Origin of the sequence: Polaribacter sp. KT 15, from assembly GCF_900143115.1 — a bacterium.
GTDB classification, from domain to species: domain Bacteria; phylum Bacteroidota; class Bacteroidia; order Flavobacteriales; family Flavobacteriaceae; genus Polaribacter; species Polaribacter marinaquae.
This window is the reverse complement of sequence record NZ_LT670850.1, coordinates 444,701-560,043: the sequence shown is the minus strand read 5'-3', so window position 1 is coordinate 560,043 and position 115,343 is coordinate 444,701. Positions and strand designations below refer to the sequence as shown.

General features: G+C 29.6%; 118 protein-coding genes, 1 tRNA gene and 1 other RNA gene (2 of these 120 running past the window's edge). 82 read left to right on the top strand and 38 right to left on the bottom strand.

Annotated elements, in window-relative coordinates:
- Nucleotides 1-79, bottom strand: the 5' end (the start) of a protein-coding gene (locus B5464_RS02715) for a tetratricopeptide repeat protein (protein ID WP_172830848.1). 2,960 nt of this gene lie to the left of the window's left edge; only the first 79 of its 3,039 coding nucleotides appear in the window; the start codon lies at nt 77-79; its stop codon lies off the left edge, out of view.
- Nucleotides 80-239: 160 nt separating this feature from the next.
- On the opposite strand from B5464_RS02715, the gene B5464_RS02710 reads away from it, so the two are divergent.
- From B5464_RS02710 to B5464_RS02700, 3 genes are read left to right on the top strand one after another with little or no spacing between them, the layout of a single operon-like run.
- Complete coding sequence (locus B5464_RS02710) at nt 240-926, top strand: cell division ATP-binding protein FtsE (protein WP_077809873.1); 687 nt, start codon at nt 240-242, stop codon at nt 924-926.
- Nucleotides 926-1,804, top strand: coding sequence for a glycosyltransferase (locus B5464_RS02705; RefSeq protein ID WP_079737075.1), 879 nt, complete (start codon nt 926-928; stop codon nt 1,802-1,804). The genes B5464_RS02710 and B5464_RS02705 overlap by 1 nt, the downstream gene beginning before the upstream one ends.
- Nucleotides 1,797-2,609 carry a 2OG-Fe(II) oxygenase gene (locus B5464_RS02700; RefSeq protein WP_079737074.1) on the top strand — a complete coding sequence of 271 codons (813 nt, stop codon included), beginning with the start codon at nt 1,797-1,799 and terminating at the stop codon, nt 2,607-2,609. Before B5464_RS02705 ends, B5464_RS02700 begins: the two co-directional genes overlap by 8 nt.
- Here the strand turns inward: B5464_RS02700 and B5464_RS02695 are convergent, their stop codons facing one another.
- Nucleotides 2,610-3,695 (bottom strand): glycosyltransferase, encoded by a 1,086-nt coding sequence (locus B5464_RS02695; protein ID WP_079737073.1) that lies wholly within the window; start codon nt 3,693-3,695, stop codon nt 2,610-2,612.
- A gap of 874 nt (nt 3,696-4,569) precedes the next feature.
- Here B5464_RS02695 and B5464_RS02690 point away from each other — a divergent pair.
- Complete coding sequence (locus B5464_RS02690) at nt 4,570-5,220, top strand: hypothetical protein (protein ID WP_079737072.1); 651 nt, start codon at nt 4,570-4,572, stop codon at nt 5,218-5,220.
- Nucleotides 5,221-5,399: 179 nt separating this feature from the next.
- Here B5464_RS02690 and ssrA read toward each other — a convergent pair.
- Nucleotides 5,400-5,793: a transfer-messenger RNA gene (gene ssrA / locus B5464_RS02685) on the bottom strand.
- A gap of 187 nt (nt 5,794-5,980) precedes the next feature.
- On the opposite strand from ssrA, the gene B5464_RS02680 reads away from it, so the two are divergent.
- The 4 genes from B5464_RS02680 to B5464_RS02665 are packed head-to-tail and all read left to right on the top strand — an operon-like array spanning nt 5,981 to nt 8,916.
- A complete protein-coding gene (locus B5464_RS02680) occupies nt 5,981-6,193 on the top strand; it encodes a DUF2945 domain-containing protein (RefSeq protein WP_077809870.1) in 213 nt (70 codons plus the stop codon).
- Nucleotides 6,194-6,243: 50 nt separating this feature from the next.
- Entirely contained in the window at nt 6,244-7,449 is a 1,206-nt protein-coding gene (locus B5464_RS02675; RefSeq protein WP_079737071.1) for an NAD(P)-dependent oxidoreductase, read from the top strand.
- On the top strand, nt 7,446-7,670 hold the full coding sequence (locus tag B5464_RS02670; RefSeq protein WP_077809868.1) for a DUF3820 family protein: 225 nt from the start codon (nt 7,446-7,448) through the stop codon (nt 7,668-7,670). Before B5464_RS02675 ends, B5464_RS02670 begins: the two co-directional genes overlap by 4 nt.
- A gap of 34 nt (nt 7,671-7,704) precedes the next feature.
- Nucleotides 7,705-8,916, top strand: coding sequence for a mechanosensitive ion channel family protein (locus B5464_RS02665; protein WP_079737070.1), 1,212 nt, complete (start codon nt 7,705-7,707; stop codon nt 8,914-8,916).
- On the opposite strand, the gene B5464_RS02660 is transcribed toward B5464_RS02665, so the two are convergent.
- Nucleotides 8,913-9,476 carry a hypothetical protein gene (locus B5464_RS02660; protein WP_079737069.1) on the bottom strand — a complete coding sequence of 188 codons (564 nt, stop codon included), beginning with the start codon at nt 9,474-9,476 and terminating at the stop codon, nt 8,913-8,915. The two genes, B5464_RS02665 and B5464_RS02660, sit on opposite strands and share 4 nt — an antisense overlap.
- Nucleotides 9,477-9,543: 67 nt before the next feature.
- Between B5464_RS02660 and B5464_RS02655 the strand changes: the two genes are divergently transcribed.
- The gene (locus B5464_RS02655; protein ID WP_079738958.1) at nt 9,544-9,915 is read left to right on the top strand and encodes a DUF1801 domain-containing protein; all 372 of its coding nucleotides are present in this window, start codon (nt 9,544-9,546) and stop codon (nt 9,913-9,915) included.
- Nucleotide 9,916: 1 nt separating this feature from the next.
- Here the strand turns inward: B5464_RS02655 and B5464_RS02650 are convergent, their stop codons facing one another.
- Together B5464_RS02650 and kdsA are read right to left on the bottom strand one after the other, a co-directional pair.
- Nucleotides 9,917-10,870 (bottom strand): transglutaminase domain-containing protein, encoded by a 954-nt coding sequence (locus B5464_RS02650; RefSeq protein WP_079737068.1) that lies wholly within the window; start codon nt 10,868-10,870, stop codon nt 9,917-9,919.
- Between the two features lie 114 nt (nt 10,871-10,984).
- Nucleotides 10,985-11,803 carry a 3-deoxy-8-phosphooctulonate synthase gene (gene kdsA, locus B5464_RS02645; protein ID WP_077809864.1) on the bottom strand — a complete coding sequence of 273 codons (819 nt, stop codon included), beginning with the start codon at nt 11,801-11,803 and terminating at the stop codon, nt 10,985-10,987.
- 120 nt (nt 11,804-11,923) lie between these two features.
- Between kdsA and B5464_RS02640 the strand changes: the two genes are divergently transcribed.
- On the top strand, nt 11,924-12,970 hold the full coding sequence (locus tag B5464_RS02640; protein ID WP_079737067.1) for a M28 family peptidase: 1,047 nt from the start codon (nt 11,924-11,926) through the stop codon (nt 12,968-12,970).
- Nucleotides 12,971-12,978: 8 nt separating this feature from the next.
- Nucleotides 12,979-13,485: a DUF4136 domain-containing protein gene (locus B5464_RS02635; RefSeq protein WP_079737066.1), complete on the top strand. Its 507-nt coding sequence runs from the start codon at nt 12,979-12,981 to the stop codon at nt 13,483-13,485.
- 86 nt (nt 13,486-13,571) lie between these two features.
- Here B5464_RS02635 and B5464_RS02630 read toward each other — a convergent pair whose 3' ends face one another.
- Both B5464_RS02630 and B5464_RS02625 read right to left on the bottom strand, forming a co-directional pair.
- Entirely contained in the window at nt 13,572-14,051 is a 480-nt protein-coding gene (locus B5464_RS02630) for a hypothetical protein (RefSeq protein WP_077809861.1), read from the bottom strand.
- An 88-nt stretch (nt 14,052-14,139) separates the two neighbouring features.
- On the bottom strand, nt 14,140-20,772 hold the full coding sequence (locus B5464_RS02625) for an MG2 domain-containing protein (protein ID WP_079737065.1): 6,633 nt from the start codon (nt 20,770-20,772) through the stop codon (nt 14,140-14,142).
- Between the two features lie 168 nt (nt 20,773-20,940).
- On the opposite strand from B5464_RS02625, the gene B5464_RS02620 reads away from it, so the two are divergent.
- Nucleotides 20,941-22,293 carry a UDP-N-acetylmuramate--L-alanine ligase gene (locus B5464_RS02620; protein WP_079737064.1) on the top strand — a complete coding sequence of 451 codons (1,353 nt, stop codon included), beginning with the start codon at nt 20,941-20,943 and terminating at the stop codon, nt 22,291-22,293.
- Here the strand turns inward: B5464_RS02620 and B5464_RS02615 are convergent.
- The 6 genes from B5464_RS02615 to trkA form a co-directional block, all read right to left on the bottom strand.
- Nucleotides 22,277-23,377, bottom strand: coding sequence for a nucleotidyltransferase family protein (locus B5464_RS02615; protein WP_079737063.1), 1,101 nt, complete (start codon nt 23,375-23,377; stop codon nt 22,277-22,279). The two genes, B5464_RS02620 and B5464_RS02615, sit on opposite strands and share 17 nt — an antisense overlap.
- Nucleotides 23,367-24,506: a hypothetical protein gene (locus tag B5464_RS02610; RefSeq protein WP_079737062.1), complete on the bottom strand. Its 1,140-nt coding sequence runs from the start codon at nt 24,504-24,506 to the stop codon at nt 23,367-23,369. Before B5464_RS02610 ends, B5464_RS02615 begins: the two co-directional genes overlap by 11 nt.
- An 89-nt stretch (nt 24,507-24,595) precedes the next feature.
- Nucleotides 24,596-24,754 (bottom strand): hypothetical protein, encoded by a 159-nt coding sequence (locus tag B5464_RS14425; protein ID WP_172830847.1) that lies wholly within the window; start codon nt 24,752-24,754, stop codon nt 24,596-24,598.
- Nucleotides 24,755-24,779: 25 nt separating this feature from the next.
- Nucleotides 24,780-27,146: a T9SS type A sorting domain-containing protein gene (locus B5464_RS02605; protein ID WP_079737061.1), complete on the bottom strand. Its 2,367-nt coding sequence runs from the start codon at nt 27,144-27,146 to the stop codon at nt 24,780-24,782.
- A 101-nt stretch (nt 27,147-27,247) separates the two neighbouring features.
- On the bottom strand, nt 27,248-28,747 hold the full coding sequence (locus B5464_RS02600) for a TrkH family potassium uptake protein (RefSeq protein ID WP_079737060.1): 1,500 nt from the start codon (nt 28,745-28,747) through the stop codon (nt 27,248-27,250).
- On the bottom strand, nt 28,748-30,094 hold the full coding sequence (gene trkA, locus B5464_RS02595; RefSeq protein WP_077809855.1) for a Trk system potassium transporter TrkA: 1,347 nt from the start codon (nt 30,092-30,094) through the stop codon (nt 28,748-28,750).
- A gap of 151 nt (nt 30,095-30,245) precedes the next feature.
- Between trkA and radC the strand changes: the two genes are divergently transcribed.
- From radC to B5464_RS02580, 3 genes are read left to right on the top strand one after another with little or no spacing between them, the layout of a single operon-like run.
- A complete protein-coding gene (gene radC, locus B5464_RS02590) occupies nt 30,246-30,932 on the top strand; it encodes a DNA repair protein RadC (RefSeq protein WP_077809854.1) in 687 nt (228 codons plus the stop codon).
- 34 nt (nt 30,933-30,966) lie between these two features.
- On the top strand, nt 30,967-32,271 hold the full coding sequence (locus B5464_RS02585; RefSeq protein ID WP_079737059.1) for a polysaccharide deacetylase family protein: 1,305 nt from the start codon (nt 30,967-30,969) through the stop codon (nt 32,269-32,271).
- A 1-nt stretch (nt 32,272) separates the two neighbouring features.
- On the top strand, nt 32,273-33,127 hold the full coding sequence (locus B5464_RS02580; RefSeq protein WP_079737058.1) for a hypothetical protein: 855 nt from the start codon (nt 32,273-32,275) through the stop codon (nt 33,125-33,127).
- On the opposite strand, the gene B5464_RS02575 is transcribed toward B5464_RS02580, so the two are convergent.
- Nucleotides 33,097-34,341 (bottom strand): polysaccharide biosynthesis C-terminal domain-containing protein, encoded by a 1,245-nt coding sequence (locus tag B5464_RS02575; RefSeq protein ID WP_302849549.1) that lies wholly within the window; start codon nt 34,339-34,341, stop codon nt 33,097-33,099. The genes B5464_RS02580 and B5464_RS02575 overlap by 31 nt on opposite strands.
- 27 nt (nt 34,342-34,368) lie before the next feature.
- Nucleotides 34,369-35,505: a glycosyltransferase family 4 protein gene (locus tag B5464_RS02570; protein ID WP_079737056.1), complete on the bottom strand. Its 1,137-nt coding sequence runs from the start codon at nt 35,503-35,505 to the stop codon at nt 34,369-34,371.
- Nucleotides 35,506-35,579: 74 nt separating this feature from the next.
- Between B5464_RS02570 and B5464_RS02565 the strand changes: the two genes are divergently transcribed.
- From B5464_RS02565 to B5464_RS02550, 4 genes are read left to right on the top strand one after another with little or no spacing between them, the layout of a single operon-like run.
- Entirely contained in the window at nt 35,580-36,263 is a 684-nt protein-coding gene (locus B5464_RS02565) for a YjjG family noncanonical pyrimidine nucleotidase (RefSeq protein ID WP_079737055.1), read from the top strand.
- 35 nt (nt 36,264-36,298) lie between these two features.
- A complete protein-coding gene (locus B5464_RS02560; protein WP_079737054.1) occupies nt 36,299-36,847 on the top strand; it encodes a hypothetical protein in 549 nt (182 codons plus the stop codon).
- 1 nt (nt 36,848) lies between these two features.
- Entirely contained in the window at nt 36,849-38,216 is a 1,368-nt protein-coding gene (locus tag B5464_RS02555; RefSeq protein ID WP_079737053.1) for a DUF5723 family protein, read from the top strand.
- 1 nt (nt 38,217) lies between these two features.
- On the top strand, nt 38,218-39,042 hold the full coding sequence (locus B5464_RS02550) for a hypothetical protein (protein WP_154066918.1): 825 nt from the start codon (nt 38,218-38,220) through the stop codon (nt 39,040-39,042).
- On the opposite strand, the gene B5464_RS02545 is transcribed toward B5464_RS02550, so the two are convergent.
- The gene (locus tag B5464_RS02545; RefSeq protein WP_079737051.1) at nt 39,039-40,310 is read right to left on the bottom strand and encodes a replication-associated recombination protein A; all 1,272 of its coding nucleotides are present in this window, start codon (nt 40,308-40,310) and stop codon (nt 39,039-39,041) included. The genes B5464_RS02550 and B5464_RS02545 overlap by 4 nt on opposite strands.
- Before the next feature lie 78 nt (nt 40,311-40,388).
- Between B5464_RS02545 and B5464_RS02540 the strand changes: the two genes are divergently transcribed.
- On the top strand, nt 40,389-41,060 hold the full coding sequence (locus B5464_RS02540; RefSeq protein ID WP_079737050.1) for a rhomboid family intramembrane serine protease: 672 nt from the start codon (nt 40,389-40,391) through the stop codon (nt 41,058-41,060).
- Nucleotides 41,061-41,065: 5 nt separating this feature from the next.
- On the opposite strand, the gene rlmB is transcribed toward B5464_RS02540, so the two are convergent.
- From rlmB to B5464_RS02505, 7 genes are all read right to left on the bottom strand, one after another.
- On the bottom strand, nt 41,066-41,809 hold the full coding sequence (gene rlmB, locus B5464_RS02535) for a 23S rRNA (guanosine(2251)-2'-O)-methyltransferase RlmB (protein WP_079737049.1): 744 nt from the start codon (nt 41,807-41,809) through the stop codon (nt 41,066-41,068).
- Between the two features lie 85 nt (nt 41,810-41,894).
- Nucleotides 41,895-42,635 carry a hypothetical protein gene (locus B5464_RS02530; protein WP_079737048.1) on the bottom strand — a complete coding sequence of 247 codons (741 nt, stop codon included), beginning with the start codon at nt 42,633-42,635 and terminating at the stop codon, nt 41,895-41,897.
- 13 nt (nt 42,636-42,648) lie between these two features.
- On the bottom strand, nt 42,649-44,139 hold the full coding sequence (locus B5464_RS02525) for a RagB/SusD family nutrient uptake outer membrane protein (protein WP_079737047.1): 1,491 nt from the start codon (nt 44,137-44,139) through the stop codon (nt 42,649-42,651).
- A gap of 11 nt (nt 44,140-44,150) precedes the next feature.
- The gene (locus tag B5464_RS02520) at nt 44,151-47,186 is read right to left on the bottom strand and encodes a SusC/RagA family TonB-linked outer membrane protein (protein WP_079737046.1); all 3,036 of its coding nucleotides are present in this window, start codon (nt 47,184-47,186) and stop codon (nt 44,151-44,153) included.
- 210 nt (nt 47,187-47,396) lie between these two features.
- Entirely contained in the window at nt 47,397-48,827 is a 1,431-nt protein-coding gene (locus B5464_RS02515) for a SusD/RagB family nutrient-binding outer membrane lipoprotein (RefSeq protein WP_079737045.1), read from the bottom strand.
- A 12-nt stretch (nt 48,828-48,839) separates the two neighbouring features.
- Nucleotides 48,840-52,070, bottom strand: coding sequence for a SusC/RagA family TonB-linked outer membrane protein (locus B5464_RS02510; protein ID WP_231963635.1), 3,231 nt, complete (start codon nt 52,068-52,070; stop codon nt 48,840-48,842).
- A 103-nt stretch (nt 52,071-52,173) separates the two neighbouring features.
- Nucleotides 52,174-53,829, bottom strand: a complete 1,656-nt coding sequence (locus tag B5464_RS02505; protein ID WP_154066917.1) for a ShlB/FhaC/HecB family hemolysin secretion/activation protein — start codon at nt 53,827-53,829, stop codon at nt 52,174-52,176.
- Between the two features lie 182 nt (nt 53,830-54,011).
- On the opposite strand from B5464_RS02505, the gene rpsL reads away from it, so the two are divergent.
- The 38 genes from rpsL (at nt 54,012) to B5464_RS02315 (ending at nt 78,167) form a co-directional block, all read left to right on the top strand.
- A complete protein-coding gene (rpsL, locus tag B5464_RS02500; protein ID WP_018943587.1) occupies nt 54,012-54,386 on the top strand; it encodes a 30S ribosomal protein S12 in 375 nt (124 codons plus the stop codon).
- Between the two features lie 26 nt (nt 54,387-54,412).
- Nucleotides 54,413-54,889 carry a 30S ribosomal protein S7 gene (rpsG, locus tag B5464_RS02495; RefSeq protein WP_077809839.1) on the top strand — a complete coding sequence of 159 codons (477 nt, stop codon included), beginning with the start codon at nt 54,413-54,415 and terminating at the stop codon, nt 54,887-54,889.
- Nucleotides 54,890-54,894: 5 nt separating this feature from the next.
- On the top strand, nt 54,895-57,012 hold the full coding sequence (gene fusA, locus B5464_RS02490; protein WP_079737042.1) for an elongation factor G: 2,118 nt from the start codon (nt 54,895-54,897) through the stop codon (nt 57,010-57,012).
- Between the two features lie 18 nt (nt 57,013-57,030).
- Complete coding sequence (gene rpsJ / locus B5464_RS02485; protein ID WP_068363283.1) at nt 57,031-57,336, top strand: 30S ribosomal protein S10; 306 nt, start codon at nt 57,031-57,033, stop codon at nt 57,334-57,336.
- Nucleotides 57,337-57,625: 289 nt separating this feature from the next.
- The gene (gene rplC / locus B5464_RS02480) at nt 57,626-58,243 is read left to right on the top strand and encodes a 50S ribosomal protein L3 (RefSeq protein ID WP_077809837.1); all 618 of its coding nucleotides are present in this window, start codon (nt 57,626-57,628) and stop codon (nt 58,241-58,243) included.
- On the top strand, nt 58,243-58,872 hold the full coding sequence (gene rplD / locus B5464_RS02475; RefSeq protein WP_077809836.1) for a 50S ribosomal protein L4: 630 nt from the start codon (nt 58,243-58,245) through the stop codon (nt 58,870-58,872). Before rplC ends, rplD begins: the two co-directional genes overlap by 1 nt.
- A gap of 9 nt (nt 58,873-58,881) precedes the next feature.
- A complete protein-coding gene (gene rplW, locus B5464_RS02470; protein WP_077809835.1) occupies nt 58,882-59,172 on the top strand; it encodes a 50S ribosomal protein L23 in 291 nt (96 codons plus the stop codon).
- 9 nt (nt 59,173-59,181) lie between these two features.
- The gene (gene rplB, locus B5464_RS02465; protein WP_077809834.1) at nt 59,182-60,006 is read left to right on the top strand and encodes a 50S ribosomal protein L2; all 825 of its coding nucleotides are present in this window, start codon (nt 59,182-59,184) and stop codon (nt 60,004-60,006) included.
- Between the two features lie 6 nt (nt 60,007-60,012).
- Nucleotides 60,013-60,291, top strand: a complete 279-nt coding sequence (rpsS, locus tag B5464_RS02460) for a 30S ribosomal protein S19 (RefSeq protein ID WP_077809833.1) — start codon at nt 60,013-60,015, stop codon at nt 60,289-60,291.
- Between the two features lie 6 nt (nt 60,292-60,297).
- Nucleotides 60,298-60,702, top strand: a complete 405-nt coding sequence (gene rplV / locus B5464_RS02455; protein ID WP_077809832.1) for a 50S ribosomal protein L22 — start codon at nt 60,298-60,300, stop codon at nt 60,700-60,702.
- Nucleotides 60,703-60,713: 11 nt separating this feature from the next.
- Complete coding sequence (rpsC, locus tag B5464_RS02450; RefSeq protein ID WP_077809831.1) at nt 60,714-61,433, top strand: 30S ribosomal protein S3; 720 nt, start codon at nt 60,714-60,716, stop codon at nt 61,431-61,433.
- A gap of 22 nt (nt 61,434-61,455) precedes the next feature.
- The gene (gene rplP, locus B5464_RS02445; protein WP_079737041.1) at nt 61,456-61,887 is read left to right on the top strand and encodes a 50S ribosomal protein L16; all 432 of its coding nucleotides are present in this window, start codon (nt 61,456-61,458) and stop codon (nt 61,885-61,887) included.
- Nucleotides 61,888-61,898: 11 nt separating this feature from the next.
- The gene (rpmC, locus tag B5464_RS02440) at nt 61,899-62,090 is read left to right on the top strand and encodes a 50S ribosomal protein L29 (protein WP_077809829.1); all 192 of its coding nucleotides are present in this window, start codon (nt 61,899-61,901) and stop codon (nt 62,088-62,090) included.
- A 20-nt stretch (nt 62,091-62,110) separates the two neighbouring features.
- Nucleotides 62,111-62,368, top strand: a complete 258-nt coding sequence (gene rpsQ, locus B5464_RS02435; protein WP_018943599.1) for a 30S ribosomal protein S17 — start codon at nt 62,111-62,113, stop codon at nt 62,366-62,368.
- Nucleotide 62,369: 1 nt separating this feature from the next.
- Nucleotides 62,370-62,738 (top strand): 50S ribosomal protein L14, encoded by a 369-nt coding sequence (gene rplN / locus B5464_RS02430; RefSeq protein ID WP_015482230.1) that lies wholly within the window; start codon nt 62,370-62,372, stop codon nt 62,736-62,738.
- A gap of 12 nt (nt 62,739-62,750) precedes the next feature.
- Nucleotides 62,751-63,053: a 50S ribosomal protein L24 gene (gene rplX / locus B5464_RS02425; protein ID WP_077809828.1), complete on the top strand. Its 303-nt coding sequence runs from the start codon at nt 62,751-62,753 to the stop codon at nt 63,051-63,053.
- Between the two features lie 8 nt (nt 63,054-63,061).
- Entirely contained in the window at nt 63,062-63,613 is a 552-nt protein-coding gene (rplE, locus tag B5464_RS02420) for a 50S ribosomal protein L5 (protein ID WP_077809827.1), read from the top strand.
- A gap of 3 nt (nt 63,614-63,616) precedes the next feature.
- Nucleotides 63,617-63,886, top strand: a complete 270-nt coding sequence (gene rpsN / locus B5464_RS02415; RefSeq protein ID WP_068363324.1) for a 30S ribosomal protein S14 — start codon at nt 63,617-63,619, stop codon at nt 63,884-63,886.
- 162 nt (nt 63,887-64,048) lie between these two features.
- Complete coding sequence (rpsH, locus tag B5464_RS02410; protein ID WP_077809826.1) at nt 64,049-64,447, top strand: 30S ribosomal protein S8; 399 nt, start codon at nt 64,049-64,051, stop codon at nt 64,445-64,447.
- 10 nt (nt 64,448-64,457) lie between these two features.
- Complete coding sequence (gene rplF / locus B5464_RS02405; RefSeq protein WP_077809825.1) at nt 64,458-65,003, top strand: 50S ribosomal protein L6; 546 nt, start codon at nt 64,458-64,460, stop codon at nt 65,001-65,003.
- A 12-nt stretch (nt 65,004-65,015) separates the two neighbouring features.
- Complete coding sequence (gene rplR, locus B5464_RS02400; RefSeq protein ID WP_079737040.1) at nt 65,016-65,366, top strand: 50S ribosomal protein L18; 351 nt, start codon at nt 65,016-65,018, stop codon at nt 65,364-65,366.
- Nucleotides 65,367-65,372: 6 nt separating this feature from the next.
- The gene (gene rpsE / locus B5464_RS02395; RefSeq protein ID WP_077809823.1) at nt 65,373-65,894 is read left to right on the top strand and encodes a 30S ribosomal protein S5; all 522 of its coding nucleotides are present in this window, start codon (nt 65,373-65,375) and stop codon (nt 65,892-65,894) included.
- Between the two features lie 11 nt (nt 65,895-65,905).
- Entirely contained in the window at nt 65,906-66,088 is a 183-nt protein-coding gene (gene rpmD / locus B5464_RS02390) for a 50S ribosomal protein L30 (protein WP_077809822.1), read from the top strand.
- 12 nt (nt 66,089-66,100) lie between these two features.
- Nucleotides 66,101-66,550 (top strand): 50S ribosomal protein L15, encoded by a 450-nt coding sequence (gene rplO / locus B5464_RS02385; protein ID WP_077809821.1) that lies wholly within the window; start codon nt 66,101-66,103, stop codon nt 66,548-66,550.
- A 13-nt stretch (nt 66,551-66,563) separates the two neighbouring features.
- On the top strand, nt 66,564-67,886 hold the full coding sequence (gene secY / locus B5464_RS02380) for a preprotein translocase subunit SecY (protein ID WP_077809820.1): 1,323 nt from the start codon (nt 66,564-66,566) through the stop codon (nt 67,884-67,886).
- A gap of 1 nt (nt 67,887) precedes the next feature.
- Nucleotides 67,888-68,103: a translation initiation factor IF-1 gene (infA, locus tag B5464_RS02375; protein WP_004568721.1), complete on the top strand. Its 216-nt coding sequence runs from the start codon at nt 67,888-67,890 to the stop codon at nt 68,101-68,103.
- Nucleotides 68,104-68,118: 15 nt separating this feature from the next.
- Nucleotides 68,119-68,235, top strand: a complete 117-nt coding sequence (gene ykgO, locus B5464_RS02370; RefSeq protein ID WP_004568720.1) for a type B 50S ribosomal protein L36 — start codon at nt 68,119-68,121, stop codon at nt 68,233-68,235.
- Nucleotides 68,235-68,600 carry a 30S ribosomal protein S13 gene (gene rpsM / locus B5464_RS02365; protein ID WP_079737039.1) on the top strand — a complete coding sequence of 122 codons (366 nt, stop codon included), beginning with the start codon at nt 68,235-68,237 and terminating at the stop codon, nt 68,598-68,600. Before ykgO ends, rpsM begins: the two co-directional genes overlap by 1 nt.
- A 79-nt stretch (nt 68,601-68,679) precedes the next feature.
- Entirely contained in the window at nt 68,680-69,063 is a 384-nt protein-coding gene (gene rpsK / locus B5464_RS02360) for a 30S ribosomal protein S11 (protein ID WP_077809818.1), read from the top strand.
- Between the two features lie 81 nt (nt 69,064-69,144).
- Entirely contained in the window at nt 69,145-69,750 is a 606-nt protein-coding gene (gene rpsD, locus B5464_RS02355) for a 30S ribosomal protein S4 (protein ID WP_077809817.1), read from the top strand.
- Nucleotides 69,751-69,845: 95 nt separating this feature from the next.
- Nucleotides 69,846-70,838, top strand: a complete 993-nt coding sequence (locus B5464_RS02350) for a DNA-directed RNA polymerase subunit alpha (RefSeq protein WP_077809816.1) — start codon at nt 69,846-69,848, stop codon at nt 70,836-70,838.
- A 57-nt stretch (nt 70,839-70,895) separates the two neighbouring features.
- The gene (rplQ, locus tag B5464_RS02345) at nt 70,896-71,369 is read left to right on the top strand and encodes a 50S ribosomal protein L17 (protein ID WP_077809815.1); all 474 of its coding nucleotides are present in this window, start codon (nt 70,896-70,898) and stop codon (nt 71,367-71,369) included.
- A 97-nt stretch (nt 71,370-71,466) separates the two neighbouring features.
- The gene (carA, locus tag B5464_RS02340; RefSeq protein WP_079737038.1) at nt 71,467-72,573 is read left to right on the top strand and encodes a glutamine-hydrolyzing carbamoyl-phosphate synthase small subunit; all 1,107 of its coding nucleotides are present in this window, start codon (nt 71,467-71,469) and stop codon (nt 72,571-72,573) included.
- Nucleotides 72,574-72,698: 125 nt separating this feature from the next.
- Complete coding sequence (gene eno / locus B5464_RS02335) at nt 72,699-73,985, top strand: phosphopyruvate hydratase (protein ID WP_079737037.1); 1,287 nt, start codon at nt 72,699-72,701, stop codon at nt 73,983-73,985.
- Nucleotides 73,986-74,160: 175 nt separating this feature from the next.
- Nucleotides 74,161-75,447 carry a citrate synthase gene (locus B5464_RS02330; RefSeq protein WP_079737036.1) on the top strand — a complete coding sequence of 429 codons (1,287 nt, stop codon included), beginning with the start codon at nt 74,161-74,163 and terminating at the stop codon, nt 75,445-75,447.
- A gap of 61 nt (nt 75,448-75,508) precedes the next feature.
- Nucleotides 75,509-76,423, top strand: a complete 915-nt coding sequence (locus B5464_RS02325) for a dimethylarginine dimethylaminohydrolase family protein (RefSeq protein ID WP_077809811.1) — start codon at nt 75,509-75,511, stop codon at nt 76,421-76,423.
- Between the two features lie 110 nt (nt 76,424-76,533).
- Nucleotides 76,534-77,466 carry a citrulline utilization hydrolase CtlX gene (ctlX, locus tag B5464_RS02320; protein WP_077809810.1) on the top strand — a complete coding sequence of 311 codons (933 nt, stop codon included), beginning with the start codon at nt 76,534-76,536 and terminating at the stop codon, nt 77,464-77,466.
- Nucleotides 77,467-77,492: 26 nt separating this feature from the next.
- Nucleotides 77,493-78,167 carry a PrsW family intramembrane metalloprotease gene (locus tag B5464_RS02315; RefSeq protein ID WP_079737035.1) on the top strand — a complete coding sequence of 225 codons (675 nt, stop codon included), beginning with the start codon at nt 77,493-77,495 and terminating at the stop codon, nt 78,165-78,167.
- Here the strand turns inward: B5464_RS02315 and pafA are convergent, their stop codons facing one another.
- Complete coding sequence (gene pafA / locus B5464_RS02310) at nt 78,168-79,811, bottom strand: alkaline phosphatase PafA (protein ID WP_079737034.1); 1,644 nt, start codon at nt 79,809-79,811, stop codon at nt 78,168-78,170.
- Nucleotides 79,812-79,922: 111 nt separating this feature from the next.
- Between pafA and B5464_RS02305 the strand changes: the two genes are divergently transcribed.
- From B5464_RS02305 to B5464_RS02285, 5 genes are all read left to right on the top strand, one after another.
- Nucleotides 79,923-80,663: an ABC transporter permease gene (locus tag B5464_RS02305; RefSeq protein WP_077809807.1), complete on the top strand. Its 741-nt coding sequence runs from the start codon at nt 79,923-79,925 to the stop codon at nt 80,661-80,663.
- A 3-nt stretch (nt 80,664-80,666) separates the two neighbouring features.
- Nucleotides 80,667-81,434, top strand: coding sequence for an ABC transporter ATP-binding protein (locus B5464_RS02300; protein WP_077809806.1), 768 nt, complete (start codon nt 80,667-80,669; stop codon nt 81,432-81,434).
- 59 nt (nt 81,435-81,493) lie between these two features.
- Nucleotides 81,494-81,566 (top strand) — tRNA-Lys (locus tag B5464_RS02295).
- A gap of 141 nt (nt 81,567-81,707) precedes the next feature.
- Entirely contained in the window at nt 81,708-82,205 is a 498-nt protein-coding gene (locus B5464_RS02290) for a CIA30 family protein (protein ID WP_079737033.1), read from the top strand.
- A 61-nt stretch (nt 82,206-82,266) separates the two neighbouring features.
- Nucleotides 82,267-83,733 (top strand): DUF389 domain-containing protein, encoded by a 1,467-nt coding sequence (locus tag B5464_RS02285; RefSeq protein WP_079737032.1) that lies wholly within the window; start codon nt 82,267-82,269, stop codon nt 83,731-83,733.
- A 39-nt stretch (nt 83,734-83,772) separates the two neighbouring features.
- On the opposite strand, the gene B5464_RS02280 is transcribed toward B5464_RS02285, so the two are convergent.
- Together B5464_RS02280 and B5464_RS02275 are read right to left on the bottom strand one after the other, a co-directional pair.
- Nucleotides 83,773-84,369, bottom strand: a complete 597-nt coding sequence (locus B5464_RS02280; protein WP_079737031.1) for a SprT-like domain-containing protein — start codon at nt 84,367-84,369, stop codon at nt 83,773-83,775.
- A 13-nt stretch (nt 84,370-84,382) separates the two neighbouring features.
- A complete protein-coding gene (locus tag B5464_RS02275; protein ID WP_079737030.1) occupies nt 84,383-85,063 on the bottom strand; it encodes an SDR family oxidoreductase in 681 nt (226 codons plus the stop codon).
- Between the two features lie 64 nt (nt 85,064-85,127).
- On the opposite strand from B5464_RS02275, the gene B5464_RS02270 reads away from it, so the two are divergent.
- A complete protein-coding gene (locus B5464_RS02270) occupies nt 85,128-86,411 on the top strand; it encodes an amidohydrolase family protein (RefSeq protein WP_079737029.1) in 1,284 nt (427 codons plus the stop codon).
- A gap of 470 nt (nt 86,412-86,881) precedes the next feature.
- Nucleotides 86,882-87,475, top strand: a complete 594-nt coding sequence (locus B5464_RS02260) for a hypothetical protein (RefSeq protein ID WP_079737027.1) — start codon at nt 86,882-86,884, stop codon at nt 87,473-87,475.
- On the opposite strand, the gene B5464_RS02255 is transcribed toward B5464_RS02260, so the two are convergent.
- Nucleotides 87,465-88,979, bottom strand: coding sequence for a hypothetical protein (locus B5464_RS02255; RefSeq protein ID WP_079737026.1), 1,515 nt, complete (start codon nt 88,977-88,979; stop codon nt 87,465-87,467). The genes B5464_RS02260 and B5464_RS02255 overlap by 11 nt on opposite strands.
- A gap of 50 nt (nt 88,980-89,029) precedes the next feature.
- Nucleotides 89,030-90,070 (bottom strand): glutaminyl-peptide cyclotransferase, encoded by a 1,041-nt coding sequence (locus B5464_RS02250; protein ID WP_079737025.1) that lies wholly within the window; start codon nt 90,068-90,070, stop codon nt 89,030-89,032.
- 252 nt (nt 90,071-90,322) lie between these two features.
- Here B5464_RS02250 and B5464_RS02245 point away from each other — a divergent pair, with 252 nt between their 5' ends.
- The 3 genes from B5464_RS02245 to B5464_RS02235 all read left to right on the top strand — a co-directional run bounded on the left by B5464_RS02245 (nt 90,323) and on the right by B5464_RS02235 (nt 93,276).
- Nucleotides 90,323-90,574: a type B 50S ribosomal protein L31 gene (locus B5464_RS02245; RefSeq protein WP_077809799.1), complete on the top strand. Its 252-nt coding sequence runs from the start codon at nt 90,323-90,325 to the stop codon at nt 90,572-90,574.
- 223 nt (nt 90,575-90,797) lie between these two features.
- On the top strand, nt 90,798-92,306 hold the full coding sequence (locus B5464_RS02240) for an FMN-binding glutamate synthase family protein (RefSeq protein WP_079737024.1): 1,509 nt from the start codon (nt 90,798-90,800) through the stop codon (nt 92,304-92,306).
- Nucleotides 92,307-92,316: 10 nt separating this feature from the next.
- Nucleotides 92,317-93,276 carry a YpdA family putative bacillithiol disulfide reductase gene (locus B5464_RS02235; protein ID WP_079737023.1) on the top strand — a complete coding sequence of 320 codons (960 nt, stop codon included), beginning with the start codon at nt 92,317-92,319 and terminating at the stop codon, nt 93,274-93,276.
- 67 nt (nt 93,277-93,343) lie between these two features.
- On the opposite strand, the gene gcvP is transcribed toward B5464_RS02235, so the two are convergent.
- Entirely contained in the window at nt 93,344-96,181 is a 2,838-nt protein-coding gene (gene gcvP, locus B5464_RS02230; RefSeq protein ID WP_079737022.1) for an aminomethyl-transferring glycine dehydrogenase, read from the bottom strand.
- A gap of 186 nt (nt 96,182-96,367) precedes the next feature.
- Between gcvP and B5464_RS02225 the strand changes: the two genes are divergently transcribed.
- Together B5464_RS02225 and serA are read left to right on the top strand one after the other, a co-directional pair.
- Entirely contained in the window at nt 96,368-97,189 is an 822-nt protein-coding gene (locus B5464_RS02225; protein WP_079737021.1) for a UbiA family prenyltransferase, read from the top strand.
- 138 nt (nt 97,190-97,327) lie between these two features.
- A complete protein-coding gene (gene serA, locus B5464_RS02220; RefSeq protein WP_079737020.1) occupies nt 97,328-99,220 on the top strand; it encodes a phosphoglycerate dehydrogenase in 1,893 nt (630 codons plus the stop codon).
- A 79-nt stretch (nt 99,221-99,299) separates the two neighbouring features.
- On the opposite strand, the gene B5464_RS02215 is transcribed toward serA, so the two are convergent.
- Nucleotides 99,300-100,487, bottom strand: coding sequence for an SH3 domain-containing C40 family peptidase (locus tag B5464_RS02215; RefSeq protein ID WP_079737019.1), 1,188 nt, complete (start codon nt 100,485-100,487; stop codon nt 99,300-99,302).
- Between the two features lie 110 nt (nt 100,488-100,597).
- On the opposite strand from B5464_RS02215, the gene kynU reads away from it, so the two are divergent.
- The 12 genes from kynU (at nt 100,598) to B5464_RS02155 (ending at nt 109,753) form a co-directional block, all read left to right on the top strand.
- Entirely contained in the window at nt 100,598-101,893 is a 1,296-nt protein-coding gene (gene kynU / locus B5464_RS02210; RefSeq protein WP_079737018.1) for a kynureninase, read from the top strand.
- A 3-nt stretch (nt 101,894-101,896) separates the two neighbouring features.
- Entirely contained in the window at nt 101,897-102,238 is a 342-nt protein-coding gene (locus B5464_RS02205; protein WP_079737017.1) for a hypothetical protein, read from the top strand.
- A gap of 14 nt (nt 102,239-102,252) precedes the next feature.
- On the top strand, nt 102,253-103,659 hold the full coding sequence (locus tag B5464_RS02200; RefSeq protein WP_079737016.1) for an NAD(P)/FAD-dependent oxidoreductase: 1,407 nt from the start codon (nt 102,253-102,255) through the stop codon (nt 103,657-103,659).
- Nucleotides 103,660-104,178: a DUF1697 domain-containing protein gene (locus B5464_RS02195; protein WP_079737015.1), complete on the top strand. Its 519-nt coding sequence runs from the start codon at nt 103,660-103,662 to the stop codon at nt 104,176-104,178.
- Nucleotide 104,179: 1 nt separating this feature from the next.
- Complete coding sequence (locus B5464_RS02190) at nt 104,180-104,587, top strand: RidA family protein (RefSeq protein ID WP_077809788.1); 408 nt, start codon at nt 104,180-104,182, stop codon at nt 104,585-104,587.
- Nucleotides 104,588-104,591: 4 nt separating this feature from the next.
- Nucleotides 104,592-106,034, top strand: coding sequence for an aldehyde dehydrogenase (locus B5464_RS02185; RefSeq protein ID WP_079737014.1), 1,443 nt, complete (start codon nt 104,592-104,594; stop codon nt 106,032-106,034).
- Nucleotides 106,027-106,245 carry a DUF6500 family protein gene (locus B5464_RS02180; protein WP_079737013.1) on the top strand — a complete coding sequence of 73 codons (219 nt, stop codon included), beginning with the start codon at nt 106,027-106,029 and terminating at the stop codon, nt 106,243-106,245. The genes B5464_RS02185 and B5464_RS02180 overlap by 8 nt, the downstream gene beginning before the upstream one ends.
- Nucleotides 106,246-106,295: 50 nt before the next feature.
- Nucleotides 106,296-107,072 carry an SDR family oxidoreductase gene (locus B5464_RS02175; protein ID WP_079737012.1) on the top strand — a complete coding sequence of 259 codons (777 nt, stop codon included), beginning with the start codon at nt 106,296-106,298 and terminating at the stop codon, nt 107,070-107,072.
- Nucleotides 107,073-107,135: 63 nt separating this feature from the next.
- Nucleotides 107,136-107,705, top strand: a complete 570-nt coding sequence (locus B5464_RS02170) for a hypothetical protein (protein WP_079737011.1) — start codon at nt 107,136-107,138, stop codon at nt 107,703-107,705.
- 15 nt (nt 107,706-107,720) lie between these two features.
- Entirely contained in the window at nt 107,721-108,248 is a 528-nt protein-coding gene (locus tag B5464_RS02165; RefSeq protein ID WP_079737010.1) for a 3-hydroxyanthranilate 3,4-dioxygenase, read from the top strand.
- A gap of 3 nt (nt 108,249-108,251) precedes the next feature.
- Nucleotides 108,252-109,334, top strand: coding sequence for an amidohydrolase family protein (locus B5464_RS02160; RefSeq protein WP_079737009.1), 1,083 nt, complete (start codon nt 108,252-108,254; stop codon nt 109,332-109,334).
- Complete coding sequence (locus B5464_RS02155; RefSeq protein ID WP_079737008.1) at nt 109,334-109,753, top strand: hypothetical protein; 420 nt, start codon at nt 109,334-109,336, stop codon at nt 109,751-109,753. The genes B5464_RS02160 and B5464_RS02155 overlap by 1 nt, the downstream gene beginning before the upstream one ends.
- 52 nt (nt 109,754-109,805) lie before the next feature.
- Here B5464_RS02155 and B5464_RS02150 read toward each other — a convergent pair whose 3' ends face one another.
- The 7 genes from B5464_RS02150 to B5464_RS02120 form a co-directional block, all read right to left on the bottom strand.
- Complete coding sequence (locus B5464_RS02150; RefSeq protein ID WP_079737007.1) at nt 109,806-110,426, bottom strand: hypothetical protein; 621 nt, start codon at nt 110,424-110,426, stop codon at nt 109,806-109,808.
- A gap of 29 nt (nt 110,427-110,455) precedes the next feature.
- Nucleotides 110,456-110,875, bottom strand: coding sequence for a DUF2141 domain-containing protein (locus B5464_RS02145; protein ID WP_077809779.1), 420 nt, complete (start codon nt 110,873-110,875; stop codon nt 110,456-110,458).
- Between the two features lie 103 nt (nt 110,876-110,978).
- Nucleotides 110,979-113,135 carry a TonB-dependent receptor gene (locus tag B5464_RS02140; RefSeq protein WP_079737006.1) on the bottom strand — a complete coding sequence of 719 codons (2,157 nt, stop codon included), beginning with the start codon at nt 113,133-113,135 and terminating at the stop codon, nt 110,979-110,981.
- A 97-nt stretch (nt 113,136-113,232) separates the two neighbouring features.
- Nucleotides 113,233-114,150: a GyrI-like domain-containing protein gene (locus B5464_RS02135; RefSeq protein ID WP_079737005.1), complete on the bottom strand. Its 918-nt coding sequence runs from the start codon at nt 114,148-114,150 to the stop codon at nt 113,233-113,235.
- Entirely contained in the window at nt 114,128-114,499 is a 372-nt protein-coding gene (locus B5464_RS02130) for a hypothetical protein (protein ID WP_079737004.1), read from the bottom strand. Before B5464_RS02130 ends, B5464_RS02135 begins: the two co-directional genes overlap by 23 nt.
- A gap of 1 nt (nt 114,500) precedes the next feature.
- Nucleotides 114,501-114,809: a hypothetical protein gene (locus tag B5464_RS02125; protein WP_079737003.1), complete on the bottom strand. Its 309-nt coding sequence runs from the start codon at nt 114,807-114,809 to the stop codon at nt 114,501-114,503.
- Nucleotides 114,810-114,811: 2 nt separating this feature from the next.
- Nucleotides 114,812-115,343, bottom strand: partial view of an NAD(P)/FAD-dependent oxidoreductase gene (locus B5464_RS02120; RefSeq protein ID WP_079737002.1) — the final stretch only. It continues 764 nt past the right edge of the window; only the last 532 of its 1,296 coding nucleotides appear in the window; its start codon lies off the right edge, out of view — the gene reads right to left on this strand; its stop codon occupies nt 114,812-114,814.

Genomic DNA, 115,343 nt, shown 5'->3' with positions numbered 1-115,343 from the left:
TTTGTTGCGAAAAACAATGAATACTGCATAAAAAGATGCAAAAAGAAAGAATCAGTTTTGTTAAAAAACGATATTTCATAGAGTTATATTTATTCTCAAAATGTATAACGAATAATTTTTTACTTTGTTGGATTGGGGAAGAAATATTATTTTATTCAAAATCAAAAATAAGAATTGTTGTCAATTCATAGTTAAAAAATCAATAGAAACTTTTAAGTTTGTAGAAACTACTTATTCCTATGAAAAATCATGTTTTACAATTAGAAAATGCAGAAATTTACCAAAGAGATAATTTAGTGCTTTCTAAAGTTAATTTAACCATTAATAAAGGCGATTTCTATTATTTAATAGGAAAAACGGGTAGTGGTAAAAGTAGCTTAATGAAAACTTTGTACGGCGATTTGCAATTGCAAAAAGGTACAGGAAACATTGTAGATTTTGATTTAAAAACGTTAAAAGAGAAACAAATTCCGTTTTTAAGAAGAAAAATAGGAATTGTTTTTCAGGATTTTAAACTTTTAAATGATAGAAATGTTTTTGACAATCTGCAGTTTGTGCTAAAAGCAACAGGTTGGAAAGACAAAGAACAGATGAAAGAAAAGATTCATGAAGTTTTAGATAAAGTTGGTTTAAAATCTAAATATTTTAAAAAACCTTACGAACTTTCTGGCGGAGAACAACAAAGAGTTGCCATTGCAAGAGCTCTTTTAAATGATCCGGAATTAATTTTAGCAGACGAGCCAACAGGAAATTTAGATCCTAAAACTTCTATGGAAGTAATGGAGCTTTTAAACGAAATACATAAAAGTGGTAAAACAATTTTAATGGCAACTCACGATTACCAATTAATTGTAAAGTTTAAACAAAAAACTTTAAAATGTGAAGGTGGTGAGTTGTTTGAAGTTGCTCAACAAGCAAGTGCTTAATGCTATCTGTATTAATACCAACATATAATTACAATGCATTTTTATTAGTTAAAAATATTCAGAAACAATTAGTTTTAGAAAAAATACCTTTCGAAATTATTTGTTTTGATGATGGATCTAACTCTTCTTTTAATGTAAATAATGAAGCAATAAACACACTTTCTAACGCAACTTTTATCGCTTTTAAGAAGAATGTTGGTAGAAGTGCAATACGTAATTTGTTAGCTGAAAAAGCCACATTTAATTGGTTACTTTTTTTAGATGCAGATGTTTTACCGGTAAGCGCTAACTTTATTAAAAATTATATAAAGTATTTTAATTCTGATAAAATTGTTTTTTGTGGCGGAATTGAATATCAAGATTCATCCGAAAATCAAAAGTATTTAAGATACAAATACGGAAAAAAAAATGAAGAAATTTCTTTAAATAAAAGAATAAAAAATCCTTCAAAATATTTTTTTACCTCTAATTTTTTAATTCAGAAAGCAGTTTTTTCAATAATTAAATTCGAAGAAAAATTAGTTGATTATGGTAGAGAAGATTTGCTTTTTTCTATGGATTTGATAAAAGAAGGTTACAAAATAGAACAAATAGCAAACGAGGTTTATCATTTGGGTATTGATGACAATGCACTTTTTATTAAAAAGACAAAAAAGGCAATGAAAAATTTAATTTTCTTAGAAAAAAGTAATTTGATTGATGCTGATAGTTTGCAACTATTAAAGCTAATCAATAAAATTTCTAAATTTAAGTTATTAAAAGCAGTTGCTTTTTTACAACCTGTTTTCGAGAATTTGGCAAAGAACAAATCATCAGTATTTTTTTTAAATTGCATGAAAGTAAGTTGCCTCTGTAAACTAAAATTAAAGCATGAATAGAACCGAAATTGCTAATTTAATTTTAACGAATTTAAATGAAAATAAAGATGCTTTAAAAAAGCAATTCTTATCATCAAAAGATGAAATAGGTTATTTTTATCTAGATAATTTGTTACCAGAAACTGTGGCTTTAGAAATCTATCAGAATTTTCCAGACACAAAAGAAGCTGTTAAGAAAAAAAACTTAAGAGAGTTTAAATTTACTGCATACCAAATGAATAAATATGATGTTCTTTTAGAGGAAATTGTTTATTCTTTTCAAGATAAAAGAGTTGTAAAGTTAGTTGGTAAAATTTGTGAATTAAAAGATATAGAAGGTGATGAGAATCTGTATGCAGGAGGTTTGTCTTTAATGGAGAAAGACAATTTTTTGAATCCGCATTTAGATAATTCACATGACAAGGATAGAAATAAATGGCGCGTTTTAAACTTGCTTTATTATGTTTCACCCAATTGGAAACTTGAAAATGGCGGTAATTTAGAGTTATGGCCAAAAGGTTTAAAAGAGCCACAAATAACTATAGTAAGCAAGTTTAATAGATTAGTTGTAATGTCTACGCACAATAATTCTTGGCATTCTGTAAGTAAAATTTTAAAGGATGATGTTAGAAATTGTGTTTCTAATTATTATTTTTCGAATGCTCCTTTTTTAGTCTCAGATACTTTTCATGTGACTACTTTTAGAGGAAGATCGTCAGAAAAAATTAAAGATATTTTATTGCGAATAGACAATGGCTTTAGAGGAAGTTTGCGAAAAATATTTAAGAAAGGATTTCGAGAGAATCCACATCAATATAAGAAGTAGTTATTGTAAGTTTTCAAAGATTTTTAATAAATCAGTTTCTTGTTTTTCCCAAATTAATTCTCTTTTTGCAACTTTTAAAGATTCAGAATAACTTTTTGCAAACATTTGATTAATTTGTGCTGCAATAATTGCTGGCTTTCTATTTTTTAGAACTTCACCAACATTATATTTTGTAATTACAGCTTTCATTTCTGGCAAATCGGCAGTCAAAACAGGTACGTTTGCTTGAATATAATCGAATATTTTATTAGGTAATGCATATCTATAATTTAGCCCTAAATCTTCTTCAATACTAATACCTAAATCTGCTAACGGAGTTAATTTAGCTAATTCTTCGGGAGTTTTTCTACCTAATAAAAATACTTTTTTTTCTAATTTTTCTGATGCTACTTTTAATTTTAAATTCAGAAATTCATCACCGCCGCCAATAATAACAAAGCAACAATTATCTATAAGTTTTACTGTCTCAATCATTAAATTTAATCCTCTACCAAGGTTTGTTGCGCCTTGATATAAGATGATTTTCTGATTTTTTGTATCAAAATTGAAATTCCTTTTTTTTAATTCTTTTTGAAAAGGTAAGTTTTTGATGGTTTTAAAATTAGATTGATATTTATTTTTATAATGTTTAGCGATGCTATCACAAACGGTATAATTATTTTTTAATTTCGGAATAATTAGATCTTCCAAAATCATCCAAAAACTTTTAACTTTTGGTCTATTAACTAATTCTGGTATTTCAGAAAAGAGTTCGTGACTATCAAAAACTAATTTTTTATTTTGAAGTTTACTTACAAGAAAGTTTGGCAATAATGTATCTAAATCATTTGCTAATAAAATATCTTTTTTATGAAATAATAAGTAAATAAATAGCCGAAGATTAAATTCGGCAAAAAATAGGAAGCCGTTATTAAAAAGCAGTTTAAATCTTTTGGTTGTATAATTTCTAGAAATATTTTTACTGTTTTTTAGTTTTCGACCAATTAATATTACTTCGTAATTATTGTTCGTTAACGTTTTACAAACCTTAGCAACTCTTTGGTCTGTAGATAAATCATTAGTAACAGAGATAAATACTCTTTTCAAAATTATTAGAATTTCTTGCAAGATAAATTAAAAACAAATCAATTTAAATAATCAATTTACATTTTTACTTATAATATTGATTAACTGTAATTTGTTGTGAAAAGAATAAAATTTACATCTAAAAATTCATAAATTTTTAAGATAAATATGTTTGAATTGTTAAAATAATAATTATATTTGAGATAATTGCTCATGATATTATAAGAAAAAGTGTTTTTATTAAAATAAAATTTAACCCCTAAAACACCCAATTTAATGTCAAAATGCCCCTCATGTAATTCTAATTACAGTAAAAGATCTTCTAGAAACTTTTTTCAAAGGATTATACCAAAGTCAAAAGTTTTTAAATGTTTTCATTGCAAAACAAAAGTTCTAAGAATACCTTATTTGTTTTCTGAATTTATTATTAAAAAAGGAAAGCAATTAGAAAGAGGTTTTCAAGTTACTAATTAAATAAGCATGTTTTTTATAGTTAATTTTTAAAAGACAATTATGAGTAAATGTCCTTCATGCAATTCTGGTTTTAGAAAAAGAATAACAAGAAATTCTTATTTGCGTTTATTTTTTAAAGCAAAAATTTATAAGTGTCATGAATGTAAAGTTAAATATATAAGAATTCCGTTTATTACAACATCGATAATTATTAAAAAAGGAAATAAGAAAAAATAATTATTTACTAAACATGTTAAAATAAAAAACCTCTAATTAAGTTAATTAGAGGTTTTTTATTTTGTAAGTTTTATAAAATTTTCATAACACTTAAAAATGTTATAATGTATACATTAAACTTTTTTTTAAAATCAAAAATCAATAAAGTATTTTAAAAAAATACAGTTTCATATTAATTATTATTAGTTTTATAAAAAAAGTATTAATGAAAAATAAATATAGTATTGATAGTTTTGATGTTTTTTTAAAAAACTATTTTATCATATTAGAGATCTATTCAAAAGAAGAATTATTAAGTTTGTATGAAGAATGGAGTAAGAATAATGGTGTTTTTTTTCATGATTACTTATGGTTGCTCTTTAATAAGGCTATTTTGAAAAATGGTGATCTTTTTCAGGAATCAAAAGGTGAATCCTTTTATCAAAATGCATTTTATCTCTATAATAGTATGGCTCATTTTAGAAGAGAAGAGGGGGCTTCTAAAGCAGAAATAAACAAGTTTCATAGATTATCTCATGAAGTTTATGTAGAGGAAGTAAAAAACGATAAAATTGGAGTAACAAATGAAATAGTTTTAATACCTCATCCAAAATGTAAATATGCCAATTCATTAAATAAAAAAATATACTCAATAGATTGTTTTTTAGAAGAATGCAAAATTGCTTCTGAAGATTGTACTCTGAATTTTGGTTGTGGTTGCAGTATTTCTAAGATACCTAAAAGAGATAAAAAAGGAAATTTGATTTTTTTAAATGAATTAAGTACTGAAACGGTAAATGATTCTAAAGGTTGTGTATTTACCTTTTTATCAATAATTATCTCTTTCGGAGTATCAATTTATTTAATAGTTTATTAAATTTTTGTTTAAAAGGAATTTTCTTTTTTGAGTTTTTACTAATTTTTAATGAAATGTTTTTTATTTATCTGATTGTTTTTTAAAAGCAAAAAATAATAATAATTTACTCACAGTTGACTAATGGTTGATTTCAAAAAAAAACCTCAACAAATTGAATTTCAATAGGTTGAGGTATGATAAAGTGGAGACGCCGAGAATCGAACTCGGGTCCAAACAAGCAGCCAAAAAGCTTTCTACATATTTAGTTCTTTCTTAATTTTCGATTTAAAGCTGATTAAGAACAATCCACTTTAAACTTAACTTTTTTAGTTTCAAAAACCTGGCAAAGTTACAGGTTTTCTATGTTTATTTTTACGATGCCCAAAAGTGAAACGCCATAAACCAAGGCTTTTCGTGGACATAAAGCTTGCACACCTTGTGTGCCGAGGCTAATTCTACTATGATTCGAATTATGCAGCTAAAGCGTAGTTATCTTCGCCGTTTAAAAAGTTGAAATTAGGTTTTACGAGTGTTATTTCATAACTCGATATGCTTACAAATTCACTGACCTTGCTGTCAAAACCAGTCGTCCCCAAAATTTCAAAGAACTGTAATAAGATTACAAATATTAAGCCAATTTAATTTTAAAATTTCATTTTTTAATACTGATGAAACTTTGTAACTTGTCTTAGTAATTAATATTACAAGTTTGCAAAAATACAAAAACTTATAATTGTAGCACAAATTAGTTCTAATAATAGTAAATAAATTAATAAATCTTATGATAAGAAAAGGAACAAACGTTACTTGGAAATGGGGAAAAGGTACAGCAGAAGGTAAAGTTGTAGAAACGTATTCTAAAAAAGTATCAAAAACAATAGATAATACAGAAATTGTTAGAAAAGGAGAAGCTGGCAATAAAGCATTGTATATTAAGCAAAAAGACGGTAGTGCTGTCTTAAAATTAGAGAGTGAAGTCGAAAGAGTAAACTAACTTTTTGTAGGTTCATTTAAATAAAATATCTTCGAACAAAACTAAAACATATGAAATTCGGTATCATAAAAGAACGAAAAAATCCACCAGATAGAAGAGTTGTTTTTTCACCTTCTAAATTAAAGCAGTTTAAAAATGAATATCCCGATGCTGAAATTGTAGTAGAAAGTTCTGATATTCGTGTTTTTAGCAATCAGAGTTATAAAGATTCTGGTTTTGAGATACTAGAAGATATGTCTACTTGCGATGTATTATTGGGTGTAAAAGAAGTACCAATTAATGCTTTAATTCCTAATAAAAAGTATTTCTTTTTTAGTCATACAATAAAGAAACAACCTTATAATAGAGACTTATTATTAGCTATTTTAGATAAAAATATAGAGTTATACGACCACGAAACAATTATTAAAGAAAATGGTGCTCGTTTAATTGGTTTTGGTAGATATGCCGGTATTGTAGGCGCATATAATGGTTTTAGAGCAATTGGTTTAAAAAACAAAACATTTAATTTGCCTAAAGCAGAAAATTTAGATAGCCAGCAAGAATTAATATCAGAATTAAAAAAAATAGCATTACCAAAAATAAAAATTTTATTAACTGGTAATGGTAAAGTTGCTTATGGTGCAAAAGAAATGCTAGATGCAATGCAAATTAGAGAAGTTTCTGTAAACCAATATTTAAATGAAACTTTTGATGAAACTGTTTATTGCTTAGCAGATGTTTTAGATTATAATAAACGAAAAGATGGTAAAGTTTTAGATAATTTTGATTTTTACAATCATCCAGAAAATTATGAATCTAATTTTATGCGTTTTGCAAAAGTTTCAGATTTTTTTATTGCGGGTCACTTTTACGGAAACGGTGCGCCATATTTGTTTACAAGAGAAGATGCAAAATCTAAAGATTTTAATATAAAGTTTGTTGCAGATATTTCTTGTGATGTTGATGGTCCGGTGGCTTCAACAATAAAAGCATCTACTATTGCAGAACCTATTTACGGATACGATCCCAAAACAGAAAAAGAAGTAGATTATCAAGACGAAAATGCTATTGTTGTAATGGCTGTAGATAATTTACCATGCGAATTACCAAAAGATGCAAGTGAAGGTTTCGGAGAAATGTTTTTAGAAAATGTAATTCCTGCATTTTTTAATAATGATGAAAATGGAGTATTAGCACGTGCTAAAATGACAGAAAACGGAAAACTGACTGATAGATTTTCATATTTACAAGATTACGTAGACGGTAAAGAATGATAAACGATAGGCAGTTTCTAATTGATTTAGCTAAAATGCGAATGCCATTTGGCAAATTTAAAGGTAGGTTTTTAATAGATTTACCAGAACATTATATAGTTTGGTATAAAACCAAAGGATTTCCGCAAGGTAAATTGGGTAAACAAATGGCGCTGGTTTATGAACTTCAATTAAATGGTTTAGAAGATATTATTAGGAAAATTCAAAAAGAATATTCTTAGTAATACATTAATATTATTAACTTAATTGGTTATTATGACTTTAAAGTATATTTATTTTGGATTTGCAATTCTAGGAATTTTCCTTTTCTTCTTTCTTTTAAAGAAGTTTTTTAGATGGTTACAAACCAAATTAGATTCTTTAGATAGAAATGTGTTATTTAAGAAAAAAGAGCTTTTAAACATCTTTAAATTTATAACACCAAGAAGAGAAAAACATATTTTAAAGTTTTCGGTAAGAGCATTAAGAATAGCTATTAGTATTTTTTTCTTAGTGGTTTATTTGCCTTTTGTTTTTAGTTTTATACCAGAAACAAAAGAGGTGGCATCTACAGTTTTTGATTATGTAATGAAACCAGTTCAGTTTGTAATAAGTGGTTTTTTACAATTTATACCGGGCTTATTTTTTATTTTAGTAATTGTTTTTATTACCAAATATCTACTTAAATTTTTAAAGTATGTAACTGGCGAATTAGAAAGAGAAGCGGTAAGGTTAGATGGTTTTCATGCAGATTGGGCAAAACCAACATTTAATTTAATTAGAGTTGTAATTATAGCTTTTGCAGCGGTTATTTGTTTTCCGTACATACCAGGTTCACAATCAGATGCTTTTAAAGGAGTTTCCATATTTTTTGGTGTATTATTTTCTTTAGGTTCTACAGCAGCAATATCTAATATTGTTGCGGGTGTTGTAATTACTTACATGAGACCTTTTAAAGTTGGTGATCGTGTAGAAATAGGTAATACTGTTGGTGATGTTACCGAAAGAAGTTTATTAGTAACTCGAGTTAGAACTATTAAAAACTTAGATGTTACAGTTCCAAATTCTACTATTTTAGGAAATCATATAATCAATTTTAGTAAAAATGCCGCAGAAGAAGTTGGTGTTATTTTACATACTTCTGTAACTATTGGTTACGATGTGCCGAGTGGAGAAGTTATTAAAGCTTTGGTAAAAGGAGCAAAAAACACTAAAATGATTTTAGAATCTCCAGAACCTTTTGTTTTGGTAAAAAGTTTAGATGATTTTTATATAAATTACGAAATCAACTGCCACACAAAAAATCCAGAAAAAGGAGCTTTAATTTATTCTTTATTGCACGAAAGTATTAAAAATGAATTGCATAATGCAGGCATAGAAATTTTATCACCGCATTACAATGCTGTTAGAGACGGAAGTGTTTTAACCGTCCCGCCAGAAAATGTGCCTAAAGGATATGTAAAACCTGGTTTTAAAGTAGAAAATTAATTTTTTTCTACCAATCCAAAAGCTGCGTGCGCAATAGCCATAATTGTAAATGACGAATACCAATAACTTGGTATCATAAAACAATACAAAGCTAATAGAATAGCCAAACCAATTAAAACATACAATTTATTGTTATCCTTACTCTTTAATAGAAATAATAAAGTAGCATAACAACATAGAAATATAGGAGTTAAAAGGTTAATATATCCGTAGTTTTTTAGAATCAATAAAATACCAAACCCTATAATTATTGTTAAAAAATATTTTTTAAGAGTACTTTTACTTTGCTTATTCCATAATAAAGAGTCCTCTTTTTTAGCCTTTCTTTTTGCTCTAAAAAAAATAGCTAAAGAAGAAAATACTATAAATATAACAGCCAAAACAATACAAAGAATTTCTAGTATTTGAGGACTTATAACACCTAAAGGATGATTGTCTATTAAAAAACCATCTAATAAATATTTATAAGCATAAGCGAGTAAAAAAAAATAAAATCCTATTAATATACTTGCGAATCCTTTTAAAGAAAACTTGTTTTTAAAATTATCTTGCAATTGCATGGTTTTTCTTGTAAATTTTATAACTTTCGTAAAGATACAAAAAGAGGCGTATTGTTTATCTTTATTTATGAAACCAGCAGAAGAATATATATTAAATCAACCAGAACCTTTTAAGTCTATTTTACTGCACTTGCAAATATTAATAGAAGCTACTTTTTCTGAAGTTGATTTACAATTTAAATGGAAAATTCCTTTTTATTATTTAAATGAAAAACCTTTTTGTTATTTAAATCCATCTAAAAAGAAAGGATATGTTGATGTAGTTTTTTGGGTTTCTGCACATTTAACAAAATACAATGAACATTTAATTTCAGAGAATAGAAAAGTGGTTAAATCTCTTAGATATTTTAAAATTGAAGATATAAATGAAGAAATTTTGCTGTCTGTTTTAAAAGAAGCACATTCACTTAAAGGCAAAGGTTTTTATAAGAGAAACTAAGCTATAAAACTTTAAATTGAAGTGCAGTTCTATTATTTAAAAATAAATATAGCTCAGAGTTTCTTATCGGATTTAAAATTGTTAAAGTTGTGATATTATTTTCTGATTTTAAAATTGGCCTCTTTGCATATTTGTAATTTTTAAAGTTGTACAATAAAGAAGCTTTTACTGATAAATTCTTAAATTTTAAAACAATATTTTCACCTTTTTTTATACTGATAAAACCACTCTTTGGAGATAGTAATTCAATAGCAGAATCTAAAAATTCTTGTCCGTAAATTGGTTGATTATAAAACTCACTTTTTGTAATTCTGCCAAATCTTAAAATCCATATGCTATCTTCTGGTAAATGTGTTTTAAAAATTTTGTCTTTTGGTATGTCGTAAAAATAAGAGTTAAATTTACGTGTCCATTTTCCATTCATTAAATATCCTGCAGCCCAAGTAGCATCTAAAATCATCCATTTATTATTAAGTTTTACTGCGTTCCAAGCATGGTTTGTTTCAGAAACTACTTTACCAATATCATCTGCAGAATTTCTTGTATATCCTTTTATTACTGCAGCTTCTATATTTAATAAAGTACATATTTTCTTAAAAGATTGTGCATATTCTTCACACAAACCTTTTTTAGTTTTAAAAGTATTACTTATTATTTTATTTTTAGCAGCTTCTATTTTTTGTTCTTTTTCAAGTTCATTTTTGTAACTAAATTTAAAACTTCTTACTGTAGGATTGTAATACTGCTTTAAATCGTATCTTATGTTTTTTGCCAACCAAAAAAATGCAGCTCTAACCTTTTCCTCATCCGTAGAGAAATCAGCATCTATTTTAGAAGCTAAATTTTCAATTTTAGAGAATTTAGGATATTCTAAAACGATGCTATCAACTCTATCAAAACTCTGAGAAAAAGTTGAGTAAGAAATTATTAAAAAGAAAAAAAGAAATTGTTTCATATAATACGTGTTAACAATTAAGCTAAACAATTATTGTGCCTTTATATTTTATTCATAAAAAAACCATTCAAATTAAAATCTGAATGGTTGAAATAAGTACTAATAACTTATATTTTACAAGTTATTTATTGTTTTTCTGATGGCTACTAAATTACTTAATAAACTTTCTAAATTATCTAAATGTAGCATATTTGCACCGTCAGATTTTGCGTTTTTAGGATCAAAATGAGTTTCAATAAATAAACCGTCAACGTTGTTTACAATTCCGGCTCTAGCAATAGTTTCAATCATTTCTGGTCTTCCGCCTGTAACACCAGCAGTTTGATTGGGTTGCTGTAAAGAGTGTGTAACATCTAAAATTGTTGGAGCAAACTCTCTCATTTCTGGAATTCCTCTAAAATCTACAATCATGTCTTGGTAACCAAACATTGTTCCTCTATCTGTTACCCAAGCTTTATTAGAACCCGCATCTTTTACTTTTTGAACAGCGTGTTTCATGGCACCAGGACTCATAAACTGTCCTTTTTTTAAGTTTACAACTTTACCAGTTTTTGCGGCTGCAACTACTAAATCTGTTTGACGTACTAAAAAAGCAGGTATTTGTAAAACGTCTACGTATGCTGCTGCTTTTTCTGCATCAGAAACTTCATGAATATCTGTAACTGTTGGTACATTAAATGTCTCTGAAACTTTACGTAAAATTTTTAATGCTTTTTCATCTCCAATTCCTGTAAAACTATCAATTCTACTTCTATTTGCTTTTTTAAAACTTCCTTTAAATATGTAAGGAATCTCTAATTTGTCTGTAATAGTAACTACTTTTTCAGCAATTCTTAATGCCATTTCTTCACTTTCTATAGCACATGGTCCTGCTAATAAGAAAAAGTTATTTGCATCTGTGTTTTTTATATTCGGAATTTCAGATAAAATCATTTGTAAAATTTTCAACAAAAATACATAAAATTTTAACGCTTATTTATACAGTTATAATCGAATTTTATAAGAGAACCTTCAATTTAAAATAGTTATATTTAGCCTCTAAATAGATATTATATGAGAAAAATTATTGGCGCTTTTTTAGCCATGAGCTTAATGCTTAGTTGTGCTATTGTTACAAAAGGAAAAGATGGAAAAGCAGGAACAGCTGGAGAACCAGGTCTAAAAAGAAAAAAAGGAGCCGATGGTATTTCTGGAAAACTTGTAAAACCAGAAAAAACTTTTTTTATAGATTCTAATTTGGTTAGAAAACATTTATACACTTTAGCTGCAGATGATATGGAAGGTAGAAAATCTGGAACACCAGGTATCGAAAAAGCTGCGGTTTATATAGAAAATGAATACAAAAAAATAGGACTTACAACGTTTAACGGTTTAGCAGATTATAGACAAACGTTTACTTTTAAAAATAGAAGAACGAAAGAAGACATTACTTCTAGCAATATTATTGGTGTTTTAGAAGGGAAAAGCAAAAAAGATGAATATGTAATTATTTCTGCGCATTACGATCATTTAGGAATGAAAAAGAGTGGAGAAGGAGACTTAATTTACAATGGCGCAAATGATGATGCTTCTGGTGTTACAGGATTATTAGTTTTGGCAAAATATTTTAAAGAAATGGGGAATGAAAGAACAATTGTTTTTGCTTCATTTACTGCAGAAGAAATGGGCTTAATTGGTTCTACACATTTTGGTAAAGGTATAGATGCAGATAAATTTGTTGCAGGAATTAATTTAGAAATGATTGGTAAAACACCAAGTTTTGGCCCAAATACAGCTTGGTTAACTGGTTTTGATCGTTCTGATTTTGGAAAGATTATTCAGAAGAATTTAGAAGGTACAGGTTATCAGTTATTTCCAGATCCTTACAAAAAATTTAATTTATTTTTTAGATCAGACAACGCTTCATTGGCAAGATTAGGTGTGCCATCGCATACATTTTCTACAACACCAATAGATGTAGATCCAGATTATCATAAATTAACTGATGAGGCTGAAACTTTAAACATGACTGTTATAACACAAACAATTCAAGCAGTTGCAAAAGGTACAGAAAGTATTATAAACGGTACAGATACACCAACAAGAGTAATTATTAAATAAATTGTAAAATGAAAGCTGTTAAGTTTATTTTATTGTTCTTAGTTTTTGGTTGTTCTAGTTCGAAAGTAGTCTCAGATTATGATTCGAATACAACATACTCTAAATATAAAACATTCAATTTTTATGAAGATAACGGAGATAATTTAAATGATTTTGACATAACAAGAATTACAAATTACATTACGTTAGTATTAAAAGACAATTTTTTAGAACAAGATAAATTACCAGACTTTTTTATTTATTTTGATACACAAACAGCTACTGTAAGAAATAATAAGTCGATTTCTATAGGATTAGGAAATAGAAATGTGGGTGTTTCAGGTGGAATACCAATTGGGAATCATAAAATAAATGAGAAATTAATTATAAAATTTATTGATGCAGATACCAATGATTTAGTTTGGGAAGGTTCTTTAGAAAGTAAGATTTCAAAAAACAGAACTCCAGAACAAAGAGAGGCTCATTTAAAGGAGGTTATTTCTAAAATTTTACAAAAATATCCACCAAAAAATTAATGAATTGAGTTCAGAATTTTCAAATTAAAAAAATAAAAAATCCTCTAAAAATTAATTTAGAGGATTTTTTTATGTGTTTCTAGTTTCTAGAATTGATATCTAATACTAAATGCGATATCATTATCGTAATCATTAAAATTATCACCAAAACCAAACTCTGGTCTTAAATCTAAAGAAAGTAAAATTGGTGCAGAATCGAAGTTGTATTCAATACCAATATCACCAGCAGCAAAAATAAAAGTTTCAGAAAAATTATCATTTCCGTTACCATTGTAATTTGCTAATCCACCACCAACACCAGCGTACCAGTTAAAGTTATTTTCGATGTTCCAAACCCACTGATAAATACCTGTAGCTTTAAAACCATCGTAATTAGAATTATCTCTTAATCCTAAATCTATTTCTAATCTATTATTATTGTTTAATGCTCTTTGGTAAGAAATTTCTCCTCCAAAACCATCATTATCACCTAAACGCAAACCAATTGCGTTTTTAGAAATACTTTGTGCATTTGCAGAAAAAGCTCCTGCTACTAAAAGACCTATAATTAAAAATGTTTTTTTCATGATTGTTTATGTTTATTTAATAGCAAAATTAGTTGTAAACTACTTTTAAAATTAACTCATATGCATTTAACACTACACCAAATAAACTTTATTTTACAGTTAATCTTACACCTCTAGAATGGCTAGTAAACTCTGGTGCATACATGCTTTGTATGGTTGTAATTCCGTTACTAAAACTACCAGCATTGTTAACTCTTAAGTCATATTCAAAAACAAAAATCCCTTTAGGTAAATAATCAAAAAAGAAGTTTGTGGCCGCATCTTTAGTGCTTTCATAATAACTTAAATTATCTTGATATTTGTAACTAGAAATTACATTTATTGGCTCTAAACCAGCAGCTCTCATATCTTTCATGTGAATAAATTCCATATTTCTATCAGAAGATAATTCTATTCTAACAGTAATTAAATCACCAACTTTTAATTGACTATTATCTTTAATTTCAATTAACTCTTTTCCTCTGTCAGAATTCACTTTCAAAAATAATTTCTTAGACAACTTAAGAGGAGTGTTTGCTGCACTAATTTTATCTAAGTCTTCAAAATATTGCCAATACAAACCAGCCCAAGCAATACCTTTATTCTTTTTACTAATAGTTACAGTACCCATTTCTTTTGTAATTTCTTTACCAGACCAAGAAGTTTTAAAATAACCTGTGCCAGCTTCTATTTTTGCGTTCTCTAACTTTGTTGGTTCAATTTTATGTTCACCAATTTTAATAGTAACTAACTCTTCGTTATTGTAAGCCCAATCGTTTCCGTTTAAAAGTAAAGCGTAAATTGCTTCGGATGTTGCCTTGGTTGTTTTCCAGCTATTGGTTTGCTTATTTTTTAACAGCCATACTTTTAATTTGTCGATTGTTTTGGTGTTATTTCCTAATTCGGAAAAAACTTCTACCATTAAAGCTTGTGTTTCAACAGGTGCTTGATAAAAATAATAACCGCTATTATTAGATTTCCAATACATACCTAATTCATCTGAAGTAATAGCATTTTCTTTTAATGAATTTAAAATTTTAATTGCTGATGTTTTTTCATTTGTTCTAAATAGATTTAATGCAATTTGCCCTTTAGCATATAAATTAAACTCTGTCCAATATTTTTTTGATTGTTCTTGATAATAATTAACAGCTTCTTTTAAAGGTGTATTTTTAGCTAAATTTTGATAAAAACTTCGCATGTACAAATACTGAATTGTAGTATAATCTAAATGATTTTTTTCTAAATAATTTTTATATGCTTTTTCACCTGCAGATTTATTTTTAGATTTTCTCTTTAATTTATCGGCATTTTCTAAAAGTGTTTTGTGTTTCTTTACAACTTGCCTGTCTAAATAATTAACAGCAGCGTTAATCATTTTTTTTGTATCTGTGTTAAACTGAGCTACACCTAGTTTTTCTAAATGCCCAAAACCAGTTGCAATATGAAGTGTAATGTAATTATTCTCATATTCTCCGCCTTTAAACCACGGAAAACCACCAGAACTCTTTTGCATATCTTTTAGTTTTGCAATTGCTCTTTCTTGCTCGTTTTTCATTTTATTCAAATCGAATAACAATGCAATCCTTTTTTTCTGTTCAGACTCAGATTGTGCATCTCTTAACCAAGGTGTTTCTTGAATAATTAATGATTTTAATTCTTCATTCTTCTCTAAGTTGCTGAGCAACGCATCAGAAGATTTCCATAGATTAAACACTTCTTGAATTTTAGGATTTGAATTTGCAATAAAACTAGCCAAAGTATTTGCATAAAATCTAGAGAAAGTTTGCTCTGAACACTCATACGGATATTCCATTAAATATGGCAGAGATTGAATTGCATACCAAACTGGGTTAGAGGTTACTTCTAATGTTAATTTATGATTTTTTAAAGTTGTAGAATTATTTTCTCTTAATTTCTTTAAGGTAAACGTTTTGTTTTCATTAGAATTTACCCAAATTGGTAATGTTTCTGTAACCAGTTTTCTGTTAGATAAAACTGGCAATACTTGTTGTTCTCCGTCTGAAAAAGAACCGGCTTTCGCTACAATTTTATACTGAACAGCTTGCACAGTTTCAGGAATAAAAATTTTCCAAGAAACATTTGTGTTACCATCTTTAGCAACTGTAAAGTTTTTATTTGCACCAATGTTTTGCATTAAAACATCTATTTTTTTATTAGTAATAGCATCTGTTAACTCAAGTTGTGCAATACCGTTTAAGGTATTGTTTGTTAGGTTGGTAATTTTAGCGCTTAAAGTAATTGTGTCTTTTTGTCTTAAAAATCTTGGTGCATTTGGTATTACCATTACTTCTTTTTGAGTAACAGTTTGCATACTTTTTACAGCATATTTTAAGTCTTTGGTATGTGCTAACAATTGCAGTTTCCAGCGAGTTAACGCTTCTGGCATTGTAAAGGTAAAACTGACTTTTCCCTCTTTATCAGTTTTTAACTGCGGATAAAAAAATGCAGTTTCTTTAAAATTTTTACGCGCTTTAATTTGAGATAAATCTGCAACAGCATTTGTAGTTATAATTATAACACCATTATTTCCTTTCGAGCCATACAAAGCAACTGCTTCAGAATCTTTTAAAACTTGATAACTACTGATGTTTTCAGTTTTTAATGATTCTAAAACATCTAAAGTACTAATCTTACCATCAATTATAATTAATGGTTTTTCATTCGAGTTTAAAGAAGAATTTCCTCTAATTCTTATTGTTTTATTATCATCAGCAATATTTATTCCTGCGGCTTTTCCGCTTAAAACAGTTGTTATTTCGGCTTCTTCTTGTGGTACGCTTATCGAACCTGTTCTATCGGATGCTTTTCTTTTTTGAGTACCATAACCTGTAACAACTATTTCATCTAATACTGTTAGATCTGGAATTAACTGAACATTTAATCTAGAAAAATCTTCTACTTTAACCTCTACACTTTGATAACCAATATATCTGATAGATATGATATCATTTTTTTTAACATCAATTGTAAAGTTACCTTCAAAACCCGTGTTTACGCCTTTTGTTTTATTTTTGATAAGAATTGAAACTCCTGGTAAAGGTTCGTTATTTTCATCAGTAATAAAACCAGAAATTGTACCATTAAACAAGCCAAACTTTGTTATTTTAATCTTATTTGAATTTAGCTTTTGTCTAATTTGTCTTAAATAACTGTTGTTTAGCCAAGAATTATTATTCAAACTAAACCCAAACCAGTTATAGGTGATGTCCTTTATACTCGGAAAATTTAAATACCTGTTTCTATTATTTGTTACGTTAAAATTATTTATACCAAAGCTTAAGTTTGCATTACTAGATTTATATGAGTAATATTTTTTAGTAGCTTTTATCGGATTAAAATACCAATTGTGTGTTTTAAATTCGTCTAAAGAAGCATCGTACATAGAAGCTAATAATTCTGCAGCAACTTTATCTTTTTTATCATTTTTGATGGTAAAACTCCATGTTTCTTCTTGTCCGGGTCTTAGTTTATCTCTAAAAACATTTGTTTCAATTTCAATATTACTTTTAGGTTTATCTGAAACATTTACAAGAAAACTTCCGCTTTTAAAGTAATTAAAATTTACAAAATGATATTTAATAGCAAAACCACCAATATCTTCTTTGTTTACAGGGATTTTAACCGTTTTTGTAGTGTTTTTTAGATGGATTAATCTTGTATCTACAATTTTGTAATTCTTTTCTATTTGTACAATAATTGTAATGTCTTTAGAAGCAGAACCAATTTTTAAGTTTACAGTTTCACCTTCTTTATACGAGTTTTTATCGGTATTAATTACAAACAATTTATTGTCTGCAACTTGTTTTTCTGATGTCGAAAATACCGAAAAATTAACTTCATCTTTTACTTTTTTACCAAACTTATCTTTGGTTTCTAAAACAGCAATGTATTTACCAGATTCCCATTTTTTAAGATTTGATATTTTTAATTCTTTAGAATTTTTAGTGTTGAATTTTTTAGAAAAAGTTAATGCTCCTTTTTGCCAATTGGCAACATCATCTTCTTTATTTGAGTAAGGATCATTAGGAAACAATCTTTTAAATTCTTCTTTAGAAATTTGCTGATAATCTGGTTCTTGCCAAGGTCTATTTCTTAAAGGAGCTTTTGGTGCTTGTAATTTGTATATTTTTAAAGTTCCTTGAGTAGCAGTAAACTGATTGTTTAAGTTATTGGTTTCAATATTAATTATTGTTTTCTGCTGATTCTTATCAATATTACTATCCATAGAAATAGAAGCCAATAAACTATGATAACCAACTTTTACAGTGGTTGTGGCACTTCTAGTTTCTCCATTAATATCAGTTACGTCTGCAGTAATTTGATAGGTGAAAATTGGTAAATTTTCTTCAGAAGTACTTTTATCTGGTATTGCTTTAAATTTGATAGAGAAATTTCCAGAACTATCTGTAACTACTTCTCCGTTAGAGATTTCTTGTGATTCTGAGCTGTTGTAAGGCCTTCTCCAAGAATACCAAGACGGAAATTGTGTTTTTCTTAGTACTCTATAAACAACATTTGCATCGGTAATATTTGCGCCAGAAAAAGCTTTTGCAAAACCATTAACCACAATCGAATCATTAATTTTAAAACTTTCTGTTATTGGCTTAAACTCAGTTTTAAATTTTGGTCTTTTGTATTCTTCTACTGCAATATTTGTGTATGCGCCATTAAAACGTACGTTTTTAGTGCTGATTGAATTTGCCTTAACATGAATTTTATAATTACCTGTTAAACCGTTATTTGGCAATAGAAATTCACCAGCAACACTGCCAAAATTATTTAATTCTAAAGTTTGAGTTTTTACAATTTGGTTGTTTACATCTTTTAAACTTATTTCTATCGTTTTATTATTTACAACCTTTGAAATTTTATTTTCATTCTGAGTGAAAATAGTTTTAAAATAAACAATTTGTCCGGGTCTGTAAATACTTCTATCCGTAAAAATAAAAGCCTTAATATCAATATAATCATTCTTATTGTTTACATTATTATTTGCTCTATTGTATAAATATGAAGAACCAAAAGTTGCCGCATCATCTTTGGTTTGAACTTTAATTTGAACGTTATTATATCTGCTATTGCTTTTAAAAGTTGCAAATCCTTGCTTATCTGTAACTAAGGTTTTGTTGATATATGAACCGTAATTACGTCTAGTGTTTTGTAAATTTATTTTTGCATTTTCAATAGGTTTTCCTGTATTTCGATCTAAAACTTGATAATTGTAAGAGTTATTAAAAGTATTGCTTACCAAAGTTAAATCAGTAACTTGTATTACAGTAGAAGCATGAATAAAATTGGTTTCTATGTCTCTTTTTTCTGATGCAATAATTAAATATTTACCACCATCAAATTTAGGAACAATAGTTTCTGTGCTGTGTTGTAAAAAGTCAGATTCATTTTTTAAATTACTTATCCACGTTTTTACCTTTGATAGTTTTGAAAGAAAGTTTTTTTTCTTTTGGATATCATAAATATCATTAAATGAGCTCAATTCACTTTCAGAGACTTTGTAAGCCGAAAAGTAAAGTTTATTTAGGTTTTTGTTTAATACTAAAAATCTAGAATTAGACTGAATTGGAATAAATTCTTCGGAAGTTATGTTTAAAGATGAATTTAAAATATTTACTTTTAATACTTTGCATTTTTTTGCAGCTAAACTTTCTGGAAACTTTAAAATAGTTTGGTTACACAACTCTAAAGCTTCTTTGTTTTTAAATTGATTTTCTTTTTTTTGAGTATCCTTATAATGCAATGCTTTTTCATTAAAAATCTGTGCTATTTCAAAAGCATATAAACCACTAGATTCGTGTAAACTATTATTTTGTTTACTAGTTTGAAATGTTTTTAAAAGTTCTGCTCTACTATTTTTAAAAGTTCCGTTACTTTCTACAAATTTTAATCTTTCGATATCAATATGCGCTAGTGCATTTTTTTGATTTTTTTCTGAATGTAATTGTATCAATTTTTGATACAATTTTAAAGCATGAAATTGATTTGAAATACTATCTTTTGATTTGATTTCTAAAGAAGAGAAAATCTGTGAATTTTTAATGAAATCTGGATTGCTTATTTCGAATTTATAGGAAGGTTTATGAATTGAATTTTCGCTTGTATTATAAAATTTTAGTGCAGAATTCGCTAAAAAATCGAATAGAGATGGTTTAAATTGAATAGTTTCATCATCTATATTTAAGATATCATTATAATCTGTGATTTTTATTTCTAAAAGTTGCGTGTCATTTTGTAAAGAATTATCAAAATGAAATTGTATTTCTTTAAAAATTGAAGCTAAATCCCAAGTTCTAAAGTCTTTTAAATTGGCTTTTTCTTTAGTAGCAGTTCTATTGTAAAATTTATATCTATTTTGTTTAAAATATTGCCAATATAAATTCCCTAAAATATTTTCTAGAATGTTTTTTGTAGGAAATGTTTGATGTGCAATTTGTGCTTTAAATTGATTTATAACCTTTAACTGTGCATTTTCTTCTAAAGTAAGAGAAAATTTACTTTTGTAAAACAGCGATTTAATTAATTGCGGTGAATTATTTTCTTTTGCAGCTTTGTTATATATTTTATCGACAATTTTTAAAGCTGATTTAGGTAAATCATCCAACTCAAATTTTTCGACATTTAACCATAATTCGTTAAAATTATCTTGAGAATTAACAGTCGTAGAAATCAAAAATATTGAAAATAAAGTTGTTATAATTTTTTTCATAGTTAAATTGTTTGCACCTAAAATAAGTGTAAATTTTACTGAAACTAAAACGTATTTTACTAAAGTGGTACTTTTTGCAAGTAAAAGTAACTTTTCGATTAGTTTCGCAATAAATATAATTAATAATGTAAAGAGCTTTTGTACTTTTACTTTTTAAAATTTTGTTAAATGAATATTCATTTTATTGCCATCGGTGGTAGCGCAATGCACAATCTTGCAATAGCATTATACCAAAAAGGATACCAAGTTTCTGGAAGTGATGATACAATACACGATCCGTCTAAATCTAGGTTAGAAAAATATGGTCTATTACCAAAAGAATTTGGTTGGTTTCCAGAAAAAATAACAAAAGAATTAGATGTTATTATTTTAGGGATGCATGCTAAAAAAGATAATTTAGAATTATTAAAAGCTCAAGAGTTAGGTTTGAAAATTTATTCTTATCCTGAATTTTTATATGAGCAATCTAAAAATAAAACAAGGGTTGTTATTGGTGGATCTCATGGTAAAACAACGATAACTTCTATGATTTTACATGTTTTAAATTATCATGAAAGGCAGGTAGATTATATGGTTGGTGCACAATTAGAAGGTTTTGAAACGATGGTGCATTTAACAGAAAAAAATGATTTTATTGTTTTAGAAGGAGATGAATATTTAAGTTCTCCTATAGATATGCGTCCTAAATTTCATTTATACAAGCCTAATATTGCGTTGTTAAGTGGTATTGCTTGGGATCATATTAATGTATTTCCAACTTTTGAAAATTATAAAGATCAGTTTCAAATTTTTACTGATTCTATGGTTAATGGAGGAAGTATGGTATACAATATTGAAGATGATAACGTAAAAGATGTTGTAGAGTCTTCTGAAAATCATATAAAAAAATATCCATATGAAACTCCGAAACATTTTATAGAAAATGGTATTACTTTTCTAGAAACAGAAGAAGGAGATTTACCTTTAGAAATTTTCGGAAATCATAATTTACAAAACTTAGCAGGTGCAAAATGGATTTGCCAACACATGGGTGTTGATGAAGATGATTTTTATGAAGCAATTGCTAGTTTTAAAGGAGCAAGTAAGCGTTTAGAAAAAATTGCAGAAAATAATTCTTCTGTAATCTTTAAAGATTTTGCTCATAGTCCTAGTAAAGTTGCTGCAACTACAAAAGCTGTTAAAGTTCAATATTCTAATAGAACAGTTTTAGCATGTTTAGAATTGCATACATATTCGAGTTTAAATGCTGAGTTTTTGTCTGAATATAAAGGAGCATTAGATGCTGCTGATAAAGCAGTTGTATTTTACTCACCAAATGCAGTAAAAATTAAACAGTTAGAAGAAGTAACTTCTGCGCAAATAGCAAATGCCTTCGAAAGGGAAGATTTAGTTATTTACACTAATCCTTCAGCTTTTAAAGAGTTTTTGTTTAATCAGAATTTAGAAAAAACAGCAGTGGTGTTAATGAGTTCTGGCAATTATGGTGGCTTAGATTTTGATGAAGTTAAGAATTTGATTTAGATTTTGTAAGGTTTAGTTGTTTTAAATAGAAGTTTAAATTTTTTAATCTTCTAAATGTGTATTTACTATATTCTTTATCTGTAAATGAATATTGTAAAATTTTTAATTTATCTTTTAATCTGACAAGTGAGTCTATATATTTAATTTTTCTTAATTCAGATTTTGAATTTTCAATTGTTTTTAAATAAGAGTCAACGTATTTTTTAGCATCAGAATTCTTAGTGTATTTTAAGGACTTAGGCTCATTTAGAAGTAAATGAGCACATGCTTTATAATTATTTAGATACTTTTTAATCTTGGAATTTGATATCCCTAAATCTAAAGAATCCTGTGTCTTATTAGCAAGTAAAAAACTATCATAAATGTTTCTTAAAGCCAAAGATTTAGAATAATATAAGTTGTCATTTATTTGTTTTTGTAGAATTGTAATCAATAATTGGTTTTCAAATGAAGCTACATTACATTTTTCTGATTTAAATGATTTATTTTTTAAAGCTTGATAATTTAAAAGTGAAGTGTAAGGTTTTTTTAAAACTTTGTTATGTACTTCTACGGCTGCAATCCTCCCATTTTTAGTCATTTTTGGATAGTGCCAATGAAAATCCATATAAGTTTCATTTTTACTATAATATTTATCGGTTTTTAAAATTGAAACAGCTTTATTAAAATTATCTTTTGAAACAATAAAATCAATATCACCAACCATTCTTTCTGCAATATCGGTATACAAACCTTCTAGTAAATTTCCGGTTCCTTTTAAGAAAATTGGCGTAATATCATTTGCAAGTAAAAGACTATTAATTTCTTTAGCTTGTTCTATAATTTGTTTGTTTCTTTCCCTGTTTAAATCGGTTATATGAACCATGTAATTTACCAATTCCTCTGGTAAATATTGTAATAGATTCACTCTTTTTAGATTGCAATACAATGCAGGGAAAACAAAATGTTGCGTACTTACTTTAACAACAGAATCCCAATCTATTTCAGTGTTTTTTAATGAATCCTCAATTTCGATTCGGTTCTTTTCTTCTAATGTTATTGTTAAACATTTGGCTACAAAAAAGAGTGTTTCTTTATAGTTCATTCTCAAAAATTTTAGAAACTGTATTTATCATTTTTTTATTATCAGAATATGTAATTTGATAACAATTTAAGTTCGAAAACCAGTCTAAAAATAATTCAGAGTTTTCTTTTATTGGCGAAAGCCAAGAATCTGGTACCAATTGCTGAAAAGCTTCAATCTTAGAAATTTTACTAAAAGAGATATCACTATCTTTTTCATATTTAATAAATACTAAATCTTTACAAGGTAAATGTGCCAAAAAATTACTGTTCTTTGGCTCTAAGTAGCGAACTATTTTATTAAGTCTTTTAAAATGATATTCTGCAGAGTTTTCTAATTCCGGATAAAAAGGGAGTAGTGTTTTTAAGCTGTTTTTTTTGATTGAAATTGATGCAGGAAAACTAAAAACTTCATTTTTTTCTATATCGATTGGCACAAAATCATCAGCTAAACAAGTGTAACCGTTTGCTTGTAATAAAGCTAACGAAGTACTTTTACCGTTACCCGAGTCTCCTAAAAACAATATAGTTTTTTTACCGTTAGAAACAGCAGAGGCGTGAAAAACACCCATCCATTCATTTTCTTTTTTCTGATGGATTTTTTGAATTAATTCCATTGAAAATTTCCCTTGAAAATAATGAACCTCTTTTTTGTTCCAAGCACCAATAAAGTTGTTGTCAACATAAAAAAAGATAAAACTATTATTTAGAAAGACTGTAAATGTAGTGTGTATTTTATCTGAAATGGTAGTTTCTAAATGCGCAAATTTAGGATGAACTAGATACAGTTCAAATTCTGAGTTGAATTCAATTTTATAAACTTCATTATTTATTTTATAATACTTTGTGAACTCGAAAGAAGTTGGTTTCGTAATATCTCTATAATCGTTAACAATTGTATTATTAATTATAGATTTATTGGCATAAATTTTCTTTTCAAGGTCTAAAATAAAATCTATTGTTTTATCCAAAGGCACCTGTAGTTTTTTAGCTAATGCAGTTGCTATTTCTTTCACAGAAATTCCTTTACTTAATCGTTTTAAAATATCTGCTGTTGTATTCTCTAATACTAGATATTCGTTACTATTTTTAAACCAAACAATTGTTTTGTCTTCTATGGTTTTAAGTAATAATTCAGATTTATTTTTCATGAAAAATAAATGTAGGTAATTTCTAAATGATATTCAATAAAAAACGCCTCAATATAATTGAAGCGTTTTAATTGTTTTAAAATTTCAGATTAAAATCCTACTCCAGGTTTTTCTGGACTTTGTGCTTGCGCTTTTTGAGGATTTAAAATCATGTAAGTTCCTAAGGCAGTTAAAGCAGTATATTTACCATAATTACCTATTTTTTTAATAGCTTCTTTACGAGTAATTTTTGTTTCGTTTTTTTTCATGGTTAAATGTTTTATCTCTAAAGAATTATTCTAAAATTATCTTTTTATTAATGCTATTTGAAAGTGTTTCTAATTTTACAATATATACACCACTCGTTAAATTTGGTAGTGCAACATTTTTTGTATCAACAATGTTTAGCTCTTTCTTTAAAACATTTTTACCTAAGATATTAAAAATTGAAATGTTTACTTTTTCATTATTAAACCCTGTTAATTTTAAGTTAGTATTGCTTGTTTGAAAAATTGAAATATTACTAACTAATACATTTTCTACATTTAGAGATTCGTTTGTCTTTGTATGAATAAAAAAACGATCATCAGTATTATTAGTTTTAACAGTAGCAATATAATTAGAAGAAGTATCTAGTAGCGTAAATGTGCCTTTTAACCTATCTTCTAAGTAAATGTTATGTTCTTTTGGTAAATTAATTCCGTTTGCAGAAAATGTAATTTCTGAATCAGCAGGCGCATTAACACCAACAGGAATAACCATGGAATCAAAATTGGATTTTGGTAAAGTTTGAATTGCTAATTTTTGATTGCTTTCTTCTGATACTAATTTGGTGTATACTGTAAAAGAATCACCGGCACCTGTAAAAATTGAACTATCATAACCGTTGTCAAAACCTGTTGTTTTTTCAGCATAATAATAGATAGAAGTATTTGAGGTTTTGCCATTGTTTGTAATACTTAAATTAATCTCTGGTCTTAAATTTTCTAATTTATTAAATGTTCCTGTTGTTTGATGACTTTGATCTGCTTGTTTAAACTTAAAATCACCACCAGTACTGCTAGACTTTACAAAGAAACTTTGTGCCGGAGCTATGTATAGAGATGGTCTTTGATTTGTTCCGGTTCCTACAGTCGTAGTTTGGTTAACTGTAATATAAGAAGCAGTAGTTTTATCCCAAATCCAAAGTGTTTCCTCTTCTAATACTCCAGAATTTTCTGATAATAAATTAGTTGAATTTGCGGCAGTATTAAAAGGTAAATATGCAGGATAAGGATTTCCTACCAAGTTAAAAGCATTTCCTGAAGTGGCTGTTTTGTCTGTAACTGTAATTGAAACATCAGAAGTAGGTGCATCACCTTTAAATCCTAAGTTTCCTTTCGCAGTATCAGTATTAAAAGCAGAATTTGGTAAAACGCTGTATCCTTTACCTTGTTCCATTGTTAAAACTGCGCTTGTATTGGCAACATCAACTTCTGCTTTAGAATAATAATCCCAACGAAGATTAGAATCTGATTGAGAATTATCGTAAAATGCGATTCCGTAGTTTGTTGCACTTTGTTGCAAAGCATTAAAAACAGCAAAGTTTCCACCTCCGGTGTTACCATCTATTAATTCTCCGACGGTAGGAGAAGAGATTAAGCTCCATTCAGATGTATCGTCAATAAAAGTTTCTGTAAAATAGAAAAAAGAATTATCATCTATAGAAGTATAACTTCCATTTAAAATTAAGGTTGCAGCATCTAAAGTTTTTGATGCAGTTACTTTAGATTCTAAATACAAAGAGCTTCCTGCATTAACTGTAACATTTCCATATACAGTTAAACTTCCAGATAATACAGATAATCCGTCAGTATCAGAAATAGAAATATTTCCTGCTTCAGCATTAGTAGATGTGCTAATTTCAGGTGCATTAGTCATTAAATCCGGAATTGTAACTAAAGAACTAGAATTAGGAACGCCATTATCCCAATTTAATGGGTCAATCCATGAAGAACTTATAGCACCTAACCAATTTGTGGTTAATATTGTAAAAGATTCTTTAGAAATAGGTAAAGTAGCTTCTCCATCTCCAGTGTTGTGTATCCAATTATCTTTATCTATCATAAGATTAAAATAATTTGAATACGATGCTTCTGTAGATCTTGAACCATTATAAAATCCTCCGTCAGGACTACTAACAGGATTAAATTCCAAAAAATTAACTCCAGCAGTTAAACCAGTACCAGTTAATTCTGCACTTAAAGTTCCATTTTTTAAACCTGTTAAATAAGTAGTTGGTGTATCTTTATCTGTCCCTAAGTAAACAAAAACTGCTTCACCACTTCCAGACCAATTAAAAGATCCACTTTTTTCTATAGTTCCTTTCGAAACCCCTAATAAAGGGTTTAATGTGGCATCAACATCTGTAAATACTGTGATACTTCCAGATTTTATAATATTGCTTCCAGTGTTCCAAGTTATAAAACCAGAGCCATCTTTTATATATATTATTGTATTTGGAGAAAGATCTACTAAGTTAACTAAAGAAAAATCTGTATCTCCGTCTGCATTAAATGCTGTGAAAGCAATATCACCAGTAGTTTGAGAATTTACAGAATTAACTGTAAATACTGTTAAAATAAAAAGGCAGAAAACCTTTAAAAAGTACTTTTGTTTCATATCGTTAGTTTTTAGGTAGTCTAAGATACAAAAAAAATAAAGCTATTACTAGTGTTTAGTATTTGTTAACAATATGTTAAAATTAGAAAGATTGTAGTTTTCTAATTTTTACGCCAAAAGAAAGGTGTAAATAGTATTAAAACAGTAAACAATTCTAACCTACCAATTAACATTAAAAAAGAACAAAACCATTTTGCAGAGTTGGTTAAATGAGCAAAATTATCTACAGGACTTACAGAACCTATTGCAGGCCCAATATTTCCTAAAGAAGATGCTGCAGCACCAATTGCAGACATAAAATCTAAACCTAATAATGTTAAGATTACAGAAGATATGATAAAAATTAACATATAAATTATAAAGAAAGATAGTATGTTAAAAACAATGGTTTGGTTTACTGTTTTTCCATCGTATCTCACTGGTATGATGGCATTAGGATGTAATGCTTTTTTAAATTCTAAAAAGCTATTTTTAAGCATGACAATATGTCTTACAACCTTTACACCACCACTTGTAGAACCAGCAGAACCACCTGTAAAAAATAGTGCAAAAAAGATTCCGGTTGCAAAAAAGTTCCACATTGTAAAATCAGCAGAAACAAAACCTGTTGTAGTTACTACGGATATAACCATAAATAAAGAATGTCTAATAGCACTTTCTGTTTCTCCTAAAACTTTTGGATGCGCTAATACAGATTCTAAATTAGGATCTTGAAAGAATATAATAATGATTGCAATTATTGCAGAGACACCTAAAGATCCAAATAAATAATACTTAAATTCTTCACTTTTAAATACACGTTGCATTTTTCCTTTTAAAGCGAAATAAGTCAATACAAAATTTGTACCTGCAACAAACATAAAAAAGATGATAATGTATTGTATTAAAGGTTTTCCGTTATAAAATGCGATGCTATCAGATTTTGTAGAAAAACCACCAGTACTCATTGTTGCCATTGCATGGTTAATTGCATCAAACCATGTCATGCCAGCAAATTTCAATAAAAAGAATTCTAATAATGTTAATATTACATAGATTAAATATAATCTTTTAGCTGTATCTGTAATTCTTGGATGTAATTTATCTGCTGATGGACCTGGAGCTTCTGCCATAAATAATTGCATACCACCAATACCTAAAAGTGGTAAAATAGCAATTGTTAAAACAATAATTCCCATTCCACCAATCCAATGTGTTGCACTTCGCCAAAAAAGAATTCCTTTTGGCATGTTATCAATATCGGTTAAAATTGAAGAACCAGTTGTAGAATATCCAGAAATTGTTTCAAAAAAAGCATCAGAAATACTTGGTATTGCTCCGGAAAGTAAATATGGTAACATTCCTGTAAAAGATAGAATTAGCCAACCAAGTGTTACAATTAAATAACCTTCTTTTTTCTGAATATTAGTGTTTGTGGGTTTGTTAAAAAAGTAAAGTAAACTACCAATAAAGGTTGTTATAATACCTGCATTTAAAATTCCCCATTTTTCTATTTCATCATTAAAAATACTAAACGGAACCGTTAAAAACATAAACAGACCATTAAGTATTGCTGTAATACCTAAAAAACGATAAATTATTTTTGTGTTTAAATTTCCCATTTATCTAAATAGGCTTTCTACAGTGTTAATTGCTTCTGGCAAACAGAAAACAATCACTTTATCTCCGCTTTGAATTTGCATTTCACCAAAAGACATATATGGCTTACCATTTCTAATTAAACCACCAAAAACCGCATCTCTAGGAAAATTTAAATCCTTAATAGGTTTTTCTGTAACTTTAGCATTCGGCTGAACTTCAAACTCAAAAATTTCAGCATCTATATTGTGTAAATTTGCAGATGCAAGTATTTCTCCTTTTCTAATATGCCTAAAAATATTACTTGCAGCAATTAGTTTTTTATTGATTAAAGATTCGATACCAATGGTTTGAGAAATCTCGATATAATCCATGTTTTCTACCAAAGCAATAGTTTTTTTAACACCTTTAGACTTTGCTACTAAACAAGACATAATATTGGTTTCAGAATTACCCGTTACTGCAATAAAAGCATCGGTTTCTCTAATATTTTCTTCTTCCAGTAATTCTAAATCTCTACCATCACCATGAATTACTAAGACGTTTTCTAATTCTTCAGCTAAATTTTCTGCTTTTTCTCTGCTTTCTTCAATTAGTTTGATGTTAAAACTATCTTGACAAAGGTTTCTTGCAGTTTTTTGACCAATACTACTTCCTCCAAGAATTATAACATTTTTGATATCGAATTTTTTCTTTCCTATAATCGGATATAAATCCTTCATATTATAACTTGGTACAGAAAAATAAACTTGATCGTTAAGTTGATATTTTGTATCTCCTCTAGGGATAATAGTTTGTGCAACATTATCTCTTTTAATAGCAATAGTTATAAAATCGATATTGCTAAATTTCTGTTTAGCTTCTTTTACAGTTAAATCTACCAATGGAGATTTGTAAGATAAAGAAGTACCCATTACATTAAATAAACCACTTTCAAACTCTACTGTATCGTTAAAAGAAGACTGTTTAAGCAACATTTTTATTTCATTTGCAGCTAATTCTTGCGGCGAAATCATAAAATCTAAACCAAACTCTTTAAAGTTTACTTCACATTCATTTAAAAATTCTGGGTTGTCTATTCTAGCAATTGTTTTTTTAACACCTAAAGATTTACCGATTACAGAAATTGTAAAATTGGTATTCTGACTTTCTGTAACAGCAATTAACAAATCAGCAGAATTTATACCAATTTCTTTTAAAAGTTTTATAGAAGTTGCGTCACCTTTTTTGGTAATTACGTCTAAATGATTGTTAATATAATTTAGTTTTTCTCCATCAAAATCTATGATATAAGTATCTTGAGATTCGTAAGAAAGTAATTTTGCTAAATGAAAGCCAACATCTCCAGCTCCAGCTATAATAATCTTCATATGTAAAAATAGATAGAATATAAGTTGCAAAGATACGAAAGTCTGCAAATTGTTTTTTTAAAATTGAATTTTCTTTTCAACCATTTAAAAAGCATTACCAAATCGGTTAAACCTAACTTAAATCTGATTTTGTATTTTTATAAAAAAAAGCGTGGAAAAATTGACTATTAAATCTTGGGCATTAGACGATAGACCAAGAGAAAAATTGATTGCTAAAGGTAAAACATCATTATCTGATGCAGAACTTATAGCTATTTTAATAGGTTCTGGAAACAGAAACGAAAGTGCTGTGGCTTTATCTAAAAGAATTTTAAAATCGATAGATGGTAACATAAACCAACTAGCGAAACTTTCTTTAGAAAAATTAATGGAATTTAAAGGCATCGGAGAAGCAAAAGCAATTAGTATAATTACAGCTTTAGAATTGGGTAAAAGAAGACAATTAGAAGTTGCCTTAGAAAAGCCAAAAATAACTAGTAGTAAAGATGCTTCTTTAGTTTTACAAAGTATTATTGGCGATTTAGAACATGAAGAATTTTGGGTGCTGTTTTTAAATAATTCTAACAAAGTTATTGCAAAAACGCAAGTAAGTAAAGGTGGTTTAACGGCAACAGTTGTAGATGTTCGGTTGTTATTTAAAAGAGCTTTAGAATTGGCTTGTGTGGCAATTATTGTGGCACATAATCATCCATCAGGTAAATTACAACCAAGTAATGCAGATAAACAACTTACTAAAAAGATTAAAGATGCAGGTTTTACTTTAGATATTAAACTTTTAGATCATTTGATAATTACCCAAAAAGATTATTTTAGCTTTGCAGACGAAGGAATTTTATAGAATTTACAATTAATTAAAACTTCTATACCCATAAATGATATTAGTTTACACACATAAAATAACACCAAGAGTTCGTTACATTTTTAAGCATGTTTTAACTAGAACGCTTTTAATTTCTGTTGATTTTACAACAAAAGTAGAAGAATTTGTGGCACATAGTGGACCCAAATTAACATACACAAAAACGCCTTTAGGAAACGAGTTTTTTATAAAAAGTAACGATTTGTTGTTTGAACAAGGTGTAAACGATTTAGATATTAATATTCAAAAATGGGACAATACTCCGTGTTTTTTTGGTGCCGGAAGTAAATCAGCAATTCCTTTTGATATTTTTGCGGCAAGTTTTTATTTAATATCGCGTTACGAAGAATATTTACCGCACGTAAAAGACATGCATGGTCGTTATACAGCAACAGAAAGTTTAGCATACAAAAACGGATTTTTGGAAAAACCGGTTGTAGATATTTGGGCATATAAGTTGTTAGAAAAGTTAAAAGAAAAATTTCCAGATTACGATTACAAAACAAGATCTTACAAATATTTATCTACTATAGATATTGATAATGCATTTGCCTATAAATATAAAAATTTTGTTAGAACCTTTGGTGGCTTTTTTAATGATTTATTTAAACTTCGTTTGATAAGTGTTTGGTACAGATTTGCAGTTTCTTTAAATATTAAGAAAGATCCTTTTGATAATTTTCAAAAGATTTTAGATATTAAAAAAGCATCGGATATTAGAACCATCTTTTTTTGTTCAATAGGAGATTATACAACGTTTGATACCAATGTATCTGCATCTAAAAACAAATACAGATTGCTTATAAAAGATTTGGTAGATTATGCTAGAGTTGGTTTACATCCATCTTATTTTACAATGCAAAATCCTGGGTTGCTAAAAAAAGAAAAAGAAAGATTAGAATCTATAACCAACATGCCGGTTATAAGATCTAGACAACATTATTTACGTTTTAATTTACCAGAAACGTATCAGCAATTGATAGATTTAGAAGTTCAAGAAGATTATTCTATGGGATATGCGAGTAATGTTGGTTTTAGAGCGAGTACCTGTACACCATATTATTTTTACGATTTAGATTTCGAAATTCAAACTCCTTTAAAGGTATTTCCTTTTGCTTTGATGGATACAACTTTAAACGACTATTTAAAAATAACACCCAAACAATCTCTTGGAAAAATTAGAGATTTAAGAAATGAAGTAAAAGCTGTAAACGGAACCTTTATAACCTTATTTCATAATGAAAGTTTAAGCAATCATTTAAGATGGAAAGGTTGGAAAAGATTGTACGAATCTATGGTTAAAATAGCAACTTCTTAGGATGATTAAGCTTATCTCAAGAAAAAATATCAAAATTGATAAATATGATGATTGTATTAAAAATTCAATTCAGTCTAGAATTTATGCGTTTTCTTGGTACTTAGATACTGTTTCTAAAAATTGGAGTGTTTTAGTCTTAAACGATTATGAAGCAGTTTTACCAATTTCTTGGCAGCGTAAATTGTTCTTTAAACTTGGTAACCAACCTTATTTTAGTCAGCAATTAGGAGTTTTTTCTAAGGATTTAATTTCGAAAGAAATACAAAAAGAATTTTTAAGTCAAATTCCGATTCATTTTTTTAAAGTTGTTATTCATTTTAATTCTCAGAATTATTCTACAGAAAACACAATTACATTAAAAAATTACAAACTAACCTTAAATACTGATTATGTTTCTTTTAAAAAGAATTTTTCTAAAGGAAGAAAACACGCAATTAAAGTAGGTGAGAAGGCATCACTTTATGTAAAAGAAACCACTATAGTTGAGTTGATTAAAATACACAAAGATAATTATTCATATAAAATTCCGTATAAAGTATTAACAGCATTGTCTAATGTTATTTTACGAAATCGAAAAGGATTTTTATTAGGTATTTTTAAAGACGAGCAACTTTTAGGAGGTGCACTTTTTACAGATCATAATAACAGAATTACCTATTTATTTGCCGCTTTTACAGTAAAAGGAAAAACGTTACAAGCATCTAGTTTTTTACTTTCAGAGGTTATTAAAAAATATCAAAATAGCAACCTAATACTAGATTTTGAAGGCGGTAATATGTCAAGTATTGCTAAATTCTATCGAAGTTTTGGCGCGGAAGAAGAAAACTATTTTGCATTTAAAAGAACTCTCTTGTAAAGTTTTTTAAAGCAAATAAAAGAGAACAAGCCAGTTAGCCACATTAAAATAGCAGAAGTTATGGCAGCACCTTTAATGCCGTATTTTGGTATCAAATAATAATTGCTAATTATATTTATTACAAGCGCAATACTAGCAATATAATAGTTAATATGTGCTTTTCCAATAGACGAAAGTAGGTTGCCAAATAAACCTCTTAAAATAAATATACCAGAAATTCCAAGCATTAAAATAAAGAAAGTTGTTTGGTATTTGATAAAGCTTTCATCTAAAAGACTTAGTAAAAAACTACCAAAAAAATAACTAAACATAATTAATAAGAAACTTAATATAGTAAACAGTTGTATATAGCTTTTTATGTACGTTCTTATATAATTTTTGTCTAATATTTTTTCTGTAAAAGCAACAAAATCAGTATTGATGAAAACTCTTGGTAGAAATAATAAACTAAAAGGTATAATAGAAACATATCTATAATTTGTTACCATTTCTGCATCGTTTATTAAGTAACCAATTAATAAAATATCAATAGCAAAAAGTAATTGTGTAACAACGTTAGATAAACTAGCAAAGAAGCCGTATCGCCAGAATTGAAAATTTAATTCTGAAACTATTTTTATTTTAGTTGCTTTAATTTTTATCTTTTTGATAAAAAATAAAGACGCCAAAACAGGTGCCAACAATAAAGAAATTACATAACCATTTTCTTGATAATAAAAGGTTAAAACGGTAATTAGAATTAAGAAGATTAGACTGTATAAAAACTCGGAATATGCATAGCTTTTATTGTCGTGATTTAGTCTTAACTGCGTTTTAATAATTTCAAAAAGAAAAGCCGGAATTAATAAAAACGATAAAATAATTATGAAAAATTGTGCTTTTTCAAATTGATAAGAAATAAAAAAGCTAGTAATTATAATGATACTTATTAAAACTAGACACGAAATTAATCCGTATTTTAAAACATATAAAAAAATATGATTTTTATCTTCTGTATTATTGTTTAATGCACTAAATCTTAGTAAACTTTGATGCAAGCCTAAACCGCTAATTGGCAAAATAAATAGAATAACATTATAAGAAAAAAGTAATACACCTAAATCTTGATTATCTATAAATTGTAAAGCTACCCAAGATGCAGCTAAAGATAAAATCTTGGCAAAAATTGTTGCCAAAAACACATAACTGCCTGAGCGTTTTAAAAAATTTAATATGTACGTTTTAATTAAGTTCAGTGTAATTTATTTTAATGCTTTAAAATATAATTTTTCAAACTCTAGCGCAATTTTATTTTCAGAGAAATTATCGATAACAAAATTGTGCATTTTTTGTTTATTAAGTGTTTTGGTTTTGAAACTTTTTTCAAAAAGTATAATACTTTTTAATAATTCTTCTTGATTATTTTTTTGGATTAGTTTACCAAAATCTTCTGGAAAATATTCTTTTATTCCGCCAACATTGGTAGAAATTACAGGTACACCACAAGAAAAAGATTCTAAAATTACACATGGTAGATTTTCATAATTACTAAACAAAGCAAACAAATCACTGTTCTGTAATCTATTTGCAATTTCTTTATGAGGAATTTGATCAATAAATGTTACATTATTCAGGTTGATATCAATTTTATTAGCAAAAGAGATGTATTTACTAGAATTTTCACCAATTATTTCAACCTTAAAATTGGCTAATTTAGTTTCTAGTTTTTTGATCACTTGTAGTAAACCTTCAATGTTTTTATGTCGATTAACCATATTAGAAATATGCGAGATTGTAAAAACCGAATTTTTAGATTCTGAAGGAACAAACAAATTTGTATCAACAACATTGGGTACTCTTTTGTAATTTCCATCGAAACCCAACTGTTGCATTGCTTCTTTTAAATTGTTAGAAACTGGGCAAATAAATGCTGCATTTTTAGCAATTTTTTTACTGCTAAACTTCTCAATAAAAGAAATGTTTTTTGATAAAGGTAAATGATAACCTGTAAAATGTTCAGAAATAATAAATGGTTTCTTTTGAGTTTTTTTTAGATACAAACTAAAAATACCAAAAGGATATAATTTATTTAAATGTACAACATCAAAATCACCAATATTTTTTAATAAAGAAAGAAAAGCTTTTCTATATAAAAGTAGCTTATTTAAAGGGTTTTTCGTCTTTTTTATATAGGCAATATGTATATCTAATTCGTCTTTTTGTTCTGAAACTATTTCTATTTTTTGTGTACAATTTTCATCAGAAATTATATGTAAAACTGTTACTTTATGTTTTTTTGAAACAGCTTTAGCATGTCTTTCTATAAAATCGCCATTAGTTGGCAAGACTCTAGAAGGAAACCAGCCACAAAGAAATAATATATGTAGTTTTTTACTCAAAAAAAATAATTTATTATTACAAATATAACAACTTAATGTGCTTATAGTTTATTTATAATCTTTACTTTTAAAGGATGAAAATAGAACACGTATTTTTCGACTTAGATCACACGCTTTGGGATTTTGATAAAAACTCTGGTTTAACCTTTGAGAAAATTTTTAAATTAAACAATGTAAATATAAAAATTGATGATTTTTTAATAATCTATATGCCTGTTAATTTAGAGTATTGGCGACTTTACAGAGATGAAAAAGTAACCAAAGAAGCACTTAGATATAATAGGTTAAAAAAGTCTTTTGATAAATTGAATTTTGAAATTTCTGATGCATTGATTGATAAATTAGCTATCGATTACATAGATAATTTATCAAGTTTTAATCACTTATTCGAAGGAACTTTCGAAATTTTAGACTATCTAAAGAGTAAATATCAGTTGCATATCATTACAAACGGATTTGACGAAGTTCAAATGAAGAAAATGAAAAGTTCAAAAATTATTGATTATTTTGATGCGATTGTTACTTCTGATTCTGTTGGCGTAAAAAAACCGAATCCGAAAGTATTTAATTTTGCACTAAAAAAAGCCAACGCAACTGCAGAAAACTCGGTTATGATTGGCGATAGTTTAGAAGCAGATATTAACGGTGCTTTAAATGTAGGTTTTAAGGCTATTCATTGTGTTTTTAATGATGAAACAGCAACAGATAAGAATGTTACTTCTGTGGCTAATTTACTTGAGATTAAGCAATATTTATAAGGATTTAAGCGTTTGTAATTTGTAAAATATTTAAGATGAAAAAAAATATAATAATAAAAATGCTTTTGTGTTTTGTTTTAATATTTGGGTGCTCAGAAGCTGTGGATTTCGACCAGATAGAAGATTATACATTAAAACCTTCTTATGCTTTATCATTAACCTATTTTACAATTTCGCCAAATAATTTTGTACCAATTCCTGGCGCTCCACCAATTACAGAAATTTCAGAAAAATCTGATGTTAAAATATTTGAAACAAGTTTTATAAGACAAAATTTAGTACAATTGTATTTCGATTTTGAAATTACAAATAGATTCAACAGAGATTTTACGGTAGAAATTTCGCTGTTAGATGAAAATGACAATCTTATTTATCAGTTAAACGATTTAAATGTAGCTGCAAATAATTTAGAATTCAAACAAACAGAAATTTTAAATATAGAATCAAATCCAACGGTTAGAAATTTTACTAGAGTAGAGGTAAAGTTAAGTTTAGATGATAAAACAACGCCTATAATTGCATCTGATGTTGGTGAAATCATATTTAATTCTGCAGCAACAATACATTTAGAAGCGCCTTTATAAAATGAAAACAAAACTATTTTACTTAGTATTTATCTTTTGCATTGGTGTTTACGGTCAAAATAAACAAGTATTGTATGACTTTGCAGGTTTACCGCAAACACTACTCTTAAATCCTGGTTTAGAAACTAATTATAAATACCATATTGGTGTACCTATGCTTTCTGGTTTTTCATCAGAAATTGGCTCAACTGGTTTTACAGTTTCAGATTTATTTGCTGCTGATAATAGAGATATTACAGATAAAGTTACAGCCGTTTTAGCGAATATATCTACTAGTGATTTTTTAAGTATAAACGCCAAAATCGACGTGCTAAATATTGGTTATAGGTTAGATGATAAAACATATTTAAGTGGTGGTTTTTATAATGAAGTAGACGGAATTGGTTATTTACCTAAAGACGGAATTACACTTATAAACGAAGGTAATGCTGCGTATTTAAACAAAAGTTTTAGTGCATCTCAAATTCTTTACAAACTTGATTATCTGGGTGTAATTCATGCAGGAATTACTAGAAAAATAGATGATAATTTGACTGTAGGTGGTCGTTTTAAGATCTATTCGTCTTCGTTAAGTGTAGAATCTACAAATAACACAGGTACTTTTACTTCTAACCTTGGTAATAATAATATTTATGTGCATTATTTAGAAAATATAGATATAAATTTTAGAACTTCTGGTTTGATTAAAGACAATGAATACATTAATGATGCGAGTACATACATTGGTAATACTTTTTTTGGCGGAAATATGGGCGTTGGATTAGATTTCGGATTGTCTTATAACTTTTCTCCGCAATTACAGTTTTCTGCAAGTTTATTAGATATTGGTTTTATAAATCATACTAAAAACATTAAAAATACCATAACAAAAGGAAGTTTTACTTTCGAAGGTATTGCTTTTGATTATGATACAAACAATACAAATTATTGGCAGAATTTGAATGATGATTTTGAAGAACAATTGCCAACAGAAGAAAATCAAGATTCTTATATCTCATGGAGACCTGCCAAATTTAATGCAGCAATTAAATATAGTTTTGGTGAAAAAAGAAGCAAATATTGCTATGATGACACTTATAAAGATTTCTTTACCGATGCTTTTGGTGCGCAATTATATTCAGTTTTTAGACCTTTACGTCAGCAATTCGCTTTTACAGGTTTTTATGAAAAATCCTTTTCAAATAAACTACATGCAAAACTAACATATACTGTCGACGATTTTTCATATTCGAATATTGGCTTTGGACTTTCTACCCAAATATGGAAAATTAATTTCTATGGATTAGTAGATAATATCACAGAATTATCTGATATTTCTTCTGCAAATAATGTTTCTTTACAATTCGGTTTTAACCTTTTATTTAATTAAAATGAAAACAATTTATACACTTATATTTATATTAACTTTTAGTTCGGTATATAGTCAACAGAAAAAAATAAACAATTATAAATACTTAATCGTTCCAGAAAGATTTAGTTTTTTAAAGAAAACAGATCAATATCAAACTAGTTCTTTAACAAAGTTTCTTTTTAAAAAGAATGGTTTTAATGTTATGTTAGATTCCGAAGAATTACCTTTAGAGTTAAAAAATGATCCTTGTAAAGCACTAAAAGTTATTATTCAAGATAAATCATCTATGTTTAAAACGTCGGTTCTAATTGAATTAAGAGATTGTTTTAACAAGGTTTTATACACTTCTAAAGAAGGTGGCAGTAGAATTAAAGATTACAAAAAAAGTTACCAAGAATCAATAAGAAGAGCGCATGCTTCGATGTCTAATTTTGTTTATGAGCCAAGTTTAGAAGTTGCAATTTCTAATAATAATGAAATATTAGAATCAACTAAGAATAAAGAGGTAATTGTTAAAAACCATGTAGAAAAAGAAGTAACAGCTATTAAGCCTGTAGTTAAAATAGATAATACAGTTACAAAAATTAAGAATAAAGTAAAAAAGGAAACTTTACCTAAAGTAAGTAATACTATAAAAACACTTTATGCACAACCAAAGTCAAACGGATTTCAGTTGATTAATTTAAAACCAGAGGTTGTTTTCATCATTTTAAATAGTAAAGTTAAAGATGTATTTATTATTAAAGATAAAAACGGAATATTCTACTTAAAAGATAATCTTTGGATTGCAGAATACTACGAAAACGAGAAGTTGGTTCAAGAAAAATATCAAGTAAAGTTTTAATAGTCGTATCTATTTTTCCATCTATTTTTTAATATTTCTTTAAATTGATTTTCTCTTTGGTTATTGCCAGGTTCGTACAATTTTGTGCCAGAAATTTCTGAAGGTAAAAACTCTTGATCTATAAAGTTATTAGGATAATCATGCGAATATTTGTAATCTTTACCATATTCTAAGTCCTTCATTAATTTTGTAGGCGAATTTCTTAAATTTAAAGGTACAGATAAGTCACCCGTTGCTTTAACTAAATTTTGTGCGGCTCCTATTGCCATGTAAGACGCATTACTCTTAGCAGAGTTAGCAAGATAAACAGCAGTTTGACTTAAAATAATTCTCGATTCAGGATTTCCGATAACAGAGACTGCTTGAAAAGTGTTATTTGCTAAAATTAGTGCAGTTGGATTTGCATTACCGATATCTTCAGACGCTAAAATCAACATTCTTCTAGCTATAAATTTTACATCTTCACCACCTTCAATCATTCTTGCAAGCCAATAAACCGCAGCATTAGGATCGCTACCTCTTATAGATTTAATAAATGCAGATATAATATCATAATGTTGTTCCCCAGTTTTATCATATCTAGCTGTATTTTTTTGAATTTTAGATAAAACCAGTTCATTTGTAATTTCTATTTCCTCATCCGCAGAAACTAATAATTCGAAAATATTTAAAAGTTTTCTAGCATCACCGCCAGATACTTGAAGTAAAGCATCCGTTTCTTTTAAAACAATTTTTTTAGCAGCTAAATATTCATCTTTTTCAATAGCTCTATTTAATAATGCAATTAAATCTTCTTTATCAAATGAATTTAAAATATAAACCTGACATCTAGACAAAAGTGCAGGAATAACCTCAAAACTTGGGTTTTCTGTGGTGGCACCAATCAAAGTTACCCAACCTTTTTCTACTGCACCCAATAAGGAATCTTGTTGGGATTTGCTGAACCTATGTATTTCGTCAATAAAAAGAATCGGATTTTTAGCAGTAAATAATCCACCACTTTTTTTGGCTTTTTCAATGACTTCTCTTACATCTTTTACGCCAGAACTAATAGCGCTTAAAGTATAAAAAGGTCTATTTGATGCTGTAGCAATTATGTTTGCTAATGTTGTTTTTCCGATTCCTGGTGGTCCCCAAAGAATCAAAGAAGGAATAATACCTTGCTTTATTAAATTAGTTAATACACCGTTTTTACCAACTAAATGTTGCTGACTGATGTAATCTTCTAAAGTTTTCGGTCTAATTCTTTCTGCCAAAGGTTCATTCATGCTGTAAAAATAGTAAAGTTTTATGACAGATGTTGTTAATTTCTATTTTGGTAAAATTTTTGATATTTTTAAAACTATATGGAACAAGAAAATCAACTAAATACATCAAAATCTATCTTTTTTATACCTGTACTATATGTAGTTGTTATTTGGGTTGTGTATTGGATAGAAATAAAATTTAATTTCAATTTTAATAAATTCGGAATTTTGCCTCGAAATTTTCAAGGATTAAGAGGTGTATTTTTCACTCATTTTATTCATAGTGATACTAAACACCTTTTTAATAACTCCATTCCGTTATTTGTGTTATTACTTAGTCTTTTGTATTTTTATAGAGATATAGGCCTAAAAATATTAATTTATGGAGGTGTTTTATCTGGTTTTTTAACTTGGATTATTGCCCGAGAATCTTACCATATTGGTGCAAGTGGAATCGTTTATTTGTTATTTAGTTTTGTTTTTTTTAGCGGAATTATTAGAAAACATTATAGATTAGTTGCCCTCTCTCTAATAATTATTTTTTTATACGGAAGTATGATTTGGTATGTGTTACCAATTAAAGAAGGTATGTCTTGGGAAGGACATTTATCTGGCTTTATTATGGGATTTCTATTTTCTATTATTTATAGAAAAAAAGGGATTGTTAAAAAAGAATATCAATTTAGCAAAACTGAATTTGATACTTACTTTGATGAAGAAGGAAATTATATTCCTCCAGAACTTAAAAGTGAAGTAGAGGAGGAGTTATAATATATTTATTCCATTCTTTGTCTTACTGTTTCATATAAAAAAGCTCCACAAGCAACAGAAACATTTAAAGAAGCTATTTCACCTAATAAAGGTAATTTTGCTTTATAATCCACCATTTTAAGTATTGACGGATTCACACCTCTATGCTCAGAACCCATAACAATTGCTATTGGTTGATTTAAATCAACTTGATATAAAGAGTCTTCTGTTTTTTCAGTTGCAGCAACTGTTTTAATTTCTGCAGACTGAAGTATAAACAATGCATCTTTTATATGATCTACTTTACAAATAGGAATTTTAAAAGCTGCACCAGCAGAAGTTTTAATAGTTTCGGCATTTACAGGAGCACTTCCATTTTTTTGAACAATAATTCCGTTAACACCTGTGCATTCTGCAGTTCTTATGATAGCTCCAAAGTTTCTTACATCAGATAGCTGATCTAATAGTAAGAAAAGAGGTTTCTTATCACTTTCTAATGTTTTTTCAATTAAAGTTTCTAAATCATGAAATTCTATAGGAGAAATTTGAGCAACAGCACCTTGATGGTTGTTGTTTTTAGATAAACGATTCAATTTTTCTACAGGTACCATACTTGTAGTTAGTTTTTTTTCTTTTATCAATTTATCTAATTCATAAAAAAGATTTCCTCTTAAACCTTTTTGAAGGTATATTTTATTAATTGTAGAACCACTTTCGATTGCTTCAATAATCGCTCTAATTCCAAAAATATTTGTCATTTCATTATTCATACTGCAAATGTATGCTAATTTAAGAGCAAAAAAAAACCATCTCTAAAAGAGATGGTTTTAATGTTATATATATTATTAAAAAATATTATTTTTTTACTAACGTCATTTGTCGATTATCTGTATATCCATCTACAGTATATTTAATAGAGATATCACCGTTAGCTAATACAGTACCTTCTCCTGAAGTTGGAATACCAAAACTAGACTCAATCACTGAACCAGTAACTGAAATCATATTACATCTGTCATTTATTTCAAATGCATAAGCAGCACCAAAATAATTATCTCTACTTACAGTGTAATTACCTTCACTAACTCTTGTTACAGTAACATCTGCACCATTACCATCAGAAAAATAGTATTCACCTTCTAAGTCTGAAGGACAAAATCTTTCTAAAGAAACAGTTAAAGTTCCATTACCTATTGTTGCTTCTTGACCTTCGATACCAGTAATATTTAAAACAAGGTCTACACTACCACTTAAAGGTACATTTTCATATACACCAGTAATAGAGGCAGTTGCTGTAAATTCACCAGCAGGTATAACGATAGAGTTAATTTGATAAGCATCAGCTTCAGCTGTACTCGATTCGTCTATAGAAACATTAATAGTTCTATCTTGATCAGATACGGTTGTTACTTCTATGTTTACATTTGCTGTACTTGCTTCATTTTCTTTTACAGGTATTGCAGCACTTGTTGAAGAAAATTGAACAAAAGTTTGTCCATTTACAACATCATATTGAACATTTTCTTGTTCTTCACAACTTGTAAATAATGTTGTTACTATTAGCGTTAAGACTAATAAAATTTTATTTGTTTTCATATTTTAATATATTTTAGTTATAACCTGGGTTTTGTTGAGTACGTAAATCAGGGTTACCGTTAAATTCAACTAAAGGAATTGGTAAAGTAAATCTGTAATCAGTTGCAGGTAAAGTTGCTGTCATTCCAAATTCAGCTACATCTACAGGATCTCTTTCTACTCCTTGATTAGCTCTTTCACCTAACCTTTTGATATCTTTCCATCTGTGACCTTCAAAAGCAAATTCAACTCTTCTTTCATTTAAAAGTGCTTCGTATGCTTCTTGTTGTGAACCATAACTAGGCAATGGCTGGTCTGATCCAAATCTGATATCTCTTAAAGCTTTAATGTCTTCTGCAGCACCAGTTAGGTCATTACGGGCAATTTTTGCCTCTACAACGATTAAATACATTTCAGAAGATCTAAAAACTTTATTATCATTTAATAAAACTTGTCCTGGTTTACCTGGGTATTTATTTACTTGTAATACATCTTCAACTCTATAATCTGTAGTATTTGTGTAATCTGGAGCTACAATAGAAACTGGATCAACTATTACGTCATATCTTACATCATCTGGATCGATTAAATTAAATAAACTACGACCTATTTCAAAATATGGAGTGTTGGCACCAAATAGTGTTACACCACCAATCCATCCAGAAGCAGCAACTGTTCCAGAACCAGGTTGATTATCATAAATACCATTAACATCTCTCTGTAATTTGAAAATTATTTCTGAATTATCAGAGTCTTGAAACATTAATCTATAAGCAGTTCTATCTGCTAAAGGATATTTTGTTACAAGGCTACTAGCTAAAGATTCTGCAGTTACATAATCTTGTCTATATGCAGCCATTCTTGCACGTAATGCTGTAACAAAATCTTTTGAAACAAAAATTGGATTACTTTCATCTTCAATTAAAGAAGAAGCTTTGTTTAAATCATCTTCAATTAAGGTATATAGCTCCCCATTAGTGCTTCTTAATAATTTATCAGCTATACTAGGTACAAAATCTACTTTTATTACGGCTAATGCGTTATCATCTGTGTAATCTGTAGTAAAGTAACTAACTAATTGAAAATTGGCATATGCTCTTAATGCATATGCTTGACCTAAAATGTCATTTTTCTTACTTACTTCTTCAGCTCCATTAGTTTCAATAAGATCTGCAGCTTCAATTAATCTATTAAGTGCATTTAATCTATCATAACCATTTGTCCAAAAAGTAGACGCAGCAGCAGACGCAGCATTTAAGTTAAAAATGGCACCGGTAGTTCTACCTTGACCTCCATTTTCAGTACCTTCAGCAGTTTCATCTGTATAATTTACAGCCATAGCTACTTCTCTTGTCAAGTCAAAAAACCCGTAAGCACCTGTTAAACCATTTTCAAGTTCAGATACGTTGGTAAATGCAACATCTGCTGTAACACGACCAACTTGTTTAATATCTATTGCATTTTCACAACTACTAAATAGTGCGATGCATACAATAATTGCTAAATTATATATTTTATTCTTCATGTTTTTGTTTTTTATAATCCTATTTCTACTCCTAATGAAAATGTTACAGGAGTTGGGTATTCACGTCCTGATAATCTTGATGCAGCATCAAAACCTCTAAATTTAGTAAATGTTACTAAGTTTTCACCATTAGCAAAAATTCGTAAAGTATTTAAACCAACTTTTTTAAGTACTTCTTGTGGGAATGCATATCCAATTGAAGCAAATCTTAATCTTAAATAATCTTTGTCTGCTAAAAATCTGTTTGAAGCAAATGTACCAACATTACCACCTGGTTGGATAGAAGGAACATCTGTAATCCTATTAGTAGGTGTCCAAGCTCTTAATAAATCTGATGATAAATTAAATTGACTAATTGCTCCTGGATCCATGAAGTTTGCATAATCAAAGTCTAATTGATCAACACCTAAAACATAAGCAAATTGTGCTTCGAAGAAAAAACCTTTAAAGTCACCATTAAATGCAAAACTACCTTGAACTTCTGGCGTTGTATTTAATCCAGACCAAACTCTGTCAGTATCTGGGTTTGGCGTCTCAGTAATGTTTCCATCTTTATCATAAAATAATTCGTTACCATTTGCAGGGTTTACACCAGCATATCTAACGTCGAATCTTTCAAATATTGGTCCACCATTTCTACCAATACCAACAATTTGAACTTCTCCTGTAACTTCATCTACTTCTGCCGGTAAATCAGCTAAATAATTTTTATTAAAATTAGCAACAGTGTTAAAAGTTAATTTGAAATCATTGTTTTTGATTATATCATAAGCAAGATTAACATCTAAACCATTATTGTGTAAGCTACCAACATTAGAGTTAATTGATGTTACACTTGTAATTGCTGAAACAGGTAAACTCTGAAATAAATCTGTTGTTTTTTTTCTGTAGTAATCTACAGAACCTCTTAATCTACTATTCCATAAACCAAAATCTAAACCTATGTTGGCTTGAGCAACAGTTTCCCATTTTAATGTGTCATTTCCTAATTGGCTTAATCCAATTGTTTGTTCACCATTATAACCTACACCAGTAGCAAAAAAGTCAAATGCTAAATCTGGAGAAGTATAGTAGTTACCTCCATTAATTCTTTGATTACCTGTAGTACCATAAGAACCTCTTAATTTAAGTTGATTGAATACAGAATCTTCCATAAAATCAAACTGATCAATATTTACACGACCAGAAACAGACCAAAAATTAGCCCATCTATTTGTCGTAGAAAATCTATAAGAAGCATCACGTCTAAATGTAGCACTTAACCCTAAAGTAGAATCATAATCGTAGTCTAATGTACCAAAATAAGATAATAAACCAGCATCAATTCTATTTGCAAAAACTGTATCTACAAATAAATCGTCGTTAGCATTGTCTCCAATAAATCCAGCTCCGTCTCCAGGGAAGAAAGTCTTTGGGTTTAATCCGTTAGATGTGAAACCAAAATCTCTTAAGAATGCTTTGAAATATTCAGTATATAATCCAGCATTTATTGTATGCTTGTCAAATTCTATATTGTAGTTTAAAGAAGCTGTTGTATTAAAAGCAGCTCTTCTTCTTGAATTTTGACTTGAGAAACCTGGGTTATCAGGATTGAAATATTGTGCATTAAAACCTTCAGGGTTTCTTGTACCAACAAAAGATGTTGCTTGGTAATCTACACCTGTATTAACAGATGCTACTAAATTATCGGTAAGATTTAAACTTGCATTTACAGATGCAATTATTTTAAGTTCCTCAACTAAAGAAACATCTTTAAATAATTTTTCTTGAATAAAGTATGGACTATAACCAAAAATTAAATTATCTACTAATTCTTGAACAGTAGGAGTTTCTTCTGGTAACAAGTACGGTAATGCTCCATTAGCTCCAAAAAAAGGATTTTGATTAATACCACTTGTTCCTACACTTGTAGGAGTGTTGTTTGTAGAATAGTTTAAAGAAACTGAAGTTCCATATTTAAATTTATCAGAACCTCCGTTGATGTTGTTTCTTAAATTAAATCTTTTCAAATCACTTACTGCAAGGATTCCTTCTTGTTCAAAGTAACCTAAAAATGTAAATTGACTCGAGTTCTCACCACCACTTGTTAATGTAAGTGTATGGTTCTTCGTTTGTCCCATTCTTAAAAATTCATCTTCCCAATTTCCATTTGGTAACGCAGCTATTTGCTCATCAGTTAAAGGAGATCCGTTTGCTGGGTAAGATATACCTACACTAGCTCCTGCACCTAATCCTATACCTCTCTGTCTTTCTAATGTAGCATATTGCTGAGAGTTCATAAGATTATATCTATCTGAAGGAAATTGTGATATACTATATACACTATTAAAATTAACAGCTAAAGGAGCATTTTTTCTACCAGTTTTAGTTTTAATAACAATAACACCATTTGCACCTCTACTACCATAGATTGCTGTTGCTCCTGCATCTTTTAATACTGTAACCGAAGCAATTTCATTTTGATTAATACTTCTAAAGTTATCCTCATCTACTGGAGTACCATCTAAGATAAAAAGTGGTTCTGTGTTACCATTAATTGAGTTAACACCTCTTAGCTGTACTAAAGCATTTGCACCTGGTTGACCAGAACTAATCGAAATATCTAATCCAGGAACTTGACCTGCAAGTGAATTTACTAAGTTACCACTAGGTCTATTCTCAATAGCACTTGCATTAAGTTGTGTTGATGAAGTAGAAGCTTTTGCTTTAGTTATAGTAGTATAACCTGTAACAACTATTTCTTCTAATACGTTAGCATCCTCAACTAATTTAACATTAATACTGTTAGAATTGTTTATTACTCTCTCAACTACTTTGTATCCTAAGTATCTAAATACTAAGACATCTCCCTTGCTAGCTTTTAAAGTGTATTTACCATCAAAGTTAGTTTCTGTACCTGTAGAAGTACCCTTAATTACTACACTTACTCCGGGTAGAGCGCCCGAATCATCAGTAACTGTTCCACTAACAGTCTTTTGTTGAGCAAATGATATTTGCACAACTAACGCCAGTAATAGCGTTAAAATTCCATTAAACTTTGTCTTCATTGTATAATTATTTGAATTAATTAGTCCCAAAAGTCTTAAAATAAACTTAAATAAACAATTTTTTAACATAAAATGTTTTCATTATCATGAACCTTATTTTGCTTTTTGTTAAATAATCATTAATTTATGATATATTAATTCAATAACATAAAAAAAGCCGTTTAAAATATAAATATTTTAAACGGCCTAAATTATGAAGATCTAAAAAAATTAATTTACATCCCACCAAACTTTAGCTGTCATATCACCAGGATTTGTTGATACAGCATTTAATTGTGCTGAATTTGTTTGTGTTTCTGATAAAGGATAAGGCATACGAACAGGAATAGAGTTTATTACTGCAGCAGCTGGTACCGCCAATTGAGGATAATCTAATCTCCTCCACTCATTCCATGCTTGAAATCCATCCATGTATAATGAAATCCATTTTTGAACACCTACAGACTCTTTCCAGTTTGCTGCATCATAAGGATTATTTGTTACGTAATCACTAATTGCAGTAGCATCTGTAATACCCCAATAATTCATTGATGCAGTAATTGCATTTTCATAAGCTGTAGCAGCATCACCAGATAAAATTCCTCTCTGGTATGCTTCAGCTAATAAAAATTGAACTTCAGCATAAGACATTATTACGTGAGGTGTTGTTGCAGATCTAACTGCATCATTAGGTCTAGAAGTTGTTGGTTTTAATGCTGTTGCATCGTTATCTAAAAGTCCATATGGCATACCTACGATACCTCCTTGTGGAGTTTCTTTGGCGTACTTTTCTAATCTTGGATCTCCCATTGCTTCTAAAGTATCAACTAAGTATTTTGATACTGCGAAATCATCTCTATTACTAAGTTGAGGATCGTTATTTATAAATAAAGGATTAGATCTAGCAGGATTAGTATCAAATACAAATAATGCGTTTTCACTATTACTTGATATTAAGTTAGAACTTGCAATATTTATATAATTACTAGCTGTTGCTGGATCTACATCAACAATTCTCATTGCATATCTAAGCATTAAAGAATTTGTTAATTTTTTCCAACTATCAATATTTCCATCAAAAATTACTTCTCCACTTGTAAAAGATGGTGCAGAAGAATTGAATGATTTCGAAGCATTGTCTAATGTAGCTAATATACCTTTATACACTTCTTCTTGACTATCATATTTAGGTGTATTAATATCTGATATTGCTTCACTGTATGGTACAGCGTCAAATGCATCTGTTAAAAATGCATACACTTCAGCAGACATAACATCTAAAATAGCTGTTCTATTTCCTTTTATTGCACTTGAAACATCTTGTAATTCTACAAGTTCTTTTGCAGCGTCTAATTCTTTTAATACACTTGCATACATAGCATTCCATGTACCGCTATAACTAGTTACATCTTGATTATATCTGCTATCATCTGTATATTCATTTTCAGCCCATTGTTGTGTCATTAATAATCCCCAACTTGCATTTATACCTACACCGGCCATAGCGTTATAAAACGTATATTCTGCTGTAGTTAATAATGTTGAGGCATCAACTTGTACTGCTGAGTTTGGGTCAATATTAATATCTGATAAATTATCATCACAATTATGAAACATTGTGGTTGTTAATAATAACAGAGCGTATATTTTTATTTTTCTCATTTTTATAATTTTTTAAAATTTTGCTGATAAGTTAAATCCGAAAGAACTTGTAGGTGGGATTTGTGCATTTTCTAAACCTTGCGCATTTCCAGATCCTGTAACAACTTGTGGATCAATGTAAGGTACATCAGAATACAAGATTCCTAAGTTTCTTCCAAAAGCACTTAAACTAAGACTTGTAAATGGAGTTTTTTCTAAAACTTTATTAGGAACACTGTAACTTAATCTGATATCTCTAAACTTTATAAAACTAGCATCGTATACGTTTGGTGCAGCTCTTCTAAAAGTGTTACTGTAGTACGTTTGCGGGTTTATTCTAATATCATTCGGTGTTCCATCTGCTTTTACACCAGGTAAAAGTAAACCATTAGCCCTTACATCACTTTCACCATTAAAAGATACTGTTTCTGGGTGCATACCTGAATATTTAGACCATTGTAATGAAGTAGAGTGAATTATTCCTCCTACTTGAAAATCAAATAATGCAGATAATGTAAAGTTCTTGTAGTTGAAAGCTGTACTAAATCCACCTGTCCAATCTGCAATAGCTGAACCTAAATATACTCTTTCGTCTGTAAATTGGTAACCTCCATCAGCACCAACTAGTTTGTTACCATTGTCGTCATAAACAAAATCTTGTCCGAAAACAGCCATATATGGTAATCCTTCTTGAATTCTTAAATCTGCTGCCCATGTAGCTCCTTGCGCTATACTTTCTACAACAGTATTACCGTCTTCATCTTTTAAAAGTTCTACTACTTCGTTGTTCTGACTAGTTAAGTTTATTCCTAAATCCCAAGAAAAATCTTCTGTTTTAATAGGAGTACCACTAATTTGTAATTCTAAACCAGAATTTCTCATTGTACCTGCATTCAGTAATCTAGATGTGTAACCAGTAGCAGCAGAAGAAGGAACGTTGAAAATTTGATCTACAGTCTCTCTTGAGTAGTATGCTGCATCAATAGATAATCTATTTCTTAATAACTTTACTAAGAAACCAAATTCTACCTCTGTTGTTAATTCATTTACTAAATCTGGATTTTGTTGAGAGTTAGGAACATTATATAGCGTGTTTCCTGCAAAATTAGGATTAATTGGGTTATACACGTCTGCAATTCTATATGCACCAGCATCATTTCCTGCCTGAGCGATACTAGCTCTAACTTTCGCAAAATTAATAACATCACTTTCTTTAATAGATTCTAATTCAGAAACAGCAAAACTAAAAGAAGCTGAAGGATAGAAGTAACTATTATTTTTCTTTGGTAATGTAGAAGACCAATCGTTTCTTGCAGATAAATCTAAGAACAACATATCGTTCCATCCAAATGAAGCACTACCAAAAATACTGTTAATTCCTCTTTGGCTTTCAAAAGTGTTTATTGTTGGGTCTACAGCAGAGTTTGCGATGTTAAAGAATTTATCAACCACAATACCTCCAGAAGTAGCTAAAGAAGTTCTTTTAGAGAAGCTTCTCATTCTATTAGCTCCAATAAAACCACTAAATGTGAAATCTTCATTAATATCTGTTGTATAGTTTAATCTAGCTTCCATGTTTGTTTCTTGAAATCTTCTTTCAGTTTCAGAATAACTAGATCCTGAAGAAGATCTTAATGGAATACCTTCTCTTATACTAAATTGAAATAAGTCTGTACCAAATTGAGTTGTAAATGTTAACTTGTCAGTTATTGCGTAAGACAAGTTCGCGTTACCAAACAATCTGTTTTTAGTATCTTCTTGTAAATAGTTTTCTCTTACCCATGATGGGTTGTCAAAGAAATTTGGTGTAGCATCGAATGAAATTAAGTTTCCAGAAGCATCTTCTATAATACCTTTTGGATTCCATGTATATTGGTTACCTTCGGTAGTATTTTGTTGATCTCTTAATCTTGTTACATCTAATTGTGATTGCCACCATTGAGTAAATGCTTGTAATGGATTTGCATTGTTATAACCTGTAGCATTTCTATTTTCTGCTTCAGTTTTTACATATGTAAAAGCTACACTAGATTTTAACTTTTCAGATAATTTATAATCTGAACTTAAAGTAATTGTGTTTCTTTTTAATTTTCCTTCTGGAGTAACACCTTTTTGATCTAAGTTAGTGTAACCAACTCTGAAGTTTCCTTTTTCATTTCCACCAGATAAAGCAACTGTATTTATTAAAGTTACACCAGTGTTAAAAAAGTCTTCATAAGAATTTTCAGGAGCAACCCATGGTCTAACTTCTTTGTAGTTACTTGATCCTGGATCCCAAGAATCCCAATGTCTAACAAGTACATTTGGGTTAAATTTTGGTCCCCATGAACCGTCTTTACCGTAGTTTGGAGCTAAATAAGCAACACCATCTTGAGTAAATTCATTAAAACCACTTGCAGTATCATAAGTTGATCCACCACCATAAGTAGTTTGGATTGGAATTAAGTTTCTAACTTGATCAAATGTTATACTTGAGTCAAATGATACTCCAATACCTTTTTGGTTTTTACCAGATTTTGTAGTAATTAAAATAACACCGTTTGCACCTCTAGAACCATAAATTGCCGTTGCAGCAGCACCTTTTAATACAGACATTTCAGCAATGTTAGAAGGGTCAATTTCAGAAGCAGCATTACCATAATCGTAGCTTCCACCACCAAAACCAATTTGTTGAGCATTTGTTGAGTAACTAGCGTTACTAATTGGCACACCATCCACAATAAAAAGAGGTTGGTTATCTCCTAAAAAAGAGTTTGATCCACGAATAGTAATTCTTGATGAACCACCTAAAGAAGATGGACTTCCTTGGATTTGTACACCCGCAACTCTACCTTGTAAAGAGTTTACTAAATTTGGTTCTTTAGCTTTATCAATGGCACCACCTTCAACTTTTTGAACAGCGTAACCAATTGCTTTTTCTTTTTTAGAAATACCTAAACCTGTAACAATAATTTCGTCTAAAACATTTGCTCCAACTTCTAAGGTAACATTAATTGTGTTAGAATTACCAATTGTTTTACTAACAGTTTCATAACCAATGTAGCTGTAAATTAATACATCTCCTACGTTAGCTTTAAGTTTGTACTTACCGTTAAAATCGGTATCTGTACCTTTACTTGTTCCTTTAATAAGTATACTAACACCAGGTAGCGGTCCTGTTTCATCAGATACTGTTCCAGAAACTGTTTTTTCTTGTGCAAAACTAATTTGCACAACAAACGCCAGTAACAGCGTTAAAATTCCCTTTAACTTTGTTTTCATCATTTATTTGATTTGAATTAATTATGCCAAATATCTAAATATTTTATTAATTAAACAATGAAAACGTTAATAATTGTTAATTTTAGAACTAAAATGTAAAATTTGGTTAGAAATAATTTTTCCAGTTTATTGTAAGCTGAGTGTTTTCAGGGGTTGACAGGTGTTTCTTTTTTAATAAAGTTGTTATAGAAAAGTTAATTTTAGATTTATTTGTGTTAAATAAATAACCTATTCCAATACCAATTAGTTTTTCGCTATTTTCTTTATTGTAGATTATTCCTAAATCAGATATTGTGTACAAGTAAGCGTCTTTTTTAGTTAGGTATCTGTATTCTATATTTTGTGTTATATAGTTTTCAGTAAATATGCTTTTCTCATTGACTCCTCTTATCGTATTTTTACCTCCGATTCTAAATAATTCGTTGTTTACATAATTTTCAGAATTTAAAAATCCCATATTGTTTTGAAGGTATATTTTGTTTCTGTTGTTTAAATTAATCAAATAACTAATTCTAGATTCAATTTTAATTTGTGATGTGTTTTCTGTTCTTGTTTTCCTTTTTCCAATGGAAGGGTTTATTGAAAGCGAAAATTTATCAGAATTAAATTCATCGTAATTTGGAACTGTAAATTCATATCCAAATCCAAAGAAATTACTATTAAATGTTTCTGTATTGTCGCTTTTAATAATTTCTGACGAAGATTCTGTGGTGTAGTTAACTGATATTTTTGAATATTCAGATAATTTGTATTTTAAATTAGTTTCAAATCTAGTATTTGTGAATGTTGAATCTTGTCTGTAAATGTTAAATTTTATTTCTGGTGTTATTTTTGAGTTGAAAATATAAGGATTAATAAAGTTTAAAGAAAATTCACTTCTGTCATTATTTAAACTTTTCCATTCAAGATTTATTTCTTCTCCTTTGTTAATTGTGTTTAATAGATTTAATTCTAAATAACCATTAAATTTTATTTTACCATTTTCGTTGTTTGCAAAATTTATCAATCCATCAAAACTACTTCTGTTTATTTTTTCTAAATACATATATAATAAGGTAGAGTCTTTTGTGAAAAGTATTTCTGGTTTTTTAATTTCTTGAATGAATTTTAAAGGTTTCGTGTTTTTGCTTATTTTGTTTAATAATTTGTTGTTGTAAATCGTTTTAGTGTTGATGTTGTAATGATTGGTTATGTATTTTGTTGGGAAATTTTCATACCCTTTTATTATAGTATTGGTTATTTTTCTTTCTTTTAAGTTTTTTATTACTAAGGATGCTTTTATTGTTTTATTTGACGTTGTGTAATCTTCTAAATAAATTTTAGAGAAGCTCAAACCATTTTGCTCTAATTTTAAGGATAGCTTATTAAGGTATTCTTCAATTTTATTGCTTTGAACAATTGCTGTAGTGTTGGGTAATTCTAACACTTTCAATGTTGCGGAATTTAGTTTCGAAAAAGATATGATGATATTGTTTACCTTTTTGTTTAGACTTATATAAATATTAAAAATTTTATTTTGTTTTTTTACACTGTCAATCATGTAGGCGTAGTATCCTTTTTTTTGTAATTCTTTTTCGATTTTTTTTAATTCTTTTGATATTATTGTCGAGTCTTGAAATTTTCTCAAATAATTTATTTTATTTAAGATTTTGTTTTCTGTTTTATTTATTGATGTAATTTTCAATTCATAGTCTTGTCCTTTCACTGTGTAGTTCACAAGAAGTGTGGAGAGAATTATAAAAAATGTTTTTTTAAAAGACATTAACAATGATAAGGTTTGTAGATGTCAAATGTATAAGTTTTACTGATAATGGTTCTCCTAAAAAAATGTTTTTTGAAAAATAACTCACTGATATTTGAATAATTAGAAATTAGTTGTACATTTGCGGACTCTTAAAAAAGAGATAATGTTTAATTATAAACGAAAAACAGTAATTATTTAGTATGCCAACTATTCAACAATTAGTTCGTAAAGGAAGAACCAAAATAACTAAGAAGAGTAAATCGGCTGCTTTGTCGTCTTGTCCTCAAAGACGTGGAGTTTGTACTCGTGTTTATACTACAACACCAAAGAAACCTAATTCAGCAATGCGTAAAGTTGCCAGAGTTAGATTGACAAATGGTAATGAGATAAATGCATACATTCCAGGAGAAGGACATAACTTACAGGAGCACTCGATAGTATTAGTTAGAGGTGGAAGGGTAAAAGATTTGCCAGGAGTTAAATATCACGTAGTACGTGGTGCATTAGATACTGCAGGAGTTGAGGGTAGAACCCAACGTAGATCTAAGTATGGAGCAAAACGCCCAAAAAAGTAAATTAGTAACTTTTTTAATGTAAAGACATGAGAAAAAGAGCAGCAAAAAAAAGAGTCTTATTACCGGATCCAAAGTTTAATGATCAGTTAGTAACACGTTTCGTGAATAACTTGATGTGGGATGGTAAGAAGTCAGTAGCTTTTAAAGTATTTTATGATGCGTTAGATATCGTAGAAGAAAGAAAAGGTGAAGAAGAAAAAACAGCTTTAGAGATTTGGAAAGATGGTTTATCAAATGTAATGCCTCACGTAGAAGTAAGATCTCGTCGTGTTGGTGGTGCTACGTTTCAGATACCAATGCAAATTAGACCAGACCGTAAGGTTTCTATGGCTATTAAATGGATGATTTTGTACACTCGTAAAAGAAACGAGAAAACAATGGCACAGCGTTTAGCTGCTGAAATTTTAGCTGCGGCTAAAGAAGAAGGAGCTGCTGTTAAAAAACGTACTGATACTCATAAAATGGCAGAAGCAAATAAAGCTTTCTCTCACTTCAGATTTTAATAGAAATGGCTAGAGATTTAAAATTTACAAGAAATATTGGAATTGCAGCACATATTGATGCTGGAAAAACTACAACAACAGAACGTGTATTGTATTATACAGGTGTTTCTCATAAAATTGGAGAAGTACATGATGGTGCAGCAACAATGGACTGGATGGAGCAGGAGCAAGAAAGAGGTATTACAATTACTTCTGCAGCTACTACTTGTACGTGGAACTTTCCAATAGAAAACGGAGAAAAAACTCCAGAAACAAAAGGATATCACTTTAATATTATTGATACTCCAGGACACGTTGATTTTACTGTAGAAGTAAATAGATCATTACGTGTTTTAGATGGTTTAGTTTTCTTATTTTCAGCTGTTGATGGTGTAGAGCCTCAATCTGAAACTAACTGGAGATTGGCAGATAACTATAAAGTACCAAGAATTGGTTTTGTTAACAAAATGGATCGTCAAGGTTCTGATTTCTTAGGAGTTTGTCAGCAAGTGAAAGATATGTTAAAGTCAAATGCGGTGCCAATCGTTTTAAATATTGGTGACGAGGATGAGTTTAAAGGTATTATAGATTTAGTTAAGAATCGTGCTATTGTATGGCATGATGAAACTCAAGGAGCAACTTTCGATGTTATCGAAATTCCTGAGGATATGAAAGAAGAAGCTCGTAAGTACCGTGCACTTTTAATTGAAGAAGTAGCAAGTTACGATGAGAATCTTTTAGAAAAATTCATGGAAGATGAAGATTCTATTACAGAAGAAGAAGTGCATGCTGCACTTAGAGCTGCTGTAATGGATATGGCAATTATTCCTATGATTTGTGGTTCTGCGTTTAAAAATAAAGGAGTTCAGTTCTTATTAGATGCTGTTTGTCGTTATTTACCTTCTCCAACTGATAAAGATGGTATTGTAGGTGTAAACCCTGATACAGAACAAGAAGAATTACGTAAGCCAAGTGTAGATGAACCTTTTGCTGCTTTAGCATTTAAAATTGCTACAGACCCTTTTGTTGGTCGTTTAGCATTTTTTAGAGCATATTCTGGTCGTTTAGATGCTGGTTCTTATGTTTTAAATAACCGTTCAGGTAAAAAAGAACGTATTTCACGTATTTACCAAATGCATGCTAATAAGCAGAATGCAATTGATTTTATCGAAGCTGGAGATATCGGTGCGGCAGTAGGTTTTAAATCTATCAAAACAGGAGATACTTTATCTTCTCAAGAGCATCCAATTGTTTTAGAATCTATGGACTTTCCAGACCCAGTAATTGGTATTGCTGTTGAGCCTAAAACTAAAGCAGATGTAGATAGATTAGGTATTGGTTTAGGTAAGTTAGCTGAAGAAGATCCAACATTTACTGTTCGTTCTGATGAAGCTTCTGGTCAAACTATCATCTCAGGTATGGGAGAATTACACTTAGATGTAATTGTAGATCGTTTAAAACGTGAATTTAAAGTTGAAGTTAACCAAGGTCAGCCTCAAGTAGAATATAAAGAAGCTATTACAGCATCTGCAGATCATAGAGAAGTTTATAAGAAACAATCTGGTGGTCGTGGTAAGTTTGCTGATATAGTATTTACTATGGAGCCTGCAGAAGAAGGTGTTCAAGGATTAGTTTTTGAATCTGTAATTAAAGGTGGTAATGTTCCTAAGGAATTTGTACCTTCTATTGAGAAAGGATTTAAAGAAGCTATGAAAAACGGTCCATTAGCTGGATACGAAATGGATTCTATGAAAGTAACTTTAAAGGATGGATCATTCCACGCAGTGGATTCTGATCAACTTTCTTTTGAGTTAGCTGCAAAATTAGGTTTTAAAGCTGCAGCAAAAGCTGCTAAAGCTAAAATTATGGAGCCATTAATGAAATTAGAAGTGTTGACTCCAGAGGAGAACATGGGAGATATTGTTGGTGATTTAAATAGAAGAAGAGGGCAAGTAAACGATATGAGTGATCGTAACGGTGCAAAAGTTGTAAAAGCATTAGTACCATTATCAGAAATGTTTGGTTATGTTACAGCTTTAAGAACTATGTCTTCTGGTAGAGCAACTTCTACTATGGAATTTTCACATTATGCTGAAACTCCTTCTAATGTATCTGAAGAAGTGATAGCAAAATCTAAAGGTTAATCGACTAAAGAATATAAGATGAGTCAAAAAATTAGAATAAAATTAAAGTCTTACGATTATAATTTAGTAGATAAATCTGCTGAGAAAATCGTTAAGACGGTAAAAAGTACTGGTGCTGTTGTAAACGGACCAATACCTTTACCAACACATAAAAAGATTTTTACAGTTTTACGTTCTCCACACGTAAATAAAAAATCTAGAGAGCAATTTCAATTAGCTGCTTACAAAAGGTTATTAGACATTTATAGTTCTTCTTCGAAAACTATTGATGCTTTAATGAAACTTGAGTTACCAAGTGGTGTTGAAGTTGAGATCAAAGTTTAAGTAAAATATTAACTTTCGGTTTAATTTTGTTAAACCGAAAGTTTTTTATACTTTTGCAACCCGAAATAGAGTAGGGAACTGCTATTTTTGATATAATTATCACTAATAGTGACATGTCTGGAGCGTTTCGCGAAGGAAAAACGGAAAAAACAAAATCAGCGTTGAATTTGTTTGCGCTGTTTTTTTTTATGAAATTTTAAGGATGTGTACTGAAACATTTGTTTCAAAAAATATAATTATTAATATAGACGCGCTGGATAAATATCTATTCGTCTAAAATTTTAACTAAATGTCTGGGTTAATAGGAAGAAAAATTGGAATGACCAGCTTATTTGATGAAAACGGGAAGAATATTCCTTGTACAGTAATCGAAGCGGGTCCTTGCGTTGTTACCCAAGTCAGAACCGAAGAGGTTGACGGCTACAATGCGTTACAACTTGGTTTCGATGACAAGAAGGCGAAGAGCTCTAACAAAGCGTTAGACGGTCACTTTAAAAAAGCTGGCACCACTGCAAAGAAAAAAGTCGTTGAATTTCAAGGGTTTGAAGGTGAGTATAAATTAGGAGATTCTATATCTGTAGATCATTTTGAAGAAGGTGAGTTTGTAGATGTTTCTGGTGTTTCTAAAGGTAAAGGTTTTCAGGGTGTTGTAAAACGTCATGGATTTGCTGGTGTTGGTCAAGCTACGCATGGTCAACATAACCGTTTAAGAGCTCCGGGTTCTATTGGTGCTGCATCTTATCCTGCTAGAGTATTCAAAGGAATGCGTATGGCAGGTAGAATGGGTGGAGATAAAGTGAAAGTACAAAACTTAAGAGTATTAAAAGTAGTTGCTGAAAAGAACTTACTTGTTGTTAAAGGAGCTGTTCCTGGACACAAAAATGCTTTTGTAACTATTCAGAAATAATGAAAGTAGCTGTTTTAGATATTACAGGAAAAGATACAGGTAGAAAGGTTGAGCTTTCTAAAGATGTATTCGGTATTGAGCCTAATGATCACGCTATTTATTTAGATGTTAAGCAATACTTGGCAAACCAACGTCAAGGTACGCACAAATCTAAAGAAAGAGCAGAAATTGCTGGTTCTACAAGAAAGATAAAAAAACAAAAAGGAACTGGTACTGCAAGAGCAGGTTCTATCAAGTCTGGTGTTTTTAGAGGTGGTGGACGTATGTTCGGACCAAGACCAAGAAATTATTCTTTTAAATTGAATAAAAACTTAAAGCGTTTAGCACGTAAGTCTGCTTTAAGTATTCAAGCAAATGATGAGAATTTAGTAGTAGTTGAAGATTTTAACTTTGAAAATCCAAAAACTAAAAACTTTTTAAACGTTTTAAAAGCGTTAGAATTAGATACTAAAAAGTCTTTATTTGTTTTAGGTAGTGATAATACAAATGTGTATTTATCATCACGTAATTTGAAAAATTCTAAAGTAATTAAAGTTTCAGAAATTAACACATACGGTTTGTTAAACGCAAACAAAGTTGTGATTACTGAAGGTTCTTTAGAAGGTATAAACACTAATTTAAGCAAATAGGGATTCGAAATGAGTATTTTAATAAAACCTATTATTACGGAAAAAGCTACAAACGATAGTGAATTATTTAATCGTTATGCATTTGTAGTAGATAAGAATGCTAATAAATTAGAGATTAAGTCAGCAGTTGAATCTGCTTACGGGGTTTCTATATCTAGTGTAAGAACTTTAAATTATCCAATTCAAAGAAATACTAAGTTTACTAAAAAAGGTTTAGTTACTGGTATTAAGAGTGGGTATAAGAAAGCTATTGTACAGTTAGCAGAAGGAGAAAGTATTGATTTTTATAACAATCTTTAAAAGACAAAAATGTCAGTTAGAAAATTAAAACCAATAACACCAGGTCAGCGTTTTAGAGTTGTAAATGGGTTCGACACCATAACAACTGATAAGCCGGAGAAAAGTTTACTTGCTCCGAAAAAACGATCTGGAGGTCGAAACAATCAGGGAAGAATGACAACACGTAATATAGGTGGTGGTCATAAACAAAAGTACCGTATTATCGATTTTAAAAGAGATAAGCAAGGTATTCCTGCAACAGTAAAAACAATAGAATACGATCCAAATCGTACAGCTTTTATAGCGCTATTAAGTTATGCTGATGGTGAAAAACGTTATGTAATTGCGCAAAACGGTTTAAAAGTAGGTCAAACTATTATTTCAGGTAAAGATGTTGCTCCAGAAATTGGAAATGCAATGACTTTAAGTGAAATTCCTTTAGGAACTACGATTTCATGTATAGAATTACGTCCAGGTCAAGGAGCTGTTATGGCTCGTTCTGCTGGTTCTTTTGCTCAATTAATGGCAAGAGATGGTAAGTATGCTACAGTTAAGTTACCTTCTGGTGAAACAAGATTAATCTTGTTAACTTGTATGGCAACTATTGGTGTTGTATCTAATTCAGATCATCAATTACTTGTTTCAGGTAAAGCTGGTAGATCTAGATGGTTAGGTAGAAGACCTAGAACAAATGCAGTAAGAATGAACCCTGTTGATCACCCAATGGGAGGTGGTGAAGGACGTTCTTCTGGAGGGCATCCAAGATCAAGAAATGGTATACCTGCTAAAGGATTCAAGACTAGATCTAAAACCAAAGCTAGTAATAAGTATATTATAGAACGTAGAAAGAAATAATAAGTTATGGCAAGATCATTAAAAAAAGGACCTTACGTTCACTATAAGTTAGAGAAAAAAGTGTTAGCTAATGTAGAAGGTGGAAACAAAACTGTAATCAAAACTTGGTCTAGAGCAAGTATGATTACTCCAGATTTTGTTGGACAAACAATTGCTGTTCATAACGGACGTCAATTTGTACCGGTTTACGTTACAGAAAACATGGTAGGGCATAAATTAGGCGAATTTTCACCAACTCGTTCTTTTAGAGGACACGCTGGTGCAAAAAATAAAGGAAAAAAATAGTAGGAAATGGGAGTTCGTAAAAAAAATATGGCAGATCAGTTAAAAGCAGATAGAAAGCAACGTGCTTTCGCTAAGCTTACTAACTGTCCTACATCACCAAGAAAAATGCGTTTAGTAGCAGATCAGGTAAGAGGTGTTGAAGTTGAAAAAGCTTTACAAATCTTAAAATTTAGCCCTAAAGAAGCATCTATAAACTTAGAGAAATTATTGTTGTCTGCAATTGCAAACTGGCAAGCTAAGAATGAAGATGCAGCTATAGAAGATGCTGGATTATATGTGAAAACTATTTATGTAGATAGCGCAGGAATGTTAAAAAGATTAAGACCAGCTCCACAAGGTCGTGCTCATAGAATTCGTAAGCGTTCTAATCACGTTACTTTAGAGTTAGGTACTAAAACAATAAGCAAATAATCAAAGTAGAAATGGGACAAAAAACTAATCCAATAGGAAATCGTTTAGGAATCATCAGAGGTTGGGAATCTAACTGGTACGGTGGTAATGACTACGGAGATAAAATTGCTGAAGATGACAAGATAAGAAAGTATATTCATGCTAGATTATCTAAAGCAAGTGTTTCTAGAGTAATTATAGAGCGTACTTTAAAACTTGTAACCGTTACTATCACTACTGCTAGACCTGGTATTATTATCGGTAAAGGTGGTCAAGAGGTAGACAAGTTAAAAGAAGAGCTTAAGAAAATTACAGGAAAAGAAGTTCAAATTAACATTTTTGAAATCAAGCGTCCAGAATTAGATGCAAGATTAGTAGCAACTAGTGTTGCTCGTCAAATTGAGAATAGAATTTCTTATAAGAGAGCTATTAAAATGGCTATTCAAGCTACAATGAGAATGAATGCTGAAGGTATTAAAATTCAGATTTCAGGACGTTTAAATGGAGCTGAAATGGCACGTTCAGAGCACTTTAAAGAAGGTAGAATTCCTCTTTCTACTTTTAGAGCTGATATTGATTATGCACTTGTAGAAGCTCATACTACATACGGAAGATTAGGTGTGAAGGTATGGATTATGAAAGGCGAAGTTTATGGTAAAAGAGAATTATCTCCATTAGTAGGATTGTCTAAGAAACAATCTGGTTCTAAAGGTGGTGACAGATCTAAACGTCAACCTCGTAGAAGAAAATAATTTTTAAAATTAGAAATTAAAAATGTTACAGCCAAAAAGAGTAAAATACCGTAAGGTACAGAAGGCGAAAGGAAATATGACAGGTATTTCTGGTAGAGGAAATCAACTTTCTAATGGAATGTTTGGTATCAAATCTTTAGACCAGAATTTATTAACTTCGCGTCAGATAGAAGCAGCTCGTATTGCGGCTACTCGTCATATGAAAAGAGAAGGTCAGTTATGGATTAAAATATTTCCAGACAAGCCTATCACTAAGAAGCCTTTAGAAGTACGTATGGGTAAGGGTAAAGGAGCACCAGATCATTTTGTTGCAGTTATTAAACCAGGTAGAATTTTGTTTGAAATTGGTGGAGTGCCAATGGATGTTGCAAAAGAAGCTTTACGTTTAGCAGCACAAAAACTTCCAGTAAGAACGAAGTTTGTAGTAGCAAGAGATTTTGATATTAACGCTTAATTCTAAATACAATGAAACAATCAGAAATAAAAGAATTATCTATAGCAGATCTTAATGAAAAGCTTGGAGCGTTGCAAAAGAATTATACTGATCTTAAAATGGCTCACGCAATAACTCCTTTGGAGAATCCATTGCAGTTGAGAAGTTTAAGAAGAACTGTAGCAAGAATTGCAACAGAATTAACAAAAAGAGAATTACAATAATTCTATAGTCAGTTTTAAAGATGGAAAAAAGAAATCTTAGAAAAGAGAGAATTGGTGTTGTTTCTAGTAACAAAATGGAAAAATCTATTGTTGTTGCAGAAACTAAAAGAGTTAAGCACCCAATGTACGGAAAGTTCGTATTAAAGACTAAGAAGTACGTTGCACACGACGAAAAGAATGATTGCAACGAAGGAGATACAGTTAGGATCATGGAAACAAGACCTATGAGTAAATCTAAACGTTGGAGATTAGTAGAAATCCTAGAAAGAGCTAAATAATATGTTACAGACAGAATCAAGATTAAAAGTAGCAGATAATACTGGAGCTAAAGAAGTTTTAGTAATTAGAGTTTTAGGAGGTACAAAAAAGCGTTACGCAAGTATTGGAGACAAGATTGTTGTATCGGTTAAATCTGCAACTCCTAACGGAACTGTAAAAAAAGGTCAAGTATCTAGAGCAGTTGTTGTAAGAACAAAGAAAGAAGTTAGACGTAAAGACGGATCTTATATTAGATTTGATGATAATGCTTGTGTACTTTTAAATCCTACAGAGGAAATGAGAGGAACTCGTGTTTTCGGACCAGTTGCACGTGAACTTCGTGAGAAACAATTCATGAAAATAGTATCATTAGCACCTGAAGTGCTTTAACATTATAATAAAATGAAGAAGTTTAAATTAAAATCAGGAGATACTGTAAAAGTAATTGCAGGAGATCATAAAGGATCTGAAGGTAAGGTTTTACAAATTATCAAAGATAAGGATAGAGTTTTAGTAGAAGGTGTAAATTTAGTTTCTAAACACACTAAACCTAATGCTCAAAATCCTCAAGGTGGTATTGTAAAGAAAGAAGCTTCTCTTCATATATCTAACGTAATGTTAGTAGAAGAAGGTGTAGCTGTAAGAGTAGGTTATCAGGTTGATGGAGATACTAAAACTAGAATCTCTAAAAAAACTAAAAAATAAGAGTAATCATGAGTTACGTACCAAGATTAAAATCAGAATACAAAGAAAGAGTTGTTAAAGCTCTTACTGAAGAATTCAGTTATAAGAATGTAATGCAAGTACCAAAATTAGAAAAGATTGTTGTTTCTAAAGGTGTTGGTGCTGCAATTGCAGATAAGAAATTAATAGATTATGCTTTAGAAGAGTTGACTAAAATTACAGGTCAAAAAGCGATATCTACAATGTCTAAAAAAGATGTTGCATCATTTAAATTACGTAAAGGAATGCCAATTGGAGCAAAAGTTACGTTAAGAGGTGATAAAATGTATGAATTTTTAGACAGACTAGTTACAGCTTCTTTGCCACGTGTAAGAGACTTTAACGGTATTAAAGCTAATGGATTTGATGGTAGAGGTAATTACAATTTAGGTATTACTGAACAAATCATTTACCCAGAGATAAATATTGACCAAGTGAAGAAAATTAACGGTATGGATATTACTTTTGTAACATCTGCAAATACTGATAAGGAAGCAAAGTCATTATTAGGAGAATTAGGTTTACCATTCAAAAAAAATTAAGAAATGGCTAAAGAATCAATGAAAGCTCGCGAACGTAAAAGAGCAAAAACAGTTGCAAAATATGCAGAAAAGAGAAAAGCTTTAAAAGAAGCTGGAGACTATGAAGCATTGCAAAAATTACCAAAAAATGCATCACCAGTACGAATGCACAACAGATGTAAATTAACTGGACGTCCAAAAGGATATATGAGACAATTTGGTATCTCTCGTGTAACGTTTCGTGAAATGGCAAATCAAGGATTAATACCAGGTGTTAAAAAGGCAAGTTGGTAGAAATTTTAAATAAAGCTTAAAAATAAAAATAGAATGTGTATCTTTGCACGCTCTATTTTTTTTGAGTATAAGAATTTTAACTGATTATAGGTTCATTTATCACAGAGAAATCTGTAGCATAAATAGAGGTATTTGAAAACCGTAATCGCAATATAAATAAGTATGTATACAGATCCAATTGCGGATTTTCTAACAAGAGTTAGAAATGCAATCGCTGCAGGACACAGAGTAGTAGAAATTCCGGCTTCAAACTTGAAGAAGGAAATGACTAAAATTTTGTTTGACCAAGGGTTTATTTTAAGTTATCAGTTTAATGATGATAAAGTTCAAGGAACTATCAAGATAGCTTTAAAATATGACAAGGAAACAAAAGAGTCAGTAATTAGAAAAATCCAACGTATCAGTACGCCAGGTTTAAGAAAATATGTTGGTTCTTCAGAGATGCCAAGAGTATTAAACGGACTAGGTATTGCTATTGTTTCAACATCTAAAGGTGTTATGACAAACAAAAAAGCACGTCAAGAAAATGTTGGAGGAGAAGTTTTATGTTACGTTTATTAATTTTTAAGAAATGAGTAGAATAGGAAAAAATCCCGTTAGCATTTCACAAGGTGTAGATGTAAACATAAAAGACAACGTAATTACTGTAAAAGGGAAATTAGGAGAGTTAACTCAAACTATTTCTGAAGGAATTACAGTAAGTATTGAAGATGGAGTTATCACATTAGATAGAGCATCGGAAAGCAAAGACCATAAAGCACAACATGGTTTAATGAGAGCTTTAATCAATAACATGGTTGAAGGTGTAAGTAAAGGTTGGACTAAAGAATTAGAACTTGTAGGAGTAGGTTATAGAGCTTCAAATCAAGGTCAGAAATTAGACTTAGCTTTAGGTTTCTCTCATAATATTGTTTTAGAATTAGCTCCAGAAGTGAAAGTAGAAACAGTATCAGAGAAAGGGAAAAACCCAATCATTAAATTAACTTCTTTTGACAAACAGTTAGTTGGTCAAATAGCTGCAAAGATTCGTTCTTTTAGAGCTCCAGAGCCATATAAAGGTAAAGGTGTTAAGTTTGTTGGTGAATTATTAAGAAGAAAAGCAGGTAAATCTGCATAATAATATAGCAATATGGCATTATCAAAGCTAGAAAGAAGAGCTAGAATAAAGCGTAGAATTAGAAAAATTATTTCTGGTACTGCTACAAAACCAAGATTATCGGTTTATAGAAGTAACAAAGAAATTTACGCTCAAATAGTAGACGATGTAAACGGAGTGACTTTAGCTGCTGTTTCATCTAGAGATAAAGATATTAAAGCAAGTTCTAAAATTGAAGCAGCTACTGCGGTAGGTAAAGCAATTGCAGAAAAAGCTACTAAAGCAGGATTGGAAAATGTTGCTTTTGATAGAAATGGTTATTTATACCATGGTAGAGTTAAAGTATTAGCAGAAGCTGCAAGAGAAGCTGGTTTAAAATTTTAAGAAAATATGCAAGGTTATAAAAACGTAGAAAGAGTTAAACCTAGTGGGTTAGAACTTGTAGATAAATTAGTAGGTGTACAACGTGTTACTAAAGTTACAAAAGGTGGTAGAGCATTTGGTTTCTCTGCAATTGTTGTTGTAGGTGATGGTAATGGTGTTGTAGGACATGGTTTAGGTAAATCTAAAGATGTTTCTTCTGCAATTGCAAAAGCAGTTGAAGATGCAAAGAAAAACTTAGTTAGAATTCCTATTTTAGATGGTACTTTACCTCATGAACAAAAAGGTAAATTTGGTGGAGCAAAGATTTTTATCAAGCCTGCATCTCCTGGTACAGGGGTTATTGCTGGTGGTGCTGTACGTATCGTATTAGAATCTGTTGGTGTACATGATGTATTATCAAAGTCTCAAGGATCATCTAATCCTCACAATGCTGTAAAAGCTACTTTTGATGCATTATTACAATTAAGAAGTGCATCTTCTATTGCTAAGCAAAGAGGTATATCTATAGAAAAAGTATTTAACGGATAAATCTAAGAACGATGGCAAGAATTAAAGTTACACAAGTAAAAAGTCAAATCGGACGTCTTCAAAGTCAAAAAAGAACTTTAGAGGCTTTAGGTTTACGTAAAATGAACCAAACTGTAGAACATGAGGCAACTCCTACAATTATTGGTATGGTAAATACAGTTAAACACTTAGTTTCTTTTGAAGAAATTAAATAAGATTTATAAAAAATGAGTTTACATAATTTAACACCTGCAGAGGGTTCCATTAAAAAAGGAAAAAGAATTGCAAGAGGTGAAGGTTCTGGAAAAGGTGGTACTGCTACAAGAGGTCACAACGGACAGAAATCTCGTTCTGGTTATTCTAAAAAGATAGGTTTTGAAGGTGGTCAAATGCCTCTTCAAAGACGTGTACCTAAATTTGGTTTCACAAATATAAACCGTAAGGAGTATCAAGGAATCAATTTAGATAAATTACAATCTTTAGTTGATAGTGGAAAAATAACAGATACAGTAAATTTAGATATTCTAATTGCTAACAGATTGGCTGGTAAAAATGACCTAGTTAAAATTTTAGGAAACGGAGAGTTAAAAGCTAAATTAAATATAACTGTACATAAATTTACAGCATCAGCAAAAGCAGCTATTGAAGCAGCTGGAGGAGAAGCTGTTGCTTTATAAGAACACGTAAATGATGAATTTTATTAATACGCTAAAGGATATTTTCAAAATTGAAGAATTAAAAAACAAAATTCTTCTTACTATCGGTTTAATTGCTGTGTATCGTTTTATGGCTGCTGTACCATTACCTGGTATAGATCCATTACAGTTATCAGCTTTAAAAGAAAGTACTTCTGGAGGTCTTTTAGGATTATTGAATGCATTTACAGGTGGGGCATTTGCTAGGGCGTCAGTAATGGCTCTTGGTATAATGCCATACATTTCTGCTTCTATTGTAGTTCAGTTAATGGGAATTGCTGTTCCTTATTTACAAAAATTACAAAAAGATGGAGAAAGTGGTAGAAAAAAAATTACACAAATTACAAGATGGTTAACAATAGTTATTACGTTAGTACAAGCACCAACGTATATTACTGCTATTAAGACTCAATTTAACTTACCACCAGAAGCTTTTTTAGTTAGTGGTTTAACTTTTTGGGTATCGTCAATCATAATCTTAACTGCAGGTACAATTTTTGCTATGTGGTTAGGTGAGCGTATTACTGATAAAGGTATAGGTAATGGTATTTCATTATTAATTACTGTTGGTATTATTGCTAATTTCCCAGCTGCTTTTTTACAAGAATTCGTTTCTAAAACAGAAAATGCAGGTGCAGGTGGTTTAATGATGATTTTAATTGAAATTATCGTTTGGTTTGTAGTGATTTTATTAACTGTTTTATTAGTTACAGCTGTTAGAAAAATCGCTGTACAATATGCAAGAAGAACAGTTGCAGGTAATGTACAAAATGTTGCAGGTTCAAGAGATTACATTCCTTTGAAATTAAATGCAGCAGGTGTAATGCCAATTATTTTTGCTCAAGCAATTATGTTTTTGCCTTTAGCTTTAGGTCAAAGATTTCCAGCTTTAGTTGGTTTAACAGATCCTAATGGTTGGCAGTACAATGTTATATTTGCTTTACTAATTATAATTTTTAGTTATTTTTATACTGCAATTACAATTCCTACCAATAAAATGGCTGAGGATTTGAAGAGAAGTGGTGGTTTTATTCCTGGTATTAGACCTGGAAAAGATACTGCGGATAGATTAGATAGTGTATTATCTAGAATAACTTTCCCTGGATCGTTATTTTTAGCTGCATTGTCTATATTACCTGCAATTGTAGTTCAGTTTGGAGTACAACAGGGATGGGCAATGTTTTACGGTGGTACATCATTAATCATTATGGTAGGTGTAGCAATTGATACAATGCAACAAATTAACTCGTATTTATTAAATAATCATTATGATGGTTTAATGAAAACAGGAAACAGCAATAGAAAATCAAATAAATAGTATGGCTAAACAATCAGCAATTCAACAAGACGGAACAATCACAGAAGCATTATCAAATGCTATGTTTCGTGTAGAATTAGAAAACGGACATATTGTAACGGCTCACATTTCTGGAAAAATGCGTATGCATTATATCAAACTTTTACCTGGAGACAAGGTAAAGTTAGAGATGAGTCCGTATGATTTATCAAAAGCAAGAATTACTTACAGATACTAAAAAAAAACTAAACAGATGAAAGTTAGAGCATCAGTTAAAAAAAGAAGTGCCGACTGCAAAATAGTGCGCAGAAAAGGTAGATTATACGTAATTAATAAACAAAATCCTAGATTTAAACAAAGACAAGGGTAATGGCAAGAATAGCAGGTATTGATATTCCAAAGAATAAAAGAGGGGTTATTGCTTTAACTTACATCTTTGGTATTGGAAGCAGCAGAGCTAAAAAAGTTTTAGCAGAAGCTAAGGTAGACGAGAGTATTAAAGTTCAAGATTGGACTGATGATCAAATCGCTGCAATTAGAGAGCAAGTTGGATTTTTCACTATTGAAGGAGAATTAAGATCTGAAGTTCAGATAAACATCAAACGTTTGATGGATATTGGATGTCAGAGAGGAATTCGTCATAGACTTGGTCTTCCTTTAAGAGGACAAAGAACTAAAAACAATTCTCGTACAAGAAAAGGTAAGAGAAAAACTGTAGCTAACAAGAAAAAGTAAGTTAGACAAGTAACATAAGATCTATCAATTGGTTTTACCAATTATTAATAGAAAACTAAGTTACTAAAACTAAATAATTATGGCAAAAGCAAGTTCAAAAAAACGTAAAGTAATAATTGAAGCAATAGGAGAAGCTCATGTAACAGCATCTTTTAATAACATCATTATTTCTTTAACAAATAAAAAAGGAGATGTAATTTCATGGTCATCTGCAGGTAAAATGGGTTTTAGAGGTTCTAAAAAGAATACTCCTTACGCAGCTCAATTAGCAGCAGAAGATTGTGCAAACGTTGCAAAAGAAGCGGGTTTACGTAAAGTAAAAGTTTATGTAAAAGGACCAGGAAATGGTAGAGAATCTGCAATTAGATCTATTCATAATGCAGGTATCGAAGTAACAGAAATTATCGATGTTACTCCAATTCCTCATAATGGTTGTCGTCCTCCTAAGAGAAGAAGAGTATAATTAAATATTTTAACTTGATAGGAACAAGATTATCGAAGGAGTAAGCCTTAATTCATAATCCCTATCTATAACACAAACGAAATGGCAAGATATACAGGACCAAAAACAAAAATAGCGCGTAAATTCGGTGAAGCTATTTTTGGAGAAGATAAAAACTTCGAAAAAAGAAATTACCCTCCAGGACAGCATGGTAATGCAAGAAGAAGAGGAAAAAAATCTGAATATGCTACTCAATTAATGGAGAAGCAAAAAGCTAAATATACTTACGGTATTTTAGAACGTCAATTCAGAAACTTATTTAAAGACGCTTCTGCATCACAAGGTATTACAGGTGAGATTTTATTACAATTATGTGAGTCTCGTTTAGATAATGTTGTTTACAGAATGGGTGTTTCTAAATCAAGAAGTGGTGCACGTCAATTAGTTTCTCACAGACATATTACTGTTAACGGAGAATTAGTAAACGTACCATCTTACAGATTAAAAGAAGGAGATGTAGTTGCTGTTAGAGAAAAGTCTAAATCTTTACAAGCTATTGACGATGCTTTAGCATCTAACAATAATGTTTATGAATGGTTAACTTGGAATTCTGATAAAAAAGAAGGAACTTTTGTTAAAGTACCAGCAAGATTACAAATTCCAGAAAACATTAAAGAGCAGTTAATCGTAGAATTATATTCTAAGTAATAAATTAATCATATTGGTATTTAGCCAAAGGATTTATAAGTATTTCTTCACACTTATATTTCGCGCAACTAAATAACAATTAAAACGAAGAAAAAATGGCAATTTTAAATTTTCAAAAACCAGATAAGGTTATAATGATAGAATCAACAGATTTCTCTGGAAGATTCGAATTTAGACCTTTAGAGCCAGGTTTTGGTTTAACAATAGGAAACGCTTTAAGAAGAGTACTTTTATCTTCTTTAGAAGGTTTTGCAATCACATCTTTAAGAGTTGATGGTGTAGAACATGAATTTTCTACTGTATCTGGTGTTGTAGAAGATGTAACAGAAATTATCTTAAACTTAAAGCAAGTTCGTTTTAAGAAACAAATAGACGAAACAGATAGAGAAACTGTATCTGTTTCTATTTCAGGTCAAGAGCAGTTTACTGCTGGAGATTTACAGAAATTTATATCGGGATTCCAAGTATTGAATCCAGATTTAGTTATTTGTAACATGGATAAATCTGTTAAATTAAATGCAGAAATTACAATAGAAAAAGGTAGAGGGTTTGTACCTGCAGAAGAAAATAAAAAAGCTTCTGCACCAATAGGAACAATCTTTACAGATTCTATTTACACACCAATTAAGAATGTAAAGTACGCAATCGAGAATTACCGTGTAGAACAAAAAACGGATTACGAGAAATTAGTTTTCGATATTGATACTGATGGATCTATAAATCCAAAAGACGCTTTAACAGAAGCTGCTAAGATTTTAATTCACCACTTTATGTTATTCTCTGATGAGCGTATCACTTTAGAGGCAGATGAAATTGCACAGACAGAAACATATGATGAAGAATCATTACATATGCGTCAGTTATTAAAAACTAGATTAATCGATATGGACTTATCAGTAAGAGCATTAAATTGTTTAAAAGCTGCAGAAGTTGATACATTAGGTGATTTAGTTTCTTTTAACAAAAGTGATTTAATGAAGTTTAGAAACTTTGGTAAAAAGTCTTTAACAGAACTAGAAGAATTAGTTATTGTTAAAGGTTTAAGTTTCGGAATGGATTTAAGCAAATACAAATTAGATAGAGATTAATTTTCATATTTTGCTCCTCAAAGAGAGTTGATGCAAGATGAATAATAAAACAAGGTCATGAGACACGGAAAAAAACACAATCATTTAGGAAGAACAACTTCGCATAGAAAAGCGATGTTAGCTAATATGACTTGTTCTTTAATAGAACATAAGCGTATTAACACAACAGTGGCTAAAGCAAAAGCATTAAGAGTTTTTGTTGAACCATTAGTAACAAAGTCTAAAACTGATACTACTCACAATAGACGTATTGTTTTTTCTTACTTACGTGATAAATTTGCTGTTACAGAATTATTTAAAGAAATTTCTGTAAAAGTAGGAGATAGACCAGGTGGTTACCTTCGTATTATCAAATTAGGAAATCGTCAAGGAGATAATGCTCCTATGGCAATGGTAGAGTTTGTTGATTACAACGAAATCTATAATCCTAATGGTAAAAAAGCTAAAAAATCTACAAGAAGAGGAAGAGGAAAAAAATCTGAATCTGCTCAAGTAGAAGGTACTGCAACAGAAGCAAAATCTGAAGAATAAAAAATGAAAATTTTTTAATTTATATAAAAGGGATAAACGTTTACGTTTATCCCTTTTTTTATATTTTTACAACAACAACAAACACAATTATATATTAATGAAATATCAAACAAGAAAAAAAGCACTAGTTTTATTAGCTGATGGAACTATCTTTTATGGAAAATCTGTAGGTATAGAAGGAACTTCAACAGGAGAAATTTGTTTTAATACAGGTATGACAGGTTATCAAGAAATTTTTACAGATCCATCTTATTTTGGTCAAATAATGGTTACTGCAAATGCTCATATTGGTAATTATGGAGTAAATGATGATGAAGTAGAATCTGATGGAATTAAAATATCTGGTTTAATATGTAGAAATTTTAGTTTTACTCACTCTAGAGTAGATTCTAACGGTAATTTAAAAGATTGGTTCGAAAAGCATAATATTGTTGCAATTTCTGATGTTGATACTAGAGCTTTAGTAGCTTATATTAGAGACAATGGTGCTATGAACGCAATCATATCTACAGAAACAGATAACATCGACGAACTAAAAAAACAACTTGCATCTGTACCAAGTATGGAAGGATTAGAGTTAGCTTCTAAAGTTTCTACAAAAGAACCATATTTTGTAGGTGATGAAAATGCTTCAATTAAAATATCAGCATTAGATATTGGTATTAAGAAAAATATTTTAAGAAATTTAGCTAAAAGAGGTGCTTATATTAAAGTATTTCCTTACGATTCTAAGTTCTCAGAATTAGAATCATTTAATCCTAATGGGTATTTCATTTCTAACGGACCAGGAGATCCAGAGCCTTTAATAAATGCACAAGAAGTTGCTAAAGAAATTATAAAACGAGATTTACCTTTATTCGGTATTTGTTTAGGTCATCAAGTTATTGCATTGGCAAATGGTATTTCTACATACAAAATGCATAATGGTCATAGAGGTATTAACCATCCTGTTAAAAATATAGCAACAGGTAAAGGTGAAATTACTTCTCAAAACCATGGTTTTGCAATAAATAAAGAAGAAACAGAAAATAATAAAGATATCGAAATAACACATGTTCATTTAAATGATCATACGGTTGCTGGTATCAAAATGAAAAATAAACCTGTTTTTTCTGTACAATATCATCCAGAGGCTAGTCCAGGACCTAATGATTCAGAATATTTATTCGACCAGTTTATAGAAACTATAAAAAGCAATTCATAAACTTAATTGTTAAACTAAAAATATTGAAATCGTTTTCGTAAGAATCCGTTTAAACTCAAATAAATGAGTATCATATTTTGTAAATTAGCAATATAGAATAGTAAATTAATTAAATAAAATATACAATGAGTATTATTATTAGCGTTCACGCACGTCAGATTTTTGATTCAAGAGGAAATCCAACAGTTGAAGTAGATGTAACTACGGAAAATGGAATTTTAGGTAGAGCAGCAGTTCCTTCTGGAGCATCTACAGGAGAACATGAAGCAGTAGAGTTACGAGATGGAGGAGATGCTTATATGGGGAAAGGTGTTTTAAAAGCTGTTGATAATGTAAATAATATTATAGCTGCAGAACTTTTAGGAGTTTCTGTATTTGAACAAAATAGTATTGATAAATTAATGATTGATTTAGATGGTACTCCAAATAAATCTAAATTAGGTGCAAACGCAATTTTAGGAGTCTCTTTAGCTGCTGCTAAAGCTGCTGCAAATGAGTTAGGAATGCCTTTATATAGATATGTTGGTGGTGTTTCTGCAAACACATTACCAGTACCTATGATGAATATAATTAATGGTGGTTCTCATTCTGATGCACCTATTGCTTTTCAAGAATTTATGGTGATGCCGGTTAAGGCAGAAACTTTTTCTCAGGCTATGCAAATGGGATCAGAGATTTTTCATAATTTAAAGAAAGTATTACATGACAGAAATTTATCTACTGCTGTAGGTGATGAAGGAGGTTTTGCACCAACTTTAGATGGTACAGAAGATGCTTTAGATACAATTGCGTTAGCAGTTAAAAATGCAGGTTATTCTTTCGGAGACGAAATTATGGTTGCATTGGATTGTGCTGCGGCAGAATTTTATGTTGATGGAAAATACGATTATTCTAAATTTGAAGGTGAAACTGGTAAAATTAGAACTAGCCAAGAACAAGCAGATTATTTAGCTGAATTAGCTGCTAAATATCCTATTATTTCTATTGAAGATGGTATGGATGAAAACGATTGGGAAGGTTGGAAATATTTAACTGAAAAGATTGGTGATAAAGTACAATTAGTTGGAGATGATTTGTTTGTAACAAATGTAGAACGTTTATCTAGAGGAATTGAAAACAACATTGCAAATTCTATCTTAATTAAAGTAAACCAAATTGGTACTTTAACAGAAACAATTGCAGCAGTAAATATGGCTAAAAATGCAGGTTTTACATCTGTAATGTCTCATAGATCTGGTGAAACAGAAGATAATACAATTGCAGATTTAGCAGTTGCATTAAACTGTGGACAAATAAAAACAGGTTCTGCTTCTCGTTCTGATAGAATGGCGAAGTACAACCAATTATTGAGAATAGAAGAAGAATTAGGTGAAGTTGCATATTTCCCTAAAGAAAAAGCTTTTAAAATATAATTTTTTAAGTTTTATAAACATTATAAGCCTCGCATTTTATGCGAGGTTTTTTCGTTTTTAAACTATAAGTTAATATTATTTTAAAATATTGAAAAACTATAAAAAAGTAATATAAATTATCTATAAAATATGGTATCTTCGTGGAATTGAGAAAAACACAATAAAATCATTATAAATGTCAGATATAGCTAAATTACAAATCGGAGAAGATTCATATGAATTTCCTCTTGTAAAAGGAACAGAAAATGAAGTAGCAATAGATATTAAATCGTTGCGTGGAGCTACCAATGGGGTTATTACAATAGATCCTGGATATAAGAATACAGGTTCTTGTGAAAGTGCTATTACTTTTTTAGATGGTGAAAAAGGAATCTTAAGATATAGAGGGTATTCTATTGAAGATTTAGCAGAAAAAGCAGACTTTTTAGAAGTTGCATATGCTTTAATTTTTGGTGAGTTACCAACAAAAGAACAATTAGAAAAATTTCATTCTGATATTAAATCTAAGTCTGTTGTAGATGATGATGTTAAAAAAATATTAGATGCTTTTCCTAAGACAGCTCACCCAATGGGTATTTTGTCTTCTTTAACAAGTGCTTTAACAGCTTTTAATCCTTCTTCAGTAAATGTAAATTCAGAAGAAGAAATGTACAATGCAATTGTAAAAATACTAGGTAAATTTCCTGTGTTGGTTGCTTGGACAATGCGTAAGAAAACAGGTTTACCTTTAAACTACGGATCTAAATCTTTAGGGTATGTTGAAAATATCATGAAAATGATGTTCGAAGAGCCAAATGAAGAATACGTAATCAATCCAATAATTAAAGACGCAATAGATAAATTATTAATCTTACATGCCGATCATGAGCAAAACTGTTCTACTTCTACTGTAAGAATAGTAGGTTCTTCTCATGCAGGGTTATTTGCTTCTTTATCTGCAGGAATTTCTGCACTTTGGGGACCATTACACGGTGGTGCTAATCAGGCTGTTTTAGAAATGTTAGAAGCTATTAAAGAAGATGGCGGAGATACAAAAAAATACATGGCTAAAGCGAAGGATAAAAACGATCCTTTCCGTTTAATGGGATTTGGTCATAGAGTTTATAAAAACTTTGATCCTAGAGCTACAATTATTAAAAAAGCTGCAGATGAAGTTTTAAAAGATTTAGGTATCAAAGATCCTATTTTAGATATTGCAAGAGGATTAGAGCAAGAAGCACTTAACGATCCTTATTTTGTAGATAGAAAATTATATCCTAATGTAGATTTTTACTCTGGTATTATTTATAGAGCAATGGGAATTCCTGTAGAGATGTTTACAGTAATGTTTGCTTTAGGTAGATTACCAGGTTGGATTGCACAATGGAAAGAAATGCGTTTAAACAAAGAGCCAATAGGTAGACCTCGTCAAATTTATACTGGCGAAAACTTAAGAGCTTTTACATCTATAGAAAATAGATAATAAAAACACTAACAATAAAAAGCTTCATAATTATATGAAGCTTTTTTTTTACATTTTTTATATGTTAAAACTAAATATCAAAAATGAAACAGCTAAACTTAAAGCTGTAGTATTAGGAATTGCAAATAGTGTTGGTCCTACGCCCAAAGTAGAAGATTGTTACGACCCTAAAAGTAAGCAGCATGTTCTTGCGGGTACTTACCCAAAAGAAGCAGATATGGTTGCTGAAATAGATGCGGTTGCAACTGTTTTAGAAAAATATAATGTAGAAGTTTTTAGACCAAAAGTTATAGAAGATTATAATCAAATATTTTCTAGAGATATAGCATTTGTAATAGAAGATAAATTGGTAAAAGCAAATATTTTGCCAGATAGAGATCAAGAAATTGATGCGATAAATCATGTATTATCTCAAATTGATGCTAAAAATATTATAAAGCTACCCGAAGAATGTCATGTAGAAGGTGGTGATGTAATGCCCTGGAATGATTATATTTTTGTGGGTACTTACTCAGGAGAAGATTATCCAGAATTTATTACAGCAAGAACGAATACAGATGCTGTAATTGCGTTGCAAGAATTGTTTCCAGAAAAAACTGTAAAATCTTTTGAATTAAGAAAAGATAATGTGAACCCTAAAGAGAATGCTTTACATTTAGATTGTTGCTTTCAACCAATAGGAAAGAACAAAGCTATACTTCATAAAAACGGATTTTTAGTTGAAAAAGAATATCAATGGTTAGTAGATTTCTTTGGAAAAGAGAATATTTTTGAAATTGATAAGGAAGAAATGTATAACATGAATAGTAATATTTTTTCGATTTCAGAAGATGTAATCATTTCAGAAAAAAACTTTACTCGCTTAAATACGTGGCTTAGAAGTAAAGGATTTATAGTTGAAGAAGTTGCTTATTCAGAAATAGCCAAACAAGAAGGCTTGCTAAGGTGTTCTACAATGCCGTTAATAAGAGAATAAAGCTTGTAATAAATTTAGTAAAAACCGTTTTCAAAAAAAGAAAACGGTTTTTAATTTTAATACGTATTCTATAATAATATGTGTTTATATTTGTACTTTATTTAAAATTTATGCAACAAACTACAAATACCATATTAATGATTCGTCCTATCAACTTTAGGATGAATGAACAAACTGCAGTAAACAACTATTTTCAGGAAGACATTGATTTAAAAAATGCTGAAATTAATAACAAAGCTCAACAAGAATTTGATGCTTATGTTTTTAAATTGAAAAGTTTTGGTGTTAATGTTGTAGTAGTTTCTGATACTGATAAATTTGACACACCAGATTCAATTTTTCCCAATAATTGGATTTCTTTTCATTCTGATGGAACTGTAGGATTGTATCCAATGTTTGCAGAAAATAGACGTTTAGAAAGAAGAGATGATATTTTAAATGAGTTAGAAAAAAATGATTTTTTAATCGAAAATATTGTTGATTATACTTCTGCTGAAGAAGAAGATTTATTTTTAGAAGGTACAGGAAGTATTATTTTAGATAGAGTAAATAGAAAAGCATACTGCGCTCTATCTGCTAGAGCAGATGAAGATTTATTTATAGAGTTTTGTGAAGATTTTGAGTATACACCTGTAGTTTTTGTTGCTAATCAAACTGTAGAAGGAGAGAGAGCAGCAATTTATCATACAAATGTGATGATGTGCGTTGCAGAAACTTTTGCAGTAATCTGTCTTGATACCATAGATAATAAAGCAGAAAAGAAAAATGTCTTAAAGCATTTAAAAGAAGATGGTAAACAGGTTATTGAAATTACGGAAGCTCAAATGCATAATTTTGCCGGTAACATGTTACAAGTTAGAGGAGCTAATGATGAGTTATTTCTTGTGATGAGTAAAACTGCACACGATTCGTTAACACAAAGTCAGGTAGCTAAAATAAATAATCATTGTAAAATTATTTCTAGTTCTTTAGAAACAATAGAAACTTGCGGTGGTGGTAGTGCACGATGTATGATGGCAGAAGTATTTTTACCAAAAAATTAAGATCAAGTTTAAATTGCTGCGGATAAATGAATTTACTACTCTTGGCTATTGCGCCAGTAACTATTATAATTTTATATATTTACTTTAAAGATAAATATGAAAAAGAGCCTGTAGCAATTTTAGTAAAAACATTTTTATTAGGTGCAACTGTAAGTGTGACTCTAACATTTGCTATTGGCTATGCTGCTACTTTATTATTTCCAGAATTAAATTCTAAAGATATATTTCATCAGTTTTTAAAAGCTTTTGTAGTAGTTGCTTTAGTTGAAGAATTTTCTAAATATTTAATAGTAAGGTTTTATTCGCAAAAAAATAAAGAATTTAACGAACCCTTCGATGGAATTGTCTATGCAGTGATGGTTTCTATGGGGTTTGCAGCTTTAGAAAATGTAATATATACTTTTCAATATGGTGCTGGTACAGGTTTAATTAGAGCTTTTACGGCTGTTCCCGCACATGCAACTTTCGGAATTTTGATGGGATATTTTATGGGAAAAGCTAAGTTTTCTAAGAATAGAGTTCAATTGAATTTAATTGGTTTGTTATTAGCTACAATATTTCATGGAGCTTATGATTTTTTTCTATTCATAAATTTTATTCCGGGAATTTCAATTGGTGCTTTTATATCGCTAATAATAGGAATTGTTCTTTCTAGAAAAGCTATTAAAAAGCACCAAGATAATTCTGTTTTTAAATTGTAATTATTTCTTTAAAACTTCATCTATAATTTTTCCTGATGTTCCGTTTGGCGCTTCAATTTTAAGTAAATTAGAAATTGTAGGTGCAATATCTATAATATCATATTTCTTAGTAGATCTTCCTTTTTTAATTCCGTTACCATAAAATATAATTGGCACGTGTGTATCATAAGAGTAACCAGAACCGTGACTTGTACCTTTTCTACTGCTAATTAATGTTGCAGGATATGGAATCATTAAAACGTCTCCAGAAAATTTCTGATTGTAACCATTTTGCAAAGAGCTTAAAATACCGCTAGTAAAATTAGTTGTTTGTAATGTTCTAGCAGTTACAGCTTTGTATATTTTATCAAAATTTACAACTTCATCAGCAATTCTTTGTGCAACATCATTTTTATCTAAACCTAAAGATTCAATTTTATTTTTATCTAAAAAGATTTGATAATTAGAAACATTTTCTATCAATTCTTTAGAATTAAAATACTTTTGGGTAACACCTAATAAGAAGTCGCTAAAATCTTTAGTGCTCATATAATGTGCAGGTATTTTTAATGATTGAAGGTAAGATGGTACATGAACCGCTGCATGATCTGCAGTTAAAAATAAAGTGTAATTTCCTTTACCAACTTCAGTATCTAAAAAATTAAAAAAATCTTCTAAATCTTTATCAAGTCTTAAATATGTGTCTTCAGTTTCTACAGCAGCAACACCGTATCTATGACCAACATAATCTGTAGATGAAAAACTAACACTTAAAAAATCTGTAAATTCAGTAGTACCTAATTGTTCTCCTTTAATCACTGCTTTTGCAAAATCTACAGTATAAGTATTACCAGCAGGAATAGTTTTGATCAAGCTAAAATTCCCATTTTTTTCTCTTAATTCTTTTAAGTTTTTAGGAAAGTCTGGTTTTTCTTTTCCGTTTAAATTGTTTTCGTAAATATTATTATCGGCTCTACTTTGTGTATATGTTTCGATATCATATAAAGTTTCCCAAGTAGTATTTAAATAAGAATCTGCTTTGTTATTTTTATTAAAATCTTTTACCCAATTTGGTAATTCATCCATATAAAAAGAACTAGTTATCCATTGATTTTTATCGCCTCCATCGTACCAATATGCAGCATTAGCTGTATGCCCAACTGGTAAAATTGCAGATCTATCTTTAATAGAAATACCAATTGTTTTTCCTTGCATATTTTGTGCTAATTGTAACTGATCGGTTATTGTTGTAGTGTATAATCTATGTGGAGATTTTTTTCCTACATAACCATCATTTCCTACTGTTTTGTAGTTATCATCATCTACACAGTAGATTGTTTCTTTTAATTTTTTATCGTACCAATTGTTTGAAATTATACCGTGATTATCTGGTGTTGTACCTGTATATATAGATGTGTGTCCGACAGCAGTATATGTTGGTATATAATTAAAATGGGCATTTTCAAGAGAGAATCCGTTTTTTAAAATTCTATTAAACCCGCCTTCAGAATACCTGTCTGCATATCTTGTTAAATAATCATATCTCATTTGATCTATTACAATACCAATTACCAACTTTGGTTTTTTTGAGGTTTTTGTACTACTTTTAGTACAACTAGAGATTAAAATAATTGATGTTAATAGGTAGAAAATAGCTTTCTTCATTAGTTGAAAAATATTATAAATTTCATCAAAAGTAATTATTTTTTATTTTGAAGTTGTATAATTAACATTCAATTAATCATATTTTAATACTTTAGCCTAAAATTAGTTTAAATGACGTATTTAGAACATGTGGGTAAGTATTTTATGATGTTAAAGCGTGTTTTTAGAAAACCGCAGAAACGTCGTGTTTTTTATCAAGCATTAATGAAAGAAGTTGAAGATTTAGGTATTAAATCTTTAGGTATTATTATGTTTATCTCATTTTTTATTGGAGGAGTGATTGCATTACAAACTGCCTTAAATTTAGATAGCCCATTTATACCAGATTCTTTAATTGGTTTTGCCGCAAAAAGATCTATAATTTTAGAATTTGCACCTACATTTTGTTGTATTATTTTGGCAGGTAAAGTAGGTTCTTATATAACATCTAGTATTGGTACAATGCGAGTTACAGAGCAAATTGATGCTTTAGAAGTTATGGGAATTAATTCACTTAATTTTTTAGTATTACCAAAAATTATAGCGGCTCTTTTTTTCTATCCTTTTTTAATAACGTTAGCAATGGCTCTTGGTATTTTTGGAGGTTGGATTGCAGGTGTGCTTTCTGGTTTGTTTGCAGGTACAGATTACATAACAGGTATTCAAACAGATTTTAAACCATTTTTAATAGTTTATGCATTAATAAAAACGATAATCTTTTCTTTTTTAATAGCTACTGTGCCTTCATATCATGGTTATTATGTAAAAGGAGGATCGATTGCTGTAGGAAGAGCAAGTACACAAGCTGTAGTTTGGACAACCATTTTAATAGTTATTGCAAATTATTTTTTAACTCAAATGCTATTAACATAAAATATGATAGAAGTAAAAAATTTACATAAAGGATTTAATGGTACAGAGGTTTTAAAAGGGATTACAACAACTTTTTTACCTGGTAAAACAAATTTAATTATTGGACAAAGTGGTTCTGGTAAAACAGTATTTTTAAAATCTTTAATTGGATTGCATGTTCCTGAGAAAGGAACAGTTGCTTTTGACGGAAGATTAAACACAGAATTTACTCAAGAACAAAAAATGCAGTGGAGACAAGAAATAGGCATGGTTTTTCAGGGAAGTGCTTTGTTTGATTCTCAAACGGTAGAAGAAAACGTAATGTTTCCTTTAAAGATGTTTACTAAGAAATCTCAATCGGAAATGTTAGATCGTGTAAACACTGTTCTTAAAAGGGTAAATTTAGAAAACTCTAACAAAAAATTACCTGCAGAATTATCTGGAGGAATGCAAAAGAGAGTTGCAATTGCTAGAGCAATTGTTATGAACCCTAAATATTTGTTTTGTGATGAACCAAATTCTGGTTTAGATCCTCAAACTGCAATTGTAATTGATAATTTAATTCAAGAAATTACAGATGAATATAAAATTACGACAGTAATAAATACACATGATATGAATTCTGTAATAGAAATTGGAGAAAAAATTGTTTTTTTAAATAAAGGAGTAAAAGCTTGGGAAGGTTCTAGTGAAGATATATTTTCTACTGAAAATGAGTCGGTTGTAAGTTTTGTTTATTCTTCTAATTTATTAAAGAAAGTTAGGCAAGTTTATTTAGATGAAATAAAATAAAAAAAAACTTGTTTTATTTAAATTAAGGTGTATATTTGCACCCGCTAAGCGAAAAGAATGACCTGGTAGCTCAGTTGGTAGAGCATCTCCCTTTTAAGGAGAGGGTCCTGGGTTCGAGCCCCAGCCCGGTCACTTGATTGTAAAACTCCACACTTTGTGTGGAGTTTTTTTTTAACACTACTTCAACATAGTTTTGCTATTAAACTAGTATTTTTGTTTAAATAATTACAAGTAATGATAAACAAAATAATTTTAATCATTTATTTTAGCACTATGAATTTATCAAGCCAAATACTTTTCGACTTTAAAAAATCTGTAAACATTGAAGATTGGAAAATAGTAGATGACGTTGTAATGGGAGGGAAGTCTAATGGCAGTTTTATCTTAAATAATTCTGGTTATGGAGAATTTTATGGAAAAATCTCTTTAGAAAATAATGGCGGATTTTCATCATTAAGAAATAAAAATATAAACTTAAAAACTATTGGCTATACAGAGGTAGTTATAAAGGTAAAAGGAGATGGTAAAAAGTATCAATTTAGATTAAAAGATAATTTAGATAATGCTCATTCCTACATATCGCCTTTTACAACCTCCGGAGAGTGGCAAACTATCAGAATAAAGCTTTCAGAAATGTATCCTGCCTTTAGAGGAAGAAAATTATCAATCGCAAATTTTTCTGCTAACAGTATTGCTGAAATTGCATTTCTAATAGGTAATAAAAAACAAGAAACTTTTAAATTAGAGATAGATAAAATTTATCTACAATAGTATATATTTTAAGAATCAAATCACTTTTTTTGTATCTTTCCAAAGTTATAAATTAATATAAATGGAAGAAGATCTTAAAAACCCTACACCTAATGCTGCAGAAAATTCTAAACAAAATGTTCAGAAAGATGCAAAAGGTTTGCTAGAAAGTGTAAAAAAGTTTTTAATAGAACTTTTCGACTTTAGAGATGATACAGATCACGAAGCAACTATAGAAGCTATAAAAGCAGATATACCATTTAAAGGTGCTACAGCTTGGATTTTACTTTTTGCCGTTTTTGTGGCCTCTATCGGTTTAAATGCAAACTCCACAGCAGTGGTAATTGGTGCCATGTTAATATCGCCATTAATGGGGCCAATATTAGGTTTAGGTATGTCTTTTGCATTAAATGACATCAATACTTTTAAAAAGTCTTTGATGAACTTAGGAACCATGATTGGTTTAAGTTTATTTGCTTCGTTCTTGTTCTTTTACTTTTTTCCTTTAAGTGAAGATAATTCAGAATTATTAGGAAGAGTTAGTCCAGATATTCGAGATGTTTTAATTGCCTTTTTTGGTGGATTAGCCTTAATGGTTGCAAGAACAAAAAAAGGTACTATAGCTTCTGTTATTTTTGGTGTTGCAATTGCAACAGCATTAATGCCGCCTTTATGTACAGCTGGTTATGGTTTAGCTAAAGGTAAGTTTTCTTACTTTTTTGGTGCTATGTATTTATTTACTATAAATACTATTTTTATTGCATTGGCAACATTTTTGGTATTAAAGTTATTACGTTTTCCTATGCATAAATATGCAAATGCGGCTAAACGTAAAAGATACTCTACCATTGCAACGGTAGTTGGTATTGCTGTAATGATCCCTGCTATATTTACTTTTATAACCGTTTTTAAAGAAAACCAAGTAAAAACACAGGTTAATAATTTTATCAAAAACGAAGTTAAAACTGTAAAGTCTTTTCAATTAATTGATGATTCTTACAGTTATGAAAATAAAATTATTAATCTTAATTTCTTTAATGAAGTAAGTGATGGCGAAGAAAATATTTTAAATAATCAATTAGCAAATAACGTTAGCTACGATAAAATAAAGGATTTTAAAATAATTATTAAAGGTAGCGATACCAAAAGTTTTGAGTTGATTACAACAGCTTATAAAGAGAAAAGAGAAGAGCTTAAGGAAAGTAAAAATATTATTGCAGGTTTACAAAAACAAATAGCAGATTTAGAGGAAACCATATCTAGTTTAAATAACAGAATAGAACAAGATGCTTTAAATAAAAATCAAAAAGTAGTAGCTTTTAGTAGAATAGCAAAAGATGCTAAAATAAGATATGTAGATATCGAAGAAATTGGTTTTGCAAGTGTTTTGTCTTCTAAAGATTTTATTAAGATTGATACAATTCCGGTTGCAACAATTAAATGGAATCTAAAGATACCAGATAGTATTATAACACCTAAAGAAAGGGAATTAAGAAATTGGTTACAAAAAGAAATGAATTTAGATACTTTATTTATCAAAAGAGATTAACTAAAAAAGCTCCTTAAAAAAGGAGTTTTTTTTATATCATTATAAATCTTTGTAAAGTTTTACTTCTACATTTTGATTAAATAAATAGACTTTTTTATTAGACATATTTAAGCATTCGTAACGAGTTCTTCTTTTATTACCGCGTTTGTAAATAGTATTTTTAAAAATAAAGAGTTCGTTTAAAGGAATGTCAAAAATAAAATGTTTACCATTTTCTGCAACATTTCCTCTTAAAGCTAGAGATAAATTTACATCAGAATCTGTGCTTGCTTTCGGATTTTTTAAATAATTGGCTAAATGAGGTAAAATTTCATTCGGATAAATATTTGGATTTAAAAAAGGCAACATCAAATGCTGAAAAATAGCTTTCCATTCTTTACCATGTGCTTGAACTCTTCCAAATTTTTGATGCGTAACATGATGTGCTATTTCATGCACCAAAGTCAATAGAAATTGATATTTATTTAAATTATTATTTACAGTTATTTGAAATTTACCATTTGGTAAACTTCTAAAATCGCCATGTTTTGTGGCTCTTTGGTTTACAATTTTTAATGTGAAATTATGTTCATTAATTAAAAATTCTAAAAAAGGAATTGCTTTTTGGGGTATGTAATTTTTATATTCTGTATCCAAAATTGAAATGAAATTACGGAGTTGTAGAAGATACCTGTAAAACTTTACCGTTATAAAATTTATTACCTGTTAAAGCAAAGTTATACATATAATCAGCCATTTCTGTAGCTGTTAAAGGTGCTTGATAATCAGGAAAAGCTTCTGCTAACATTTCTGTTTGAACGGCTCCTAAAGCCAAAACATTAAAAGCTATTTGTTGTTCTTTATATTCTTCTGCTAACAATTCTGATAAGGTAATAACAGCTCCTTTGGCAGATGAATATGCAGCCAATCCTGCAAATTTCATGCTTCCTTGAATTCCGCCCATAGAACTAACAGTAACTACATGACTTCCTTTTTTTAAATAAGGAATCATAATTTTTGTGATTTCTGCAACTGCAAATACATTTACTTTATAAACATCTAGAAAGTCGTTAGAAGAAAGCTCTGTAAAAGGTTTATTTACAAGTTTACCAGCATTGTTTATTAAAATATCTACACTTTGCCAATTGTTCTCTACAAATTCAGAAACTTTTTTTAAATCATTAGAGTTCGATAAGTCAACAGAAATTACTGTAATATTTTTATGGTTATAGGTTAACAAAGGTTTTGTATTTCTAGACAAAGCCAAAACATTATGACCATTTTCTGCAAATTGTTTGGCAAGTTCAAAACCAATTCCTCTACTTGTACCTGTAATAACTACGTTTTTCATTATTTAAGTTTAAAGCAAGCAAATTAGGTATTTTTTCATACATTTAAAGATAAAATTTATACAAATGAAGAAATTACTTTTACTTTTTACAACACTTTTTATGTTACAAAACGTTAATGCACAAACAACATATATTTTATGCGGAAAATTATTAGATACAAAATCTGGTGTAATTTCTTCTAAAAAAACAATTGTTGTAAAAGGAGATAAAGTTTCTAAAATTTTAGATGGTTATGTAGCACCAAAAAGTTCAACTGCAAATGTTATAGATTTAAAAAATAAAGTGGTTTTACCAGGTTTAATTGATTTTCATGTTCATATAGAGCAAGAATTTAATAGAAATACAAGGCTGAATAATTATATTTTAAACGAGGCAGATGTTGCATTTAATTCTGTAGGTTTTGCAAAAACAACCTTATTGAATGGCTTTACATCTGTAAGAGATTTAGGCGGAACAGGTGTAAATATTTCTATAAAAAATGCTATAAATTCTGGTAAAATTATGGGACCAAGAGTTTTTACAGCGGGTAAATCTTTGGCAACTACTGGTGGTCATGCAGATCCTACAAACGGAAGTAGTAGAAAACTAATTGGAAATCCTGGACCAAAAGAAGGTGTTGTAAATTCTGTTGATGATGCAAAAAAAGCTGTAAGACAGCGTTATAAAAACGGAGCAGATTGTATAAAAATAACAGCAACAGGTGGTGTTTTAAGTGTTGCAAAATCAGGCGATAATCCGCAGTTTACAATAGAAGAGATTAAAGCTATTTGTGAAACGGCTAAAGATTATGGAATGCATGTTGCTGCGCACGCGCACGGAGATGAAGGCATGAAAAGAGCAATAATAGGAGGTGTTAAAACCATAGAACACGGAACTTATATGAGTGAAGGGACAATGGAGTTAATGAAAAAACACGATGCATATTTAGTGCCAACAATTACTGCAGGCAAAGAAGTAGAAGAGAAAGCTAAAATTGAAGGTTTTTATCCAGAAATAGTTGTTCCTAAAGCTTTAGCAGTTGGTCCACAGATTCAAGGAACTTTTGCAAAAGCGTATAAAAAAGGTGTTGGAATTGCTTTTGGTACAGATGCGGGTGTTTTTAAGCATGGTAATAATGGTAAAGAATTTGGTTTTATGGTTGAGGCCGGTATGCCAGCTATAGAAGCAATACAATCTGCAACAATTACAAATGCGATGTTATTAAAGATGTCAGATGAAATTGGACAAATTAAAAAAGGATTTTATGCAGATATTATAGCTGTAGATGAAGATCCAACAAAAAACATTAACACAATGGAAAATGTAGTTTTTGTGATGAAAAACGGTGTTGTTTACAAGGAAAAATAGCTCTTTAAAAGCGTAACAAAAAAAATAGGAAAGCCAAGTGCTTTAGAATGAGTAATAGTTTTTGTATTATTGGTAAAATTAATTTTCGAAGTAATCTATTTGTTTTCGGTATTCCGTTATTAATGTTTCTATTATTGGTGACAATTACAAAAAGATCTAATCTTGTTTCAGAAATTTGAGTATTTGTACTTATAGATTTGCTAATAACAGTTCCTTTTGTCTATTATTTATTAATTAGGAGTAAAGACATTTCTAATAAAACAATAATTATTTTTGCTTTGCTAGGTTTTTTTATTGCGTGCTCTATTCTTCCAAAAGAAAATCTAAAAATTTATGCATTGCCCTCTGTTGAGGTTTTAGTTGTTTTTTTTGTGATAATAAAAAGTAGGAGTGAACTAGAGAAAGTAAAAGAAAACAAAAATAATTCTTTAGATTTTTATTAGATAGTTCAAAGAATTTGTACGAAAATAATGCCTCAAATTATAGGAAATATTCTAGCTGCTGAAATTTCTGTTATTTATTACGGTCTTTTTAATTGGAGGAAGAGAAAGTTAAAAGAAAATGAGTTTTCTTATCATAAAGAAAGTACAGCTAATAGTGTAATTCTGGGGTTTCTATTGGTTATTGCTGTAGAAGCGTTTGTAACACATTCTATGATAAAAGTGGGTAATAGCAATGGGACATTTATTTTAACGACCTTAAGTATATATACCTTTTTACAAGTATTGGCGCTTATAAAATCTTTATCGAGAAGACCTGTTTTTATAGACTTAAAAAAGAAACAAGTAGTTTTAAAATTCGGCATTTTAGCAAGTGCAATTATTCCTTTTGAAACAATTAAAGATATAGAGGTTTCTGCGAAAGAGTTTTCAGAAAAATCTCCAATAAAGTACTTTTCGCCGTTAGGAAGCTCAGCAGGACATAATGTAATTATTTATTTGAATAAAAATATTAAGTTCGAAAGCTTTTATGGTTTTAATAAGAAAGCAACCTCTTTGGCTGTTTTTATAGATGCTAAAAACGATTTTGTAAATTTAATTAAAAAAGAAATGATTAATCATTAAAAATAATATGCTGATAAGCGCCAATATCAGGATTTGAAGTTCTGTCTACACCTAAGATATCAATATTAAAAGGAGTAGATAAAGCTTTATTTATAGCGTCACTATTCTCTCCAATTATAAAATTACTTTTCTGAGTATCTTTAAAATTAGCATTTCCGTTTAAAATAATATCACTGTAATTTGTGTTGTTGTTAAAGTCTAATTCTGTAATGCCTTCAAAAGAATTATTGGTATCATTAAAACGAATCATACAATTTTTGATGGCATAATTAAATAAACTCCCATTATTTAAATTATCTAAAACAAACTCTATATTATTATTGCCTTCAAAAATACAATTGGTAAAATTTGCAGCTTTTAAATCTCTAGTTTCTGCAATTTCTTCTCCACTTTCATTTGTATAGGTAAAAAAGTTATTTACTAACACGGCTGGTAATTGTCTTATTCCATTGTTCCAATAATTTGCGAAAGTACTGTGGGTAAAATTATAAGTTCCTCCAATTGTAGCGGCCAAAGAGGCTTGACCTGCAGAACCAATTACAACATTATTTCCTTCAATATTTGTTTCTCTAGCTAAAATTCCGAAGTTAGAGTTGTTGTAAATTTCGGTATTTTCTAACTTTAAAGTTGGCGATGTACTGCTGCCTATACTGTCAATTAAAATTCCTATGATACCATTTTTTATAATTGTGTTTTTTATTTCGTTTTCTGTACTTCCGGCTCGCATCCAAAGAGTTCCCCATTGTCCAGGAATTTCACTAAAACTATTTTCTAGTCTATCACCTGCAAAAATAACTTTTTCATTAAGAGTTCCGTTTACTTTTAAGGTAGCTTTATTATCTACAATTAAACCCGAATTATCATGAAAATGAACTCTTGCACCAGCTTCAATAATAAGTGTTTTATTTGCAGGTACCGCAGCATAACCATAAATTACAGTTGGTTTTGTTTTATTAAAAATAAGTTCATCATCATTTAAAAAACGCCCTTTAATTGTAGTTGGTTCTCCGTCTAAAGTTAAACTATCAATTTTCATAGAAATAGCATCTTTACTCGGATAAATAAAGTTTGCATCTTCAATCAAAGTAACCAAATCTACGTTTTGTTCTTTATCTCCGTTATCAAATAAAATTCTGTCTGTATACAATGGATTTGTTTCTGCCGAAACATCTACTGTAGTTTCTATAAATACATAGATACTATCTTTAGCAAGTATATCTATATTGTTAAATGTTTTACCAGCAATACCATCTACGTTTAGTCTATAATTAGAACTGTTTCCTTTTTCTAAAGTAATATAAGGAATGGTGATTGCATTATTACTTCTATTATATACTTTTAAATTATAAGTTGCAGAACCAATATTTGTAAAAACAGTGTCTAAAAAAACGGTGTCTTTAGAAAATTCTAAAGCTCCAAAACTTTCTATTGTAGAGAAATCTTTTCTGCAAGAACTTACAGAAATTAAAGCAATACAAATAATGAAAGAAATAAAATAACGCATAAATTAATGTTTTGTAAGTATAAGTTCTTGTATACGTAAAAGTAATATAATTATTGCTTAACCAATTCTATTTCAAATAATTTGCCCCAATATTTACCGGTAACAAACAATCTGTTATTTTCTGCATCGTATGCAATACCATTTAAAACCTCATCGTTTTCAACTAATTTCTGAGTTTTAGACATCACTTTTTCTAAACCTCTTAAGTCGCCTAAACCTTCTACAATACCAGTTTCTGCATTAATAATTGCAATCGTGTTTTTTTGATACTTATTAGCGTAAATTTTACCATTAACTAACTCTAATTCGTTTAAATAATTTACAGAACGATCATTAGTGTATGCTTGTATAAAACGTTTTTCTTTAAGTGTGTTTGGGTCTAGAAACCAAATTTTATCAGAACCATCAGATTTTATAAGTTCTTTATCGCTGTGCGTTAAACCCCAACCTTCTTTACTTTTATTGTAAGCAAATTCCTTTTCTAATTCAAAAGTTTCTAAATCGTAAACAAAACCTTTGTTACTTTCCCAGGTAAGCCAAATTATTTTGTCATCCACAATTGTCATTCCTTCACCAAAATATTTGTTGTCTAAATCTATTTTTTGTAGAACTTTACCTGTTTTTATATCTACTTTTCTAAGAGTAGATTCACCTCTACGACCCGTAGTTTCATATAAGTAACCCTTATAAAATTCTAGCCCTTGTGTGTAAGCTTTTGTGTCGTGCGGATATTCATTAATAATTTTAAATTTATAGATGGCAGGTTTTGTATTGGCAAAAACTTCAATAAATCCATTCGTTTTTTTAGTTTTACCATCAAAAAAAGCAAGTGCATTTACAGCATGTTTACCTACACCCAAATCTTTAGTATTTATAGTAGCAGTATTACCGTTACTTTCTACTTGTTTACCGTTTACGTAAAATTGTACTTTTTCAATTTCTTTGCTGTCTTTTTCTGTTAGTTTTAAGGTAACAGATTCATTTAAAACAGATTTATTTGGTTTTTCTAGAATAAATTTATAATCATTAGAACAAGATATTGTTAAAAATAACGTTGTTAAAAGTGTTACTAAAGTAGAAAATTTCTTCATTATTTATATAGATTTCAATATATTAGAACGTAAATATTCAAAAAAATCACCATAAAAAACAACTTTTATGTCTTAAAAGAAGCATAAAAAAGAACTTTATTAAAATAAAAACAATTTATTTATTTGTAAATTAAAAAATAAGCTTAAATTTGCATCCTCAAAATAGTTAATAACAGCTATTTAGAATTTTGAGTAAAACTTTACCAACTTTACTCTTACAAACATAACATTAAAGTATTAAATATATTAAAAATGAAAAAAGGAATTCATCCAGAAAATTATAGACTGATTGCTTTTAAAGACATGTCTAACGGAGACGTATTTTTAACGCGTTCTACTGCAGATACAAAAGAAACTTTAGACGTTGATGGTGTAGAGTATCCTTTAGTAAAATTAGAGATTTCTAGAACTTCTCATCCATTTTACACTGGTAAATCTAAACTTATTGATGCTGCAGGACGTATTGACAAGTTCAAAAACAAATATGCAAAATTTAAGAAATAATTTTCTTAAGTTTTTAAAACATATAAAAAGCTCTAACATTAATTTGTTAGAGTTTTTTTTTGGGCGTTACCTTACAGGTCGGGCTTTACTTTTCAATCTTTTTATTCATTCTTCATAAAAAGGATTTCCAATTCAATCCCTAACGCAAACTATTTGCCAAAGCAAGTACAATTTTCGTGCTAATTTCATTATTTTTAAACCTTTTTAAAATATACTTTATATAATGAGAAATACCATACTTGCAATATTATTTGCAATCACAATTTTAGCTGGAGTTTTAGTTTATTTTATTCCTCAAATAGGCACAATAATATTACTATCAATATCTGGTTTACTTAGTTTAATTGCTATTTATGATAGTTTACAAACCAAACACTCGTTATTAAGAGCATTTCCGTTAGTAGCACGTTTGCGTTGGTTTTTCGAAGAAGAAAGAGATAAAATTCAGCAATATTTTATAGAAGACAATTTAAACGGAACTCCTATAAATAGAGAAAAAAGAAGTATTGTTTATCAAAGATCTAAATTAGAAAAAGAAACGATTCCTTTTGGTACACAACATAATGTATATAAAAAAGGATATGAGTTTGTAAAACATTCACTTTTTCCTACTGCACACCACGATATAATTGGCGATAAAATTACTTTTGGTTCAGATAAGTGTACTCAAAAATATAAAAGTTCTATCATAAATATTTCTGCAATGTCTTTTGGTTCGCTTAGTAAAAATGCAGTTATGGCGTTAAATCAAGGAGCAAAAATGGGCGATTTTGCACATAATACTGGCGAAGGTGGAATTTCTCCTTATCATTTACAAGGTGGTGATTTAATTTTTCAAGTAGGAACCGGTTATTTTGGTGCAGGAAAATCTATAAATGGCAAACGTGTTTTTGATGATGAAATTTTCAGAAAAAATGCTGTTAGACCAGAAGTTAAAATGATTGAAATTAAGTTTTCACAAGGTGCAAAACCAGGTCATGGCGGAATTTTACCAGCTAAAAAAAATACACAAGAAATTGCAGAAATTAGATCTGTAACTCCGGGTACTCAAGTAGATTCTCCTCCAGGTCATTCGGCATTTTCTAACTATGATGAGTTAATTCAGTTTATTCAAAAAGTAAGAGAGTTAGCCAATGGTAAACCTGTCGGAATTAAATTATGTGTTGGTAATAACCAAGAAATATCAGAAATGATTACTGCATTTGCAACGCATAATAATTACCCAGATTTTATTTCTGTTGATGGTGGAGAAGGAGGTACAGGTTCTGCTCCTCTAGAATTTACAAATTACATTGGTACGCCTCTAATAGAAGGTTTGGTTTTTATCAATAAACAATTATTAAAACACAACTTAAAAAATCAAATTAAAATAATTGCAAGTGGTAAAGCCGTAGATGCTTTCGATGTGGTAAAATATCTAGCTTTAGGTGCAGATGCTGTTGGTATGGCAAGAAGTTTTATGTTAAGTTTAGGTTGCATTCAAGCAAGAGAATGTAATTTAGATACTTGCCCAGTTGGTGTTGCAACCCAAGATGAAGATTTGGTTAAAGCTCTTGTTGTAGAGAAGAAAAATGTTCGAGTAAAAAATTATCATTCAAAAACAGTAGTAGCAATTAAAGAAATTATTGCAGCTTTAGGTTTGCATTCTATTTCCGAATTAGCACCAAACCATATTTTTAGAAGAATAAAAGATGAAGAGGTGGTTAGTTTAGAAGAAGTTTATTACAACTAAAAATAGTTTTATGAATTTGTATGATGTTATTATTGTTGGCGGAGGTCCAATAGGAATTGCTTGTGGTTTAGAAGCTAAAAAGAAAGGATTAAAATATTTAATTATAGAAAAAGGTCCAATTGTAAACTCTCTATACAATTATCCTGTAAATATGCAGTTTTTTTCTTCTTCAGAAAAATTAGAAATAGACAATATTCCATTTATAAGTAAAGAAGCCAAACCAAGAAGAAACGAAGCTTTGGAGTACTATCGAAGAATTGTAACTTCAAATAAATTAAAATTACATTTATTTGAAACGGTAAATTCTATAGATAAAAATGAAAAGGAGTTTACAGTAAACACTTCAAAAAATACATACAAAGCATCTAATATTATAATTGCAACTGGTTTTTACGATTTGCCAAATACAATGGATGTTGAAGGTGAAAATCTACCTAAGGTTTCCCATTATTATAACGATCCTCATTTTTATGCAGGTCAGAAATTAGCTGTAATTGGTGCAAGTAATTCTTCTGTTGATGCTGCATTAGAATGTTACAGAAAAGGTGCTGAGGTAACTTTAATAGTAAGAGGAGAAGAAATTGGGCAACGTGTAAAGTACTGGGTAAGACCAGATATTATTAATAGAATTAAAGAAGGAAGTATAAACGTTTTTTACAATACAACAGTGAAAGAAATTACAGATAAAAATGTAATTGTAAATACTAAAAATGGTATTAAAACAATAGAAAATGATTTTGTATTAGCCTTAACTGGTTATAAACCAAATTTTAAATTTTTAGAACATGTAGGTGTTCAATTTTCTAAAGACGATAAGAAAATACCCGTATATAATGATGAAACTATGGAAACAAATGTAAAAGGTGTTTATTTAGCTGGAGTAATTTGTGGAGGTTTAGAAACTCATAAGTGGTTTATAGAAAATTCTAGAATTCATGCAAAAATGATTGTAGAGGATATTGTCCAATAAAAAATTTATCAAATAAAAAACCACCTAAATTTTAGGTGGTTTTTTTGTATAATTATTTAATCAATTATTACATGTAATCTTCAATAGGATTACAAGAACAAATTAAATTTCTATCGCCATAGGCATCATCAACCCTTCTTACAGTTGGCCAAAACTTATTTTCGGCAATGTAGTCTAAAGGAAATGCAGCTTGCTTTCTAGTGTAAGGTAACTCCCATTCATCCGAAGTAAGCATTTCTTGTGTATGAGGAGCATTTTTTAAAGGATTATTTAAATCTTCTTTCGATGCATTTTTAATTTCTTCTCTAATAGAAATCATTGCATCACAAAATCGATCTAATTCTGCTAAACTTTCAGATTCTGTAGGTTCAATCATCATTGTTCCTCCTACAGGAAAAGAAACTGTTGGTGCATGAAAACCATAATCCATTAAACGTTTTGCAATGTCTACAACTTCGATACCTTTTTGTTTAAAATCTCTACAATCAATAATCATTTCGTGTGCTGCACGACCTTTTTCTCCGGTATATAAAGTTGGATAATGTTCTTCTAAACGCTCTTTAATGTAGTTTGCGTTTAAGATTGCATTTTTAGTAGAATTCGTCAATCCGTCTGCACCTAACATTGTTATATATCCGTAAGAAATTAAACAAGCTAAAGCAGAACCCCAAGGAGCGGCAGAAATTGCAGTAATTGCGTTTTCGCCACCAGTTTTAATTATTGGATTTGTTGGTAAAAACGGAACTAGTTGTGGAGCAACACAAATTGGTCCTACACCAGGACCACCACCACCATGAGGAATGGCAAAAGTTTTATGCAAGTTAAGATGACAAACATCTGCACCAATTGTAGCAGGATTTGTTAGGCCAACTTGAGCATTCATATTTGCTCCGTCCATGTAAACTTGTCCACCGTTATCGTGAATAATTTTGGTAATTTCTTTAATTTCCTTTTCGTAAACACCATGAGTAGAAGGGTATGTTACCATTAAAGCAGCTAAGTTATCTTTATGTAGCGTTGCTTTTTCTCTTAAATCTTCTACATCGATATTACCGTTTTCTGCTGTTTTAGTTACAACAACCTTCATACCAGCCATTACTGCAGAAGCAGGATTTGTACCGTGTGCAGAAGCAGGAATTAAACAAATATTTCTATGAGAATCATTATTTGCTTGATGATAAGCTCTAATAGTCATTAAACCAGCAAATTCACCTTGTGCACCAGAGTTTGGCTGTAAAGATGTACCCGCAAAACCTGTAATAATATTTAATTGATGTTCTAAATTTTTTAAAACTTCTTGATAACCTTCTGCCTGATTTAAAGGTACAAATGGATGAATATTTCCCCATTGAGGATTACTTAAAGGCAACATTTCTGATGCAGCATTTAATTTCATTGTACAAGAACCTAAAGAAATCATAGAGTGATTTAAAGCTAAATCTTTACGCTCTAATTTCTTTATGTAGCGCATCATATCTGTTTCCGATTGATACGTGTTAAAAACTTCATTGTCTAAGAAAGTAGTATTTCTTAATAAAGATTCGTTTAAAATAGTTGTTGTTTCTGGTAATGCTTGTGGTTTTAAATTAAAAGCCTCTTCAAAACAAGAAATTATTTCTTTTAAAGCAGCCTTATCTACAGTTTCATTTATAGAGATAGAAACATGGTTTTGATCAACATAATTAAAGTTTATCTCTTTAGATTCTGCTACGGTTTTTAATTTATCTGCTTCAACTTCAATTAAAAGAGTATCAAAATAAGATTTATTAAGTTGTTTAAAACCTAAGTTTTCTAAAGCATTTGCTAATAGATTTGCATGTTGATGTACATTGTTAGCAATATACTCTAAACCGTTTTTACCATGATAAACAGCATACATACCAGCCATTACAGCTAATAATACTTGTGCTGTACAAATATTAGAAGTTGCTCTTTCTCTTTTTATATGTTGTTCTCTGGTTTGTAATGCCATTCTTAAGGCACGCTTACCATTCATGTCTTTAGTAACCCCAATTATTCTACCAGGAATACTTCTTTTGTAAGCTTCTTTTGTAGCAAAATAAGCTGCATGAGGACCACCATAACCTAACGGAATACCGAAACGTTGTGTAGTACCAACAACTACAGATGCACCAAAATCTCCAGGAGCTTTTAATTTAACTAATGATAAAATATCAGCAGCAACTGCTATTTTAATGTCGTTATTATTCGCTTTTTCAACAAAAGATTCATAATCAAATATTTGACCGAATTTACCAGGATATTGCAATATTGCTCCGAAAAAATCATCATCAAAATTAAACTCTTCATGGTTTCCAACAACTAATTCTATACCAATTGGTGTAGCTCTAGTTTCTAAAAGAGAAAGTGTTTGTGGTAAAATTTCATCAGAAACAAAAAACTTATTTGCTTTTGCTTTTTTCTTAGCTCTTTCTCTTACATCGAACAACAAAGCCATTGCTTCTGCAGCAGCCGTAGATTCGTCTAATAAAGAAGCATTTGCAAGCTCCATACCTGTTAAATCACAAACCATTGTTTGGTAATTTAGCAAAGCTTCTAATCTACCTTGAGCAATTTCTGCTTGGTATGGTGTGTAAGCTGTATACCAACCCGGATTTTCTAATATGTTTCTTTGAATAACACTTGGTACAATTGCTTCGTTATAACCTAAACCAATATAACTTTTAAACACTTTATTTTTTTCTGATAAAGCTTTTATATGTGCTAAGTATTTATACTCGCTCATAGATTCTTCTAAATCTAGTTTGTTTTTTAAAAGAATGTTGTCTGGCACAGTTTCATTAATTAACTGTTCTAAACTATCTGCATTAATAGCTTTTAACATTTTTTCTTGTTCCTTTTTATTAGGACCAATATGTCTAAGTTGAAACGAATTTGTATTCATTAATTAAGTTTTGTGAACGATTGATTTCAATCGATTTAGTGTTGTTTTTTTGATGTCTAAAAATCGTATTTTTTGACCGCTCAAAAATAAGGATTTAATAAATTATTTTCTAACCGAAAACGTATAAAATGATGTTAATTATTAACTAAAAATTAATGTTATGAACAGAAACGTTATTTTTGTTTAATGAAGTTTTTAAAAATATTTTTAAATTTTTACCTAAATGCCAGTATTCATGTGGCTTTGGCAGTTTTTTCGCTTGTAAAAATTACTCAACAATATTTTGAACTTTCTTTAGATCAAAACCTATCAATATTTATATTTTTTAGCACAATAACAGGGTATAATTTTGTGAAATATGCAGGTGTTGCTAAATTGCATCATAGAAGTTTAACAAATAACTTAAAGGTAATTCAGGTTTTTTCTTTTTTTTGTTTTTTAGCAATGTGTTTTTATGCTTTTAAACTCCAAAAAGAAACAATGTTATTCACTTTGCCTTTTCTTCTTTTAACTTTTTTATATGCAGTGCCTTTTCTAAGTGGTTTCGATAAAACTTTAAGAGAAGTTAGTTATTTGAAAATTATAGTTGTAGCTATTGTTTGGGCTGGTTTTACGGTTTTAATTCCATGTGCAGAAGCTGGTGTTCAATTTAATTTTAAACTATTTTTAGTAATGCTACAGCGTTTCTTAATTGTGATAGTTTTAATACTTCCTTTTGATATTAGAGATGTAAAATATGATGCAATTTCTTTGCAAACAATTCCAAAAAAAATAGGAGTTGAAAAAACAAAAAGGGTAGGTTTAACCCTTATGATTCTTGCTTTGATTCTAGAATATGCTATAAATGTAAACGGTATTTCTAAAAACGCCTTTATGATTTTCTTTTTTCTAGTTATCATTTTATTAATGCGATCTAAAATCAATCAATCTAAATACTACAGTTCATTTTGGGTAGAATCACTACCTATAATTTGGTGGTTATTTCTTTTAGGATTCCGTAATTTATAACAACATTTACAAGGTTTTTTATCAACTTTAATATTATTGATGTTAATTATAATAGATATCATAAAACTTTAGTTCGGCTTTCTATTAAGCCACTATATTTGTAGATTTACAGAGAATAAATCAATCAAGATTTTTATAATGATCACTACAAAAAGAAACTATATTTTCGATTTTGACAGCACACTTACTAAAGTGGAAGCTTTAGATGTTTTAGCCGAAATAACATTAACCGATAATCCTAAAAAAGAAGCTATAATTCAAGAAATTATAGATATTACAAATTTAGGTATTGATGGCGAAATTTCTTTTACAGAATCTTTAGAAAGAAGAATTAAGTTATTAAAAGCAAATAAAGCAGATTTAAGTAACTTAGTAGTCGCATTAAAAAAGCAAGTTTCTAAATCTATAGAAAGCAATAAAGAATTTTTTGAGAATTTTGCAGACGATATTTATGTAATTTCCTGCGGATTTAAAGAATTTATAGATCCTATTGTTAAAGAATACAATATTCCTTCTGAACGCGTGTATGCAAATACATTTACGTTTGCAGAAGACGGAGAAATAATTGGTTTTGACGCTGATAATCCGTTATCAAAACATAACGGAAAAATTGAGTGTTTAAAAGACATGAATTTAGACGGAGAAATACAAGTGATTGGTGATGGTTATAGCGATTATGTAACTAGAGAAGCAGGTATTGCTGATAAGTTTTTTGCTTATACAGAAAATGTTTCTAGAGAAAAAACAACAGAAAACGCAGACCATATTGCCCCAAATTTAGATGAATTTTTATACGTAAACGATTTGCCAAGAAATATAAGTTACCCAAAAAATAGAATTAAAATATTATTATTAGAAAACGTACATCCAGATGCTTTTAAGAAGTTATCTAAAGATGGGTTTTCTGTAGAAACTGTATCTAAAAGTTTGTCTGAAGATGAATTGATAGAAAAAATTAAAGATGTACATGTTTTAGGTATTCGTTCTAAAACAAATGTTACACAAAAAGTTGTAGATGCAGCAGAAAAATTAATGGTTGTGAGTGCTTTTTGTATCGGTACAAAACAAATCGATTTAGATGCGTGTAAAGAAAAAGGTATTGTTGTTTTTAACGCACCTTACAGTAATACACGTTCTGTTGTAGAATTAGCAATTGGAGAAATTATTATGTTAATGCGTAGTGTTTTTCAAAGAAGTACAGAAATTCATAATGGGCAATGGAACAAAACAGCAGAAGGGTCTAAAGAAGTTCGTGGTAAAAAATTAGGTATTGTTGGTTACGGTAATATTGGTAAGCAATTATCTGTTTTAGCAGAAGCTTTAGGTATGGATGTTTATTATTATGATGTTGAAGATAAACTAGCTTTAGGAAACGCAACAAAAATGAGCACTTTAGAAGAGTTGTTAGCAATTTCTGATGTTGTTACTTTACATGTTGATGACAATGCGGCAAATAAAAATTTCTTTGGCGAAAAAGAAATTTCTCAAATGAAAGATGGTGCTCATTTGGTAAACTTATCTAGAGGTTTTGTTGTAGATATAGAAGCTTTAGTTGCTGCTTTAAAAAGCGGTAAAATTGCAGGAACAGCAGTTGATGTTTATCCGTCTGAACCAAGAAAAAACGGAGAATTTTATACTGAATTAAAAGGATTGCCAAATGTTATTTTGACTCCGCATGTTGGTGGAAGTACAGAAGAGGCGCAAAGAGATATTGCAGATTTTGTACCAAGTAAAATAATGGCATACATCAATTCTGGTAATACTGTTGATGCAGTAAACTTTCCTAACATTCGTTTACCAAGACAAACAAACGCACACAGGTTTTTACATATTCATAAAAATGTACCTGGTGTAATGGCTAAAATTAATAAGGTTTTAGCAGAGTACGAATTAAACATTAACGGTCAATATTTATCTACAGATCCTAAAGTAGGTTATGTAATTACAGATTTAGATAAAGAATACAATAAAGAAGTTATAGACGAGTTAAGAAAAATTGAAGGAACAATTAGATTTAGAGTTCTGTATTAACAATCAAAATCACAATCAACACAACAAAAAAGCCTTTCAATATTTTATTGAAAGGCTTTTAATTTTTTTAGACGATTTCTTAGAATTTAAATTCTTCTTTAAGATTGATAATCTCTTTATCTTTTATACCTAAATAGCGTTTGCTACCTAAATACCTGTTTTTATTAAATGCATCAAAATGTGGTTGTAAAGAATCCATAGAACTTATATGTACGTTGCCAGATGCATGTATAAATTCTTGCTTATTATTACCCAACCAAATACCAACATGTACAACTCTTCTTTTTTTAGTTTCTGTAGCTTCAGTTCCAAAAAAGAGTAAATCGCCTTTTTCTAAATTCTCAAAATTTAGTTTTTCGTCAACTTGTTTACCTGCATTAATTTGTTGTGAAGCATCTCTAGGAATTACAAAACCATTCATTAAATACACCATTTTTGTAAAACCACTGCAATCAATTCCTTTAGAAGAAGTTCCTCCCCATAAATAAGGAAAACCTTCTAGTTTTTTTGCAACTTTTTCTACATTTTCTTTTGATGGTTGCAGATTTTTTAACCAATTTTCATAAACAACAGCCTCACTTTTTTTAACAAAACCAGTTCTATTGTCAGGATATTTAACTTCATAAAAACTGGCATCTTCAGAAAGATATTTTAAAAGTCCGCCCAAAGTAATATCAGAAACTATTGTAGAATTTTGTTGTTTTGAATTGTAAACATATCCAAAATTCTTTGTAAAAATTATTTTTTTAGAAGCATTCCAAGTATCGAATTCACCTTTATTCATTTTCTGTATTCCGCCTTTATCAACCCAAGAAATGTAATTATCTGGAGTTTGAATTCTATAGAAATCGCCAGCTTTATCTAAAATTTTTAAAGACATACCTAACAAACCTTGCGTGCCTAACTCTGCAGAATGTTTTGGTGCAGATCTAATATTTATTACAGAATTTCTTGCTACAGCAAACATTTTATTTCCAACAACCGTGTCTGGTAAAACTCTAATATTATTAATGTAAGAAACATCTAAAGACTGTAAACTATCAACTAATTTTTGATACGCTTCTTTAGAATTTGTTATCCCTGTAGCAATTATTTTATCATCAGAATTATCAAAATTAATATCAAAAATTGCAACTCTTTTATCTGGTGCATATTGTTCTTTTATACTTTTACTAACACCCTCTAAACCTGTTATAAGAATACCGTTATTGCTACAAGATATGTATATTAAAAGCGAAAATATAATAGCTAATTTTTGAAATTTCATTGTTTAATTTTTCTAATTATATAAAAAATAAAGGTAGTAATTTATTCAGATTAATTTAATTCTAAATTTAGATTGTTTTATATTTGAAGACACTCATTTTTTTATAATTGATGAAATATCAAAACAACTTAGCATTTGCAAAAGAGCAAGATAAAGAAGATTCACTTTCTTATTTACGCAATCGATTTCTTATACCTAAAGATAAAAATGGTAACAATTGGTTGTACTTTACAGGTAATTCTTTAGGTTTACAGCCAAAATCTACCAAAGATTATATAAATCAAGAATTAGAGGATTGGGCAAATTTAGGCGTAGAAGGACATTTTGAAGCTAAAAATCCGTGGTTAAATTATCACGAATATTTAACCGATAAAATGGCGAAAATTGTAGGCGCAAAACCTTTAGAAGTTGTTGTAATGAACACACTTACAACCAATTTACATTTGCTAATGGTTTCTTTTTATAGACCAACAAAAACAAAGTATAAAATTGTTATCGAAAGTGATGCTTTTCCTTCGGATAGATATGCTGTACAATCTCAATTAGAATTTCACGGTTTTTCTAAAGAAGATGTTATAGAATGGAAACCAAGAAAAGGCGAAGAACTTTTAAATATCGAAGATTTAGAAACAATTGTAGTAGAGCAAGGAGATGAAATTGCGTTGTTATTAATTGGAGGTGTAAATTATTATACTGGTCAGTTTTTAGACTTAAAGAGAATTGCAGAAATTGGGCATGCAAAAAATTGTATTGTTGGAATTGATTTAGCACATGGAGCAGGAAATATTTCTCCGGATTTACATAACTCTGGAGTAGATTTTGCAGCCTGGTGTACCTACAAATACTTAAACTCTGGACCGGGAAGTTTAGCAGGTTTGTTTGTACATGAAAAACATGCAAAAAATAAAGACTTACCACGTTTTGCAGGTTGGTGGAATCACAATAAACAAACTCGTTTTAATATGCGACAACCATTTGATGTGATGGAAGGTGCAGAAGGTTGGCAATTATCGAATCCGCCAATATTATCTATGGCTGCAATAAAAGCATCTTTAGATATGTTTGATGAGGTTGGTATGGATGCTTTACGAGAAAAATCAGAAAAATTAACAGGTTATTTCGAGTTTTTAATCAATGAAATTAATTCTGATGATATTAAAATAATTACGCCCTCAAACCCTAAAGAAAGAGGTTGCCAATTATCTATTCAGGTTAAAAATGCCGATAAAAGTTTGCATAAAAAACTAACCGAAAACAATATTATTACAGATTGGAGAGAACCAGATGTTATACGTTGTGCTCCAACACCAATGTATAATTCTTTTGAAGATGTTTACAGAATGGTTGAACTCCTATCCTTAATCCTTTCCAAAGGGAAGGAAACTCATACCGAAAATAATATTTAATAAATGGGTCTTTTTTACAAGTATATTAAAGGAGAAGAAATAATTGTTAAGATAAAAACAAAACGTGATATTGGTTTTTGGAAATATCAATTGTTCGGTATTTTAAGTTTATTTATGAAAGACGAAAACGATTATTTGATAATTACAGACAAAAGAATTCTATTTTTTGTCAAAGACAAAGTAAAAGCAAATCATATCTATCAAGATTTTTCTAAAATAAAGATAAATACAAAAAGTGATTTGTTAAGTTTTCAAAATGAAAATAAAGAATTGCAAGAGATTTCATTATCTGAATTTCAATTGGAATATGAAGATTATCAATATTTAAAACATAAACTTAATTAAGGTAAAAGTATCTTATGAATAATGAATATATTTTAATAATCGGAGCTGGACTTTGTGGCTCATTACTTGCTTTAAGACTCGCCCAAAGAGGTTACAAAGTAGAAGTTTACGAAAGCAGATCAGATTTAAGAACTGTTGATATTTCTGCCGGGAGAAGTATAAATTTAGCATTATCAGACAGAGGTTTAAAAGCATTGCGCTTATGCGGTATGGAAGAGAAAGCGCGCGAAATTTGTATACCAATGTATGGTAGATTAATGCATGATCGAGAAGGTAATACTTTTTCTTCTAATTACTCTGGAAGAGAAAATGAATACATAAATTCTATTTCTAGAGGAGATTTAAATGCAATTTTATTGGATGAAGCAGAAAAACATGAAAATGTAACCATTCATTTTAATAAAAAATGTAAAAATGTAGACATAGAAAACAAAATTGCACATTTTAAAGATTACAAAACCAAAGAAGAATTTTCTATTGAAGCAGCAGTTATTTTTGGTGCAGATGGTGCAGGTTCTTCTCTAAGAAAAAGCTACATATCAGAACGTAAATTTTTGTTTAGTTATTCTCAGAATTATCTAAATCACGGTTATAAAGAATTAGAAATTCCTGCAGATTCATCAGGAAAACACCAAATTAGTAAAGAGCATTTACATATTTGGCCTCGTGGCGATTTTATGTTAATTGCACTGCCAAATATGGACGGAAGCTTTACTGTAACTTTGTTTTTAAGTTATGATGAAGGAGAATATAATTTTGAAAATTTAACATCCGAAGAAAAAATTACAACGTTTTTTGAAAAGGAATTTCCAGATGCTTTGGCATTAATTCCTAATATAAAAGAAGAATTTGTAAACAATCCAACGGGTCCTTTAGGAACCATAAAATGCTCTCCTTGGTCTTATCAAAATAAAACGCTTTTAATTGGCGATTCTTCGCATGCAATTGTACCGTTTTACGGACAAGGAATGAATGCTTCTTTTGAAGATGTTTTTGTGTTAGATGAAATTTTAAATCAAGATTTAAAAGATTGGAAATCGATTTTTAAAACATATCAAAAGACTCGAAAGAAAGATACAGATGCTATTGCAGATTTGGCGATAGATAATTTTCATGAAATGAAAGACCATGTTGCAAATCCGCTTTTTAAAGAAAAAAGAAAAATTGAAATGGATTTAGAAAAAACTTTTCCAAAACAATATTCATCTAAATATTCTTTAGTTACTTTTAATGAAAACATAGGGTATTATGAGGCTTTAAAACGAGGTAGAGCGCAAGATAAAGCTTTGTTAAATTTAATTGCTGATGAAACTATTCACACGCATTTAGACATGACTAAGCAAGAGCTAGGAGTTATTTTAGATAAAGTAATTAAAGAAACAAATGAGATTTTAGAAGAGGATAAAATAGCAGGTTTATAAATGAAAAAATATATCGTTTTATTACGCGGAATTAATGTGTCTGGAAAAAATAAAATTCCGATGATAACATTACGAGAATTATTAAACGATTTAGAATTTCAAAATGTACAAACATATATTCAAAGCGGTAATATAATTCTAACTTCAGAACAGTCGAAACTAGAAGTTTCTAAACGTATAAAAAAAGGAATTTTACAAAAGTTCGATTTAGATATTCATGTAATTGTAAAAACTGTTTTAGAGTTAAATGAAATTGTAAAAAACTATCCTTTTTCTCTTGAAAATGAAAAAATTGTAGCATTCACATTTTTAGATAAAATTTCTGATAAAGAAACCATTGAGGTTGAAAATATTGGTGAAGATTTATATAAAATAGTAAAAGATGTAGTCTATTTAAATTGTAAATCCGGTTTCGGAAAAACGAAACTTACCAATAATGTTCTAGAGAAAAAATTAAATGTAAATGCTACCACAAGAAATTTAAAAACTACATTAAAATTAGCAGAATTAGCAAAGTAATATGTCAGAAAAAAAAGTAACACCAAGAGGCGCTTATCCGCATGTAAAAGTTGTTGGAGATTTCATTTTTGTATCGGGTACAAGCTCTAGAAGACCAGATAATACAATTGCCGGAGTAGATATTATTGATGAAATGGGAACCAAGTTTTTAAATGCAGAAACGCAAACCAGAGAAGTTTTAAAAAACATAGATAAAAATTTACAAACTGTTGGGGCAAGTATAAAAGATGTAGTAGATGTTTCTTCTTTTTTGGTAAATATGAACGATTTTGCAGGTTACAATAAAGCGTACGCAGAGTTTTTTGACAAAGAAACTGGCCCTACAAGAACTACAGTAGCTGTGCATCAATTACCGCATCCAGATTTGGTTGTAGAAATTAAGGTTACGGCTTACAAAAAACAAGCTTAATCAAATGAAAATACAAAACTACATCAACGGAGAGTTTGCAAACCCAGTTTTAGACAATTGGTTAGATAATTACAATCCTTCTAAAGGAGAAGTGTATGGGCAAATTCCTAATTCAACAATAGAAGATGTAGAAAAGGCCTATTTAGCTGCAGAAAATGCTTTTGCAAGCTGGTCTCAAACAACTTTAGCTACAAGAAGTAAAATCTTATCTAAAATTGCAGATTTAATTAGAACTAAAGTTACTTTTTTAGCAGAAGCAGAATCTAAAGACAATGGTAAGCCAATAAGTTTGGCAAAAGCTATAGATATACCAAGAGCAGCTGCTAATTTTCAGTTTTATGCGAATGCAATTACACAATTTTCATCAGAAGCACATGAAAGCGTTGGTTTAAATGCTATAAACTTTACTTTACGTGAACCAATTGGTGTGGTTGGTTGTATTTCTCCGTGGAATTTACCGTTATATTTATTTACTTGGAAAATTGCACCCGCAATTGCAGCAGGAAATTGTGTTGTAGCTAAACCAAGTGAAATTACGCCTTTAACAAGTTATCTTTTAGGAGAAATTTGTACAGAAGCTGGTTTACCTAAAGGAGTTTTAAATATTGTTCATGGTTTGGGTACAAGTGCGGGACAAGCAATTGTTGCACATCCTAAAATTAAAGCTATTTCTTTTACTGGCGGTACAAAAACAGGAGCTCATATTGCAAAAGTTGCAGCACCAATGTTTAAGAAATTCTCTTTAGAATTAGGAGGCAAGAATCCGAATATCATTTTTGCAGATTGCGATTACGAAAAAATGTTAACAACCACAGTTCGTTCTTCTTTTGCAAATCAAGGACAAATTTGTTTATGCGGAAGTAGAATTTTTGTTGAAGAAAGTATTTTTGAAAAATTTAAAAGAGATTTTATCAAAAAAGTATCAGAATTAAAAGTAGGAAATCCGTCTGAAAGCGATACAAATATTGGAGCTTTGGTTTCTAAAGAACATTTAGAAAAGGTGAAAAGCTATATTGATATTGCAGAGGATGAAGGTGGTGAAATTTTGTTTGGAGGAAATAAATTAACTGTAAAAGACAGTGAAAATGGATACTTTTTAGAGCCTACAATTATAGAAGTTAGTAGCAATAAATGTAAATTGAATCAAGAAGAAATTTTTGGTCCAGTGGTAACTTTAATGTCTTTTAAATCTGATAAAGAAGCTTTAGAATTAGCAAATGATACAAAATATGGATTGTCTGCAACTGTTTGGACAAATAACTTAAATAGAACAATGCAGTTTTCTAAACAATTAAAAACAGGAATTGTCTGGGTAAATACTTGGATGATGCGAGATCTAAGAACACCTTTCGGTGGACAAAAAGCAAGCGGGATAGGAAGAGAAGGTGGTTTTGAAGCTTTGCGTTTCTTTACCGAACCTAAAAATATATGCTTACAATATGAATAAAGTGATAAGAGCAAAAATCATTGAGGTTTGTGATGATAAAATCGCTAAAAAAGGAGAAAATGTTGGTTTGTCTTTTTATGCTTTTTTCAAAAACAAAAATGATAATCCGAAGTTGTTAATGCAAGTTGCCACTTGGTGGATTGAAACACATCAGCTAGATCATTTTGAAAAAGCAGCTAAGATTAAACAAATGATGATTGATAACAAATAATAAAATTGAATTAAAAGAATATATTAATTTGATTTTTTAAAGCTATAAGAATGAATTTAAATTTAAAAAATAAAAACGCATTAGTTTGCGGCAGTACACAAGGTATCGGTAAAGCAACCGCAATTCTTTTAGCAGAAGAAGGTGCAAATGTTACACTTATTGCTAGAAACGAAACTAAATTGAAAGAAGTTTTATCCGTTTTACCAAGCAACAATCAGCAACATAATTATTTGGTGGCAGATTTTTCGAAACCGAATCAATTAAAAGAGGTTTTAGAAGGTACTAGTTTAAATTTTCATGTTTTAATCAATAATACTGGTGGTCCTGCTGGCGGACCAATTTTTAACGCTAAAATAGAAGAATTCGAAAATGCTTTTACGCAACATTTAAAATGCAATCATATTTTGGTTCAGAGTCTTGTTCCGTTTATGAAAGAAGAATGTTTTGGTAGAATTGTAAATGTAATTTCTACTTCGGTAAAACAACCTTTAGATGGTTTAGGAGTTTCAAACACTATTAGAGGTGCAGTTGCAAGTTGGTCTAAAACAATGGCAAATGAACTCGGTCAGTTTGGTATAACAGTAAACAATGTGTTGCCAGGAGCAACAAACACAGAGCGTTTAAATGAAATTATTAAAAATAAAGCAAATAAATTAGGCTTAACATTAGATGAGGTTGCAACAAACATGAAAAATTCTTCTCCTGCAAAACGCTTTGCAAAACCAGAAGAAATTGCTGCGGCTATAGTTTTTCTTACCAGTGAAAACGCAAGTTTTATTAACGGAATTAATGTACCTGTTGATGGTGGTAGAACAAAAAGTTTATAGTTCGATTCACATAAAATTAAAAACACTAACTTTAAAGAATGATTAACCAAACTTTAAAATATTATGAATCGTAGAAAATTTCTAGTTTCATCTGCAATTACTGCGGGTGCTTTATCAATTACACCAACTGCTACATTAGCAAGTAACAACTATAAAACCTATGCAGGTTTAAAAAGTTTTGCTGGTTTTAGCAACAACTTGGCATTATCTAGCTTACCTAGTAGCTTTCTAAAAACATGTAGTAATTTAATTACAGATTTAAAAAGTGAAGGTTATAGTGTTTCTAATCATGCGATTAAACTAAATAGTAATTGTTATGCTATTTCTATTCAAAAGAGTTCTTTATTAGGATTTAAGTCTAATGAATTGGCTTTATTAATTAATGAAAAAGGGTATAGCAATTATTATATTTTAGAAGAAGAATTAGCAACAGAGTTTACTAGTTTAATAGAAAATTATAAGTACAATATGAATGCCTTAAACTTTAATTATAGTTTATCTGATTTTGCTTTTCCTGTAGAGGTTTTAGAAAGTAAAAAAGGTCTTATTAGTATTTTTTCTTTTAAAAATAAGTTGAATAATACAATCACTTTAAAAAGAGTTAAAAAACAATCAAAAGCTATTGTTTGTTAAAATAATAATTAATGTATGAGTAATTTAGTACAACCTATAAATTTTAAAAAATGGATTGATGAACATCGTCATTTATTAAAACCACCTGTTGGTAATAAACAGGTTTGGGATAATGGCGAGTATATTGTAATGGTTGTTGGTGGGCCAAATAATAGAAAAGATTATCATTACAATGAAACTCCAGAGTTTTTCTATCAATTAGAAGGAGATATGATTTTAAAAATTATAGATTCTGATGGAAAACAAATTGATGTTGAAATTAATGAAGGTGATATTTATTTATTACCAGGTAAAGTACCACATTCACCACAAAGAAAAGAAAATACAGTTGGTTTGGTGATCGAATACCCAAGATCTGAAGATATGTTAGATGCTTTAGAATGGTATTGCGAAAATTGCGGAAACCAATTGTATAGAGAAGAATTTCCTTTAGATAACATCGAAACTGATATGCCAATAATTTTCGATAAATACTATTCTGATAAAGAAAAATGTACTTGTAGTAATTGTGGTATTGTAATGTCTGCACCAAATAAAATATAGTAAATGAAACGCAAATTACGTATTAACGGTCATTCTCATTTATTACCTTATCCAGAAGAAATTCCTGAATTTATGAAAGAAAAGGAAATTTTTTGGGTAGATGATGAGCGTAAACACATGTTACAAAAAGGTTGGCGACGACCTGTAACAGATTCTAGTTTTTTCTTAGATGAAAAATTACTTTGGATGGAGAAAAATAAGATAGACCATGCGGTTGTTCTAAATCTTTCTCAATTGTATGGTAATGGTTTACGTTTAGAAGAAATGAAAAAAGCATTGCGTTTTCAAAATGACTTTAACGCAAAAGTGCAAAGAGAACATCCTTCTAAATTTACTTGCGGATTTGTTGTGCATCCGGGGTTTATTTATGGTGCGTTAGATGAAATGAAACGTTGTGTAGAAGAATTAGATTTAAAAGTTTTGTGTTTACCAACACATTTTATGGATTCTATTGGGCAATGGCGTTGTGTTTTTGATGAAGAAAATGATCGAATTTTTGAACTAGCAGATAAATACAAGTTGGCAATCGAAATTCATCCATATGATGGTGATAAGATGATTAAATTAGAAAATACCAATTGGCGTTTTCATTTAATTTGGATGTTAGCACAATGTGGTGATGCTTATCATTTTTATACGTTAAATGGTATGCAAGAGCGTTTTAAAAATATTAGAACTTGTTTTGCGCATGGTGGGCAATTAGCGCAAATGAATTTGGGAAGAAGAATTCAAGGTTTCGACGGAAGGCCCGATTTGTTTGAGGGTAAAACGCATCCTAGAAAAGCTGTAGGACATAAAAACATATTTTTTGATACACTTGTACACGATACCGATTCTTTAAAACTAATGTTTAAAAGACAAGGAACAAATCAAGTTTTAATGGGCTTAGATGATCCTTATCCTTTAGGCGAAATGGAAAGTGATAAACAATCTTCTTATCCTGGTAAAATATTAGATTTAGCTATAGATCAAAAAATAATTTCTGAAAGTGAAAAAGAAGAAATTTGGGAAGACAATGTTTTACAATGGCTTTTTGGTGAAGATGAGAAAGCCAAACAAGACTTAATAAATAAAATTATAGGATAATGTCTAAATGGCTACTTAGAAAAGCTTCTGGCTCTAGAGCTAAATTTAAAGAAACCGGAGACTTTTCGAGTAGAAGAGGAGGTAAGTTTTCAAATTTTGAAGATTTACCTACTAAAGAATCTATGCAAGGTAAAAATTCTAAAAAAACATATTTAGATACAACTTTTGTAAATAGATGGTTACAATCTAAAATAGATCAAGATTTTGATGAGGTGTATTCCGAATTTCTAACTCGTATTCAACCAAAATATTTAGATGCTTATAGAAATTGTATTTATGAGTATTTAGAGCCAAGAAAGTCTGTAGTTATTGATGGGAAAACTATTTTTGGTACTTTTCATGATGCAAAAATAAAATTACCAAATGGTAAAAAGAAATTGTATGTAGACCCAGAATCTAATAAAATTAAAAAGGCATAAAAAAAACTTGAGAATATTCTCAAGTTTTTTTTATGATTAGTTTTAGATGTTGTTATTCGCATTGTTTTAAAACTTCTTCAGCTCTATCTTGCATAAACTTCGGATAAAATTCAATTTCAATTTTTTCTTTTTTACCAAGTTCAATTGCACGCTTAATTTCAGAACAATATGGTTTTGTAGATTGCCCAAAATATTTTGCAGTTCCCATATTCCACTCTGCATTTCCTAAAATAACTCTTGGGTTGTTTGGTGCAATTTCTAATGCTTTTGCATATAATTGATTTGTTTTGCCAGACAAGGTCATTCCGTATTTTTGACCATCAAAAGCAATATATCCTAAATTTAAAAGTGCTTGCGTAATTAATATTTCTGGGTTATTTTCTGAGTTAGCTTTTGCAATGTCTAAAAATTCTTGAGCCTTTGTTAATTTTGCTTTTAAAGCTGTTTCGTCTTTTAAACCAAAACTGCTTAATATCTCTACGTTTGCGGTGTAATATGCTGGCAACCATTTTGTAGGTTCTGCTTTAGAAATTCTTTCAAATAATTGAGAACTCTCTGTCATTTTGCCTTGTTTCCAAAGCGAGAAAGCTTTTTGCATTCCTTTTTGATATTTTGTTTGCGCAGCAATTCCTGTCGCAATGAAAATTGCGATAATTAAAATAGATTTTTTCATTTTAAAAAGTTTTTGTGGTTTGGTTAATTTTATATTTCTATGTGTATTGTTTTATCTTCAGAAAGTATAAACTTTGCATCGCTGTATTTTGGTGGTCCCATAAATCCAGTAGCGTTATTAGAGCAACCGTAATCCTCTTTTGGTATTCCAAAGAAATTGGTGTCCATTTTTTTATTATTATTTTCATCATGCACAAAAGAAACGGCATATTCTCCTTTTGGTAAGTCTTTAAAAATAACTACAGATTTTTTATTTTTTATTTTAGCAAGACTTCCTTTAAATTGTTTTTTTAGAAAAAGTTCTTCCTTATTGTAAACTCCTACCATTAAAGTTCCTTTATCAGAATTTAAACCAGAAATATTAATAGTTAAATTTACTGTAGATTCTTGTGCTTTTGTAGTTGATAAACCTGTAAAAATAAGTGCGATTATTAGAAGAATGTTTTTCATAATATTTTTTTAATTTGTTTAACACTGTAAATATCGAATGTTTTTTCAAAATTAAAACAACAAACATACCGAATTGTTGTTTTTTATAACCGAATTGTAATTTTTATAAGTTATCTAACTGATTTGTGTTTTTGTTATTACTAATTGTCCAGAAGAAACCAATAAAAAAGAAACGGTCTGCATTTGGTATAATTGCTTGTCTGTTAAAGTTTCCGTTTGGTTCTGGCGTGTTTTTGTAATTATAACCAAATACATTTTGAGTACCCAAAACATTATTTACAGAAAAGTAAAGTATCTTTTGTTGATCTATTAAATACGCCCAATTTACACTTAAAGAGTTGTAGTTTTTTGTTTTATTATTAAAAAAACCAACTTTGTTAGGGTTTGTATAGTTTCTGCCAGATGCAAAGTTGTACGTAAAACCAAGTTGACTTTTCCAACTTTCGACCCAATGCTTTGCTACTAAAGACAGATTATGTTTAGATGCAAAACTTGGTGTTGCCGCTGTTGGGTAATTTCTATAATCTCTTTCTGTGTCTAAATAAGAATATGAAACCCAATAATCTGTATTTTTAATTTTTCTGTTCTGTCGCCAGAATATGTCGAAACCTTTTGCATAACCATTGCCATTATTGTTATAATTACTAGAAAATGCAGGTGTATTTCCATCAAATTTAACAAGATTATCGTAGTTTTTTAGATATGCTTCAATTCTAAAGATTTGACCTTGTTTGGTTGCTTGATAGTTGGCAATTACATGCGATGTATTTTCTGCTTTAAAATTTTGGTTGAATTTTAAATAGTCATTTTTCGGATTTTGGTAAAACTGTCCGTAGGCTAAAGAAACTTGAGAGTTTTTACTAATTTTATGCGCAATAGAAATTCTAGGAGAAACGGTAAATTCATTTAGAAGTTCAGAGTTCTCAAATCTTAAACCTACTTTTGCAGCTAAACTTTTAGAAAAGAAAATATCTGTTTCTATAAACGATGCAAAAATATTATTGTCAAAATCAAATTCATAAAAATCGTTTGTGCTAGAAATGTAATCTTCATTAAAATTTGTAATAAAATATTCAGCACCAAAGCTTAGTTTAAATCTATTAGAAAACCTTTTTCTCAATTTAACCTTTACATGCATTGAGTTTTCGTTGTCTAAAACTGTGTCATCAAAAATGTTTATATCAGAATAATCGTTTGTAAAACTTAAACCAGTTTCTAACCTCCAATTGTTTGCAAATTTATTTTTGTAAGACGCATTAAAATATAAGTTTCGATTTTTTAAACCAAACTGAAATCCGTTTTCGAAGTTAATATCCTCTTGAATTAAATCAAAAGAAGTATAACTAAAAGCACCATATAATTTCAGTAAAGATTCATTTTTAAATTTGTGTCTATACACCATTTCTCCGCTTAAAGATTGTACAGGTTTGGTCCAAGTATTTCTATCTGGAAAAGCTGCTTGATAAGGGGCTAGATTAATATATGAAGCATTTATACTGAAAGAATTTTTACCCCAAATTTGAGTGTTTCCAACACCTAAACCCAATGTCATAAAAGAGATGTCTGTTTTTTCTTCCAAAGGTTCATCAATAGTATTTAATTGTAAAACACTTGACAACGCTTGTCCGTATTCGGCAGAATAACCTCCAGTAGAAAAAGAAATTCCTTTAAATAAAAACGGAGAAAATCTACCTCTGGTTGGTATATTTCTGGCTGCCGGTGCATATGGCGTAAATACTCGCATTCCGTCGATAAAAATCTGAGTTTCTTCTGCTTCTCCACCACGCACAAACAATCTACCATCTTCATCTACAGTAGATGTGCCTGGTAAGGTTTGTAGAGCGCCCATAACATCGCCTAAAGCACTTGCAGTAGTTACAATATCTAAAGGTTTTAAGACGGTTACTTTTGCTTTTTCGCCAGCTTCAAAAGTTCCAGCGTTAATAGTAACTGCATCTAAAGAATTTACATCTTCTCTTAGTTTTACTTTTAAATCTTTTAATGAAGTAACAATGGCAGTTTTAATAAATGTTTCAAAAGAAATATAAGAAATAACAATTGTTTGATTTCCTTTTTCTGATGTAGAGAAAGAAAACTCTCCTTTTTCGTTTGTCGAAGATCCGTCATAAGTTCCATCTAAATACACGTTAGCACCTTCTATAGGGAAATTTTTAGAATCTGTGACTTTACCAGAAATTGTTGTTTGGGCAAATAATGATATTTGACTTACTGTAAGTAGAAAAAATAAAATACGTTTCATCGGTTTGGGTTTTTTGATATTACAAAGATGAAACGACATCGGTTATAAAAATAAAATGAAATACCGAGTTGTAATTTTTAAAAGACGAATTGTAAAATTATTTGATAGGAATACATAAATCTACAATAAACTTGTTCTCTGGATGCTCTGCAGCATTATTATAATAGATTTCAAAAGGATCTACATTCGATTTTTCGTAACCGTTTTTTACCATAAAAGCAAATGAAGCTTCCCAAGCTTGCTGAAATTGATGTGGCGTAATTTCTAACCTAGAAACAATACATTTTGTTGGACTTAAAATTTTAAGGTCAATTTCTCCATCCAAATCAATCGGATCATTTAAAACCATGCACGCGCTCATTCTAAGGTTATTTGGGTCTGTAATTTTAGGACTATCATGATAAATTGTTACCATTCTAGTTTTTTCATTTATCAATCCTTTTGGCGTTGCCCATTTTACCAATTTATTATAAACACTGCCAATGGCTTCCATTTTACCTTTATAAGAAATGTATGCTAAATCTAATCTTGGTGTTTTTTTTATTTCTGGTGATGTTTTCATCTTTAACCAATTTATAGTTTTGTTTAGATTGCAAATATATTGTTCAAATGTTACAGTAACTTTACCAATCTTGCTTTCTATTTTAGATATTTTAATAAACTTTTGTAAAGTTTCGGTTTTAAATTTGTTCGGTGAAATTCCGTAGAAATTTTTAAAAGATTTAGAGAAGGAAGATAAACTCTCAAAACCAACTATTGTGGCAATATCGGTAATGCTTTTTTCTCTTTGATGAATTAAAATTGAAGCTGCTTTTTCAATTCGACATCTAATTATAAAATTTTGTAAAGTCTCACCAACCACAATCTTAAATAACCTATGAAAATGAAAAGGAGAAGAAAATACTTCTTTAGAAATAATATCTAAAGACAGTTTTTCTGATAAATTATTTTCTATAAATACAATTGCTTTATTTAATCGAGCAATATTATGGTTAGCTATTTTTGCTGAATTCATGTTGTATTTTTTGAAGAATATAAAAAGTAATTCCGCTGGTAAAATAAAGAATAATATCTATAAAATCTTTGGTATATCTTGCTAAATATTTAGGAAAAACAAACTCGAACAATACACTATATAGTGTACATAAATATAAAATTATTGCTAAACTTAAAGTGAAATTTTTATCATTCCTAGACCATTTTAGCACAACCAAACAACTGTATAAAACAATTGGTATTATTAAAAAATCATTTAAATAATATCGAATAATTTTTGGTAATGGTACAGAAAAATATTGTAAAAAATAAACAGTTGTACCTGTAGTTAAAGAGAAGATAAAATAATAAAATAATAGTTTTTTCATGTTAACCAGCAGCAACCATTGCTATTAACCAAGCCAAACCAGCGCCAATTAAACTAACAATTGTAATTACAGAATATAAAATCCAACCGAATATTCTATAAAAAATATTTGAATGATTTTTAAGCCTTTCTGCTAAATTAGGATTCTCTTTTTCGTAAATTACTTTTTCTATTTCTTGCTGTGCAACTGCTTGTTTTTTTAATTCTCTCTTTTTTTGATGAGAAATTAAGGTGTTACAATTCTTACAGTACTCTCTGTTTGTATTAAATACACCACAATTAGGGCATTTTACGATTCTTTTAGAAGCCATAATTAATCTTTAAAAGAGTAAAAGTTTTTCTTTTTAAAAGGTCTTATTATTAAACGAGTTTCTCTATCGAAACGTATGTAATTATAAACCCAATTTAAAAATACAATAGCTCTGTTTCTAAAACCAATTAAAGAAAAAAGGTGAACAAACATCCAAACGAACCAAGCAAAAATTCCTTGAAATTTCCATTTTGGTAAATCTACAACAGCTTTGTTTCTTCCAATCGTAGCCATCGAACCTTTATCGTTGTAAACAAATGGTTTTAACTCTTTATTAAACAATTTTGCAATGATATTTTTGGCAACTAATTTACCTTGCTGTATTGCAGGTTGCGCCATCATAGGGTGCCCGTACGGATTTTTTTCGTTTGACATACAAGCAACATCTCCAATCGCATAAATATTTGTATGCTTTAAAACCTGATTGTACTCGTTTACCTTAATTCTTGCAGCTCTTTCTATTACGCATTCTGCTTCTAAACCATCAATAGTTTGTCCTTTTACACCAGCTGCCCAAATTACGGTTTCTGCTTTA

What these genes read in the sequence shown, in the direction of transcription:
- B5464_RS02710 (WP_077809873.1), top strand. Translation starts at nt 240, where the DNA reads ATGAAAAATCATGTTTTACAATTAGAAAATGCAGAAATTTACCAAAGA.
- B5464_RS02705 (WP_079737075.1), top strand. Translation starts at nt 926, where the DNA reads ATGCTATCTGTATTAATACCAACATATAATTACAATGCATTTTTATTA.
- B5464_RS02700 (WP_079737074.1), top strand. Translation starts at nt 1,797, where the DNA reads ATGAATAGAACCGAAATTGCTAATTTAATTTTAACGAATTTAAATGAA.
- B5464_RS02690 (WP_079737072.1), top strand. Translation starts at nt 4,570, where the DNA reads ATGAAAAATAAATATAGTATTGATAGTTTTGATGTTTTTTTAAAAAAC.
- B5464_RS02680 (WP_077809870.1), top strand. Translation starts at nt 5,981, where the DNA reads ATGATAAGAAAAGGAACAAACGTTACTTGGAAATGGGGAAAAGGTACA.
- B5464_RS02675 (WP_079737071.1), top strand. Translation starts at nt 6,244, where the DNA reads ATGAAATTCGGTATCATAAAAGAACGAAAAAATCCACCAGATAGAAGA.
- B5464_RS02670 (WP_077809868.1), top strand. Translation starts at nt 7,446, where the DNA reads ATGATAAACGATAGGCAGTTTCTAATTGATTTAGCTAAAATGCGAATG.
- B5464_RS02665 (WP_079737070.1), top strand. Translation starts at nt 7,705, where the DNA reads ATGACTTTAAAGTATATTTATTTTGGATTTGCAATTCTAGGAATTTTC.
- B5464_RS02660 (WP_079737069.1), bottom strand. Translation starts at nt 9,476, where the DNA reads ATGCAATTGCAAGATAATTTTAAAAACAAGTTTTCTTTAAAAGGATTC.
- B5464_RS02655 (WP_079738958.1), top strand. Translation starts at nt 9,544, where the DNA reads ATGAAACCAGCAGAAGAATATATATTAAATCAACCAGAACCTTTTAAG.
- B5464_RS02650 (WP_079737068.1), bottom strand. Translation starts at nt 10,870, where the DNA reads ATGAAACAATTTCTTTTTTTCTTTTTAATAATTTCTTACTCAACTTTT.
- kdsA (WP_077809864.1), bottom strand. Translation starts at nt 11,803, where the DNA reads ATGATTTTATCTGAAATTCCGAATATAAAAAACACAGATGCAAATAAC.
- B5464_RS02640 (WP_079737067.1), top strand. Translation starts at nt 11,924, where the DNA reads ATGAGAAAAATTATTGGCGCTTTTTTAGCCATGAGCTTAATGCTTAGT.
- B5464_RS02635 (WP_079737066.1), top strand. Translation starts at nt 12,979, where the DNA reads ATGAAAGCTGTTAAGTTTATTTTATTGTTCTTAGTTTTTGGTTGTTCT.
- B5464_RS02630 (WP_077809861.1), bottom strand. Translation starts at nt 14,051, where the DNA reads ATGAAAAAAACATTTTTAATTATAGGTCTTTTAGTAGCAGGAGCTTTT.
- B5464_RS02625 (WP_079737065.1), bottom strand. Translation starts at nt 20,772, where the DNA reads ATGAAAAAAATTATAACAACTTTATTTTCAATATTTTTGATTTCTACG.
- B5464_RS02620 (WP_079737064.1), top strand. Translation starts at nt 20,941, where the DNA reads ATGAATATTCATTTTATTGCCATCGGTGGTAGCGCAATGCACAATCTT.
- B5464_RS02615 (WP_079737063.1), bottom strand. Translation starts at nt 23,377, where the DNA reads ATGAACTATAAAGAAACACTCTTTTTTGTAGCCAAATGTTTAACAATA.
- B5464_RS02610 (WP_079737062.1), bottom strand. Translation starts at nt 24,506, where the DNA reads ATGAAAAATAAATCTGAATTATTACTTAAAACCATAGAAGACAAAACA.
- B5464_RS14425 (WP_172830847.1), bottom strand. Translation starts at nt 24,754, where the DNA reads ATGAAAAAAAACGAAACAAAAATTACTCGTAAAGAAGCTATTAAAAAA.
- B5464_RS02605 (WP_079737061.1), bottom strand. Translation starts at nt 27,146, where the DNA reads ATGAAACAAAAGTACTTTTTAAAGGTTTTCTGCCTTTTTATTTTAACA.
- B5464_RS02600 (WP_079737060.1), bottom strand. Translation starts at nt 28,747, where the DNA reads ATGGGAAATTTAAACACAAAAATAATTTATCGTTTTTTAGGTATTACA.
- trkA (WP_077809855.1), bottom strand. Translation starts at nt 30,094, where the DNA reads ATGAAGATTATTATAGCTGGAGCTGGAGATGTTGGCTTTCATTTAGCA.
- B5464_RS02585 (WP_079737059.1), top strand. Translation starts at nt 30,967, where the DNA reads ATGATATTAGTTTACACACATAAAATAACACCAAGAGTTCGTTACATT.
- B5464_RS02580 (WP_079737058.1), top strand. Translation starts at nt 32,273, where the DNA reads ATGATTAAGCTTATCTCAAGAAAAAATATCAAAATTGATAAATATGAT.
- B5464_RS02565 (WP_079737055.1), top strand. Translation starts at nt 35,580, where the DNA reads ATGAAAATAGAACACGTATTTTTCGACTTAGATCACACGCTTTGGGAT.
- B5464_RS02560 (WP_079737054.1), top strand. Translation starts at nt 36,299, where the DNA reads ATGAAAAAAAATATAATAATAAAAATGCTTTTGTGTTTTGTTTTAATA.
- B5464_RS02555 (WP_079737053.1), top strand. Translation starts at nt 36,849, where the DNA reads ATGAAAACAAAACTATTTTACTTAGTATTTATCTTTTGCATTGGTGTT.
- B5464_RS02550 (WP_154066918.1), top strand. Translation starts at nt 38,218, where the DNA reads ATGAAAACAATTTATACACTTATATTTATATTAACTTTTAGTTCGGTA.
- B5464_RS02545 (WP_079737051.1), bottom strand. Translation starts at nt 40,310, where the DNA reads ATGAATGAACCTTTGGCAGAAAGAATTAGACCGAAAACTTTAGAAGAT.
- B5464_RS02540 (WP_079737050.1), top strand. Translation starts at nt 40,389, where the DNA reads ATGGAACAAGAAAATCAACTAAATACATCAAAATCTATCTTTTTTATA.
- rlmB (WP_079737049.1), bottom strand. Translation starts at nt 41,809, where the DNA reads ATGAATAATGAAATGACAAATATTTTTGGAATTAGAGCGATTATTGAA.
- B5464_RS02530 (WP_079737048.1), bottom strand. Translation starts at nt 42,635, where the DNA reads ATGAAAACAAATAAAATTTTATTAGTCTTAACGCTAATAGTAACAACA.
- B5464_RS02525 (WP_079737047.1), bottom strand. Translation starts at nt 44,139, where the DNA reads ATGAAGAATAAAATATATAATTTAGCAATTATTGTATGCATCGCACTA.
- B5464_RS02520 (WP_079737046.1), bottom strand. Translation starts at nt 47,186, where the DNA reads ATGAAGACAAAGTTTAATGGAATTTTAACGCTATTACTGGCGTTAGTT.
- B5464_RS02515 (WP_079737045.1), bottom strand. Translation starts at nt 48,827, where the DNA reads ATGAGAAAAATAAAAATATACGCTCTGTTATTATTAACAACCACAATG.
- B5464_RS02510 (WP_231963635.1), bottom strand. Translation starts at nt 52,070, where the DNA reads ATGATGAAAACAAAGTTAAAGGGAATTTTAACGCTGTTACTGGCGTTT.
- B5464_RS02505 (WP_154066917.1), bottom strand. Translation starts at nt 53,829, where the DNA reads ATGTCTTTTAAAAAAACATTTTTTATAATTCTCTCCACACTTCTTGTG.
- rpsL (WP_018943587.1), top strand. Translation starts at nt 54,012, where the DNA reads ATGCCAACTATTCAACAATTAGTTCGTAAAGGAAGAACCAAAATAACT.
- rpsG (WP_077809839.1), top strand. Translation starts at nt 54,413, where the DNA reads ATGAGAAAAAGAGCAGCAAAAAAAAGAGTCTTATTACCGGATCCAAAG.
- fusA (WP_079737042.1), top strand. Translation starts at nt 54,895, where the DNA reads ATGGCTAGAGATTTAAAATTTACAAGAAATATTGGAATTGCAGCACAT.
- rpsJ (WP_068363283.1), top strand. Translation starts at nt 57,031, where the DNA reads ATGAGTCAAAAAATTAGAATAAAATTAAAGTCTTACGATTATAATTTA.
- rplC (WP_077809837.1), top strand. Translation starts at nt 57,626, where the DNA reads ATGTCTGGGTTAATAGGAAGAAAAATTGGAATGACCAGCTTATTTGAT.
- rplD (WP_077809836.1), top strand. Translation starts at nt 58,243, where the DNA reads ATGAAAGTAGCTGTTTTAGATATTACAGGAAAAGATACAGGTAGAAAG.
- rplW (WP_077809835.1), top strand. Translation starts at nt 58,882, where the DNA reads ATGAGTATTTTAATAAAACCTATTATTACGGAAAAAGCTACAAACGAT.
- rplB (WP_077809834.1), top strand. Translation starts at nt 59,182, where the DNA reads ATGTCAGTTAGAAAATTAAAACCAATAACACCAGGTCAGCGTTTTAGA.
- rpsS (WP_077809833.1), top strand. Translation starts at nt 60,013, where the DNA reads ATGGCAAGATCATTAAAAAAAGGACCTTACGTTCACTATAAGTTAGAG.
- rplV (WP_077809832.1), top strand. Translation starts at nt 60,298, where the DNA reads ATGGGAGTTCGTAAAAAAAATATGGCAGATCAGTTAAAAGCAGATAGA.
- rpsC (WP_077809831.1), top strand. Translation starts at nt 60,714, where the DNA reads ATGGGACAAAAAACTAATCCAATAGGAAATCGTTTAGGAATCATCAGA.
- rplP (WP_079737041.1), top strand. Translation starts at nt 61,456, where the DNA reads ATGTTACAGCCAAAAAGAGTAAAATACCGTAAGGTACAGAAGGCGAAA.
- rpmC (WP_077809829.1), top strand. Translation starts at nt 61,899, where the DNA reads ATGAAACAATCAGAAATAAAAGAATTATCTATAGCAGATCTTAATGAA.
- rpsQ (WP_018943599.1), top strand. Translation starts at nt 62,111, where the DNA reads ATGGAAAAAAGAAATCTTAGAAAAGAGAGAATTGGTGTTGTTTCTAGT.
- rplN (WP_015482230.1), top strand. Translation starts at nt 62,370, where the DNA reads ATGTTACAGACAGAATCAAGATTAAAAGTAGCAGATAATACTGGAGCT.
- rplX (WP_077809828.1), top strand. Translation starts at nt 62,751, where the DNA reads ATGAAGAAGTTTAAATTAAAATCAGGAGATACTGTAAAAGTAATTGCA.
- rplE (WP_077809827.1), top strand. Translation starts at nt 63,062, where the DNA reads ATGAGTTACGTACCAAGATTAAAATCAGAATACAAAGAAAGAGTTGTT.
- rpsN (WP_068363324.1), top strand. Translation starts at nt 63,617, where the DNA reads ATGGCTAAAGAATCAATGAAAGCTCGCGAACGTAAAAGAGCAAAAACA.
- rpsH (WP_077809826.1), top strand. Translation starts at nt 64,049, where the DNA reads ATGTATACAGATCCAATTGCGGATTTTCTAACAAGAGTTAGAAATGCA.
- rplF (WP_077809825.1), top strand. Translation starts at nt 64,458, where the DNA reads ATGAGTAGAATAGGAAAAAATCCCGTTAGCATTTCACAAGGTGTAGAT.
- rplR (WP_079737040.1), top strand. Translation starts at nt 65,016, where the DNA reads ATGGCATTATCAAAGCTAGAAAGAAGAGCTAGAATAAAGCGTAGAATT.
- rpsE (WP_077809823.1), top strand. Translation starts at nt 65,373, where the DNA reads ATGCAAGGTTATAAAAACGTAGAAAGAGTTAAACCTAGTGGGTTAGAA.
- rpmD (WP_077809822.1), top strand. Translation starts at nt 65,906, where the DNA reads ATGGCAAGAATTAAAGTTACACAAGTAAAAAGTCAAATCGGACGTCTT.
- rplO (WP_077809821.1), top strand. Translation starts at nt 66,101, where the DNA reads ATGAGTTTACATAATTTAACACCTGCAGAGGGTTCCATTAAAAAAGGA.
- secY (WP_077809820.1), top strand. Translation starts at nt 66,564, where the DNA reads ATGAATTTTATTAATACGCTAAAGGATATTTTCAAAATTGAAGAATTA.
- infA (WP_004568721.1), top strand. Translation starts at nt 67,888, where the DNA reads ATGGCTAAACAATCAGCAATTCAACAAGACGGAACAATCACAGAAGCA.
- ykgO (WP_004568720.1), top strand. Translation starts at nt 68,119, where the DNA reads ATGAAAGTTAGAGCATCAGTTAAAAAAAGAAGTGCCGACTGCAAAATA.
- rpsM (WP_079737039.1), top strand. Translation starts at nt 68,235, where the DNA reads ATGGCAAGAATAGCAGGTATTGATATTCCAAAGAATAAAAGAGGGGTT.
- rpsK (WP_077809818.1), top strand. Translation starts at nt 68,680, where the DNA reads ATGGCAAAAGCAAGTTCAAAAAAACGTAAAGTAATAATTGAAGCAATA.
- rpsD (WP_077809817.1), top strand. Translation starts at nt 69,145, where the DNA reads ATGGCAAGATATACAGGACCAAAAACAAAAATAGCGCGTAAATTCGGT.
- B5464_RS02350 (WP_077809816.1), top strand. Translation starts at nt 69,846, where the DNA reads ATGGCAATTTTAAATTTTCAAAAACCAGATAAGGTTATAATGATAGAA.
- rplQ (WP_077809815.1), top strand. Translation starts at nt 70,896, where the DNA reads ATGAGACACGGAAAAAAACACAATCATTTAGGAAGAACAACTTCGCAT.
- carA (WP_079737038.1), top strand. Translation starts at nt 71,467, where the DNA reads ATGAAATATCAAACAAGAAAAAAAGCACTAGTTTTATTAGCTGATGGA.
- eno (WP_079737037.1), top strand. Translation starts at nt 72,699, where the DNA reads ATGAGTATTATTATTAGCGTTCACGCACGTCAGATTTTTGATTCAAGA.
- B5464_RS02330 (WP_079737036.1), top strand. Translation starts at nt 74,161, where the DNA reads ATGTCAGATATAGCTAAATTACAAATCGGAGAAGATTCATATGAATTT.
- B5464_RS02325 (WP_077809811.1), top strand. Translation starts at nt 75,509, where the DNA reads ATGTTAAAACTAAATATCAAAAATGAAACAGCTAAACTTAAAGCTGTA.
- ctlX (WP_077809810.1), top strand. Translation starts at nt 76,534, where the DNA reads ATGCAACAAACTACAAATACCATATTAATGATTCGTCCTATCAACTTT.
- B5464_RS02315 (WP_079737035.1), top strand. Translation starts at nt 77,493, where the DNA reads ATGAATTTACTACTCTTGGCTATTGCGCCAGTAACTATTATAATTTTA.
- pafA (WP_079737034.1), bottom strand. Translation starts at nt 79,811, where the DNA reads ATGAAGAAAGCTATTTTCTACCTATTAACATCAATTATTTTAATCTCT.
- B5464_RS02305 (WP_077809807.1), top strand. Translation starts at nt 79,923, where the DNA reads ATGACGTATTTAGAACATGTGGGTAAGTATTTTATGATGTTAAAGCGT.
- B5464_RS02300 (WP_077809806.1), top strand. Translation starts at nt 80,667, where the DNA reads ATGATAGAAGTAAAAAATTTACATAAAGGATTTAATGGTACAGAGGTT.
- B5464_RS02290 (WP_079737033.1), top strand. Translation starts at nt 81,708, where the DNA reads ATGAATTTATCAAGCCAAATACTTTTCGACTTTAAAAAATCTGTAAAC.
- B5464_RS02285 (WP_079737032.1), top strand. Translation starts at nt 82,267, where the DNA reads ATGGAAGAAGATCTTAAAAACCCTACACCTAATGCTGCAGAAAATTCT.
- B5464_RS02275 (WP_079737030.1), bottom strand. Translation starts at nt 85,063, where the DNA reads ATGAAAAACGTAGTTATTACAGGTACAAGTAGAGGAATTGGTTTTGAA.
- B5464_RS02270 (WP_079737029.1), top strand. Translation starts at nt 85,128, where the DNA reads ATGAAGAAATTACTTTTACTTTTTACAACACTTTTTATGTTACAAAAC.
- B5464_RS02260 (WP_079737027.1), top strand. Translation starts at nt 86,882, where the DNA reads ATGCCTCAAATTATAGGAAATATTCTAGCTGCTGAAATTTCTGTTATT.
- B5464_RS02255 (WP_079737026.1), bottom strand. Translation starts at nt 88,979, where the DNA reads ATGCGTTATTTTATTTCTTTCATTATTTGTATTGCTTTAATTTCTGTA.
- B5464_RS02250 (WP_079737025.1), bottom strand. Translation starts at nt 90,070, where the DNA reads ATGAAGAAATTTTCTACTTTAGTAACACTTTTAACAACGTTATTTTTA.
- B5464_RS02245 (WP_077809799.1), top strand. Translation starts at nt 90,323, where the DNA reads ATGAAAAAAGGAATTCATCCAGAAAATTATAGACTGATTGCTTTTAAA.
- B5464_RS02240 (WP_079737024.1), top strand. Translation starts at nt 90,798, where the DNA reads ATGAGAAATACCATACTTGCAATATTATTTGCAATCACAATTTTAGCT.
- B5464_RS02235 (WP_079737023.1), top strand. Translation starts at nt 92,317, where the DNA reads ATGAATTTGTATGATGTTATTATTGTTGGCGGAGGTCCAATAGGAATT.
- gcvP (WP_079737022.1), bottom strand. Translation starts at nt 96,181, where the DNA reads ATGAATACAAATTCGTTTCAACTTAGACATATTGGTCCTAATAAAAAG.
- B5464_RS02225 (WP_079737021.1), top strand. Translation starts at nt 96,368, where the DNA reads ATGAAGTTTTTAAAAATATTTTTAAATTTTTACCTAAATGCCAGTATT.
- serA (WP_079737020.1), top strand. Translation starts at nt 97,328, where the DNA reads ATGATCACTACAAAAAGAAACTATATTTTCGATTTTGACAGCACACTT.
- B5464_RS02215 (WP_079737019.1), bottom strand. Translation starts at nt 100,487, where the DNA reads ATGAAATTTCAAAAATTAGCTATTATATTTTCGCTTTTAATATACATA.
- kynU (WP_079737018.1), top strand. Translation starts at nt 100,598, where the DNA reads ATGAAATATCAAAACAACTTAGCATTTGCAAAAGAGCAAGATAAAGAA.
- B5464_RS02205 (WP_079737017.1), top strand. Translation starts at nt 101,897, where the DNA reads ATGGGTCTTTTTTACAAGTATATTAAAGGAGAAGAAATAATTGTTAAG.
- B5464_RS02200 (WP_079737016.1), top strand. Translation starts at nt 102,253, where the DNA reads ATGAATAATGAATATATTTTAATAATCGGAGCTGGACTTTGTGGCTCA.
- B5464_RS02195 (WP_079737015.1), top strand. Translation starts at nt 103,660, where the DNA reads ATGAAAAAATATATCGTTTTATTACGCGGAATTAATGTGTCTGGAAAA.
- B5464_RS02190 (WP_077809788.1), top strand. Translation starts at nt 104,180, where the DNA reads ATGTCAGAAAAAAAAGTAACACCAAGAGGCGCTTATCCGCATGTAAAA.
- B5464_RS02185 (WP_079737014.1), top strand. Translation starts at nt 104,592, where the DNA reads ATGAAAATACAAAACTACATCAACGGAGAGTTTGCAAACCCAGTTTTA.
- B5464_RS02180 (WP_079737013.1), top strand. Translation starts at nt 106,027, where the DNA reads ATGAATAAAGTGATAAGAGCAAAAATCATTGAGGTTTGTGATGATAAA.
- B5464_RS02175 (WP_079737012.1), top strand. Translation starts at nt 106,296, where the DNA reads ATGAATTTAAATTTAAAAAATAAAAACGCATTAGTTTGCGGCAGTACA.
- B5464_RS02170 (WP_079737011.1), top strand. Translation starts at nt 107,136, where the DNA reads ATGAATCGTAGAAAATTTCTAGTTTCATCTGCAATTACTGCGGGTGCT.
- B5464_RS02165 (WP_079737010.1), top strand. Translation starts at nt 107,721, where the DNA reads ATGAGTAATTTAGTACAACCTATAAATTTTAAAAAATGGATTGATGAA.
- B5464_RS02160 (WP_079737009.1), top strand. Translation starts at nt 108,252, where the DNA reads ATGAAACGCAAATTACGTATTAACGGTCATTCTCATTTATTACCTTAT.
- B5464_RS02155 (WP_079737008.1), top strand. Translation starts at nt 109,334, where the DNA reads ATGTCTAAATGGCTACTTAGAAAAGCTTCTGGCTCTAGAGCTAAATTT.
- B5464_RS02150 (WP_079737007.1), bottom strand. Translation starts at nt 110,426, where the DNA reads ATGAAAAAATCTATTTTAATTATCGCAATTTTCATTGCGACAGGAATT.
- B5464_RS02145 (WP_077809779.1), bottom strand. Translation starts at nt 110,875, where the DNA reads ATGAAAAACATTCTTCTAATAATCGCACTTATTTTTACAGGTTTATCA.
- B5464_RS02140 (WP_079737006.1), bottom strand. Translation starts at nt 113,135, where the DNA reads ATGAAACGTATTTTATTTTTTCTACTTACAGTAAGTCAAATATCATTA.
- B5464_RS02135 (WP_079737005.1), bottom strand. Translation starts at nt 114,150, where the DNA reads ATGAATTCAGCAAAAATAGCTAACCATAATATTGCTCGATTAAATAAA.
- B5464_RS02130 (WP_079737004.1), bottom strand. Translation starts at nt 114,499, where the DNA reads ATGAAAAAACTATTATTTTATTATTTTATCTTCTCTTTAACTACAGGT.
- B5464_RS02125 (WP_079737003.1), bottom strand. Translation starts at nt 114,809, where the DNA reads ATGGCTTCTAAAAGAATCGTAAAATGCCCTAATTGTGGTGTATTTAAT.